This is a genomic window from Mesorhizobium comanense (assembly GCF_005503535.1).
In the GTDB taxonomy this organism is placed as follows: Bacteria; Pseudomonadota; Alphaproteobacteria; order Rhizobiales; family Rhizobiaceae; genus Mesorhizobium; species Mesorhizobium comanense.
In genome coordinates this window covers 230,002-324,660 of record NZ_SCNN01000006.1, presented here as the reverse complement: position 1 = coordinate 324,660, position 94,659 = coordinate 230,002, and the positions used below count along the sequence as shown (strand labels likewise).

Annotated in this window: 94 protein-coding genes and 1 tRNA gene; 51 read left to right on the top strand and 44 right to left on the bottom strand. The window is 64.7% G+C overall.

What is annotated here, in order from left to right; translation table 11 throughout:
- Positions 1–97: 97 nt before the first annotated feature.
- From FFS37_RS13950 to FFS37_RS13910, 9 genes are all read left to right on the top strand, one after another.
- On the top strand, positions 98–970 hold the full coding sequence (locus FFS37_RS13950) for an ABC transporter substrate-binding protein (RefSeq protein WP_171026271.1): 873 nt from the start codon (positions 98–100) through the stop codon (positions 968–970).
- Positions 971–1,001: 31 nt separating this feature from the next.
- The gene (locus FFS37_RS13945) at positions 1,002–2,834 is read left to right on the top strand and encodes an ABC transporter permease (RefSeq protein ID WP_171026270.1); all 1,833 of its coding nucleotides are present in this window, start codon (positions 1,002–1,004) and stop codon (positions 2,832–2,834) included.
- Entirely contained in the window at positions 2,831–3,874 is a 1,044-nt protein-coding gene (locus tag FFS37_RS13940) for an ABC transporter ATP-binding protein (RefSeq protein ID WP_137931526.1), read from the top strand. The genes FFS37_RS13945 and FFS37_RS13940 overlap by 4 nt, the downstream gene beginning before the upstream one ends.
- 76 nt (positions 3,875–3,950) lie before the next feature.
- On the top strand, positions 3,951–4,706 hold the full coding sequence (locus FFS37_RS13935) for a COG4280 domain-containing protein (protein WP_137931525.1): 756 nt from the start codon (positions 3,951–3,953) through the stop codon (positions 4,704–4,706).
- Entirely contained in the window at positions 4,703–4,918 is a 216-nt protein-coding gene (locus FFS37_RS13930; protein WP_137931524.1) for a hypothetical protein, read from the top strand. The genes FFS37_RS13935 and FFS37_RS13930 overlap by 4 nt, the downstream gene beginning before the upstream one ends.
- A 392-nt stretch (positions 4,919–5,310) precedes the next feature.
- Positions 5,311–6,120 (top strand): transporter substrate-binding domain-containing protein, encoded by an 810-nt coding sequence (locus FFS37_RS13925; protein ID WP_137931523.1) that lies wholly within the window; start codon positions 5,311–5,313, stop codon positions 6,118–6,120.
- Positions 6,121–6,370: 250 nt separating this feature from the next.
- Positions 6,371–7,177 (top strand): transporter substrate-binding domain-containing protein, encoded by an 807-nt coding sequence (locus tag FFS37_RS13920; RefSeq protein WP_137931522.1) that lies wholly within the window; start codon positions 6,371–6,373, stop codon positions 7,175–7,177.
- Positions 7,178–7,245: 68 nt separating this feature from the next.
- The gene (locus FFS37_RS13915; protein WP_137931521.1) at positions 7,246–7,911 is read left to right on the top strand and encodes an amino acid ABC transporter permease; all 666 of its coding nucleotides are present in this window, start codon (positions 7,246–7,248) and stop codon (positions 7,909–7,911) included.
- Between the two features lie 3 nt (positions 7,912–7,914).
- Positions 7,915–8,607 carry an amino acid ABC transporter permease gene (locus tag FFS37_RS13910; protein ID WP_137931520.1) on the top strand — a complete coding sequence of 231 codons (693 nt, stop codon included), beginning with the start codon at positions 7,915–7,917 and terminating at the stop codon, positions 8,605–8,607.
- 8 nt (positions 8,608–8,615) lie between these two features.
- Here the strand turns inward: FFS37_RS13910 and FFS37_RS13905 are convergent, their stop codons facing one another.
- The 11 genes from FFS37_RS13905 to FFS37_RS13855 all read right to left on the bottom strand — a co-directional run bounded on the left by FFS37_RS13905 (position 8,616) and on the right by FFS37_RS13855 (position 21,885).
- Complete coding sequence (locus FFS37_RS13905) at positions 8,616–9,497, bottom strand: SMP-30/gluconolactonase/LRE family protein (protein WP_137931519.1); 882 nt, start codon at positions 9,495–9,497, stop codon at positions 8,616–8,618.
- Positions 9,498–9,508: 11 nt separating this feature from the next.
- Positions 9,509–10,471, bottom strand: coding sequence for an ABC transporter permease (locus FFS37_RS13900; protein ID WP_137931518.1), 963 nt, complete (start codon positions 10,469–10,471; stop codon positions 9,509–9,511).
- Complete coding sequence (locus tag FFS37_RS13895; protein ID WP_232375648.1) at positions 10,468–11,490, bottom strand: ABC transporter permease; 1,023 nt, start codon at positions 11,488–11,490, stop codon at positions 10,468–10,470. The genes FFS37_RS13900 and FFS37_RS13895 overlap by 4 nt, the downstream gene beginning before the upstream one ends.
- Positions 11,491–11,499: 9 nt before the next feature.
- Positions 11,500–13,002, bottom strand: coding sequence for a sugar ABC transporter ATP-binding protein (locus FFS37_RS13890; protein ID WP_232375647.1), 1,503 nt, complete (start codon positions 13,000–13,002; stop codon positions 11,500–11,502).
- A 67-nt stretch (positions 13,003–13,069) separates the two neighbouring features.
- Entirely contained in the window at positions 13,070–14,137 is a 1,068-nt protein-coding gene (locus FFS37_RS13885) for a substrate-binding domain-containing protein (RefSeq protein ID WP_137931515.1), read from the bottom strand.
- 63 nt (positions 14,138–14,200) lie between these two features.
- On the bottom strand, positions 14,201–15,265 hold the full coding sequence (locus FFS37_RS13880; RefSeq protein ID WP_232375646.1) for a substrate-binding domain-containing protein: 1,065 nt from the start codon (positions 15,263–15,265) through the stop codon (positions 14,201–14,203).
- A 263-nt stretch (positions 15,266–15,528) separates the two neighbouring features.
- Positions 15,529–16,299, bottom strand: coding sequence for a GntR family transcriptional regulator (locus FFS37_RS13875; RefSeq protein WP_137931514.1), 771 nt, complete (start codon positions 16,297–16,299; stop codon positions 15,529–15,531).
- Positions 16,300–16,382: 83 nt separating this feature from the next.
- Positions 16,383–17,102, bottom strand: a complete 720-nt coding sequence (locus FFS37_RS13870) for an E3 binding domain-containing protein (protein ID WP_137931513.1) — start codon at positions 17,100–17,102, stop codon at positions 16,383–16,385.
- Positions 17,099–18,109: a C-terminal binding protein gene (locus FFS37_RS13865; RefSeq protein ID WP_137931512.1), complete on the bottom strand. Its 1,011-nt coding sequence runs from the start codon at positions 18,107–18,109 to the stop codon at positions 17,099–17,101. The genes FFS37_RS13870 and FFS37_RS13865 overlap by 4 nt, the downstream gene beginning before the upstream one ends.
- Positions 18,110–18,139: 30 nt before the next feature.
- Complete coding sequence (locus FFS37_RS13860) at positions 18,140–20,533, bottom strand: thiamine pyrophosphate-dependent enzyme (RefSeq protein ID WP_137931511.1); 2,394 nt, start codon at positions 20,531–20,533, stop codon at positions 18,140–18,142.
- A gap of 131 nt (positions 20,534–20,664) precedes the next feature.
- Complete coding sequence (locus FFS37_RS13855) at positions 20,665–21,885, bottom strand: mandelate racemase/muconate lactonizing enzyme family protein (protein ID WP_137931510.1); 1,221 nt, start codon at positions 21,883–21,885, stop codon at positions 20,665–20,667.
- Between the two features lie 119 nt (positions 21,886–22,004).
- Between FFS37_RS13855 and FFS37_RS13850 the strand changes: the two genes are divergently transcribed.
- The 4 genes from FFS37_RS13850 to FFS37_RS13835 are packed head-to-tail and all read left to right on the top strand — an operon-like array spanning position 22,005 to position 25,827.
- Positions 22,005–22,799, top strand: a complete 795-nt coding sequence (locus FFS37_RS13850) for an SDR family NAD(P)-dependent oxidoreductase (RefSeq protein WP_137931509.1) — start codon at positions 22,005–22,007, stop codon at positions 22,797–22,799.
- A 4-nt stretch (positions 22,800–22,803) separates the two neighbouring features.
- On the top strand, positions 22,804–23,652 hold the full coding sequence (locus FFS37_RS13845) for a transketolase (RefSeq protein WP_137931508.1): 849 nt from the start codon (positions 22,804–22,806) through the stop codon (positions 23,650–23,652).
- Positions 23,649–24,638 carry a transketolase family protein gene (locus FFS37_RS13840; RefSeq protein ID WP_137931507.1) on the top strand — a complete coding sequence of 330 codons (990 nt, stop codon included), beginning with the start codon at positions 23,649–23,651 and terminating at the stop codon, positions 24,636–24,638. The genes FFS37_RS13845 and FFS37_RS13840 overlap by 4 nt, the downstream gene beginning before the upstream one ends.
- 7 nt (positions 24,639–24,645) lie before the next feature.
- Entirely contained in the window at positions 24,646–25,827 is a 1,182-nt protein-coding gene (locus tag FFS37_RS13835) for a mandelate racemase/muconate lactonizing enzyme family protein (protein ID WP_137931506.1), read from the top strand.
- A gap of 237 nt (positions 25,828–26,064) precedes the next feature.
- On the opposite strand, the gene FFS37_RS13830 is transcribed toward FFS37_RS13835, so the two are convergent.
- Positions 26,065–27,102 (bottom strand): LacI family DNA-binding transcriptional regulator, encoded by a 1,038-nt coding sequence (locus FFS37_RS13830; RefSeq protein WP_137931505.1) that lies wholly within the window; start codon positions 27,100–27,102, stop codon positions 26,065–26,067.
- 251 nt (positions 27,103–27,353) lie between these two features.
- On the opposite strand from FFS37_RS13830, the gene FFS37_RS13825 reads away from it, so the two are divergent.
- The 4 genes from FFS37_RS13825 (at position 27,354) to FFS37_RS13810 (ending at position 31,775) form a co-directional block, all read left to right on the top strand.
- Positions 27,354–28,364, top strand: coding sequence for an ABC transporter permease (locus FFS37_RS13825; RefSeq protein ID WP_137931504.1), 1,011 nt, complete (start codon positions 27,354–27,356; stop codon positions 28,362–28,364).
- A gap of 63 nt (positions 28,365–28,427) precedes the next feature.
- A complete protein-coding gene (locus FFS37_RS13820) occupies positions 28,428–29,402 on the top strand; it encodes a sugar ABC transporter substrate-binding protein (protein WP_137931503.1) in 975 nt (324 codons plus the stop codon).
- A gap of 52 nt (positions 29,403–29,454) precedes the next feature.
- A complete protein-coding gene (locus tag FFS37_RS13815) occupies positions 29,455–31,017 on the top strand; it encodes a sugar ABC transporter ATP-binding protein (RefSeq protein WP_137931502.1) in 1,563 nt (520 codons plus the stop codon).
- Positions 31,014–31,775, top strand: coding sequence for an SDR family NAD(P)-dependent oxidoreductase (locus FFS37_RS13810; RefSeq protein WP_137931501.1), 762 nt, complete (start codon positions 31,014–31,016; stop codon positions 31,773–31,775). The genes FFS37_RS13815 and FFS37_RS13810 overlap by 4 nt, the downstream gene beginning before the upstream one ends.
- 24 nt (positions 31,776–31,799) lie before the next feature.
- Here the strand turns inward: FFS37_RS13810 and FFS37_RS13805 are convergent, their stop codons facing one another.
- From FFS37_RS13805 to FFS37_RS13765, 9 genes are all read right to left on the bottom strand, one after another.
- Positions 31,800–32,507, bottom strand: coding sequence for a GIN domain-containing protein (locus tag FFS37_RS13805; protein WP_137931500.1), 708 nt, complete (start codon positions 32,505–32,507; stop codon positions 31,800–31,802).
- Positions 32,508–32,553: 46 nt separating this feature from the next.
- Positions 32,554–33,120 carry a DUF1700 domain-containing protein gene (locus tag FFS37_RS13800; RefSeq protein WP_137931499.1) on the bottom strand — a complete coding sequence of 189 codons (567 nt, stop codon included), beginning with the start codon at positions 33,118–33,120 and terminating at the stop codon, positions 32,554–32,556.
- Positions 33,117–33,443 (bottom strand): PadR family transcriptional regulator, encoded by a 327-nt coding sequence (locus FFS37_RS13795; RefSeq protein WP_137931498.1) that lies wholly within the window; start codon positions 33,441–33,443, stop codon positions 33,117–33,119. Before FFS37_RS13795 ends, FFS37_RS13800 begins: the two co-directional genes overlap by 4 nt.
- Before the next feature lie 219 nt (positions 33,444–33,662).
- Entirely contained in the window at positions 33,663–34,562 is a 900-nt protein-coding gene (locus FFS37_RS13790; RefSeq protein ID WP_137931497.1) for an aldose 1-epimerase, read from the bottom strand.
- Positions 34,546–35,127, bottom strand: coding sequence for an SDR family NAD(P)-dependent oxidoreductase (locus FFS37_RS13785; protein ID WP_232375655.1), 582 nt, complete (start codon positions 35,125–35,127; stop codon positions 34,546–34,548). The genes FFS37_RS13790 and FFS37_RS13785 overlap by 17 nt, the downstream gene beginning before the upstream one ends.
- Before the next feature lie 5 nt (positions 35,128–35,132).
- On the bottom strand, positions 35,133–35,912 hold the full coding sequence (locus tag FFS37_RS13780; RefSeq protein ID WP_137931496.1) for an SDR family NAD(P)-dependent oxidoreductase: 780 nt from the start codon (positions 35,910–35,912) through the stop codon (positions 35,133–35,135).
- An 82-nt stretch (positions 35,913–35,994) separates the two neighbouring features.
- The gene (locus tag FFS37_RS13775) at positions 35,995–36,990 is read right to left on the bottom strand and encodes an ABC transporter permease (protein WP_137931495.1); all 996 of its coding nucleotides are present in this window, start codon (positions 36,988–36,990) and stop codon (positions 35,995–35,997) included.
- 51 nt (positions 36,991–37,041) lie between these two features.
- The gene (locus tag FFS37_RS13770) at positions 37,042–38,580 is read right to left on the bottom strand and encodes a sugar ABC transporter ATP-binding protein (protein ID WP_137931542.1); all 1,539 of its coding nucleotides are present in this window, start codon (positions 38,578–38,580) and stop codon (positions 37,042–37,044) included.
- Positions 38,581–38,809: 229 nt separating this feature from the next.
- Entirely contained in the window at positions 38,810–39,772 is a 963-nt protein-coding gene (locus tag FFS37_RS13765; RefSeq protein ID WP_137931494.1) for a sugar-binding protein, read from the bottom strand.
- 614 nt (positions 39,773–40,386) lie between these two features.
- Between FFS37_RS13765 and FFS37_RS13760 the strand changes: the two genes are divergently transcribed.
- Together FFS37_RS13760 and FFS37_RS13755 are read left to right on the top strand one after the other, a co-directional pair.
- Positions 40,387–41,505 carry a LacI family DNA-binding transcriptional regulator gene (locus tag FFS37_RS13760; protein ID WP_171026269.1) on the top strand — a complete coding sequence of 373 codons (1,119 nt, stop codon included), beginning with the start codon at positions 40,387–40,389 and terminating at the stop codon, positions 41,503–41,505.
- Positions 41,506–41,571: 66 nt separating this feature from the next.
- Positions 41,572–42,174, top strand: a complete 603-nt coding sequence (locus FFS37_RS13755; protein ID WP_137931493.1) for a hypothetical protein — start codon at positions 41,572–41,574, stop codon at positions 42,172–42,174.
- Positions 42,175–42,211: 37 nt separating this feature from the next.
- Here FFS37_RS13755 and FFS37_RS13750 read toward each other — a convergent pair whose 3' ends face one another.
- Positions 42,212–43,225: a helix-turn-helix domain-containing protein gene (locus FFS37_RS13750; protein ID WP_137931492.1), complete on the bottom strand. Its 1,014-nt coding sequence runs from the start codon at positions 43,223–43,225 to the stop codon at positions 42,212–42,214.
- A 448-nt stretch (positions 43,226–43,673) separates the two neighbouring features.
- Between FFS37_RS13750 and FFS37_RS13740 the strand changes: the two genes are divergently transcribed.
- Positions 43,674–47,537 carry an autotransporter domain-containing protein gene (locus FFS37_RS13740; RefSeq protein ID WP_171026268.1) on the top strand — a complete coding sequence of 1,288 codons (3,864 nt, stop codon included), beginning with the start codon at positions 43,674–43,676 and terminating at the stop codon, positions 47,535–47,537.
- A gap of 357 nt (positions 47,538–47,894) precedes the next feature.
- Here FFS37_RS13740 and FFS37_RS13735 read toward each other — a convergent pair whose 3' ends face one another.
- A complete protein-coding gene (locus FFS37_RS13735; protein WP_137931490.1) occupies positions 47,895–48,869 on the bottom strand; it encodes an oxidoreductase in 975 nt (324 codons plus the stop codon).
- 54 nt (positions 48,870–48,923) lie between these two features.
- On the opposite strand from FFS37_RS13735, the gene FFS37_RS13730 reads away from it, so the two are divergent.
- Entirely contained in the window at positions 48,924–49,931 is a 1,008-nt protein-coding gene (locus FFS37_RS13730) for an AraC family transcriptional regulator (protein WP_210240455.1), read from the top strand.
- A 253-nt stretch (positions 49,932–50,184) separates the two neighbouring features.
- Here FFS37_RS13730 and FFS37_RS13720 read toward each other — a convergent pair.
- Positions 50,185–50,261: transfer RNA gene (locus tag FFS37_RS13720), tRNA-Arg, on the bottom strand.
- 254 nt (positions 50,262–50,515) lie between these two features.
- Between FFS37_RS13720 and FFS37_RS13715 the strand changes: the two genes are divergently transcribed.
- Entirely contained in the window at positions 50,516–51,103 is a 588-nt protein-coding gene (locus tag FFS37_RS13715) for an IMPACT family protein (protein ID WP_137931488.1), read from the top strand.
- Between the two features lie 136 nt (positions 51,104–51,239).
- On the opposite strand, the gene FFS37_RS13710 is transcribed toward FFS37_RS13715, so the two are convergent.
- Both FFS37_RS13710 and FFS37_RS13705 read right to left on the bottom strand, forming a co-directional pair.
- A complete protein-coding gene (locus FFS37_RS13710; protein ID WP_137931487.1) occupies positions 51,240–52,166 on the bottom strand; it encodes a DUF1003 domain-containing protein in 927 nt (308 codons plus the stop codon).
- Positions 52,167–52,451: 285 nt separating this feature from the next.
- Positions 52,452–53,345, bottom strand: coding sequence for a D-alanyl-D-alanine carboxypeptidase family protein (locus FFS37_RS13705; RefSeq protein ID WP_137931486.1), 894 nt, complete (start codon positions 53,343–53,345; stop codon positions 52,452–52,454).
- A 208-nt stretch (positions 53,346–53,553) separates the two neighbouring features.
- Here FFS37_RS13705 and FFS37_RS13700 point away from each other — a divergent pair, with 208 nt between their 5' ends.
- The 3 genes from FFS37_RS13700 to FFS37_RS13690 all read left to right on the top strand — a co-directional run bounded on the left by FFS37_RS13700 (position 53,554) and on the right by FFS37_RS13690 (position 55,823).
- The gene (locus tag FFS37_RS13700; RefSeq protein WP_137931485.1) at positions 53,554–54,654 is read left to right on the top strand and encodes a hypothetical protein; all 1,101 of its coding nucleotides are present in this window, start codon (positions 53,554–53,556) and stop codon (positions 54,652–54,654) included.
- Positions 54,655–54,746: 92 nt separating this feature from the next.
- Positions 54,747–55,358, top strand: coding sequence for a nucleoside triphosphate hydrolase (locus tag FFS37_RS13695; RefSeq protein ID WP_137931484.1), 612 nt, complete (start codon positions 54,747–54,749; stop codon positions 55,356–55,358).
- Between the two features lie 111 nt (positions 55,359–55,469).
- Entirely contained in the window at positions 55,470–55,823 is a 354-nt protein-coding gene (locus FFS37_RS13690) for a hypothetical protein (protein WP_137931483.1), read from the top strand.
- Positions 55,824–55,860: 37 nt separating this feature from the next.
- Here the strand turns inward: FFS37_RS13690 and FFS37_RS13685 are convergent, their stop codons facing one another.
- The 3 genes from FFS37_RS13685 to FFS37_RS13675 form a co-directional block, all read right to left on the bottom strand.
- A complete protein-coding gene (locus FFS37_RS13685) occupies positions 55,861–56,565 on the bottom strand; it encodes a glutathione S-transferase family protein (RefSeq protein WP_137931482.1) in 705 nt (234 codons plus the stop codon).
- Between the two features lie 193 nt (positions 56,566–56,758).
- A complete protein-coding gene (locus FFS37_RS13680; RefSeq protein ID WP_137931481.1) occupies positions 56,759–57,967 on the bottom strand; it encodes a beta-ketoacyl-[acyl-carrier-protein] synthase family protein in 1,209 nt (402 codons plus the stop codon).
- Between the two features lie 4 nt (positions 57,968–57,971).
- Positions 57,972–58,226, bottom strand: coding sequence for an acyl carrier protein (locus FFS37_RS13675; protein ID WP_137931480.1), 255 nt, complete (start codon positions 58,224–58,226; stop codon positions 57,972–57,974).
- Between the two features lie 202 nt (positions 58,227–58,428).
- On the opposite strand from FFS37_RS13675, the gene FFS37_RS13670 reads away from it, so the two are divergent.
- From FFS37_RS13670 to FFS37_RS13650, 5 genes are read left to right on the top strand one after another with little or no spacing between them, the layout of a single operon-like run.
- Positions 58,429–59,271 carry an urease accessory protein UreD gene (locus FFS37_RS13670; protein ID WP_137931479.1) on the top strand — a complete coding sequence of 281 codons (843 nt, stop codon included), beginning with the start codon at positions 58,429–58,431 and terminating at the stop codon, positions 59,269–59,271.
- A gap of 22 nt (positions 59,272–59,293) precedes the next feature.
- Positions 59,294–59,596: an urease subunit gamma gene (locus tag FFS37_RS13665; RefSeq protein WP_137931478.1), complete on the top strand. Its 303-nt coding sequence runs from the start codon at positions 59,294–59,296 to the stop codon at positions 59,594–59,596.
- Positions 59,597–59,607: 11 nt separating this feature from the next.
- On the top strand, positions 59,608–59,862 hold the full coding sequence (locus FFS37_RS13660) for a DUF1272 domain-containing protein (RefSeq protein WP_137931477.1): 255 nt from the start codon (positions 59,608–59,610) through the stop codon (positions 59,860–59,862).
- Positions 59,863–59,893: 31 nt separating this feature from the next.
- Positions 59,894–60,481: a HupE/UreJ family protein gene (locus FFS37_RS13655; protein ID WP_137931476.1), complete on the top strand. Its 588-nt coding sequence runs from the start codon at positions 59,894–59,896 to the stop codon at positions 60,479–60,481.
- Between the two features lie 6 nt (positions 60,482–60,487).
- Entirely contained in the window at positions 60,488–60,793 is a 306-nt protein-coding gene (locus FFS37_RS13650) for an urease subunit beta (protein WP_137931475.1), read from the top strand.
- A 71-nt stretch (positions 60,794–60,864) separates the two neighbouring features.
- Here the strand turns inward: FFS37_RS13650 and FFS37_RS13645 are convergent, their stop codons facing one another.
- Both FFS37_RS13645 and FFS37_RS13640 read right to left on the bottom strand, forming a co-directional pair.
- Complete coding sequence (locus FFS37_RS13645; protein ID WP_137931474.1) at positions 60,865–61,371, bottom strand: hypothetical protein; 507 nt, start codon at positions 61,369–61,371, stop codon at positions 60,865–60,867.
- 114 nt (positions 61,372–61,485) lie between these two features.
- Positions 61,486–61,866 (bottom strand): hypothetical protein, encoded by a 381-nt coding sequence (locus FFS37_RS13640; RefSeq protein WP_137931473.1) that lies wholly within the window; start codon positions 61,864–61,866, stop codon positions 61,486–61,488.
- 166 nt (positions 61,867–62,032) lie between these two features.
- Here FFS37_RS13640 and ureC point away from each other — a divergent pair, with 166 nt between their 5' ends.
- The 9 genes from ureC (at position 62,033) to FFS37_RS13595 (ending at position 68,776) form a co-directional block, all read left to right on the top strand.
- Positions 62,033–63,745 (top strand): urease subunit alpha, encoded by a 1,713-nt coding sequence (gene ureC / locus FFS37_RS13635; RefSeq protein WP_137931472.1) that lies wholly within the window; start codon positions 62,033–62,035, stop codon positions 63,743–63,745.
- 66 nt (positions 63,746–63,811) lie between these two features.
- Positions 63,812–64,300 carry a DUF29 domain-containing protein gene (locus FFS37_RS13630; protein WP_137931471.1) on the top strand — a complete coding sequence of 163 codons (489 nt, stop codon included), beginning with the start codon at positions 63,812–63,814 and terminating at the stop codon, positions 64,298–64,300.
- A gap of 50 nt (positions 64,301–64,350) precedes the next feature.
- Positions 64,351–64,944, top strand: coding sequence for a hypothetical protein (locus FFS37_RS13625; RefSeq protein WP_137931470.1), 594 nt, complete (start codon positions 64,351–64,353; stop codon positions 64,942–64,944).
- Between the two features lie 44 nt (positions 64,945–64,988).
- A complete protein-coding gene (locus tag FFS37_RS13620) occupies positions 64,989–65,594 on the top strand; it encodes a glutathione S-transferase family protein (protein WP_137931469.1) in 606 nt (201 codons plus the stop codon).
- Positions 65,591–66,184 carry an urease accessory protein UreE gene (locus tag FFS37_RS13615; RefSeq protein ID WP_137931468.1) on the top strand — a complete coding sequence of 198 codons (594 nt, stop codon included), beginning with the start codon at positions 65,591–65,593 and terminating at the stop codon, positions 66,182–66,184. Before FFS37_RS13620 ends, FFS37_RS13615 begins: the two co-directional genes overlap by 4 nt.
- On the top strand, positions 66,177–66,848 hold the full coding sequence (locus FFS37_RS13610; protein WP_171026273.1) for an urease accessory protein UreF: 672 nt from the start codon (positions 66,177–66,179) through the stop codon (positions 66,846–66,848). The genes FFS37_RS13615 and FFS37_RS13610 overlap by 8 nt, the downstream gene beginning before the upstream one ends.
- On the top strand, positions 66,845–67,285 hold the full coding sequence (locus tag FFS37_RS13605) for a DUF3995 domain-containing protein (RefSeq protein WP_137931466.1): 441 nt from the start codon (positions 66,845–66,847) through the stop codon (positions 67,283–67,285). The genes FFS37_RS13610 and FFS37_RS13605 overlap by 4 nt, the downstream gene beginning before the upstream one ends.
- Positions 67,282–67,923, top strand: a complete 642-nt coding sequence (ureG, locus tag FFS37_RS13600; protein ID WP_137931465.1) for an urease accessory protein UreG — start codon at positions 67,282–67,284, stop codon at positions 67,921–67,923. Before FFS37_RS13605 ends, ureG begins: the two co-directional genes overlap by 4 nt.
- Positions 67,924–68,008: 85 nt before the next feature.
- Positions 68,009–68,776 (top strand): class II aldolase and adducin N-terminal domain-containing protein, encoded by a 768-nt coding sequence (locus FFS37_RS13595; RefSeq protein WP_137931464.1) that lies wholly within the window; start codon positions 68,009–68,011, stop codon positions 68,774–68,776.
- Positions 68,777–68,779: 3 nt separating this feature from the next.
- On the opposite strand, the gene FFS37_RS13590 is transcribed toward FFS37_RS13595, so the two are convergent.
- The gene (locus FFS37_RS13590) at positions 68,780–69,412 is read right to left on the bottom strand and encodes an HAD family hydrolase (protein WP_137931463.1); all 633 of its coding nucleotides are present in this window, start codon (positions 69,410–69,412) and stop codon (positions 68,780–68,782) included.
- A 241-nt stretch (positions 69,413–69,653) separates the two neighbouring features.
- On the opposite strand from FFS37_RS13590, the gene FFS37_RS13585 reads away from it, so the two are divergent.
- Positions 69,654–70,613 carry a sugar-binding transcriptional regulator gene (locus tag FFS37_RS13585; RefSeq protein ID WP_137931462.1) on the top strand — a complete coding sequence of 320 codons (960 nt, stop codon included), beginning with the start codon at positions 69,654–69,656 and terminating at the stop codon, positions 70,611–70,613.
- A gap of 46 nt (positions 70,614–70,659) precedes the next feature.
- Here the strand turns inward: FFS37_RS13585 and FFS37_RS13580 are convergent, their stop codons facing one another.
- Positions 70,660–70,845 (bottom strand): hypothetical protein, encoded by a 186-nt coding sequence (locus FFS37_RS13580; protein WP_137931461.1) that lies wholly within the window; start codon positions 70,843–70,845, stop codon positions 70,660–70,662.
- 110 nt (positions 70,846–70,955) lie between these two features.
- On the opposite strand from FFS37_RS13580, the gene gcvA (FFS37_RS13575) reads away from it, so the two are divergent.
- The 9 genes from gcvA (FFS37_RS13575) to FFS37_RS13535 all read left to right on the top strand — a co-directional run bounded on the left by gcvA (FFS37_RS13575) (position 70,956) and on the right by FFS37_RS13535 (position 81,007).
- The gene (gene gcvA, locus FFS37_RS13575; RefSeq protein WP_137931460.1) at positions 70,956–71,861 is read left to right on the top strand and encodes a transcriptional regulator GcvA; all 906 of its coding nucleotides are present in this window, start codon (positions 70,956–70,958) and stop codon (positions 71,859–71,861) included.
- 224 nt (positions 71,862–72,085) lie between these two features.
- Entirely contained in the window at positions 72,086–73,396 is a 1,311-nt protein-coding gene (locus FFS37_RS13570; RefSeq protein ID WP_137931459.1) for an ABC transporter substrate-binding protein, read from the top strand.
- Positions 73,397–73,538: 142 nt separating this feature from the next.
- On the top strand, positions 73,539–74,411 hold the full coding sequence (locus tag FFS37_RS13565; RefSeq protein ID WP_137931458.1) for a carbohydrate ABC transporter permease: 873 nt from the start codon (positions 73,539–73,541) through the stop codon (positions 74,409–74,411).
- Between the two features lie 9 nt (positions 74,412–74,420).
- The gene (locus FFS37_RS13560; RefSeq protein WP_137931457.1) at positions 74,421–75,245 is read left to right on the top strand and encodes a carbohydrate ABC transporter permease; all 825 of its coding nucleotides are present in this window, start codon (positions 74,421–74,423) and stop codon (positions 75,243–75,245) included.
- Positions 75,246–75,295: 50 nt separating this feature from the next.
- On the top strand, positions 75,296–76,300 hold the full coding sequence (locus tag FFS37_RS13555) for an ABC transporter ATP-binding protein (RefSeq protein ID WP_137931456.1): 1,005 nt from the start codon (positions 75,296–75,298) through the stop codon (positions 76,298–76,300).
- An 11-nt stretch (positions 76,301–76,311) separates the two neighbouring features.
- Positions 76,312–77,082, top strand: coding sequence for an L-iditol 2-dehydrogenase (locus FFS37_RS13550; protein WP_137931455.1), 771 nt, complete (start codon positions 76,312–76,314; stop codon positions 77,080–77,082).
- Between the two features lie 163 nt (positions 77,083–77,245).
- Positions 77,246–78,724, top strand: coding sequence for a mannitol dehydrogenase family protein (locus FFS37_RS13545; RefSeq protein ID WP_137931454.1), 1,479 nt, complete (start codon positions 77,246–77,248; stop codon positions 78,722–78,724).
- Between the two features lie 16 nt (positions 78,725–78,740).
- Positions 78,741–79,424, top strand: coding sequence for an HAD family hydrolase (locus FFS37_RS13540; protein ID WP_137931453.1), 684 nt, complete (start codon positions 78,741–78,743; stop codon positions 79,422–79,424).
- Entirely contained in the window at positions 79,421–81,007 is a 1,587-nt protein-coding gene (locus tag FFS37_RS13535; protein ID WP_137931452.1) for an FGGY-family carbohydrate kinase, read from the top strand. Before FFS37_RS13540 ends, FFS37_RS13535 begins: the two co-directional genes overlap by 4 nt.
- Before the next feature lie 22 nt (positions 81,008–81,029).
- Here the strand turns inward: FFS37_RS13535 and FFS37_RS13530 are convergent, their stop codons facing one another.
- From FFS37_RS13530 to FFS37_RS13505, 6 genes are all read right to left on the bottom strand, one after another.
- Entirely contained in the window at positions 81,030–82,118 is a 1,089-nt protein-coding gene (locus FFS37_RS13530) for an ABC transporter ATP-binding protein (RefSeq protein ID WP_137931451.1), read from the bottom strand.
- Between the two features lie 3 nt (positions 82,119–82,121).
- Positions 82,122–83,168, bottom strand: coding sequence for an NAD(P)-dependent alcohol dehydrogenase (locus tag FFS37_RS13525; RefSeq protein WP_137931450.1), 1,047 nt, complete (start codon positions 83,166–83,168; stop codon positions 82,122–82,124).
- Positions 83,169–83,183: 15 nt separating this feature from the next.
- Positions 83,184–83,996 (bottom strand): carbohydrate ABC transporter permease, encoded by an 813-nt coding sequence (locus tag FFS37_RS13520; RefSeq protein ID WP_137931449.1) that lies wholly within the window; start codon positions 83,994–83,996, stop codon positions 83,184–83,186.
- Positions 83,993–84,859 (bottom strand): carbohydrate ABC transporter permease, encoded by an 867-nt coding sequence (locus tag FFS37_RS13515; RefSeq protein ID WP_137931448.1) that lies wholly within the window; start codon positions 84,857–84,859, stop codon positions 83,993–83,995. The genes FFS37_RS13520 and FFS37_RS13515 overlap by 4 nt, the downstream gene beginning before the upstream one ends.
- Positions 84,860–84,996: 137 nt before the next feature.
- Entirely contained in the window at positions 84,997–86,271 is a 1,275-nt protein-coding gene (locus tag FFS37_RS13510) for an ABC transporter substrate-binding protein (RefSeq protein WP_137931447.1), read from the bottom strand.
- Between the two features lie 239 nt (positions 86,272–86,510).
- Positions 86,511–87,428, bottom strand: a complete 918-nt coding sequence (locus tag FFS37_RS13505) for a helix-turn-helix domain-containing protein (protein WP_137931446.1) — start codon at positions 87,426–87,428, stop codon at positions 86,511–86,513.
- Between the two features lie 240 nt (positions 87,429–87,668).
- Between FFS37_RS13505 and FFS37_RS13500 the strand changes: the two genes are divergently transcribed.
- Positions 87,669–89,078, top strand: coding sequence for an MATE family efflux transporter (locus FFS37_RS13500; RefSeq protein WP_137931445.1), 1,410 nt, complete (start codon positions 87,669–87,671; stop codon positions 89,076–89,078).
- A 24-nt stretch (positions 89,079–89,102) separates the two neighbouring features.
- Here FFS37_RS13500 and FFS37_RS13495 read toward each other — a convergent pair whose 3' ends face one another.
- The 5 genes from FFS37_RS13495 to speB form a co-directional block, all read right to left on the bottom strand.
- A complete protein-coding gene (locus FFS37_RS13495) occupies positions 89,103–89,966 on the bottom strand; it encodes a dienelactone hydrolase family protein (RefSeq protein ID WP_137931539.1) in 864 nt (287 codons plus the stop codon).
- 119 nt (positions 89,967–90,085) lie between these two features.
- Positions 90,086–90,733 carry an amino acid ABC transporter permease gene (locus FFS37_RS13490; RefSeq protein ID WP_137931444.1) on the bottom strand — a complete coding sequence of 216 codons (648 nt, stop codon included), beginning with the start codon at positions 90,731–90,733 and terminating at the stop codon, positions 90,086–90,088.
- The gene (locus FFS37_RS13485) at positions 90,730–91,386 is read right to left on the bottom strand and encodes an amino acid ABC transporter permease (protein ID WP_137931443.1); all 657 of its coding nucleotides are present in this window, start codon (positions 91,384–91,386) and stop codon (positions 90,730–90,732) included. The genes FFS37_RS13490 and FFS37_RS13485 overlap by 4 nt, the downstream gene beginning before the upstream one ends.
- Positions 91,387–91,392: 6 nt before the next feature.
- Positions 91,393–92,202 (bottom strand): transporter substrate-binding domain-containing protein, encoded by an 810-nt coding sequence (locus FFS37_RS13480; RefSeq protein WP_137931442.1) that lies wholly within the window; start codon positions 92,200–92,202, stop codon positions 91,393–91,395.
- A 79-nt stretch (positions 92,203–92,281) separates the two neighbouring features.
- Entirely contained in the window at positions 92,282–93,343 is a 1,062-nt protein-coding gene (gene speB / locus FFS37_RS13475; RefSeq protein WP_137931441.1) for an agmatinase, read from the bottom strand.
- A gap of 210 nt (positions 93,344–93,553) precedes the next feature.
- On the opposite strand from speB, the gene gcvA (FFS37_RS13470) reads away from it, so the two are divergent.
- Positions 93,554–94,528: a transcriptional regulator GcvA gene (gene gcvA / locus FFS37_RS13470; protein ID WP_137931440.1), complete on the top strand. Its 975-nt coding sequence runs from the start codon at positions 93,554–93,556 to the stop codon at positions 94,526–94,528.
- Positions 94,529–94,659 lie beyond the last annotated feature (131 nt).

Genomic DNA, 94,659 nt, shown 5'->3' with positions numbered 1-94,659 from the left:
GAGAAATCCATCGCTTCTGCAGAAGCCTGGATATACGTCGCCCACATTCGCCTGCTCACACGCAGGCTCGCAAGAGCTTGATATCAAACCATTCTTTTTGATTCAGGCTCTTACTGTTGATGTCGTCGAACCCGGCAGCACCGGCGAGACGCTGGGCAAGATCGCCGCCGAAGGCAGCAATCCGCAATTCGACATCGTCTGGCTCGACGGCTCCGCCGTGATGGAGCGCATGGCGGCCGACCATGTGCTGCAGCCGATCCCGGCCGCCGCCTTCGACAAGGTGGCCTTCACCGATCTCGGCAAATCGCTGATCCCGCAAAGCCATGCCTTCCTGCCGACCGGAACCAGCACCACGGCAATCGAGGTCAACACCAAGAAAGTGCCGGCCGACAAGATGCCCAAGTCCTGGGCCGATCTCCAGTCCTTCGCCGGCGCCGTGGCGGCCAAGGATCCCAACCTGTCGGGGCCCGCCTATCAATGGCTGGCCGGCTTCTTCCAGACCAACGGCCTTGACGCCGGCAAGGCGCTGCTGACGAAGACGTTGACCAACAAGACGCTGTCGGGCCTGTCGAGCGGCGGCAAGGTGAACAAGGCGGTGCTGACCGGCGACGCTGCCGTCGGCATCAACCAGGACAGCGCCATCTTCTCGAAGATCGCCGCCGGCGAACCTGTCGTCGCCGTCTACCCGAGCGAAGGCTCGGTATCGCTGCCGCAAGGCCTCGGCATCAGCGCCAAGACCAAGCATATGGATGCGGCGGAGAAATTCATCGATTTCGTCACCAGCGCCGAAGGGCAGGCCGCCATGCAGAACGGCGACGACACCGACTTTTTCTTTATCCCGGTCATCAAGGGTGTCAACGCCAAGCCCGGCCGCGAGACCAGCATCGCCTACACGCATCTCGACGATGCCGTGGCCTCCGCCCACGAGGCCGAATGGAAGCAATGGTACAAGGACAATTTCGTCCAGTGACCCGGCTGTCGGAGCTCAGGCTGTTCAGGCCATGACGATCTTCCCGCATACCGGCGCCGCGGCTGTTGCCCGCTACGCCGGCGTCGCAAGAGGGCCGCTGCGAGGGGCGCTGCCGGCGCTCGTCCACGCCAGCGGCCCGATTGCCATCTACGCCGTTTTCGCCCTGCTGATCGGATTGCCGCTTGCGCTGGTGCTGGTCCAGGCGGTCGTCCCAGGCCTGTTCGCAGCGCAGGATGCCGACAGCACCTTGAGCCTCGAACCCCTGGCGCGTGTCTTCAATTCGCCACATGTCGCGGCCTCGGTCCTGCATTCGCTCCAACTCGGCATGCTCGTCGCCTGCACCACGACCGTGGTGGGCGGCGCCTTCGCGATCCTTGTCCAGCGTTGCGATATCCCGCTGCGATGGGCCATTTCGACCGTGCCGTGGCTGGTCTTCCTGACGCCATCCTATCTGAAGGCGCTGGCCTGGGTGCTGCTGATGTCGTCCGGCGGTTACCTGGCGCAGTTGGGGCTGCTTCCCGCATGGCTTGGCGCGTCATTCTTCGGACTGAGCGGACTGGTGTTCGTGCACACACTCAGCCTGTTTCCACTGGCAAGCTTCATCATCGGCAGCGCGCTGGCCGGACTTGGCAGCGAGCTGGAAGATGCCGCGCGGCTGTCTGGTGCGGCGCCGCTTAGAATATGGCTGCGCATCAACGGCCCGCTGCTGGCGCCGGCCATCGCCCTAAGCTTCATCGCCACTTTCGCCGAGGTGCTGTCCGATTTCGGCCTGGCCTCGACGATCGCCAGAATGTCGGACTTCGGCGTGTTGACCTACGGCATCTATGCCGCTGCCAGCGATTATCCCGTCGACTTTCCCGCCGCCGGCGCGCAGGCGCTGGTGCTGCTCAGCCTCGTCCTGCTCGTGGTCGTGGCGGACCGGCTGTTGCGGCGCCGTGCCGACCCGCGCCTGATCTCCGGCCGCGCCAGGCCGGCGCGGCTCTACAATCTTGGCCGGTGGCGCTGGTTGGCCATGGCGGCGGCGCTTGGCATCGCCTTCCTCGCGCTCGCGCTGCCGCTCGCCGCCATCGCCGCGCGCGCCCTGACGCGGACACTCGGCCAAGGGCTTGCCTGGAGCAACTTCACCTCGGCCAATATGGCGGCGGCGCTCGGCACGAACACGGCCGCCAATGACGGGCTGCTGCGCAGCCTGTCCTACGCGGCGTTGACGGCGCTGATCACCAGTGCGCTGGCCCTCGTCCTGTCGGCGCGGCTCGACCGCGCCAGCCCCGTGCTGCGAACGGCCGTCATCGGGCTGTCGCTGGGAGCGGTGGCGATACCGGGCATCGTCCTCGGCTTTGGATACATTCTGGTCTGGAACCGGCTGCCGGGCTTCCGCGACTGGCCATTCCCCCATTATGGCGACGGCTCCCTGCTGGTCATGGGCTATGTCGCCGCGGCCCTGCCCTATTGCCTTGTGGTGATCCTTTCGGCGATCGGTCAGCTCGCTCCCAGCCTGACCGACGCGGCGCGCCTGCATGGCGTCGGCACGATGCGGAGGTTGCTTGCCATCACCTTGCCGCTGGTTCTGCTCAGCGTGGCGACGGCCTTCCTGCTGACATTCATCCGCACCGTGTTCGAACTGCCCATGTCTCAGATGCTCATCCCGCAAAGCGGACCGCCGGCACCGACGCTGATCCTGAAGCTGTTCAGTCACGATCGCGACGGGCTGGCATCGGCCATCGCGCTGACCGCTATGGCGGCCGCCGGCATCGGTGCGGCCCTGGTCTGGTATCCGCTGCAACGGTTCATCAAACCGCATCGACGCGCCGGAGCCATCGATGCGCACGCCAACCGGACCGCCCGGACGGGAACCCAGTCATGACCGCTTCGCTGCATTGCGCCGGCATCCGCAAGTCGCTCGGCGGCCGCCCCGTCCTGAACGACCTCGATCTGAGGATCGAGGCCGGCGAGGTGGTGTCGCTTCTCGGCGCCAGCGGATCGGGCAAGACGACGCTGCTGCGCATCATTGCCGGGCTGGTCGAGCCCGAGAAAGGGTCGATCACACTGGACGGCCGCGTGGTGTGGAGCGAGACGACTGCCGTTCCTCCTGAAAGACGGCGCATCGGCATGGTCTTTCAGGACTATGCGCTGTGGCCGCACATGACGGTCGCCGGCAATCTGGCTTTCGGCCTGCGCTCACAGCGGCTTTCGGATCGCGACATCGCCCAGCGCCTCGGCCATGCGCTCGACGTCACCCGCCTGTCCCCCTATCGCGACCGCTACCCCACCGAATTGTCCGGCGGCCAGCAGCAGCGCGTGGCCATCGCGCGCTGCCTGGCGGCGCGCCCGGCGTTGATGCTGTTCGACGAGCCGCTGAGCAATCTGGACGCGGCATTGCGCGAGGACATGCGCATCGAGATGATGGAACTGGTGCGCCGCGAAGCCATCACCGTCGTCTATGTGACGCATGACCAGGCCGAGGCGATGGCGGTCTCCGACCGCATCGCCATCATGCGGGCGGGCGAGATCGTCCAGTTCGACACGCCACGCGCCGTCTATGAGGCGCCGGCCGATTCCTTCGTGGCAAGCTTCATCGGCGGCTTCTCGATCGTTCGCGGCCAGGTGCACGAGGAACGATTCCGGATCACCGAGGGCGACGCTGAAAGCGTGCGTACGCCGGGCGCGCCGTCCGGCGCCGGCATGCTGGTCATCCGGCCGGAGGATGCGCGCCCGGCCGAGGCCTATCCTGACAGCCGCCTGCGCGGCCGGGTGCTGTCGAGCGCCTTCCAGGGGCGATGCTGGCGGCTGGCGGTCGATCTCGGGCCGCAACGCGTCCGTCTCGACTGGCCGGAGGCGCCGCCGGTCGGCGCCTCGCTTGCCTTCTCGCTGCCGCCGGAACGCTGCGTGGTGCTCAGCGCTTGAGCCTAAGCCCTGACGGCGGGGTGGAAATGAGCGCCCAAAGAGATCATGCTCCAACAAGACGATACAGGAAGCCTTCATGCAGACACTGACACCCATCCTCTCGACGGTCACGGCGGCGTTTCTGGCCTCCTTCGTCGAGGTCGTCGAAGCCTTCACCATCGTGCTCGCCGTCGGTGTGACGCGCAGCTGGCGTCCGGCCCTGACGGGCGCGGCCCTGGCGCTCGCGGTGCTGGCGGCCCTGGTGCTGGCATTCGGGCCGCTGCTGGCGCTCATCCCCATCACGACGCTGCAGTTCGTCGTCGGGGTGCTGCTTATTCTGTTCGGCATGCGCTGGCTGCGGAAGGCCATCCTGCGCAGCGTCGGCGTCATTGCCCTGCATGACGAGGACGCCGCCTTTTCCAAGGAAACGGCCGCCCTGCACCAGCAGGCCAACGATCGCCGCGCGGACTACCTTGCGGGATTGGCCTCCTTCAAGGCAGTCCTGCTCGAGGGCGTCGAGGTGGTGTTCATCGTCATTGCGGTCGGCGCCGCGCATGAGCAGACATTTTACGCCAGCATGGGCGCGCTGGCGGCTTTCGTGCTGGTGATGCTTGTCGGCCTCGCCGTCCACCGGCCGCTGGCTCGCGTACCGGAGAACGCGCTCAAATTCGTGGTCGGGCTGATGCTGACCAGCTTCGGCATCTTCTGGACCGGCGAAGGCATCGGCGCGGAGTGGCCGGGTGCTGATCTTGCCCTGCTCGCCATCTTCGCCATCGTCGCGCTCGCTGCCTTTGCCATGGTGCGCTGGCTGCGCGGCACCTATCCCAGCGCTGCCGGAGGGCTCGCCCGATGACCGTCATTCGTCTCATCGCCAAGGAATTCTTCGGCATGTTCGTCGATGACGGCAATCTGGCGCTGCTGGCGCTGGTGCTGGTGGCGGCCATCACGGCGGCGGTGAAGCTGCTGGCGCTGCCGCCTCTGCTTGGCGGCGTGCTGCTGCTGGTCGGCTGTCTGGCCGTCCTGCTGCATAGCGTGCGCCGCGCAGCGAGCCAGAGCCGCCGGTAGCGGCGAAGAGCAAGCGGCTCGATGCCTTGCGGCCTCGGACGCGGCTTTCGATGATCCGGCAACAGGGCCCGAACGCTCTGCCTCCAGGCGCGGTGCAATCCGGCGTTGCCATGTCGCACGCCTGGGAATCGACCCGCCGCGCTTGACGCCGGGCGCGATATCCAAAATAATGGTACCGGTATCACAGCGGCTTGAGGATTCCTGCCGAAGCGCCGGTGGACAGGCATTAAACATTATAATAGCATACCATTATAACTCGCGGAGGATGCGCTCCATTCCCCGGTTTTCAAGGGATGCGGGCGAGCGAGAGCAGTTTTCAGATCGTCGGACGGCGAGCGCGCCCCGCACCGGCGACAAGGAAGCGAGGCGCCAGAAATGCATGGGAGGAAAACATGCGGACTTTCCTGAGAGGGGCCGGCGCCCTGCTGGCCGGCATCGTGCTGGCGCTTTCGATGTTGGCGCCGTCCATCGCCTCGGCGCAATCGGTCGAAGATATCATCGCACGCGGCAAATTGGTGATCGCCATCGACACCACGACGCCGCCCTACGGCTTTCTCGACGCCAATCTGAAGCCGACCGGCTTCGACATCGAGGTCGCCAACAAGATGGGCGAAGCACTGGGTGTGCCGGTCGAGTTCGTCACGGTCACCTCGCCCGGCCGCATTCCGGCGCTGCTGACCAAGCAGGTCGACGCGGTGATCTCGATCTTCTCGATCACGCCGGCGCGCGCCATCCAGATCGACTTCTCGATCCCCTATGCCGGCCAGTCAGCGGTGGTGATCGCGCCGAAAAGCACTGGTATCAAGGGCGTCGCCGATCTCGTCGGCAAGAAGGTCGGCCTGACGCGCGGCACCGGCGAGGATGGATTGCTGACCAAGGCCGCCGAGGCCAATCCGGGCATCGAGATCCTGCGCTTCGACGACTATTCCTCGCTGCTGCAGGCGATGGTGTCGGGCCAGATCGACGCCATGGGCGGCGGCGACTATGGCGAGATCTATCTGAAGAAGGCGCAGAACGGCGACGCCTTCGAACAGAAATACGTGCTGAAGACCTTCTACTTCGGCATTGGCGTGGCCAAGGGCAACGACAATCTGCGCCAGTGGATCAACACCTGGCTATTCACCATGAAGACCGACGGCACGCTCGACACACTGTCGATGAAATACCGCAACCAGCCACTGCCGGTGCTGCCGGTGTTCTAACTGGTTTCACAGCATGGCGCGACCTTGTCGGTTTCGCCATGCTTCAAGCCGCCAATTCCCTGCCAGGAGTCCCGGTCGGCTCGTCCATGTTCGGCTTGTAGACAAGCTATAAAGATTATAATATTATAATTATATTGGGAGGAACCCAGCAGGCGAGACAGAAGTCTTGCCGTGCATCGTCGGGCGGTCCGCGCCTCGCGCCAACGATGCCGAGGGGAAGGCGTGCCGAAAGATGCATGGGGAGGAAAACATGCGGAATTTCTTGAAGGAGGCCGGCGCATTGCTCGCCGGCCTGGTCCTGGTCCTGTCGTTGCTGCCCTTGAGCGCCTCGGCGCAATCGGTTGACGACATCATCTCGCGCGGCAAACTGGTCGTCGCCATCGATACCACCACGCCGCCCTATGCCTTTCTGGACGCCAATCTGAAGCCGGCCGGCTTCGACATCGAGGTCGCCAACAAGATGGGCGAAGCGCTCGGCGTGCCGGTGGAATTCGTCACCGTGACGTCGCCGGGCCGGATCCCGGCGCTGCTGACCAAGCAGGTCGACGCGGTGATCTCGATCTTCTCGATCACACCGGAACGCGCCATCCAGATCGACTTCTCGATCCCCTATGCCGGCCAGTCGGCGGTGGTGATCGCGCCAAAGAGCATGCAGATCAAGGGCAATGCCGACCTGGTCGGCAAGAAGGTGGGGCTGACGCGCGGCACTGCCCCCGACGCGTTGCTGACCGCCGCGGTTGCGGCCAATCCAGGCATCGAGATTCTGCGTTTCGACGACCAGCCAGCGCTGATGCAGGCCATGATCTCCGGCCAGATCGACGCCATGGGCGGCGGCGACTATGGCGAAATCTATCTGAAGAGGGCTCAGAACGGCGACGCTTTCGAACAGAAATACGTGCTGAAGACCTTCTATTTCGGCATCGGCGTGGCCAAGGGCAACGACAATCTGCGCCAGTGGATCAACACCTGGCTGTTCACCATGAAGACGGATGGCACGCTCGACGCCCTGTCGATGAAGTATCGCAACCAGCCGCTGCCGGCGTTGCCGGTGTTCTGATCTCCTCACCCCAAGGCGGGACCGGCATCGTGTCGGCCCCGTTTCCCTGACCTCGTGACGGGATATCAATGCAAACCGCCCTGCAATTCGGCCCGGTCCTGGTGCATCTCGACCTCTTGCTTCGCGGGCTGGAGAAGACCATCCAGCTGGCGGCGCTGTCGATCCTGTTCGGCACTTTGATCGGTATCCTCGGCGCTGTCGGGCGCAGCTTCGGGCCACGCTTCCTGTCGTGGCTCATCGCCTGCTATGTCGAGCTGATCCGCAACACGCCGCTCTTGATCCAGCTCTATTTCGTGTTCTTCTCCCTGCCGCTGTTCGGCTTCAAATTGTCGAGCAACACGGCTGCCATCGTTGCGCTGTCGATCCATCTCGGCGCCTATGCCACCGAGATCCTGCGGGCCGGCATAGAGGCCATTCCGGAAGGGCAGATCGAGGCCGCCAAGTCGCTCGGCCTCAGCCGCTATCGCATCATCCGCCATGTCGTGCTGGTGCCGGCGGCACGCGCAGTCTACCCGTCGCTGTCGGCGCAGTTCATCCTGCAGATCATGGGCACCTCGATCGTCGGCGCGATCGCGGCCGAAGAGCTGACGGCGGTCGCCAACAACCTCGTCATGCAGACCTTCCGCAGCTTCGAGGTCTATATCGTCATCGCCCTCATCTATTTCGTGCTCGTGCAGGCCGCCAGCCTGCTCTTCGCCGGCATCGGCAAGCTCATGTTCCGCTGGAAAGTCTAACCCATGAGTCTGCGCGATTTCGGCCCCAACGAACTGATGTTCCTGCTACTGGCCACACGATGGACGGTCCTTTTGGCGCTGGTCGGCTTCGCCGGCGGCGGCCTGATCGGCCTCATCGTGGCGGCGATTCGCGTGGCGCCGGCGCGGCCGCTGCGCTGGCTCGCCGCCGCCTACATCCAGTTCTTCATGGGCACGCCGATCCTGATCCAGTTGTTCATGGCCTATTACGGCTCGTCCCTGCTGGGCTACCGGCCAGACCCGTGGGTGGCCGCGGCCGTCACTTTCTCGCTCAATGGCGGCGCCTTCTTCGGCGAAATCTTTCGCGGCGCCATCGAGGCTATCCCGAAGGGACAATGGGAGGCGTCTACCGCACTCGGCTTTCGTTTTGTCCGGACGCTGCGCCTGGTGATCATCCCGCAGGCAGTGCGGCTGATGCTGCCGCCGACGGTCGGCTTCATGGTGCAGATCGTGAAGACGACATCCATCGCCTCGCTGATCGGACTGACCGAGCTGGCGCGCGCCGCCACACAAGTCAACACCGTGACCTTCCAGCCGGTCATGGTGTTCGGCACCGTGTCGCTGATCTACTTCGCGCTGTGCTGGCCGCTGTCGCTCTATGCCGGCTATCTTGAGCGTCGTTTCGCTTCCGGAACGACGCTCAAGATCGAAGCGCCGCTGGCAGTGTCAGCGGTCTGAACGACGCGCTATCCCTTGAAGGCGGGGAGCGTCAGGCCCTTGACGCCGACATCGAGCGCGAACAGGCCGCCCGGGTTCTTCTGGCCGACGAAGTGGCTGGCCGGGCGCTTGAGCACCGCCGAGGTGACGTAGAGGATGTCGAGGTCCTTGCCGCCGAATTCGCAGCAGGTCGGCAGGTCGGTCGGCAGCAGCACGGTCTGCATCAGCTTGCCCTGAGGGTCGTAGCGACAGACCTTGCTGGTCACCGGGATGGTTACCCAGTAGCAGCCTTCGGCGTCGACCGTAGCACCGTCGGCGACGCCGCCGGTCACCGTCATGTCGATGAAGGTGCGGCGGTTCTCGATATCTCCCGTGGCCGCATCGAAATCATAGGCCCACACCGCGCCGGCATGGCTGTCGGAGAAGTACATGGTTCTGGAATCCGGGCTCCAGGCGAGCCCGTTGGAACAACCGATGCCGTCGATCATCTTGTGCACCGAAAGATCGGGATCGAGGCGATAGAGCGCGCCGATGAACTCGATCGGCTGGCCCGGTACCTCGAACATCGAGCCGGACCAGAAGCGGCCCTGGCGGTCCGGCTTGCCGTCGTTGAAGCGGGTTTTCGGCATATGCGCTTCCGGGTCGACGATCGCGTCGAACCTCCCCGTTGCCGGATCGAAGAAATGAAAGCCGTCGGTCATGGTCAGCACCAGGCCGCCCTTTTCGCGCAGGCCGAGGCAACCGAGATAATGCGGTGTCTCGAAAACCTCGTCCTTGCCGGTCGCCGGATCGTAGCGGTGGATCAGCTTCTTCCAGATGTCGATCCACCAGAGCACGCCCGCCTTGGGGTCCCAGAGCGTGCCTTCGCCAAGTTCGGCGCCGGCATTGACGACACAGGTGATCTCGACCATTTCCCCTCCGTTCAATTCCTGCGCAGCCGGCCGCCAAGGCCGGCGAAGGCCTCGCTGCCGATCGAGACGGTGAGCAGTATGACAGCGCCATAGACGATGAGCAGCGCGCCGCTCGACAAATTGAGCGCCGGCAGCAGGCCGGTCAGGATGGTCAGCACCATGGCGCCGGCAACCGTGCCGAGATAGTGGCCGCTGCCACCGAGGATCGAGGCCCCGCCGATGGCGACCGCAGCGATCGAGGTGAACAGATAGGCATCGCCCATGCCGAGATAGGCCTGGCCGGAATAACCGGTCAGAAGCATGCCGGCGAAAGCGGCGGTGAGGCCCGAGGCGACATAGGTGAGGATGGTTGTGCGCGCGGTCGGCACGCCGGAAAACTCGGCGACGGTGGCGCTGGTGCCGAGCGCATAGAGATGGCGGCCGAACGCGGCCTTCGAGAGCAGCAGCGTCGCCACCAGCGTCAGCGCCAGCCAGATCAGCGCAATGACCGGGAAGCCCCCGATGCGGCCGACGGACAGGAACTGGATCAGCGCCGGCGCGGACGGCGTCGGCGAGCCGCCGGTCAGCACCAGGATTAGGCCCTGCAGGATGACGTTGGTGGCCAGGGTCATGATGATCGGCGGCACGCCGAAACGGGCGACGCCGACGCCATTGACCAACCCGATGACGGCGCCGCCGGCGAGCAGCAGCGGCATCACCCAGATCAGCGGCAGATCCTGGCCGCCGCACAGCAACGCCATGATGATCGCCGCCGAATTCAGCACCCATGGCACGGAGAGGTCGATGCCGCCGCCGATGATGACGAAGGTCTGGCCGAGCGCGACGATGCCGACAAAGGCGGCGAGCACCACGGTGGAGCGCATGTTGGAGACGGACAGGAAGCCCGGCGAAAACAGCGCGGTGACCAGGAGCAGCACGACCATGCCGGCATAGGCGAGCACGATGAGGCGATTGCGGGTGAGGAAAGCACTCATTGGACGCGGCTCCTCGCGGCTTTCTCGGCGATGGAACTCGCCAGCACCGAGAGCAGCAGGATGACGCCGGAAGCGACCGGCTGCCAGTAGCTCGATACGTGCAGCACGAAGACCAGATTGCCGATCAGCGTGAGCACGAAGGCGCCGATCAGCGTTCCGGCGAGATGACCGCGGCCGCCGAACAGGCTGACGCCGCCGATGACCGCGGCCGCTACCGAAGGCAGGATGTAGTCCTTGCCGATGGTCGGCGATCCGGCGCCGGTCTGCGTCACCAGAAACAGCGCCGCGCCGGCCGCGAACAGGCCGGACAGGCCGTAGGTGACGAGATTGACGCGGGTGATCGACACCCCGGACAGGAAGGCGGATTTCTCGTTCGAGCCCGACGCCTGGATGGTGATGCCGACCCTTGTCGCGTGGAACCACCACCAGAACAGCAGCAGCGCCAGCAGCATCCAGACCGGACTGGTCAGGCCGATGAATTGCGCGGAGGCAAAGCCGACCCACCAGGAGGGAATGCTGCCGCCGTCGGTCGGCAGGATAATCATGGCGACGCCGTTGAGGATCGACCAGGTGGCGAGCGTGACCAGGAAAGGCTGCAGCTTGAGCAGCGAGATCAGCAGGCCGTTGAGCGCGCCGATGCCGAAGCCCAGCGCCAGGATCGCCAGCGCCCACAATGCCGTCGTCGAAGGATCGTCAGTGAAGCGTGTCGCGGCGATCACCGTGCCGAGGCTGATCATGCCACCGATCGACAGGTCGATGCCACCCCGCACCAAGACGATGGTCTGGCCGGTCGCCGCCAGCATCAGCGTCATCGCCGCCGCCGTGTCGAGGTTGAGTTCGTCGAGCGTGAAGACGCCGGATTGCAGACTGCCGTAGATGGCGACGATCAGGGCCAGCATCAGGCATGCGACCAGGAAAGGCGCGCGGTCGAGCGCGCGGCCACGCCAGTCGATGCCGGGGTTGACGGACTTCACTTCGGCCGGCCTTTGCGCCATCTCGGCGGTTCGCTCAACGGTCATCACCATGCCTCAAGCCGCCCTGGTTTCAAGCATGGCGGCACGCAGGATTCCCTCCTCCGAGATATGCTCGCCCTCCAGCGTCGCGGCGATGCGGCCGTTGCGCATCACCATCACACGGTCGGCGACATGGACAAGCTCAGGCATGTCGCTGGAGTGGAACAGGATCGCATAGCCTTTCGCCGCGAGGTCGCGCATCAGCTGAAAGATCTCTCCCTTGGTGCCGACATCGACGCCGCGCGTCGGGTCGTAAAGCAACAGCACGCGCGCCTGGGTGAGCAGCATCTTGCCGAAGATGACCTTCTGCTGGTTACCGCCGGACAGCGTACCTGCCAGCTGTTCCGGGGTGCCTGCCTTGATGCGCAGGAAGTCGACCATTTCCTTGACCATGTCAGATTCCTTTTGCCGGCTTAGCAAACCGTTTTCGGTAAACCGGTTGATGACGGACAGGGTCAGGTTCTCACGCACACTCTTGGTCAGCAACAACCCCTGGCCGCGCCGATCCTCGGGCACCAGCGCGATGCCATCCCTGCCGATCAGCGCCTGGCGCGGATTGCCGATCGAGACAGGCTTGCCCCAGAGTTCGACCGTGCCGGCCGCCCGCGCGGCACCGAACAGCGCCTGGAACAATTCACGTTGGCCATGCCCCTGCAGGCCACCGACACCGAGCACCTCGCCCTCGCGAAGCGCGAAATCGACCGCCGACAGGCGGCTGCCGCTGGAGAAGTTATTTACTCGGAGCGCGATGCGATCGGTCGCGGTCGGCACGCGCTCGGGATAGAGACGGTCGAGATGCCGGCCGATCATCTGGGCGACGATCTCGTTGTCGGACACGGCATTGGCATCGTGCGCGGCGACGGTGGCGCCGTTGCGGAAAATGGTCAGCCGGTCGGCGATGGCGCGGACCTCGGCCATGCGGTGCGAGATGAAGATGACCAGCCTGCCTTCGGCGGCGAGTTGCCGGGTCAGTTTCAACAGCCAGTCGGCTTCACGAGCGGGCAGCGCAGAGGTCGCCTCGTCCAGGATGAGGATGCGCGGGTCCTTGGCCAGCCCCTTGGCGATCTCGACGATCTGCCGCTCGGCCAGCGTCAGCCGGCGCAGTTCGCGGTCGGGACGGAGCGCTGGAAAGTTGTATTTCTCCAGCAGCGCCAGCGTCTTGCGCCGCATCTCGCCGCGATTGACGGTGCCAAGCCATGTCCGCGGCTCGTGGCGGAACCAGATGTTCTGCTCGACGCTGAGATCAGGGATCAGGGAAAGCTCCTGGAACACGGCGGCGATGCCGCGTGCCTGGGCGGCGTCCGGATTGGCGGGGCGATAGTCCTGCCCGTCGACGAGGATCGACCCGCCATCGTGCCGCACCGCGCCCGACAGAATCTGGATGAACGTGCTTTTTCCCGCGCCATTCTCGCCAAGCAGCGCGTGCACCTCGCCGGCGCGGGCGCTGAATGTCGCGTCGCTCAGCGCAACGATGCCGCCATAGCGTTTGGACAAGCCCTTGACGGTGACGAGATCCATGGATGCACCTTCGAAAAGCTCTCCCGACATCTTGCGATGCCGGGAGACAGGGTCGTGGTATCGGATGTTACTTCGAGCCGGCGGCTTCCGCAGCGGTGATCTCGACCCAGTCGGGCGTGATCGGCAGCGTCAGGCCCGGCGCCTGATCGGGGAAGGCATTCTCGCCGATCGCGATCTTGATCATCTTGGTGCCGGGATAGAGCTTGGACTCGAAGGGATCGGTGGTGACGAAGTCGCCCTTGACCGAAACGGAGCGTTCGGCCGGCTTTTTGCCCGTGTCGAGAATGTCGACCGCCAGCTTGATCGCTTCGGAGGAGAGATAGGCCGGGTTCGAGCCGAGAATGCACTTGGCGCCTTGCGTCTGCGCGCAGGTGACGGCGGCGACATTGTAGGAGAAGCCGACCACCGGGACGATCGGCCGGCCGGCATCCTTCAGTGCCTGGATGGCGCCCGAGCCATAGCCTTGCGTCATGATGCCATCGATCTTCGGGTTGGCTGCAAGCAAGGCAGCGACACCGGACTGCTCCGGCCCGAGCGCATAGTTGCCGTTATAATAGCCGACGATCTTGATGTCGGGATACTTGGCCAGCACCTTCTCATAGCCGCCCTGCAGCTGCGCCGAGATCGGCGCACCTGCAAGGCCGCGGTCCAGGATGATGTTGCCCTTGCCGCCAAGCTGCGTCGCCATCCATTCGGCCATCACGGAGGGGATGCGATCCCAGTCGGAAGCGACGGCCAGCGCGCAGGGCTCGGTCACCACCTGGTCGAACGAGATGACGACGATGCCGGCGTCGCAGGCCTTCTTGATCGTCGGGTTGAGGGCGGAATCCGAGCCGGCGTCGACGAGGATGGCGTCCGGCTTCTGGCGGATGATGTTGTTCAGCGAGTTGATCTGCGCCTGGACGGTGTTCTCGACATTTTCGATCTTGAGGTCGACGCGGCCTTTCAATGGCCCTTTGTTGACCGAGACGGTGGCGACACGCTCCATCTGCTGGCGCCAGTCATTGCCGACGAAGTTGTTCGAGAGATAGATGGTGTAGGGCTTCTTGTCCTCGGCATGGCCGGCCTGCATGCCGACCGCCATCATGGTTGCGGCAAGTGCTGCAAGACCGATGTTACGGCTCAGTTTTTTCATGATTTTCTCCTCCCATTTTCGTTTCGAAACAGTGGCGCCAGGACCGCGCCGGCACTCAAAATCTCAGCTGCCCGACGCCTCCTTCGGCGTTATTTCCACCCAGCTCGGCGACACAGGCAAGGACAGTCCCGGCGCCAGATCCGGGAACACGGTCTTGCCGAGTTCGATCTTCACCGCCGACGAATTCGGCGCGTATTTGGCATCGACCATGTCCGTGGTCAGGCCGGGCGAGTTGAACAGCACGGTGGTGTCGGCGGGCTTCTTGCCGGTGTCGAGGATGTCGACCGCGAGCTTGATCGCCTCGGCCGACAGCGAGGGCGGATTGGCGCCGAGCCAGCATTTCGCCCCCTTGGTCTCGGCACAGGTGACGCCGGTGCCGTTGAAGGCGGCGGCGACGATCGGCACCATCGGCCGGTCGGCATTCTGCAATGCCTTGATGGCGCCGGTGCCGTAGCCCTGCGAGAAGATGCCGTCGACTTCGGGGTGCGCGGCAAGCAAGCTGGCCACCCCTTCCTGTTCGGGGCCGGCGGCATAGTTGCCGTTGAAATAGCCGACGATCTCGATGCCCGGATATTTCTTCAGGACAGCGCCGAAATTCTTTTCGAACTGTTCGGAGATTGGCGCGCCGGCAAGGCCGCGATCCATCAGCACCTTGCCTTTGCCGCCGAGGATGGAGGCCATCCATTCCGCCTGGTTGTTGGCCATGATGTCGAAATCCGAATGCATCTTGTAGGCGCATTCGGCCGAGACGGTCTGGTCGAAGCTGACGACGATGATGCCGGCGTCGCAGGCCTTCTTGATGGTCGGGTTCAGCGCTTCCGCCGACGACGCATCGATCAGGATGGCGGCCGGTTTCTGGCGGATGATGTTGTTCAGCGAGTTGATCTGCGCCTGGACGGTGTTCTCGGCGTTTTCAATCTTGAGATCGACGCGGCCTTTCAGCGGCCCCTTGTCGACGGCGACATTGGCGACGCGTTCCATCTGCTGGCGCCAGTCATTGCCGACGAAATTGTTGGAGAGATAGATGAGGTAAGGTTTTTGCGTCGCGGTGTGGCCAGGCATCGCACCCATCGAGATCGCGACCCCGGCAAGCGCCACGAAGCAGGCGCTCAAGCTCCTTAATTTCATGGTCTTCCTCCCAGTGTTTCCTTTCAGCCGGTGACGGACTGCGCCGCCTTGATCGGATGAAGACGGCAAATTGATACCGGTACCAATTGCGAATGTCAATTTGACCAGACATTCCCCCGAGGCTGCGTCCGCGAGCCTGACCCGCCGGATTTCCTCCCCGGCGGCTTCCTCATGGCCAGCATTTCAGCCTAGCTATCATGCTATTATAATTTTATGCGCCTGTCTATGCGACCCGCGTTAGAAAATGCCGCCTGCGGCAGGCCTCAGGACAGGTCGTTGGGCGCGTCGTAGGTGATGCTGAAGATGTCGGCCGGGTGGCGGGCGACGGAGAACTCGATGCTGCGCTGGTCGGCCGACTGGTAGAGCATCTCCACCGTCAGCACCGGGCTGCCGAGCGCGATGCCGAGGTCGGCGGCAACCGCCTCGTCGGCGATTTCGGCGCGCACGGTGACATGCGCCACATCGAGCCGCAGCCCGAGATGTTTCTGCACCGAACGGAAGATCAGCACGTCCGAGAAATCCTCGCGCTTCAGGCGAGCGCCGATGTCGGGCGGAAAATAGGTGGTGATCTGCGCCTTGCGCTGCTCGCCGATCGACAGCACGCTGCGCAGGCAATAGCCGGACTCGTCCTTGCCCATGCCGAAATGGCGCTGGAGCACGGGAGAGACCTCCTTGCGATAGGATTTCACCGTCAGTTGCGCATCCTTGGTAAAGGCCGCCATGTCGGCGAAGTTCTTGAACTTCCAGCTCAGATTGACCGAAGGACTGCGCGCCGCAACCACCGCCGGCTTGGCCGAGCGCTTCCGGATCAGGCCATCGGCCTCGAGATCGCGCAACGCCTGGCGCACGGTGATGAGACTGACGCCGAAATGCTCGGCGATCGTGGCTTCCTTCGGCAGTTCGCCGCCGACCGGAAACGTGCCGTTGCCGATCGGTTCGCGCAGGATATCGGCGAGCTGACGGTAGAGCGGGCCGTTGGCGCGACCGAGCGTGCGCCGGGGAAGACTGTCTATGGTGGGAACGGAGTGGTCCATGTGCCTCGTCGCGCCTCTTGTCGAAGCTTTTATAATAGCTTCCTGGGGCCGAGGCTAGGCAATGACTACAGCCATCAACCGTCTCAGACGAAGAGCCGTAGCGGGTGCTCGACCGCCGACTTCAGCCCCGAAAGCCACGCGCCTGCCGCCGCCTCGTCAATGCTTGCCGCATCCGCCGTGAGCAGGCACTCGGCGCAATCGCCAGCCAATGCCACGCATACGGCGAGGCGCATGGCGCGACCCGGCAGAAGCGGCATGGTCACCGGCCGGATGTCGCTTGCGGGAAGGAGCCGCAGCGACAGCCTTGCCGGGCTCGCGGCGTCGTCACGACCCTGCGCCAGGGCCGCAAGACGCTGCGCGCGAAGCGACGACATGGGCAGAGAGGCGACCCTCTCGAACATGATCTGCCCAGAGCCCAGTTCGAGGGCTACAGCGCCCTGGGAGCTGGCATCCAGTGTTTCAGCAGATGCCTGGCCGGCCGCGCGCAGCAGCACGTCCTCGACATCGAAGCGATGCCCTGAACTCTCAAGCACCGCCAGCAGATCCTTCAGCGGGCCGAGCGCAATCGACGCCGCGAAGGATACGATGCGGGTCGCGGCGACGGCCGGCGCCACGGGAGCGACGATCCCGGGCGCGCCGGCGGGAGCAGCGGCCACAACGAAGCCCAGCACGTCCGCGGCCAGGATGCGCCCGCCCGGGCCGCTGCCGCGAAGGGTTTCCAGCGGAAGCGCGCGGTCCCGCGCCAGCCGGCGGGCATAGGGAGAGGCCGCGAAGCGCCCCGCCCGTGCAACGGCGGCATTCATTTAAGGAACTCTGAATTGACGCAGTTGGTCAGCCGGCCCTCGGCAAGGTAGGCATGGACGACCTCGATCGATTTCAGCCTGAGGTCGCGCATCGATGCCGGGCTGTAGAAGGCGGCGTGCGGCGAGACGATCAGGCGATCGGCGATCCAGGGCTCGCGGCGGCGCCACGCCGCCAGCAGTGGATGGTCGAGATCGCCCGGTTCATTCGGTAGCACGTCCAGCCCGGCGCCCGTGACAATGCCCTTGCGCATGGCGGCCTCCAGCGCATCCAGATCGACGATCGGCCCGCGCGCGGTGTTGATGAGGACAAGGCCGGGCCTGGCGGCATCGAAGGCGGCCGTGCCGAGCAAATTTCGCGTCTCGTCGCTGAGCGGCGTGTGGACACTGACGACATCAGCCCGTCCCATCAAGTCGGCCAATGAATGCACCCGCTCATAGCCGGTCGACAGGTCGACGCCGGACAGAAGGTGCGGATCGTAGAACACCACCTTCATGTCGAAGGCGGCGGCGCGGCGGGCGGCGGCCAGACCGATGCGGCCAAGGCCGACAATACCGAAAGTGGCGCCCTTGTGCCGCCGCACCAGCGGCGCCTTGGAAAAATGCCAGCCTAGGGCGCCGTGGCCGGAAAGCGCCGCGCCATAGGCCGACGTGCCCCGCGTCAGTGCCAGCATCAGGCCGATCGCGTGGTCGGCGACTTCGGTCGTGCCATAGTCGGGCACGTTGCAGGCCGGAATTTTCCGCGCACCCCAGCCCGCCGTGTCGATGTTGTCGAAACCGACGCCGGAGCGAACGGCGATCCTTGCCCTGGGGAAGGCCGACGGGGCCTCGGCGACGTTGTGAGTCGGCGAATAATTGATCACGGCGTCGACCATCGCGCAGACGGCGGGATCGAGATCGGCCGCCTTGTCATTGGTCGAGCGGGCGAGGACGAACTCGACCTCAGGATAATGCTCGCGCTCGAGTTCGGCCTCATCGGCGGCTTGCCAGTTGGCGCACAGGATCTTCATGCCGGTCCTTCGAATTGAATGGAGAATGGATTATTTCTTGATGCCGCCGATGCGGCCGCCCATCGGCACCACCGCGCCGACCGGCTGATCGATCGCGACAAGCTTGCCGCTGATCGGCGCCTCGATCTCGACCACGGCCTTGTCGGTCTCGATCTCGGCGATCAACTCGCCCTCCTTGACCGCATCGCCAACGGCCTTCAACCATTTGACGACGGTGCCCTCGCTGACAGTGAGATCGCCGAACGGCATTGTTATCGGCTCGTCGTCACCGGCGGGAGCGACAGGCGCCGGCGCGGTGGGCTGCGGCTTGACCGGGGCAGGTACAGGCTTGGTCGGCGCAGCACTTTTCAGGCCGACCGTGTACCAGTGATCCGGCACTGGCGGCCGGCCCGCAATGACGTCGCGAACGCCCTGAGCGATGCGGGCGGTATCGACCAGCATGGCGCGCTCCAGCACCGGCGCGAAGGGATGCGAGGTCGGCGCCGTATGCAGCCTTCCCGGCGGCGCGTCGAGCTCGTCGAAGGCCAGTTCGTTGATCGCCTGCGCGATTTCGCCGCCCAGGCCGCACATGGCCCAGGCTTCGTCGACAATGAGCAGCCGATGCGTCTTGCGGACACTGGCGACGATCGTGTCGATGTCGAGCGGCATGATGGTGCGCGGGTCGATCACCTCGGCCTCGATGCCTTCGCCGGCCAGTGCTTCGGCCGCTTCCAGCGCGCGCTGCACCATCTGGCCGGCGGCGACGATGGTGATGTCGGTGCCGGCGCGGGCGATGCGTGCGACGCCGAAGGGGACAAAATGCTCGCCCAAGGGCACCTCGCCCTTCGAAGCGAACAGTGCCTTGGGTTCCAGCATGATGACGGGATCGCCGGCCCTGAGAGCGGTCTTCATCAGACCCTTGGCGTCGGCCGGAGTCGAGGGAACGCAGACGATCAGGCCCGGCATATGGGCGAAGACAGGATGATAAATGCCACTGTGGTGCGGGCCAGAGCTGCGCAATGCGCCGGCGCCGACACGCACCACCATCGGCGCGCTCATCACGCCGCTGGTCATGTAGCGCAGCTTGGCCGCCTGCAGGAAAATCTGGCCGGCGGTCTCGAAGGCGAAGTCGGCGAACATCAGGTCCGAAACGGTGCGCGCGCCGGTGGCGGAAGCGCCCACGGCGGCGGCGGTGAAGCCCTGTTCGGAGATCGGGGTGTCGACCATGCGCTCGGCGCCGAATTCCTGCCAGAGGTTCTTGGTGTGGGCGAAGCTGCCGCCACGCTCGCCCGTGCCCTCGCCGAAATAGAGGATCGCCGGATTGGCGCGCATCTCTTCGGCGATGCCGTCGCGAACCGCCTCCAGCCAGCCCTGGGTTCGGGTTTCGCCGACAGCGCGCGGCTGCAGCGCGGCGGGCGGATTGATCGGATCGGCGAAGACATGCAGGCGCACCGTCGAGGGATCGGGCTCGGGCGAATTGCGGGCGAAGGCCAGCGCCTGCTCGACCACCCTTTCGATCCGCGCCTCTATTGCCGCGAGCGCCTCGGCGTCGGCGATGCCATAGTCCTCGATCAGCTTCTTGCGGAACATGTCGATCGGATCGCGCTTGATCCAGGCGTCGAGCTCCTCCTGCGTGCGGTAGGTGCCGATGACGGGATCGCCCTCGTGATGACCGACGGTGCGGTAGGTCTTGGCCTCGATCAGCGTCGGCCCTTTGCCGGCGCGGGCGCGCTCGGTGGCTTCCTTCATGGCCAGCCAGACGGCGAAGACATCGTTGCCGTCGACGGCCACGCCGGGCATGCCGTAGGAGGCCGCCTTGGTAGCGATCTCCGGGTTGAGCGTGATCGACTTCAGCGGTGTCGCGGTGGCGTAGAGATTGTTCTCGCAGATGAAGACCGCGGGCGCCCGCTGCACGGCGGCGAAATTGAGCGCCTCGTGGAAACCGCCATGGTTGGCGGCGCCATCGCCGAAAAAGGCGACGCCGATGTTGTCGCGGCCCTGCTGGCGCGCGCTCATGCCGATACCGACGGCATGGCCGATGCCGGCGGCGACGATGCCGTTGGTGCCGAACAGGCCGACCGAGCGGTCATAGAGATGCATGGTGCCGCCGCGGCCGCCGCAGATGCCTTCGGCCTTGCCGAACAATTCGGCCATCACCCGGCCGGGATCGGCGCCCTTGGCCAGCGCGTGGCCGTGGCCGCGATGGGTCGAGGTGACCCAGTCGGTCGGCCTGAGATGCGCGCAGACGCCGACGCCCGTCGCCTCCTCACCGATATAGAGATGCAGGAAGCCGGGGGTTTCGCCCTTGCGGCAGGCGATCTGGGCGATGCTTTCGAAGCGGCGCAGCAGCACCATGCGTTCGAACAGATCGAGCAGAACCTGCTTGTCAGGCAGGTTCGAAGCGCCCTTGAAATCGTCGCGCGCCCGCGCCGCTGAAACTGCCACCGAGGCCTCCCTGGTTCGTATTCGCACCGGAGCAATCGGCACCGGCGGCGGGCTTGTTGGTCGCTCGCTTCGGTGGATAATAGATTATAATAGCATAATGTCTACTGGCTCTGCATCGAGTTGTCGCGCGCCTAGATTCTGGTCATCCGAACGGTCGCGTCAGGCCGTTGGAACAGCTCCGGCCGCAGGCTGAGACCCAGCCCCGGCCCTTCGAGCGGCGCGACATGGCCTTCCTTTACCGGCGGAATGTCGGCGACGATTTCGGTGTACCAGCCGGTGAAATAGGCGCGCACGGCCTCCTGGTAATTGACGTTGGGCAGGGTCGCCGAGAGCGCGCAACTGGCGGCATAGACGATCGGCCCGGTGCAGTCGTGCAAGGTCACCGGCAGCTCGCTGGCTTCGGCCATGTTGGCGATCTTGCGCGCCTCGGAGAGACCCCCGCACCAGGCGAGATCGATCATGATGACCGATGCCGCACGCTTGTCGATCAGCTGCTTGAACATCTGCCGCGAGGCCAGCCGCTCGCTGGCGGCGATTGGTATGGACGTGTGGCGGGCGAGCTCGGCCATGGCATCGAGTTCGTTGTAGCGGATCGGCTCCTCCAGCCAGGCGACGTCGTAGGATTTCAGGGCCTCGGCGATGCGCAGGACGGGCGGCAAGGTCCACAGACCATGCAGTTCGACCATGATTTCCATGTCGCGGCCGACCGCATCGCGGATCTTCTGGAACGGCTCGAGCGCCTTGTCGAGATCGGCCAGCGAAATGCGGGTGCCATTCGATGCTTCCGCCGCTATGTCGAACGGCCAGATTTTCATCGCCTTGATGCCTTCAGACTGAAGGCTTCTGGCAAGGTCGCCGGCGTTGTAGCGCCAGGCGAGAAGATCCTCGTAAGGGCCTTCGTTCGAATCGCCTGATTTCAGCGACCAGTCCTCGCCGCGCTCGAACAGGGCGTTTTTCTTCGTCGCGCGGACATGTTTGTAGCCGGCGCAAGTGTTGTAGATCGGCACGCTTGTGTGGGTGCGCCCGCCAAGCAGCCGCCAGACGGGCTCGCCAAGCGCCTGGCCATAAATGTCCCAGAGCGCGATGTTGACGGCGGAGTTGCCCCTGACCTCGGCGCCGGAATCGCGCGCGCCGACATAGACGCTGCCCAGCGTGCGGTCATGCAGTTCGATGTTCCGGGGATCCTTGCCGAGGAGATAGGCCGCGACATTGTCGTGGATGTAGGAGGCAATCGGTCCCGGCGCCCAGAAGCTCTCGCCGGTGCCGATGATGCCCGCATCGGTATGGATACGCAGCCAGAACAGGAATGGAAACTCCGCCAGCTGCAGCGTTTCGAGCGCGACGACTTTCATCTTCTTCTCCCCATTGCAGCGGACCCATGCGATCGGCGGGACAATAGCACATCGCCGTTGACAGCCATTTATGGTACCGGTATCAATCGCGTCAAGATGGCCACCGGGAGGGTGTTCGCTTGCCTGCCGAAAAACAAGACACAACGCCACGAAGAGCACTCGTCACCGGCGCCGCCGGCGGCCTCGGCCGCGAGGTGGCGGTGCAGCTGGCGCGGCGCGGCTGCGCTGTCGCGGTCACCGACATCAATGGCGAGGGATTGGCCGAGACCATCAGGCAGATCGGTGAGAGCGGCGCGGAAAGCGAGAGCATCGTCAGCGATTTCACCGGGGAAGGCGCGCCGGAAGCAGCGGTCGAAAAAGTGGTCGCGCGCTGGGGCGGCATCGACATCCTCGTCAACAATGCCGGCTACGGTGTGATCGAGCCGTTCCTCGACGCCACTTTCAAAGCCTGGACGCGCACGCTGGCGCTCAACGTCACCGCGCTTGCCATGGCCTGCAAGGCTGCGGGACGCGTGATGCGCGAGCAACGCTCGGGGCGTATCATCAACATCACCTCTCCGGGCTCGCGCATGGCGCTGCCCGACTACACCGCCTACACGGCAAGCAAGGCCGGCGTCGATTCCATCACCCGCGCCGCCGCGGTTGCGCTGGCGCCCTATGGCGTGCTGGTCAACAGCCTCGCGCCGGGCATGATGGACACAGAAATGCAGCGTTCGACCGAGGTCGATCTCGCCCGCGCCAATGGCCGCAACGATCTGCAGGCCTTCCTCGACGAGCGCACCCGCCGCATTCCGATTGGCCGCCGCGCCGAGATTTCCGAAGTCGCGGAGGCTGTCGTCTGGCTCTGCCTCGATGCGCCCAAATACATGACCGCCGAGCGGCTCAACATGTCGGGCGGGCTAGACAAGGACTGATCCGATGCTGCGAAATTCTCCCCCCGGCAGCGCCGATATCGGCGCTCTCGAACGCAAGGCGGGCCGGCTGCGCCGCCATATGCTGACTATGGCGCGCGGCCAGGGCCAGGGTTATATCGGCCAGGGCCTCGGCATCGCCGACACGCTTGCCGCGCTTTATTTCCACGAACTGCGCTACGATCCGGAAAATCTGGCGTGGCGCGACCGCGACCGCTTCCTGCTTTCGACCGGGCACTATTCCATCGCGCTGTGGGCGGCACTTGCCGAGGCCGGCATCATCCCGGTCGAGGAACTGACCACCTACGGCGCCGACAACAGCCGGCTGGAAATGTCGACGCTCGACACCACGCCCGGCGTCGAGGTCATCGGCGGCTCGCTCGGCCATGGGCTGGGGCAAGGCGTCGGCCAGGCGCTCGGCCTGCGCGTCGACCGCTCCGAGGCGCGCGTCTTCGTCGAGCTTTCCGACGGCGAGATGCAGGAAGGCTCGACCTGGGAAGCGGCAATGTCGGCCAGCCATTTCAGGCTCGACGGGCTGGTCGCGCTGGTCGATTGCAACGGCATCCAGGCCGACGGCCCCGTCGTGCTCGACATGGAACCGGTGGCCGACAAATGGCGCGCCTTCGGCTGGCAGACTTCCGAGATTGACGGCAACGACATGAAGGCGATCGTCGAGGCGCTGGCGCAAGCGCGTGCGCGCAACGGCAGGCCAAAGGCGATCGTGCTGCGCACGCTGCCAGGCAAGGGCGTGCCGCGCATCGAAATCTCCGAGAAGTCGCATTTCTTCCGCATCGACGTCGCGCAGTGGGATGGCATCATTGCCGACTTCGAGAAAACCATGGGAGACGCCCGATGAGCGGCGCGGCGATGGAGGCCGGCCGCACGCTGGCCATGGGCCAGGACGAGGCCGTGGGCGGCGGACGCGGCAGCGTGGAAGCGCCGTTCGGCAGGGCACTGGCGCGGCTCGGCCAGACCCGGCCCGAGATTGTCGGGCTGACCGCCGATCTCGGCAAGTACACCGACATCCACCCGTTTCGCGATGCGTTTCCCGAACGCTTCTTCAATGTCGGCATGGCGGAGCAGAACCTGGTCGCCGTGGCCGCCGGGCTGGCGCGCACCGGCAAGGTGCCGTTCGCCACCACCTATGGCGTGTTCGCGACACGGCGCGCCTTTGACTTCGTCGCCATCGCGCTCGCCCATTCCAACCTCGACGTCAAGATCGTCGCCGGCCTGCCGGGCCTGACGACCGGCTATGGCGGCACCCACCAGGCGATCGAGGACCTGGCCCTGATGCGCATGATTCCGGGCCTCACCATCATCGATCCCTGCGACGCGACCGAGATCGAAGCCGCGACGGAGGCGATCGCCGAGCACAAGGGGCCGGTCTACATGCGGTTGCTGCGCGGCGCCGTGCCGGTGGTGTTCGAACCGGGCTACCGCTTCCAGATCGGCAAGGCGCGCCGGCTGCGCGAGGGAAACGATGTCGGCATCATCGCGACCGGCCTGATGACCGAACGGGCACTGGATGCCGCCGACGCCTTGCGGAAGCAGGGCATCTCGGCCGGCGTGCTGCACGTGCCGACCATCAAGCCTTTCGACGCCGAGGCCGTGGCGGAATTCGCCGCCGCTGTCAGGCATGTCGTGACCGCCGAGAACCACGTCGTGGTGGGCGGCCTCGCCAGCCTTGTCGTCGAGACCTTGTTCGACGGCGGCATTGCGAAGACAGTGACCCGGATCGGCCTGCCGGACCGCTATATCGAATGCGGCGCGGTGCCGACCCTGCAGGCGAAATACGGCCTGACGACGCAGGCCATCGTCACGACAATCAAGGATCTGGGCTAGGACCGGCATGAAAATCACCGAGATCGAAACCTTCACCGTCGGCGCCGGCTGGAAGAACTGGCTGTTCGTGAAGGTGCATACGGACAAGGGCATCCACGGCATCGGCGAAGGCACGCTGAACGGTTTCATCAAGACCACCGAAGCCGGGGTGCATGAGTTGAGGCATCTCGCTGTCGGCCAGGATCCACGCCGCATCAACGCGCTGGCCAAGCGCATGCTGGACAGTGTCTCACTGGACGGCGGCCATATCCACCGCACCGTCATCGCGGCCATCGAGGTCGCGTGCTGGGACATTCTGGGCAAGAGCCTGGGTGCGCCGATCCATCAGCTACTCGGAGGCCAGGTGCGCGACAGCGTGCTCGGCTATGCCAATGGCTGGTACAGGACCGAGCGCACGCCCGAGGCCTTCCTCGAGGCCGCGAAGGCTGTGCTGGCAAAAGGGTTCAAGGCCTTCAAGCTCGATCCGTTCGGCACCGCCCAGGGTTTTATCTCGCGCGAGGAACTGGACCTGTCCTATGCGATCTGCCGGACGCTGCGCGATCATCTGCCCAAGGACACGCTGATCCTCATCGACGTGCATGCCCGCTTCACCGAGATCGCCGCACTGCAAGCGGCGCAGAGGTTCGCCGACCTCGACATCTACTGGTGGGAGGAGCCGACCTCGCGCGACCGCCAGGAGACGGTGCACGAGGTGGCACACCGATCGCCGATCCCGGTCGCCACGGGCGAGATGTACGACACGGTCGGCCAGTTCTACACGCTGGCCGCGGGCGGCGGCGTCAACATCTTCCAGCCCGAGCCGATGTCGCTCGGCGGCATCGCGCCGTCCATGCAGGTGGCCAACCTGGCCTTCGCGCATGGCAGCCATATCGCGCCGCACCAGAGCGGCGGGCCGGTGGCGACGGCGGTCTGCCTGCAACTTGCGGCGGCCGTGCCGAACTTCCTGATCCAGGAACATTTCGATGCTTTCAACGATCCGTGGACGCGCGATCTGGTGACCTGGCACCCGACGGTCAATCCGGACAACGGCCATCTGTCATTGCCGGATGCGCCGGGGCTCGGCATCGATCTCAACATCGATGCGATCAGACAGCATCCCTACGATCCCAACGCTTATCTCAACGTGCATGCGGAGGGATGGGAGAAGCGGCTTGGGCGGCGGGAAGATGCGGGGGAGCGTGGCCTTTAGGTTGGCAAAGCCCTCCGTCCATTCGTCATTCTATGGCGGAGCAAGGAGCGAACTGACGCGGCGCAGACCCTAGGATCCATGCCGGGAGTCCCGAGCACCACAACGATCCAGAATTCTGCACCGCTGGGCTCTTCGTCCAAGGTCACGGAATGGATCCCAGGGTCTCCGCGACGCCGCTGCGCGGCTGCTCCGCCCTAGGATGACGAAGCTGAGAGGCCTCGGTCAACAAGGACGAGATCAAGCACTCTCGCGATCGACGATCTCGAAGCCGAGGCTGGTGATGGTCGGCACCTTGGTGTCGCCGCCGAGCCTGGCCAGCAATTGCCGCACCGCGCGCCGGCCCATCTCGTAGCGGTTGACCTTGACCGTGGTCAGCGGCGGAAAGAGCTGGGCTGCCAGATCCATGTCGCCATAGCCGGCAATGGCGATCCTGCCCGGCACCGCCCAGCGGCGCCGGTGGCATTCCTGCACAGCCCCCACTGCCAGCGTATCGCTGGAAAAGAAGATGGCGTCGATGTCCTTGTGGCGGGAGGTCAGCGTGACGAGCGCGTCCGCACCGCCTTGCGCCGTGATCGGCACCTCCACCTCCATGTCGGCATGGTTCTTGAAGCCGAGTTCGGTGAGCGCGGCGTGGTAGCCGGTGCGGCGCTGGCGCAGTCGGTCATTGCCGTGGATCGGCGTCGAGACGAAGCCTATGCGCTTGTAGCCCTTGGCCGCCAGATGCATGGTCATCGCATAGGCGGTCTCGAAGTTGGAGACGCCGACCACCATGTCGATCGGCTTGCGGCCCTTTATCTCCGAAATCTCCACCACCGGCGCGCCGCTGCTCTTCAGCAACGCCCGTGCGGCTTCGCTTTGCACGAAGCTTTGCAGGATCATGCCGACGGGGCGCCAGCCGAGCAGATTGCGGATCGACTTCTCTTCCGCCTCCTGCGTGAATTCGCCCTGTACCAGCAGCATGGAATAGCCGCTTTCATGGCATTCATCCGACATGCCCTGCACCTGTTCGGCGATGCCCGAATTGATCAGCGGGGGCACAACGGTGCCGATCATGCGGCCGTTGCCGCGCATGCTGGAGGCCAGCCGGTTGGGCACGAAGCCGGCCTGCTCTATCGCCTCGAGCACCTTGGCGCGTGTCTCCGGCGACACCATGTCGGGATTGGACAGCGCGCGCGACACCGTCATCGGCGCGACGCCGACGCGCTTGGCGATCTCGCGGACACCGAGACGCTGCGGTTTCTTCCCGCCTGGGCCGTCCTCTGGCCTGTCGGTCATCTCGGTTGGCTCCAAACAGTGCGTGACGCGAGGATCAAAGCCCCCGCGACTCCTGCGTCGAATGCCAATTCATAGCGGTTGCGGCCGACGCTTTCCAGCGACGGGCGGGGCTGTCCCCGGGAAGCAGCAACTTCGTCGTTGACAAGTTATAATATTATAATCTTAATGGCGACGAGGAGCGTGCCGACACCGGCACGGGTGAATGGAGCCGGCCGCGAGAGCCGGCAACCGGCACCGCCAGGGAGGTCAGGATGAACAGCGCGGCTGAAGCAGGCTCGCCGATCGCGGATGCACGGTCATTGCGGCGGCGGCTCATCGGCTTGATAGCCGTCGGCGAGGTCGGCGTGCTGGCGGCCATGGCGTTGCTGATCGCCTTCTTCTGGCTGCTCGAACCGGCCTTCCTGTCGGAGCGCAACATCCGCGCCATTCTCAACGTCGTCTCCTTCGTAGGCATCATCGCCATCGGCCAGACCATTCTTCTGGTCGCCGGTGAATTCGACCTGTCGGTCGGCTCGGTGGCCGGGCTGTCGGCCGTGGTCGCCGCCAAGCTGATGACGGCCGCTGCCCTGCCGGTCAGCGTCGGCATTCTCGGCGGCATCGGCGTCGGCGCGCTGATCGGGCTGCTCAACGGGTTGATCGTCGTCAGGCTGGGCATTCCCGCCTTCATCCAGACGCTCGGCATGCTGTTCATCGGCCAGGGCCTGATCCAGGTGGTGACCGGCGGCTATCCGGTCTACCCGCTGCCGGAGGCGGTCAACACGATCGGCGGCACCGATCTCGCCTTCGGTCTCGGCTGGAGCTTCGCCTTCTTCATTGTCGCGGCGATCGCCGCCGACTTCGTGCTGCGGCGCACCGTGCTCGGCCGCAACATGTATGCCACCGGCGGCAACAAGGAAGTGGCGCATCTCGTCGGCATCAACACCAATGCCTACAAAATCGGCGCCTTCATCACCGTCGGCGCGCTGTCGGCGGTCGCCGGCATGTTCGTCATGGCCGATCTCGGCAGCGGCGGCACCTCGATCGGCAGCGGTTGGGAACTGACCGTCATCGCCGGCGTCGTGGTCGGCGGCGTCAGCCTGTTCGGCGGCGCCGGCACGGTGGCCGGCGGCGTGGTCGGCATCCTGATGCTGAAGGTCGTGCAGAGCGGCCTCGTCGTCATCGGCGTCAACTCGAACTGGCAGCAGATCGCGGTCGGCGTGATCATGGTGATGGCCGTCGGCCTCGACATCGTGCGCCGCCGCTACTTCATCGCCGGCGCGTAAACAAACCGCCGGGAATGTGGATATCGCGCCGGCAAAATGCTGGCGAACCAAGGGAGGTAAGGCATGAAGATCGGTTATAAAAAAGGACTGATCCGCGCTGCGTTGGCAGCGGCGGTGGTCGCAACGTCGCTGGGCTCGGTAAGCCTCGCTCAGGCTGCTGACATTCACCTGCTCTGGGTGCAGGCCATGAAGGATCATCCGGTGCACCGGCTGATGCAGGCCGGCTTCCTCAACAAGTGCAAGGAACTCGGCTACACCTGCGAGGTGGTGGGCGACCCGAGCGCCACCAACTGGGACATTCCCGCGACCCTGCCGCTGGCCGAAGCAGCCCTTGCCCGCACCAAATACGACGCCATCGGTGTCTACGGGGTGGATCCTGCGATCTATTCCTACATCACCAAGCTGGCCAAGGAAGGCTTCCCGATCGTCACCTGGCATGTCCTGCCGCCGGAAGGCACCGTCAACGGCCTGAAGGCGGCGACCGGCGAAGACATCGCCGAGGTCGGCGCCAACGCCGCGATCGCCATTGGCGACAAGCTGGGCGGCAAGGGCACGGTGGCGCTGACGCAAGGCGCCTCCAACGACACCGAAAACGCCATGTCGGACGCCTTCCGCAAGACCATCGCAGCGAAATATCCCGGCATCAAGGTGCTCGACACGCAGATGGAAGGGTTTGAGCCTTCCGCCGCCGAGGCCAAGGCAGTGGCCATCCTGCAAGGCAATCCCGACGTGACCGCCGCTTTCGGCACCACCGGCAACAGCATCCAGACCTGGTCCGGAGCCGCCCGCAAGGCCGGACGCGACGTCGTCATCATCGGCATGGACTATATCAGGCAGAATCTCGACCTGGTGAAATCGGGCGCCGCCTACGGCATCGTCGCGCAGCCGCTCTACGAGGAAAGCGCCAAGGTGGCCGAGCTTCTCGGCGATCTCGCCCAGGGCAAGACAGTGACCTACCTCAACCCGTTGCCGGCCAAGGTGATAACCGCAGCCGACCTCGAGCCCTACTACAAGATGCTGGACAGCGCCGGCCAGTAGAACATGCCGCCGGACCTGCATCGCGGGTCCGGCGTCTCCCGGGAGGAAATTCGTGTCCAACGCCTCGCCACAGAAGCTGCTTTCGGCAACCGCGATCGCCAAGAATTTCGGCGGCGTCCAGGCCCTGCGCGGTGTCGACTTCGATGTCGTGGCGGGCGAAATCCACGCGCTGCTGGGCCAGAACGGCGCCGGCAAGTCGACGCTGGTCAAGATTCTCAACGGCGTGCATCCGGCCGGGTCCTACACCGGCACCATCATGCTCGACGGCCAGCCGGTCAGCTTCGCTTCGCCGGCGGATGCGCGATCTCACGGTGTCGGCTACGTGCCGCAGGAAATCGAGGTTCTCGAACAGCTGTCGGTGGCGGAGAATGTCTTTGCCGGCCGCACCGGCCTCGGCGACGGCGTGCTGGTGCGCCAGCGCAGGCTAGAGCAGCGGGCCGGCGAGATTTTCGCCGACCTCGGTATCGACATCAACCCCAGGGCCTATGTCGCGTCTTTGACCTCGGCGCAGCGGCACCTGGTGATGATTGCACGCGCCATCGTCATGAAGCCGCGCGTGCTGATGCTGGATGAACCCACCGCCTCGCTTTCGGGCACGGAAGTGGATGCGCTGTTTGCCGTGCTGCGCCGGCTGAAGGCACAGGGCGTGGCGATGATCTACATCACCCATCGCCTGCCCGAGGTGCTCGCCATCTGCGATCGCGCCACCGTGCTGCGCGACGGTCAGGTGGCGGTGCGGATCGCAAGAGAGGATTTCGATGCCGAAACCTTCATTTTCTCCATGTCGGGCCAGAGGCTGCAGCGGCTGTTTCCCGAGCACGCGGCGCCGGTCGGCGCACCGACCGCGCTGGAGGTTCGCCATCTCACGGTAGCCGGCCACAGCGGCGCCGTTCATGGCGCCAGGGACATCAATCTTTCCGTCGCGGCCGGCGAGATCGTCGGGCTGGCCGGCTTGCTCGGCTCCGGACGCAGCGAAATCCTGCACGGCATCTATGGCCGGGTGCACGCCGAGGGCGAGATCCGCGTCGCCGAACGCCCGATCGCGGTCAGGTCGCCAAGTGACGCCCGTGCCGCCGGTATCGCGCTGCTGACAGAGGACCGCAAGCGTGATGGCCTGCTGTTCAACCTGCCGGTCGGCGCCAACATCACCATCGGCAATCTCGGCCCGCTGTCACGCAACGGCGTGGTTCGGAGTGGGGTGGAAAAGAGCTCCATCCTGGCGGCCATGCGCGCGCTCAACGTAAAGGCCTCGTCGCCGCAGGCTTCCGTCACGCATCTTTCCGGCGGCAACCAGCAGAAGCTGCTGTTTGCCCGCGTACTGATGCGGGCACCGACCGTGTTGCTGCTCGACGAGCCGACAAAGGGCGTCGACGCCGCGACCCGCCACGAAATCTACCGCCTGGTGGTCGAACTGGCGGAGAAGGGCGTCGGGCTGCTCATCGTCGCCTCGGAACTGGAGGAGCTGATCGGCCTTTGCGACCGCTGTCTTGTCGTCGCCGATGGCCGCATCGTCGATGAGTTCGGCCGGGGCGAAGGCGGCGAGGACCGCGTGTTGCGCTCGGTGACAGCGGCGCAGGCCGAGCGGCAAGCCATGGCTTCGCGGGTTTCATCATGACGTTTGCCGGCAAAAAGATCTTCGTCACCGGCGCGGCGACCGGGATCGGCCGGGCCACGGCCTGTTATCTCGCGGCCGAAGGCGGGCACGTGTTCGGCGCCGGGCTCGACGGTGACGAAGGCAGGGACCTGGCAGCCAGTGATACTACGGGCCGCCTTGCCTTTTACGAGAGCGACCTCACCCGCGAAGCGGACGTGCAGACAGCTGTGGCGGCGGCGCGGGAGCGGCTTGGCGGGCTCGACGCGGTCGTCAACTGCGCGGGCATCTATCCGACAGGCAAGCGGCTGGAAGAGCTTTCGGACGAGGATTGGGACCAAACCATCGCCGTCAACCTGACGGCGATCTTCCGCGTCTGCCGGGCGACGCTGCCGCTGCTGCGCGCGGCCGGCGGCGGCTCGATCGTCAACATCGCCTCGGTACATGCCGACGCCACGGTTCCAGGCGTGCCTGCCTATGCCGCCACCAAGGCGGCGGTCGTCGGCCTGTCGCGGCAGATGGCGCTCGACTATGCCGTCGACCGCATCCGCGTCAACGCCGTGCTGGTCGGTTCCGTGGCCACGCGCATGACGCTGGACGGGCTGGAGGCGGCAGGCGGCGCGGAGGCGCTCGGCCTGTCCTTCGAACCGAACCGGATCGCCCGCATCGCCAACCCCCGCGAGATCGCCACGGCCATCGGCTTCCTGATCTCGGATGCCGCTTCCTTCGTCACCGGCAGCGCGATGCAAGTGGATGGAGGCCTGCTGTCGCGGCTGCTTTAGGGCCGCGCGGGCTGCGGCCGAAGACTACGGCACCTGCGTGATGCTGCCGCTGCCTCTGATTTCGGAACGCCGCATGGTCGGGTGACCGTAGAGGTCGACGTCGCCGCTGCCGGAAATCGAGACATCGGCGTCGGCCTGCGCGGTAACTTCGGCGTCGCCGCTGCCGCGTATCTCGATCTGCGCGGACTGGGCGACGAGGTCCTTGAGCCGTCCCGAGCCCGAGCCGGAAATCTCCAGGCCGACCGTCTTGGCGGTTCCGGAGGCGGTGACGCTGCCGCTGCCACGGATGCTCAACCGCAGCTTGGGCTGATTGACCTCAGACAGCGCGAGATCGCCGCTGCCGAGCAATCTCCAGTCCGTGATCGCCGGACCCGTCACGCTGACATCGAGTTTGGAAGCGAACCAGCCGCCGTCGCAATCCAGGCTGAGCTTGCTCCCCTCCATCCGCACACGATCGGTCAGCGACGAATCGCCACTCACTGTAACCTCGGCCTTGTCCCCGGGCTGGTAACGGACAGTAGCCGGCAAAGCGATGGTGAAGCTGTCATCGGGAGTGAACTGCAGCTTGACTTCCTTCCTGGTCGATGTGGTCGGCCCGCAGGTGGATTGCCCGCCAATCCACGACCCTCCGGAATTGACCCAGTCCGGCCCAGCAAGACCGATGCCCACGGCCAGGAAGAGGCCGGCGCCTATCAGGCCGACCGTTGCGACGAATGCCAATTTTCCGGTCATTGTACGGCTCCTTCGACGTCATGACAGATTGTGTGTCCGCCAACGCTCACGCCGGGTTGCGGTCCGACTGAGTGATGCGGGAATGCAGCCGGGCGTAGCGCCCGACGACCCGTATGCCCGCGCCCGAGGCCAGCAACAGCAGGGCGCCGCCGCCAAGGAACATGCTGACCAGTCCGGCGCCGATGAAGACGCGGCCGAGCGTGGCCGACACCGTGCCGCCAGGATCGAACAGCAGCGTTGTCAGAATGATCTTGATGCCGAGCGCGCCGATGGCGACAAGGGTGATGCCAAGGCCGAGCGCCAGCACCACCGCGGTGATGAGCAGCGGCAGCAGAAAGACGATATCGACAAAGGCGAGGCCCGCCAGGGCGAAGGTCGCCGCCAGCATGTTGGAGACGCTCCAATGCGCCTCGAAACGGCGCAGGCCGGCTTCCGCGCGCAGTTCCCGGGCGATCCTGGCCGGATCCCCCAGCGCCGCCGCGACTTCGGCTTCGCTGCGGCCCGAGGCATCTGCGAAATGCGCGGCGTAGTCGCCAAGGATGTCATCGATCTCCTGAGACGCCATGCCGGCAAGTTCCTGTCTCAGCGTGCGCAAGAAAGCGTCCCTGGTCATGGCAAGTCCTCCAGAAGTTTGTCGACCGCGCCCGAGAAGGCGCGCCAATCGCGGCTGTGAGCTTCGAAGGCCTTCTGGCCGAGCGGCGTCAGCCGGTAATATTTGCGTGGCGGGCCACTGCTCGATTCGACGATGCGGGTCGCGACCAGCCCGTCATTCTGCATGCGACGCATGAGGGGATAGATCGTGCCTTCCCCCATGTTCACCGCCGCCACCAGCATGCTGGCGATCTCGTAGCCATAGCTTTCCCCTCGCGACAGCACGGCCAGCACGCACAGATCAAGCGCGCCTTTTCGCAGCTGGACTTGGATCGAGTCGGTCATCGAATGTCTCTATTTTCCTGGAGTGTATATAACACGCTACCTGTTTATGCAAGGTAGTGGTTTATCCTTCTTCATGCGACCAGTTGGGCAGCCGTCACATGAGCAGAACGCGACCGGGCAAGTGCTGCCTGGCTGGCTCAGCGCCCCTCAGGGCTGACGGTTTCCCGCCTCGAATTGCATGGAAACAAAGAGTTGGGAGAGAGGCCGGCCTTCCCGGACTCAGGCTCCGAGCGCGAAGGGCATGAACCTGACAGCGCCGGCAGCGCTTTGACCGGGGGCAAGCACGATCACGCCTTGCGCCGGGTCGTCCCATCGGCCGCGGTTGAATGCGCCCGAGGCATTGGTCTGCGGCTCGACGCAGAAATAGGGTTTTGCCGGATCGGCATAGAGCATCAGATGGCCGAAGACCGGATCGGCCTTGATGCGCAGCCCGGCGCCGCGCGCCGGAAAGCGCAGAGTCGCCTCGCCGTCCCAGCCGCCATAATCATTGTTGCGCCATCCGCCCGGCAACGACCTGCCCTGGGCAAAGTCGAGTTCGGACGGCAGGGTGATCGGGTCGCCCGAAATGCCGTCGGGTTCTTCCAGATAGAAGTGCCTGGCCCTGAACCGCAGCGTGACGTCCGGGTCGCGGTCGAACCACGGGTGCAGGCCGAAGCCGAACGGCAAGGTCTCCGATCCGGTATTGGTCAATGTCATGGTCACGCTCAACCCTTCGCCCGAAACGGCGAAGAGCTGCGTGGCACGATAGGAAAAGGGTTCGTCGCCGCCAGCGATCTCCAGCGACAGGCTTGCCCCGGCAGGCCCCGCCTCGGCGACGGTCCAGGCGTTTTGCCAGCCGCTGCCGTGGACGTTGAACTTTTCCGGCGCATTGTTGGGCAGCACCCGCCAGCGTCTTGCCGCGAAATCGAAACTGTTTCCGGCAATGCGGTTGGCGTAGGGCGTCATGGGGAACATGGCGACACCAAGCACGTTGCCGGCTTCGCGATCGCCATCCGACAGCCGGCGCATCAGATCGATGCCGCGCCAGCGCAGGAAACTCACGGAGCCGCCAATGGCGGGCACCAGCCCGACCTCCAGGGCTGCGGCCTTCAGCGTCAAGGGTTCAGAAATTGCGTCCATAACCTGCCGTCCATCCACCGTCGACGCCCAGCATCTGGCCTGTCGTGTAGGTGTTGAGTGGATCGCAGAAGAACAGCACCGCCGCAACAGCTTCCTCGATGCTGCCGGCGCGGCCGACCGGGATGTGGCTGAGCATCGCCTTGTCGCCGGACACCATGGTCTCATCCTCGACCGCACCAACGCCGACGGCATTGACCAGCACGGTCGGCCCGAACTCCATGGCCAGCGTTCGCATGCCGGCCAGAATCGCGGCATTCTCGATGGAAAAGCGCGGATGCCGCCGCATCGGCATGCCGGCGACCGCCGAGACCAGGAAGACGATGCGTCCGCCGCCGCGCTCGGCCATGGCCTTGGCCACCTTGCGGGCATCGGCATGCTGGCAGCGCGGATCCTGCGCCGTGGTTCCCGGGCGCAACGGATTGGACATCAAAAGGATGTCGGCGGCTTCAGCCGCTTCAACGATGGTGCCGCCATTGGCGCGTAGCGCGGCAAGCACGCCATCGACAACCGGATTGCTCTCACCGTCCAGCGCGATCGCCGCGCCCGCGAGATCGATTTCCATCATGCCGCTCACATCATGTATCCCGCTGTCCAGCCGCCGTCGACGGCCAGAACCTGACCGTTGATGTAGCTGGCGGCCGGCGAGGCCAGGAACAGCACCGCCTCGGCGATCTCCCGCGGCTCGGCCGGCCGGCCGAGCGGCACATGGTCAAGGAATTCCTGCGTGCGGCCGGCGAATTTGCCATCCTCGCCATAGAACAATTTGGCTGTCAGCGCCGTCATTACTGAACCCGGCGCGATGGCATTGGTGAGGATACCCTGACTTCCGAGTTCGATCGCCATCGAGCGCGTCAGATGGATGATGCCGGCCTTGGCGGCGACAAACGGGCTTTGCAGGCGCATGGCGGCAAGGCCGACGACCGACGCGATGTTGACAATGCGCCCGCCGCGACCGGCGGCGAGCATCGGCCCAAGTGCCGCACGGCTCATGACGTAGAGGCCGTCGAGATCGATACCGGTGATGCGGTCCCATTCGTCCGGCGGGAATTCGTCGAGGGTGACGCGGTGCGCCAGCGTGTTGACGCCGGCATTGTTGATGAGGATGTCGAGCCGGCCATGGCGTTCCATGACCGCGGCGATGGTGGCGTCCACCGATCCGCCATCACGGATATCCGTGATACAGGCCATCGCGCCGGCAAGGCTTGCGGCGACCTGATTCGCGCCCTCGCCGTTTATGTCGGCGACGGCCACAGCCGCGCCATTGTCGGCCAGGCGTCTGGCGATGGCACCGCCGATCGCGCCGGCGGCCCCGGTGACCAGTGCGACCTTGCCTCGCAAATCGCAGCGCATATTTCCGTCAGCCTCCGCCAGAACGGTTATGCTATTATAATAATTGAGGCATGGCAGCAAGCACCGGATCGTCGTCTGACGGTTATTCGGCGGCCGCGCCGACCGCGCCCTTGCGGGCCGCGTCGACCATCCTCCGGCGGGCCCTGAACACCCCCCATTGCTGGTCGACCAGCACGCCGATGAGGATGACGCCGCCCATCACCGCGAAGTTGAGGGAGGAGGGAATGCCGAGCAGGTTGACGAGATTCTGCAACTCCTGCAGCAGCACCGTGCCGAGGATCACGCCGATCAGCGAGCCCTCGCCGCCACGCAGCGAGAAGCCGCCGAGGACGGCGGCGGCGATGGCATAGAGTTCGTAGAACTGGCCATGGCTGGCGGGCGAGATCGAGCGCGTGTACATGGCGAAATAGATCGCCGACAGCGCGGTCAGCACGCCGCAGATGACATATGCGGCCATGACCACGCGCCCGGTGCGGATGCCCGAGTATTTCGCCGCCTCCTCGTTCTTGCCGATCGCATAGAGATAGCGGCCGAACACCGAACGGTGCAGCACTACCCACATGACGATGGCGATGACGATGAGAGCGATGAAGGAGTTCGGCACGCCCCAGGACCGGCCGGCGGTCAGGAATTCCAGAGTGGGAAAATTCTGGCCGAAGGCAAAACCCGCCGTACCGTCGGCGGTGTAGAAGCGCGCGACGCCGCGATAGATCAACAGGCCGCACAGCGTCACCACGAAGGGTTGCAGTTTCAGCCGCGTGATCAGCCAGCCATGCACCAGGCCGATGATTGCGCCCAGGACGATGATCAGCACGAAGGCCAGCGGCCAGTCCAGTTCGCGCACGGCTATGAAGTCGATGAACAGGGTTCCCAGCAGCGCCACCAGCGATCCGACCGAAAGCTCGATGCCGCCAGTGATGATGACGAAGGCCTGGCCGATGGAGAGGATGCCGAACAGGCCGATCAGGTTGGACGTGTTGGCAAGATTGATCGGCAGCAGGAAGCGCGGATTGATGACCGCCACGATAGCGCCGACCACCAGGATCAGGATCAGCAGGCCGAGATCTTTCTTGCTCATCGTCTTCTCCCCAATGCCTGCTTGCGCTGATGTCGCGAACCCGAGGCGAAACTATTTCGGCTGCTTGCCCACCGCCAGCAGCAGCACGTTTTCCTGGCTGAACCGGTCCTTGTCGAGAATGCCCGAGATCTGGCCCTCGTGCATGACGGCGATACGGTCGGACACGCCGATCACCTCCTCCATGTCGCTGGAGATCATGAGCACGGCGACGCCCGCGTCCGCCAGTCCGCGCATCAGCCCGTAAATCTCGGCCTTGGCGCCGATGTCGATGCCGCGCGTGGGCTCATCGAGGATCATCACCTTCGGGTTCATGGCCAGCCACTTGCCCAGCACCACCTTCTGCTGGTTGCCGCCAGACAGCGTGCCGGTGCGCGTCTCGACCGAAGGCGCCTTGATGCCGAGATCCTTCTTCTGCTTCTCGGCGGTCAGTGTTTCGGCTTTTGCGGACACCAGCGAGCGTCTGGCGTGTGCCGGCAGGTTGGGCAGCGAGATATTCTGCGCGATCGACAGGTCGAGGAGGATGCCGGTGAGCTTGCGGTCTTCCGGCACGAGAAAAATGCCATGCGCCACCGCGTCGGCGGCCGAACCCAGCACGAGCGGCTTGCCGTCGAGTTCGAGCGTGCCGCCAAGGCTGCCGTCTATGCCAAAGAACACCCGCGCCAGTTCGGTGCGGCCGGAGCCGACAAGGCCGGCGAGACCGAGGATTTCGCCGCGCCGGACTTCAAGGTCGACCGGGCGGCCGGGATAGGTGGGGGTACGGATCGCCTTGGCGGAAAGCGCCACGGCGCCGGGCGCGCGCGCCGCCTCCGAGGCCTTTTCGCGCTCCTTCAGCATGCGGCCGATCATCAGCTTGACCATCTGGTCGTGATTGATGTCGCGCTTGCCCAGCGTACCGGCCAGCATGCCGTCGCGCAGCACGACGACGCGGTCGGCGACGCGCTCCACCTCGTGCAGGCGATGTGAAATGAAGATGACGCTGATGCCGTCGCTCTTCAGACCCTTGATGACATCGAGCAGCTTGTCGGTTTCGGCGATCGGCAGGCTCGATGTCGGCTCGTCGAGAATGACCAGCCGTGCCTTGATCGACAGCGCCTTGGCGATCTCGACCATCTGCTGCTGGGCGAGCGACAGGTCCGCGACCTGCGTGTCGGCGGAAAAATTGGCGCCGACGCGCTTCAGGAGCGGCGCCACCATCTCGCGCAGCTTGGCGCGATCGACGAGCCTCAGCGGCCCGGCGCGCAGCGGTTCGCGGCCGAAGAAGATGTTGGCGGCGACATCGAGGTTCTCGAACAGGTTGAGTTCCTGGTGGACGAAGGCGATGCCCGAACCCAGGCTGCCCTCCACGCTCAACCCCTTGTGAAGAGTGCCATCGACCGAGATGGTCCCGGTGTCCGGCGTGGTGACGCCGCCGAGGATCTTCATCAGGGTCGATTTGCCGGCGCCGTTCTCGCCGACGAGGCCGATGACCTCGCCCGGCATGACATCCATGGAGAAACCATCCAGCGCGACGACGCCAGGATAGGTCTTGCGCACGTTCTCCAGGCTGAGAAACGGGGTGGTCGCGGCGATGGAGGTGTCGGAATAATTCATCATGCCTGACAGCGATTGGCGGGCCGACCTCCCCGTAGACTGACGGGCCTTGAGAGGCCCGTCAACAACAAGCGAGGCTTTCACGTCAGCGTCGCGCTGCCCCTCACCCCTACCCTCTCCCCATAAGGACGGGGAGAGGGGTTCGCCAGCGCTGGAACTTCTCCCCTCTCCCCGTTCCTAAACGGGGAGAAGGTGCCGGCAGGCGGATGAGGGGCAGCGTCAACGCCGACTATTTTCCGGCCATCGCCTTCAGGTTGGCGGCATAGGCGTCGACATCATCCTTGCCGATGATCTTGGTCGGGATGATGATGAGGTTGCCCGCCGGGATGCCCGACTTGTCGCCCTTGAGGTAGGCGGCCATGAGCTTCATGCCCTGATAGGCCCATTCGAAGGGCTGCTGCACGACGGTGGCGGCAATGGTGCCTTCCTTGACGCCGCCCAGCGTGATCGGATCGTCATCGAAGCCGACGACGGTGATCGAGCCGAGCTTGCCGGCATCGCGCAGCGCTTCATAGATGCGCGGCGTGTTGTAGGAGTAGAAGCCGACCATGCAGGTGATATCTGGGCTGGCGACCAGCGCATCCTCGACGTTCTTCTTGGCGCGCGCCTGGTCGATGTCGTCGCCGCGCACGTCGACCAACTCGATCTTGCTGCCGGCAAGGCCATCCTTCATGCCCTGGATGCGCTCCTTGGCGTTATCGGCGCCGAGCAGGCCGACAAAGCCCAGGCACTTGCCGCCATTGGGCATGGCCTTCTTGGCGATTTCGGCCGCCTGCTTCCCGGCGTCGACATTGGACGAGCCGATATAGGCGACGCGCTTGGTCTGCGGGGCGTCGGAATCCGTGGTGAACAACGCCGTTTCCGAGGCGATCTTGTTCAGCCCGTCGGTCGAGGTCTTGGGATCGACGGCTGAAACCATGATGCCCTTGACGCCGGCGGTGACCAGATCGTCCATCAGCCGCTGCTGGATGGCGACCGAGGACTGCTCGGGATATTTGAGCTCGAGATTATAGTCGGGCAGTTCGCCCTGCGCCTTCTTCACCCCGGCTTCGGCGGCCTTCCAGAAGTCGGAAGCGCCGTTCACGACGAAGGCCAGGGTCGGCTTGTCGTCGGCACGCGCGATGGCCGTCGCCGTCAGGCCGACAACCAGGGCCGCGGCGGCCACGGATGCATTTCGTATCAAGGATTTCATGTTCAACCTCCCGTTTTGGTCCAGCCGTGCGGCCGACCGGTCTTGCTCACTTACAATTTGCCTTGCTCACCCGAATTTGCCGTGCTGCGGGCTGGACGCCCCTTCCTCCTCAAGGGTTCCCGGCACAGAAAGAATGGCATCGCTCCAGCCACGGCCACGGACTTTAGAGACTCATCCCTCATTCGTAAATAGTCCGATTTGTCAGACATATCACATGTCCGAGACAACACCTCGCGGAGACGAGATCCGCCCGCCGTCGGGTCATTCAGGTATCACTCCCACCGCTTCCAGGCTCCGGCCGGGCAGGATGCGATGGATTGACGTTACAGTGCAATTTTGTATTAGTAAACAGTATTAGTTCGGAGCTTCCCCTGAAGCACCAACCTGCGGCCTCGTAACCAGTATGCCAGCGAGATCGCCCCCTCGCACGCGGGAACTCGAGCCTCGCGGCCCATGTGTGTTACGGCCTCCGGAGCTGGATGAGCAATGGACCTCGCGACTGATAATAGGTATAAATTGCGCAACCGCGTTCTATAAATGAACGCCGCCACGCCATCTTGTCGGCCCGGCAGGTCGCCGTTAGACAGGAGCCGGGAATTGGGGACACCAAGCCAATGAGCGAGACGACGGATCCGGCCATCGAGACGCCGAAGCGCCGAAAGGCGCCGGCCAAGCCCAAGGGCCGCGTCACCATGACCGACATCGCCCGAGCCGCCGGCTGCTCGCAGGCGACGGTTTCCTTCGTGCTCAACAATTCGCCCGGAATAAGACTGTCGCAGCAGACGCGCGAACGGGTGATCGAGGCCGCGCGCGCCCTTGGCTACAGCGCGCCCGCCTTCTCGGCGCTGAAGGCGCCGGCCGTCGCCTTCGAGGGGCCTGCCTTCGACCGGCTCGATGGCGTCATCGGCTTCGCCGTCGACCAGCTTGCCACCAGCCCGGAAGCGGTGGTCGCCATCGAGGGCGCGCGCCAGGCTTCGTGGAACGCCGGCAATGTGCTTCTGGTGGCGCAGACCATGGGCGACGCCATCATGGAGCCCCGCGCCATTTCTGCGCTGACCCGGCGAGGCATCTCGGCGCTCATCTACATGACCATCTTCACCCGCGAGATCACGGCGCCCGACTTCCTTTACGGGCTCGACATCCCGGTGATCCTGCTCAACTGCTATACGGCCGACTATGCCTTTCCCGCCGTCGTGCCTTCCGAGATCGCCGGCGGCCAGAGTTCGACCCGGCACCTCATCAGCCACGGCCACCGCCGCATCGCCACCATCACCGGCGAGCCGTGGATGCAGGCGGCGCAGGACCGGCTGAAAGGCTACCGCCGCGCGCTCGCCACCGCCGACATCCCCTTCGACCCCGAACTGGTGGTGGAGGGTGACTGGTCGGCCAGCGCCGGCTATGCCGCGACCGTTAAGCTGCTGGCGCTGAAGGACCGCCCGACCGCGATCTTCTGCCAGAACGACCGCACCGCGATAGGCTGCTACGAAGCGCTGAAGGAGGCCGGCCTGCACATCCCGCAGGACATCTCGGTCGTCGGCTATGACGACGAGGAAATCGCCCGCCACCTGTTCCCGCCGCTGACCACCTCGATCCTGCCGCATATGGCGATGGGCCAATGGGCGATCGAGCAGCTGGAAGCGCCGCCCGCGCCCGGGCGCGGGCGCTACCCCATCACCAAGCTGGAGTGTCCGCTGGTAGAGCGCGAGAGCGTGCGGGTCGTGGCGGGTGAATAATCCCGGCGGGGGGCCGGCCGCCTGATCGCAGTATGCGGCCGGGCAATTGTCGTCCATACTCGCGCCATGACGCGTCCAGGCTCGCTCTGCGTGCAGCTATGCGCGGCTCTGCTGGCCGTGGGTTGTCCGCGCGCCGTGGCCGACGGCGCCAGGATGTTCGAGGCCGGCGCCTATTCGTTCTCCGACGAACTCGGCGGCTTCCGCATCCTCTCGGCCACCGGCGCGGGGACACGCGCCGACCCGATCGTGGTCACCGAGGAACTGGAGACCGCCGACCCGGTGACGCTGACCATCCGCGCCGCCAGGCCCATCCAGCCCTTCGGATCGACGGGCGATTATGCGACCGGCTACATGCCCCTGAAGATCGTCGCCCTCAACAACAGCGGCGACGCCTGGATCGAATTCGAGTTCGAGCTGCAGTCGATCAAGAACGTGCCCAGCGACTATGGCGACGGGCTGTCCTTCGACCAGGCGCAGCGCGAGGACGGCATGATCAAGTCCGACAGCTTCGCCGAATTCAAGCGCGACTTCGAACCTTATGACAGGCTGTTGTTCAGGAAAGGAAAGGTCGACCCGCTGGAGACTGCCTCATTCTCTTTCCTGGTGACGGATTTTTCGCCGAAGGAGCGGTTTTACCTGGTGGAAGAGCCGCATATTCCTTCGTCTTGAAGAGGCGCGGTCTCGTAGGCGGGAGGCCGTTCCCTCGCTACGACGCCTGCCGCGCCGTCGCGGCGACTTCCACCCACCACCGGTTGACCACTTCAGGGCTCGTCAACTGGGTTTGCGCCGATGCATCCATCTGCACCTTGCGATATTCGCTGGCGGTCACGCCGAACCGCTGGCGGAAGGCGCGACTGAAATGAGCTTCGCTGTTGAAGCCGAGATCCGCCGCGATCCGCGACAATTTCCGGGTCTCCAGAGGATCGCTCAACGCTGCCCGGACAGCGACGAGCCGGCGCTCCTGCACGTAGCGCATGATGCCGCCGTGTGGCGCGAAGACCCGATAGAGTGAAGCGCGTGAGACCCTGAGCTTTTCAGCCAGGAAATCCGGGGAGAGCTTGCCGATGGCGAGATTGTCGCGAATCGCGGCTTCCGCCAGCGACATAAGATCATCGTCGGCGTCCCTTGCGTTTCGGGATGGGAAGTCGGGCTGTATCAAAAGCCGCTTGAGGAAATCCGCGGTTTCGGAAACCTTGCCCGCAACCTCTTCCTCCGATATCTGCGTGCTTCGCTCCTGGAGCGAGCGCATGTGCGCGGCAAGCAGGTCGTTGCGGAGCGGATCGAGACGCGGCTTCAAAGTGCCCGGCAATATGCCGCCCAGCATGGCGCGGGGGACAATGAGCGACAAGGTGTTGGAGGCGTAGGCGCGCGTCCGGACCTCATGGGCCAGATCGATCACCGCGACCCTTCCGGGACCGATCGAGGCCTGTTCTCCCGAAATCATTCCGTTGAAGCCGCCGCTGACATAGAGGTGGAGCAGGATATGGTCCGGCGTGCCGGCGATGCGCTCAGCGTCGCGCACGAACGCCTGCGGTCCGAAGGCCACTTTCGCGATGATCATGTCGCCCAGGATTGCTCCGTTCGCCGATCCGGCAGGCAGCTTCTTGCTGCGCGTCCAGGGCCGCGGCTCGAAAAGCGGCGACAATACCGCGCTCCAGGTCGCGAAAGCCGTTTCAGGGTCCAATCCAGTGGTTACGTAATAGAGCCTAGGTATAGCCATGCCTAAAGATTTTTTTCTCATTCATGTTTGCGCGCAGCGGCAGCAAGCAGTGAAACCCAATTCGAAATACAGGCGCCCCGAAATCAAGAGCGCTCCCGTCGAGTGAACGCATCTGGCTGCCCTCTGTTCCGGCGAGCGAAGCAGAGCAGATTTTCGATATTCCGCGAAAGGATTGATCGAGCGTCTCAAAGCGGCGCTTTCCCGCAAAGTGGGTAGGTCCGGATACTGACATTCTTGCCTAACTCATGTTTCAAGCGACCTCGGATGGGGATGCCGTTGCAATCGCGGCGTGTGCTTGGGGTGGGGTAAAGTGCATAATCTTTCGAACGTAATTGTTTCCGCGTCGCGACCCTTGAAGGTGTTTGGGAACTCTCCTTGCATGAGGGGTGGGGAACCCAAGGCGCCGAGTCACAACAGGGTGGTTGGAAACAACGCCTGGCGTCAAGGCTTGCTCGTCTGTACCGCGCTGGTCGGCGTGGTGCTGATCGCCAACGATGCCTTGGCGCAGTCCGCGGGCGGTCGCGGCGGCAACGGAAATGGTGCCAGCCAGGGCGGCGCCGGGCAGACCTTTGGGGTTGCGGGAACGCCAGGCCAAGCCGTCGATCAGTTTTACCCCGGCGCCGGCGGCGGTGGCGGCGCGGGCGCGGCCGGCGGCGTTGGCGGCACCGTTAGCTTCCCGGGTGGAAGTGGCGGGACGGCCGGTGCCAACGGCACTGTCGGCGCTCCCGCTGGCGGACAGGGCGGCGACGGCGGCAACACCAGCTATGGCGGTGGTGGTGGCGGCGGCGGCGGCGGTAACGGCGTTCTTCTCACATCAGGCAGCGCCCAGTTGATAACAGCCACGGGCGGCAATGGCGGCAATGGCGGCGTCGCGAGTTACGGCGCCGCCGGTGGCGGCGGCTCGGGCGGCTATGGTGTCGGTGCGACCGGGGGCGCGCTGATCCTGAACGTGTTGGGCCCGATAAAAGGCGGCAATGGTGGTGCCGGCGGGAACGGCACCGGCGAACCAAGCGCCGGTGGCTCCAGCGGCAGCGGCGGCGATGGTGGCGGCGGCATCTACTTCGGATCAGCCGGCTCAAGGCTCAATCTGGTCGCCGGCTCGGTCACCGGTGGCACCGGCGGCGCCGGTGGTGTGGGCGGTCGCGGCAACGGCGTCTCCGGACGTGGCGGTAACGGCGTCGATTTCATCGGCGTCGGCAACAATATCGCCGACGTCGCTGCAGGCACCACGATCCAGGGCGGCAATGGCGGAGCCGGCGCGGCCGGGGGCGCTGGTATCCTCGGCAACGGCATCGCCGTCACCAATCTCGGCACGATCGCCGGCGGTCTCTCCAATCTCGGCGCAGCCGGCGCCGTACGGGCCGACGCGCTTACATTCACCGGCGGCAACAACAGCCTGACGCTCGGCAATACCAGCGCGACCGGAACGATCACCGGCAATATCGGCATCACCGGAACACTGACCATCGATCCCGGCACGGCGGCCGGTGGCAGCGTGACGCTGGGCAACGTCATCCACGACGCCACCACAGCCGGCAGCATCGTCAAGTCCGGTGCGGGAACGTTGGTGCTGACGGGGACCAACACCTACACCGGCGGCACCACTTTCGCGGCAGGCATCCTCAACGCGGGCAGCGCCGGCGCGCTCGGCACGTCGGGGACGCTCAGCTTCACCGGCGGCGCGCTACAGTACAGTGCGGCGAACCAGACCGATTATTCGGGCCGGTTCTCGACCGCCGCCGGTCAGAAAGTAAGCGTCGACACCAATGGCCAGAACGTCACCTGGGCGTCGAACCTGGCGTCGTCCGGCGGCAGCCTCACCAAGTCGGGCACCGGCACGCTGACCCTTACCGGCAACAACAGCTTGGACGGCGGCGTCACGATCGCCGGCGGAACAGTCAACCTGGGCAGCGCCGGCGCACTTGGAACCTCCGGGGCCATCACCTTCGCCACCTCTGGCGGAGGCAGGCTGCAATACAGCGCCAACAATCAAGCCGACATTTCGAACCGGATTTCGACCGCCGCGAACCAGTTCATCGGCATCGACACCAATGGACAGAACGTCACCTTCGCCACGACGATAGCGGCTACAGGCAGCAGCACGCTGGGCAAATTCGGCTCGGGGACGCTCACCTTGACGGCCGCGAACGCGACCCGGCTACGGATCGACGGCGGCTCCGTCGTGTTGACGGGCAGCGGAAGCATTGCCGGAGACGTCTATTTCACGGGCGGCGGCCTGTCGTCGGTGTTCGACATTTCGCAGACCACCTCCGGGGCAACGATCGGCGGCCTGGCTCGCCTCGGCCCGGCCGAAACAGCTTCCGGAACCGTCAAGCTCGGCAGCAAGACCCTGACGATCGACGGCAATGGCCTTATTAGCACCTTTGTCGGTGTCATCGAAGGAACCGGCGGGGTCACGGTCGCGGGCGGATCTCTGAATCTCGGAAACACGAACACCTATACCGGTGCGACAACAGTCCAGAACGGCGACCTGCGGCTTTACGCCGACAATGCGATCGCCGCCTCGAGCGAACTCAATCTCTCTGGCGAGGCGAGTGTCGAGTTGAACACGGCGACAGCGACGATCCAGACGTTGCGCGGCGTTGCCGCCAGCACGGTGTACATACAGGACAAACTCAAGATCACGAACGGCTCGACCTCCTATGCGGGCGTGCTCGCAGACTCCTACGATCCTTCCAGCCTGATCATCGCCGGCGGCCACCAGACGCTCGACGGCGTCAACACCTATACCGGCACCACGACTGTCGAAGACGGCGCCACGCTGACAGTCAACGGCTCGATCGCATCGTCCTCGATGACGACAGTCCAGGCAGGCGGCACGCTGGGCGGCATCGGCACGGTCGGCAATGTCACGGTCGATGGCGGTACGCTCGCGCCGGGCAGTTCGACCGGAACGCTGACGGTGCAGGGCGACCTGTCGCTGACATCGCAGTCGACCTATCTGGTGGACGTGTCGCCAACCAGCGCGGCCCGTGTCGATGTCACAGGCACGGCTGGCCTCAACGGCGCGACGCTGCGGACATCCTACGCGCCCGGCAGCTACGTCGCGCGGCAATACACGATCCTGACGGCCGACGGCGGAGTCGATGGCACGTTCAGCGGACCGGTCAGCAGCAATCTGCCATCATCGATCAAGCAAACCGTCAGCTATGATCCCGAAGGCACCGGTGTCTATCTCGACACCGAGCTGAGCTTCGTCGTGCCGGGCGGCCTGAACGGCAACCAGCAGGCGGTCGCCAACGCGCTGATGACGTATTTCGACAGCACCGGCGGCATTCCGGTTGCCTTCGCCGCGCTCAGCTCCGAAGGGTTGTCGCAAGCTTCCGGCGAGACGGCGACAGGCCTGCAGCAGACGACCTTCAACGCCATGGACCAGTTCCTGGGTGTCCTGGGCGACAGGTCGCTTCAGGGCCGCGCGCCTGGCGGCGATATCACGGCGTCCGTCGGCGACATGCCGTCCTCACGGTGGAATGTCTGGGCAACTCCCTTCGGCTTCTCCAACACGACCGACGGCGATCCCGCTAAGGGCAGCAACACCCTGACCAGCCGGCTCTACGGATTGGCGGTCGGGGCCGATTACCGTCTTTCGCCCGATACGCTCACGGGTTTTGCCGTGGCCGGCGGCGCCAGCAGCTTCAATGTCGGCGGTTTCGGCTCGGGAAGGACCGACCTGTTCCAGGCCGGCGCCTTCATCCATCATGACATCGGCGCTGGCTACATCGACGCGTCGCTCGCCTATGGCTGGCAGGACGCAAAGACCGAGCGTTCGGTCGGCGCCGACCGCCTCGAGGCGCGCTTGCGCCCGCAATCCTTCGCCGGGCGTCTCGAAGGCGGCTATCGTTTCGACACGCCCTGGATCGACCTGACGCCCTATACCGCCGCGCAGTTCGCGACCTTGGCATTGCCGGCCTACAGCGAGACCGCCAAAGCCGGGGCGGACACCTTCGCGCTGAGCTACGACTCGAAAAACCTCACCGCGACGCGGGCGGAGCTCGGGTTGCGGACCAACAAGTCCTTCTTCCTCGACGACAAGATGGTCACACTGCGTGGCCGTGTCGCCTGGGCACACGACTTCGACACGGATCGCAATGTCACCGCGACGTTCCAGGCTCTGCCCGGTGCAACGTTCGTCACCAGCGGCGCGGAACGGGCGGCCGACGCCTTGCTGACTTCCGCATCCGCCGAGATGAAGTTCAACAATGGCTGGACGCTATCGGGAACAATCGACGGAGAATTCTCCAAGACCACGCACAGCTATGCAGGGCGGGGTGCCGTGCGGTACGCGTGGTAAGGAGAAGGGCACACTGGGCCGCTTACCTGAGCAGGCGGCCCAGTGTCCCGCGGCCGGCCGGCCCAAGCCGTGCCAGATGTTGTGAAGGCTGACGCGGATTACTTTCGGCAGTGCCCGCAATGCAGATGGCGACGCTTAGGATGGACGCCGACCCCGGGCGTGTCATGAATGCCGGGCCGAGGTTCTGAGACACGGCAAGACGTCGCCGCCGACCCCGGCTTCTAGCAGCTGAACTTGCAGGCGACGTGAGCGGAGAGGCGCGGCGGGTATGCGGCGTTGAGTGGCTGATCTTACTGATGCGCCGCGCCCAGTGATGATGAGGACTGCACCTACGCTATAGCCCTCCCGGATATTGGGTCAATCCAGCGACGCCCCCGTCATCTGCTCACTGAGCTGCCATAGGCGGCCGGCGGCGACGGGATCGATTGCCCTCGGACGAACACCATGCAGGTCCGGCATGTCATCGCGAGCAAGTGCCGGCGCGATATTGCAGTCCGCACAATAGACGCCGCCCATCCCGGCCAGGTCGGGGCTGGTCGCGCACCAGACCGTGGTGGCGGCGCCCTGTTCCGGTGTCTTCATATTGTTCTCGGGGTCGATCACCGGATTCCCATCTGCATCAAGGATTCCGCCGGCCTGAAGCTCGGCACGCGCCATGTGACGCACGAGCGGTGTTGCGATGGCGCCTGGATGCACCGCGAAGGCGCGGATGCCCGATCGTTGGCCGATCGAATCTAGAGCGACTGCGAACAGCGCGTTGGCGGTTTTCGACTGGCCGTAGGCTTCCCAGCGATCATAGGGACGCCGCTCGAAATTCGGATCGTGGAAATCCATGCCGGCCCGGCGATGGCCATAGGAACTCAGCGCCACGACGCGCGCGCCCTCGGTGCGTACCAATGCTGGCCAAAGCCGGCAGGTGAGTTGGAAGTGGCCGAGATGGTTGGCAGCAAACTGCATCTCATAGCCCCGGGCGTCCCGCCCGAGGGGCGGCGCCATCACGCCGGCATTGTTGATGAGGATGTCCAGCCGGTCGGTCAGCGACAGGACGTGTTCTGCAAATCGATCGATCGAGGCCGGATCGAGCAAGTCCATCTGCGCGACCGCGACATCGGGCATGGCGGCAAGAGCTTCTGTCGCCTTGGCCACATCGCGCGCGGGAACGAGGACTTTAGCGCCGACCCCGCGCAGCACACGCACAGTTTCAAGGCCCAGGCCGGAATAGCCTCCGGTCACGATAACTGCCTTACCTGTCAGATCGATGCCGTTGATGACCTCAGCGGCGGTCGATGCCGGGCCGAAGCCGGAGACAATGGGGGATTGGGGTGTCGGCATGGCCAGCTCCTGTGTTGCATGATCAGAAGCTAGACCCGTGAGACTGAACGATGAATGCTTGAACGTACATGTTTCGCGCGCAATAGTTCGGAAATCATGAGTGACCCTTTATCCGATGTGCTCGAACTGGTCAGCGCTCGCTGCAGTCTTTCCGGCCAGCTTGTTGCGGGCGGCGACTGGACGCGCCGCTTCGCCAATGTCGATGCAATCAAGATCCTGGCGGTGACGCACGGTGCCTGTTGGTATTCCGTTGACGGGATGCCCCAACCCAAGCCCTTCGAGGCCGGCGATGTCCTGGTTACGAACGGCAAGTGTGGGCTTGTCCTGGCCAACGATCCGACGCTGATCGCACACGCGCCATCGACGCCTCGCGTCAAGGACGAACATGGCGTCTATCGTCTTGGCCATGGCAACGACATCGCGCTGCTGGGCGGGATCGTCGAGGTCGATGATCGGCGTTCCACGCTACTGCTCGATGCCTTGCCGCCATTCATTCATATCGGCTCCGACGCCCCCGACGCGGCCGAAGTCGCCTGGCTGCTGCGTCGGATCGACGAAGAAATGCGGGCGGTGGGAAAAGCAGGCCAGGCGATCATACTGGGCCATCTCACCCAACTCCTCTTTGTCCATACATTGCGTGCTTATCTCGCCTGCGCCCCCGAAGCAGACGTAGGCTGGATCAAGGGACTTGGGGACCGGAGGCTGGCGCCTGCGCTTGCCAGAATGCATGCGGAGCCCGCACACCCCTGGAACCTGGAGGACCTCGCGCAAGTCGCCGGCATGTCACGGACAGCGTTCGCGGTTCGGTTTCGCAACGTGATGGGACTGCCACCCCTGTCCTATCTCACCACCTGGCGGATGTTTCTCGCAGAGCGCGAACTACGAGGCGGCGCTTCAATCGCGGAGGCAGCCGAAGCAATCGGCTATACGTCCGAAAGCGCCTTCAGCAATGCCTTCAAACGCACCTTGGGAGCGGCTCCGGGCCGACTTCGCAAAGCCTCCGCGAAAAAACGGATGGCGGCGACCCAGCACTCGCCGAATTCCGCCACCTCACCATTCTAAGCCGTCTCGGGCGTAGCGGTTTCGACCAGGGCTTTTTGCCATGGGCCTGGGCGATCTGGCTGACGAGCTTCGCCCAAAGCGTGTCGAGAGCATAAACAGCACCAGCTTCGGGTCGGCGTTATCCTTCAGAACCCGAGAGAACAACGCCCGCCTGACGTGTTCTGGACTGGTGGGAAAGCCAAGTACTAAGACGCGGGTTGCCGCTTCCAGCGGGAAATCGGCGGTTTTCGGCGTTCATAGTTCTGTACTGAAATGGCGCACCCGACAGGATTCGAACCTGTGACCTCTGCCTTCGGAGGGCAGCGCTCTATCCAGCTGAGCTACGGGTGCTTTCCGCGAGGCGGAAAACGAACCGGGTGAACCGGCAAGTCAGGGCTTCTTAGCGGAAGCCGGGGCGGGCTTCAACGGCGAAATGGAGCAGCGGTGCGCTGCGGGGCGAGAGGCCATGAATTCGCATCCTGCCGTGGGCTTGATCCGCTGAACGGCATTCGGTGCCGCGCTGCGAAAGACCCGGCTGCTACCAACAGGCCTTTTCTTGCGGTATGCGCGGTTTGGCACCAGGCGTTGCAAACCAGAAGAGCGTCATGTTCAGCATCGAGCGACCCGCGACATTCGGGCAGGAGATCAGGAAAAGCCGCTTCCTCGCGACTGCCGGACCCGTTTCGACCGAGGAGGCCGCGAAGCAGTTCATAGCCGCTCACGCGGTTGCCGACGCCAACCACAATTGCTGGGCATGGCGTATCGGCATGAACTACCGGTTCAACGATGACGGCGAACCGAGCGGGACGGCCGGAAAGCCAATTCTCCAGGCGCTCGACGGCCAGATGCTCGACAATGTCGCGGTCGTGGTGACGCGCTGGTTCGGCGGCATCCTGCTCGGCAGTGGCGGGCTCATGCGCGCCTATGGCGGCACGGCATCCGCCTGCCTTCGGACGGCCGTCAGAATCCCAATCGTCGTGACCGTCGAAGCGACCATCACATGCGGCTTCTCCGATCTGGCCCTGGTCCAGGCTCGGCTGGCGGCATCGCCCGGGGTTCGCATCCTGCATGAGAATTTCATCGCGACCGGCGCGGAACTGACCGTCGCCGTCCCGGAGGCGGAAGCGTCGTCGATGGCGCGGATGGTCATCGACCTCACCAGCGGCCGCGCAACGGTGCTGTTGCCGGATTGAGCCAGCCATGATGTCGGGCGCCGCGAGAGGGGGTCGGCAGGAGGATCCGATCCGGCCGTTCGGTGCGCCACGCGAGATGTCGTGCCGTGTCCCGCTTTGTCGGTGCGACCGCCGCAGACCGCCAACTGGTTGGGCGCTACTGCGCCACTTCGCCCTTCACCGCCCTTCGCCTCACCCCGCGCACGGTGCGCTTGGCCTTCTTCGCACCCGCCAGTTCGTTCATCGCATCGAGCTGCATCTGCTGCATTTCGGCCAGCCGCGTCCATTGGCGGGAGATGAGGTAGTCGAGCTTTTCGTGCAGGTGGCGCACTTCGAGCTCGGCCTTGAGGTTGACGCGGTATTCGTTGAAGGAGCGCAGGCGGTCCTTCACCTCCTGGCGCTTCTGGCTCATCATGATGACCGGCGCCTGGATGGCGGCGATGCAGGAGAGCAGGAGATTGAGCAGGATGAAGGGATAGGGGTCGAAGGCGCTGTTCAAACCCTCGAACAGATTGATGCCGATCCACACCAAAAGCACGGCGGCAAACGAGATCAGGAACCACCAGCTGCCGCCGAAAGCCGCCATGTTGTCGGAGACGCGGTCGGGAAACGTCCGGTGCTCCTCGAACTCCTCCTCCGAGTTTTCGGAAATCGTGTCCTGCCTGGCGATCGATTCCACCACCTGGCGGTCGAGCTCGGAGAACTCGCCATGCTCCTGCTGCAGGAGCTCCTCCATGTAGCGCATGCGGTAGCGGCCGAGTTCCTCGCGGCTGACGCGGGCGCCCTTGGGCAGGTCCGGGTGATCCGCGCGGATGCGGTCGGCGAGGCTCGGGCGCAGCGTGTCGATGCGCACCAGGTCGCGCTTGCGGAATTTCCGGCCCGAGATCGCCGACGGCTTGCGCTTCGGCTTGATGCGCGACGCGCCGGGCGCGACCGGCTCGGAATCCGGCACTTCGGGCGTGTCGAAATGCTCGTCCGAAACCTCATGCAGGTCGGCTTGCGTGGTCGTCGCCTCGAAATATTCGCCGCCGCTGTCGTTCTGGTTGTCGGCGGCCTTCTCGGATGCCTTGGGGACGGTGCTCATGATCGGCTCCCTGCTGTCGCGCCAGAGCAATTCTCGGGAATTGCTCCAAGAGTTGGAGGATACGCCAAGGCGACAGGGCATAGCCACCATGGGATTTCGCAGCCTATGCCATGTCTTCCGCACGATTGCGTGACAGCCGCAAGACAATAGCCGGCTGCTGGGTTCTTATAAGCCCTCAAATGCTCACTGAGGCGCCGGCTTTGTTATCTCCGGGCCGAAGCGGCTTCGCGGCAACCTGGTGTCGATCCCTGGACGTTGGCAGCGGGCACGGCGGAGCGGCGCCCGTCACTGCTGTTCGGCGAACATCAGCCTGGTCCTGGCGGGATCCATTGTCGGCGACAGGCTGCGCTGGATCAGCGCCTCGACATGGTCGTTGCGCTGGCGGGCGCTGTCGGCGCCCATCACCACCACGATCAGCTGGCGGCCGTCGGCATCGTAGGAGGTGACGATGTTGAAGCCGGACGCCCTGATATAGCCGGTCTTGATGCCGTTCACGCCGCGCACGCGGCCAAGCATGTCGTTGTGGCCGCGCACCAGCTTGCCGCGGAACATGAAGTCGCTTTCGGAGAAATAGTGGAAGTGCTGCGGAAAGCGCCGCTGCAGCGACATGCCGAGCACCGCCATGTCGCGCGCCGTGGTCATCTGGCCGTCGTCGGGCAGGCCGGACGCGTTGCGGAAGGTGGTGCTGGTCATGCCGAGCGCGCGCGCCTTGGAGGTCATCATGACGGCGAACTGGTCTTCCGAGCCGCCGAGATATTCGCCAACCGCCACCGCCACGTCATTGGCGGATTTGACGACGATGGCGCGAATGGCGGAATCGACGTCGATCGTCTCGCCGCGCCGGAAGCGCATCTTGGTCGGCGGCTGCGAGGCGGCGTGATCCGACACCGGGATCTGCGTCTGCTTGGTCACGCGGCCCGCTTCCATCGCCTCGAACAGGAGGTAGAGCGTCATCATCTTGGTGAGCGAGGCCGGATAGCGCTGCGCCGCCGAATTGACCTCGAACAGCTGCTTGCCGGTCTTGCCGTCGACGACGATGGCCGCGTATTTCTGCGGCGGCGCGGGCACGGCGAGCACCGTGTCCGGCGGGGTCGTGGTCGAGCAGCCGGCGACCAAAGCCGTCAGGGCCAGGGCAACCAGGATCTTCTGGAAAAGCGGGAAGAGGCGCGGGAAGGACAAGGGCGAGGCTGTTCTTGGATCGGCTGTTGCTTGAGATAAGGCGAAGCTAACGTAACGCGGCGGATGCGTCCATTTGGTTAATGGCCGACAGCCCCGGGATTGTCGAGACCCGCGCGGGGTCAAACCGATGCGAAATGCCGGCTCGGGTGCTTGCGCGAGGCGCGCCGAAAGGGTTCTGCTTGCGGCTTCAGATTCGGATGAGAGCACCATGGATACCGTAACGATCAAGGCCAAGGGCATTTCTGTTTCGCTGGACCTCACCGTCGGCCACATCGCCGACATGACCGTCGACAGCGGCGGCAGGCAATTGAAACCGCTGCATCGCGCGCCCTGGGTCGGTGCCGATGAGGCGCTGCCGCAGGATCTGCCGCGAGGCACGGTCCGGCTCTCCGGCGACTTCCTCTGCGCCCCGTTTTCGCGCAGCGATGTCGAGGAGGCGCCGCTGCATGGCTGGCCGGCCAACAGCGCCTGGGATGTCAGCGAAGACGGCGCCACGGACGACGGTTGGCGCGCGGTCTTCCGGCTGCGGCACAAGGTCATGGGCGCCAGCGTCGACAAGATCTTCACGCTGCGCGACGGCCACTCTTTCCTCTACCAGGAGCATGTGTTTTCAGGCGGCTCAGGCGCGATTTCGGTTGCCCATCATCCGATGACGGCAGTGACAGGCGGCGGCAGGCTGGCCTTTTCGCCCAAGCGCTTTGCCGCCACCCCAGCCGATCCGCTGGAGCCCGATCCCGCGCGCGGCCGCTTCATGCTGGCCTATCCGGCGCGATCCGCCGACCTCAGCCATTTTCCCGCCGCTGCCGGCGGGACGGTCGATCTCAGGCAATACCGCATGGATGACCGGCGCGAGGATTTTTTGACCCTGGTCGAAGCAGACCATGGCGGACCAGGCTGGACAGCGCTGGCGCGCCGGGCCGAGGACGACCTTGTGCTGGTGCTGAAGAATCCGGCCGAACTGCCGGTTACCATGCTGTGGCTCAGCAATGGCGGGCGCGACTATGCGCCCTGGAGCGGCCGTCATCTCGGCGTGCTCGGCATCGAGGACGGCCGCGCCGCCGTCGGCCACGCCGCTTCGCTTGGCGACAACTGGCTGAAGCGGGAGGGCGTGGCGACCGCGTTTGCGCTCTTGGAAGGACGCAGTTTCTCCTTCCGCCATGTCATCGGCGCGCTGCCTGCAGCCGGCGGCGAACCACCAGGGGAGATCACCACGGCCAACGGGCGGATGCGGCTCGGGGCCGGCGCGATCACGCGGGAGGTTGCCTTCGACAGCGATTTCCTGCGTATCGGCCAACCGGCGGCCGCTTGAAGCGGATTGCCGCGAATTCCCGGTTTGAATTTTTCGTGAACAGCCGACAAGATGCGGCAAAGATCGTGCCGCCGCCAGGCAAGTGAGGCCTCATGTCGGAAATCGCCCATCTCGCAGCAACCATCTTCAAGCGCGCCGGCAAGGCGAATCGCTTCATCGTCGCCATCGCCGGCCCGCCGGGAGCGGGCAAGTCGACCTTGTCGGCCGGCCTGCACGACCTGCTGCCGGAAGGAAAGGCGGAAGTCGTGCCGATGGACGGGTTCCACTATGACGACATCGTGCTCGACCGGCGGGGCCTGCGGGCACGAAAAGGCGCGCCGGAAACCTTCGACTTCGCCGGCTTCGAGACGCTTCTGAAACGTATCCGGGCTGGCGAACCCGACATCGCCATTCCGGTCTTCGACCGGAGCATGGAATTGTCGCGCGCGGCTGCGGCGATCATCGGCACGGACACCAAATTCATCCTCGTCGAAGGCAACTACCTCCTGCTCGACGAGGAGCCATGGTCGCGTCTCGCGCCACTGTTCGATTTCTCGATCTTCGTCGAGGTGTCGCGCAACGAGCTCGAACGCCGCCTGGTCGAGCGCTGGCACGGCCATGGCCGTTCCGACGAGGATGCGCGCGCCTGGATCGCCTCCAATGACATGCCCAACATCGAGCGCGTGCTGGCGCGGCGCCGGGCCGCCGATCTGGTCATTGGTTAACCCAGGTTAATCTGAGTTAACCTGCTTAATTTTCAGTATTTTTTGGCTGGAACCTTAAGACTTTCGCGCCGTTATGGCCGCGAACCCCATTGTTCGGCGTAAGGATTTCCGATGGCGCTCAAGGCAAGAAAACCCGTGGCCGCCAAGGCGAGGAGCATGAAGGCAGCACAGGCGAAAGCCGGTGCTGGCACCGAGCTCGCCAGGGATGCCAAACCCACTTTCGGCAAGGCAGCCCCGAGGAAGGTGGTGCCGGCGGCAACCAAGGCGGCCGCGCCCCGCAAAGCGGCCCCGGGCAAACACCCTCAAGACAAACAAGGTCAGGACAGGCAAGGTCAGGACAGGCAAGGGACCCTTCGAACGGTCGCCACCATCGCCGCCGGTGCCGTGGTCGCAACGGCTCGCGGCGCCGCTTCGCTCGCGGCCTCGGTGATCGGCAAAGGCGGCCCAAAAAACAAAGCAAAATAGCCGGTGATCTTCTCCGGCCGCCGCCAAGCTTTGAGATTCAGCCCCTTTCGGGAATGGTCAGGCCCTTCTGCACCGCTGGCCGCGCAAGGCCGCGGTCCAGCCATGCCGCCACATTGGCGAACTCATCGAAGCCAACCAGTTCGCGAGCCTCGTAAAAACCGATCAGGTTGCGCACCCAGCCGAGCAGCGAGATGTCGGCGATGGTGTAGTCGTTGCCCATGATCCACTTGCGGCCCTTCAGCCTGCCGTCCAGCACGCCGATCAGCCGCCGCGATTCATCACGGTAACGCTCCAGCGGACGCTTGTCGGCAATCTCGCGGCCGGCGAATTTGTGGAAGAAGCCGAGCTGGCCGAACATCGGCCCGACCGAGGCCATCTGGAAGAAGACCCACTGAATCGTCTCGTAGCGCCGCGCGGCGTCGATAGGCATCAAGAGGCCGGTCTTCTCGGCGAGGTAGAGCAGGATGGCGCCGGATTCGAACAGGCCGATCGGCTTGCCGTCGGGGCCGTCGGGGTCGATGATCGCGGGAATCTTGCCGTTGGGGTTGAGCGACAGGAATTCCGGCGTCCAGCTTTCGTTCTTGCCGATGTTGACGGCATGCGGCTCGTAAGGCAGGCCAACCTCTTCGAGGGCAATCGAAACCTTCACGCCGTTGGGCGTCGGAAACGAATAGAGCTGAATCCGGTCGGGATGCTTGGCCGGCCAGCGGGCGGCAATCGGGAAGGCGGACAGGTCGGCCATCGAAAACTCCTGAGCGGGGATTGGCGCCAAAGGCGCTGACTGGGGCGGGGACGCAAGGATTAAGCTCCCGACCCAGTCGGATCAATATGGCGGCAGCGGTTTCGCATGCACGCACTGTCAACGGGCACGCACTGTCGATGGGATCAAGAGGCGGCTCGCACAGGCCGTCGCGCCAGATCGAACGCCCCGGGGCTCAGATGGCCTTGAAGGCCAGCACGGCGTTGGTGCCACCGAAGGCGAAACTGTTGCTGATCGCGGCGCGCACCTTGCGCTCGCGCGCGACATTGGGGGTCACGTCGAGATCGCAGTCTGGATCGGGCTCGCGGTAGTTCGCGGTCGGCGGCACGATGCCTTCGCGGATCGCCATCACGCAGGCGATCATCTCCAGTCCGCCCGACGCGCCCAGGCAATGGGCGTGCATCGACTTGGTCGAGGAGACCGACAGCGAGCGCGCATGCTCGCCAAAGACGCGCTTGATCGCGTTGGTCTCGATCTGGTCGTTGGCCTTGGTGCCGGTGCCGTGGGCGTTGAGATAGTCCACATCCTCGGGATTGAGCCCGGCGTCCGCCAGGCAAAAGCGCATCGCCGCTTCCGGCCCCTCGACGGTCGGGGCAACGATGTCGGAGGCATCGGCCGAAAGACCAGCGCCGGCGACTTCGGCCAGGATGGTGGCGCCACGCGCCATGGCGTGGTCGTAGCTTTCGAGGACCGCCATGCCGGCACCCTCGCCGAGCGCAAGGCCCTGGCGGTCGGCGGAAAACGGCCGGCAGGTGTCAGGCGCCAGCACGCGCAGCGCCTCCCAGCCCTTGAGCACGCCCCAGACCAGAGGCGCTTCGGCGCCGCCGGCCACCATAACATCGGCGCGGCCGAGCCTGATCTGGTCGACAGCCGAGGCAATGGCGTGGTTGGCCGATGAACAGGCCGAGGTGACGCCGAACACGGGCCCACGCAGGCCAAGATGCATGCTGACCTGGCCGGCGGCCGCGCCCGGCATGACCTTCGGGACCGTGAAGATGCCGGCGCGATTCTTGCCTTCCATCAGGATGGCGCGATAGTTCTCCTCGATCGTCTCGAAGCCGCAGACGCCGATGCCGACGACGGTGCCCATGCGATAGCTGTTGTCCGCATGCGGCGCCAACCCTGATTGTTGCATGGCTTCACGGGCGGCAATGGCCGCCAGCAGGCTGAAGCGGTCCATCGAAACCAGCTGCTTGCGTTCGATGCCGTGCTCGGGCAGCGCCTTGACCTCGCAGCCGATCTTGACCTTGAGGTCGTGCAGGGACGAATTTTCGATCGGCCCTATCGCCGAACGTCCGGCGCGCATTTCATCCCAGATCGCCGGCGCATTGGTGCCGAGCCCACATATCCCGCCAAGGCCGGTGATGACGACGCGCTTCAGCATTCGGTCAGGCTTTTTTCGCGATCAGCGCGCGAACGGCCTCGATCATGTCGCCGACGTTCTTCAGATTGCTCCAGGCATCGACCGTGTTCATCTCGATCTCGATGCCATACTGCTCCTCGAGGTCGAAGATAATCTCGGTCAGCTCCAGCGAATGGATGCCGAGCGCCGTCAATTCGGTGCTGGTGGTGATTTCCTCACCGCCCGTCTCGGCATGGGCCTTGATCTTCTCGATGATTTCGGTTGCCAGTTGGTCAGCCATTCGGTTTCTTCCCCACTCTGTCGTTTCCCGACGCCAACTGAACAGCGCCTTCTTGTCCTCGATATCAGGCCGCGACCATCGCTCTTTACCCCCGCCAAGCATCGCCTGACCGCACCAAGTTGGCTCCCTCTATAGAAACGGAAACGCCATCAAGCAACAAGCTATATATCGACAAACCCGCCGCAGTGCTTAACCTGAAGGCGTGGATACGATCGAATATACCAAGTTTTCGGCGGCTCTGGCCCAGCGCGCGGCAGGTCTGGCTCAATTGGGTTGCGCCAGCGCCGATGGCCGCACCCGGCTGCGCAGGCTCTATCAGGAAGGCTCCGCCAAGATCAGGCGGCCGGCCGTTTCGAGCGGTCCGCTGGAGGCTGTTCTCATCAATACCGCCGGCGGTCTGACCGGCGGCGACCGCCTGGCATGGGAGGTGGATGTCGGGGCGCATGCCAGCGCCGCCATAACCACCCAGGCCTGCGAGAAGGTCTATCGCGCCGCGTCGGACCATGCCGACGTCCGGGTAAGACTGACGGTCGGCGAGAACGGCCGCATCGCCTGGCTGCCGCAGGAAACCATCGTCTTCGACCGCGCGGCCTTTGCCCGCACGCTGGAAATCGATCTTGCCCCGGGCGCCGAGGCGCTGGTGCTGGAAGCCACGGTCTTCGGCCGCCTGGCGATGGGCGAACGCGCCGCGCATGGCAGCTTCCACGACCGCTGGCGCGTGCGCCGCGACGGTCGCCTCATCCATGCCGAGGATTTCCGCATCGGGCCCGATATCGCGGCGGCGCTTGGGCGCCCGGCGGTTGCCGGCGGCGCGATCGCGGTGGCGACGCTGCTGCTGGTGTCGCCTGATGCCGAAGCGTTGCTCCATCCGGTCAGGGAGATCGTCGGCGCCCAGGGCGGCGCGAGCTTCTGGAGCGTGACGACATCTGGCAAGCTTCTTGCGAGGCTTCATGCCGGGGACGGCTACCAGTTGCGCCAGCGGCTGGTTCCGCTCGTCGGACTGCTCAACGGAAGGGCGGGACTGCCCAAATTATGGTCACTGTGATTCTGTCTGTGTTGGAAACCGCATGAACCTGACGCCACGGGAAAAGGACAAGCTGCTGGTCGCCATGGCCGCGATGGTGGCACGCAAGCGGCTGGAGCGCGGCGTCAAGCTCAACCATCCGGAAGCGATCGCGCTGATTACCGACTTCGTCGTCGAGGGCGCCCGTGACGGCCGCCCGGTGGCCGAGCTGATGGAGGCGGGAGCCCATGTCGTCAGCCGCGCGCAGGTGATGGAGGGCATCGCCGAGATGATCCACGACGTGCAGGTGGAAGCGACCTTCCCCGACGGCACCAAGCTGGTGACCGTGCACGAACCGATCCGCTGAGGAGGACAAAGATGCTGGACCTGCGCCCCAATTGCGAATGCTGCGACAAGGATTTGCCGCCCGAGGCGACAGACGCGCTGATCTGCACCTTCGAGTGCACCTTCTGCGCCGATTGCGTGGAACATGTGCTGGGCGGTGCCTGCCCGAACTGCGGCGGAAATTTTTCGGCCCGGCCGATTCGTCCCGCCGCGATGCTGAAAAAATATCCGGCCTCGACCAAACGCGTGCTCAAGGCCGAGGGTTGCGGCCCACGCAAGGCTGCTTGACGGCCAACCCTCCAACGAAAGGCGAAATCAGATGATCCCTGCCAAACGCTTTTGCCTGTCGACCGTCCTCTTGCTGGCGGCGGCGATGCCTGCCTATGCCCATGTCGGCATCGGCACGACCTCCTCCTTCACGGCCGGCTTCATGCACCCGCTCTCCGGTCTCGACCACATGACCGTCATGGTCGCGGTCGGCCTGTGGGCCGCGCTCAAGGGCGGCAAGGCGATCTGGGCATGGCCGGTGGCCTTTGTCGGCGTGATGCTGGCCGGCGCGGCGCTCGGCATGGCGCATGTGCCGGTGCCCTTCGTCGAACCCGGTATACTGGCATCCGTCGTCGCGCTTGGCCTGCTGGTGGCGCTCGCGGTCGACTTGCCGGTTCCAGCCGGAGTGGCCATCATCGGCCTGTTCGCGCTGTTCCACGGCCATGCCCATGGCACCGAAGTGCCCGAAAATACGGGCGGGCTGGAATACATGGCCGGCTTTGCCGTCGCCACCGCGCTCCTCCATGCCATCGGCATCGCCGCCGGCCTGGGCCTCGGCCTCAAATTCCGCGGCCTGACCCGCGTCGCGGGCGCGGCCTGCGCCGCGATCGGCGTCGGCCTCGCTTTCGGCGTGGTGTGACATCAGATGATCCCAGGCGAAATCATTACGGCCCAGGGCGACATCGAGCTCAACAAGGGCCTGCCAACCGTCACCCTGAAGGTGGCGAACAGCGGCGACCGGCCGATCCAGGTCGGCAGCCACTATCATTTCTTCGAAACCAATGAGGGGCTGAAGTTCGAGCGTCAAAAGGCCCGCGGCATGCGACTCGACATCGCCGCCGGCACCGCCATGCGTTTCGAGCCCGGCCAGGAGCGCGATGTTACGCTGGTGCCGCTCGGGGGGAAACGCGAGGTGTATGGTTTTCAGCAAAAGGTGATGGGCAAGCTGTGAGCCAAGCGGCGGCCAACGCCTTGCGTGAAACGAGGGCGACGGGCGTTGCCTGCTTGCAAGCAGATAGCGGCTCAGTTGGAAGACTTGGCGGCTGCGTAGATGACGATCTTGCCCGGATCGTCAAATTCGACGGCGAGAATGTCCTGCGCAAGCACACGACGCGAATCGATGGCATTGAAGAGCAAGGCGTTGGCCTCGATCTCCTTGCGCAGCTCGGCGACATCGTCCTGATGCTGCCTGACCTTGTCTTCGATGGCCCGGGGCGGGCCGCCTCCGCTGCGCGCGGCGTCGGTCAGCAACACGATATCGACCTTGTCGAGCTTCGAGGTCTTGCGCACCGTGCTGATGTTTTCGCGGGTGCGCTCGATCGCCGAATTGATCCTGCCGGCTTCGGTGGTGGTCCTAGCTTCTTCCTCGCTGACCTGCGAACCGACGATGCGGTCGACCGTCTCGGGACTTTCCAGGCCCTGCGCATTCAGCGCGGACTGGGGAATGCTCGCGGCGAGGAAGGTGGCGATGGCTATCGCATGCGGCCAGCGCGGACTGGCCAAGGTTTCAGCCTGAATTTCAGGGGACATCTTTCGCCTTCGCGGTTTGTCTCGACGCTCCGGAAACGAAACGACCGTGGCCCTGCCACGGTTCCCAAGGATTCAAGGACGGCGGACCGTGAGCCGGTCCGCCGTGGCCAAGGATCAGCTGGCCTTCTTTGTGATCAGGGTCAGCGCCCCGTTGGGCTCCATGCTGGCCGCGACCACCTGCGCGGAGGTCATTCCCTTGGCCTGGAGGGCGGACTTGACCTTGGGGGTGGCATCGATCGAGCTGCGCAGTTTCTGCAGGCCCTCTTCGCCACGCTGGGCAACAACCTGGTTGACCTGCGTCTGTGTGTCCTTCGGCAATTCCGTGATGTCGACAATGTTGACGCTCTGGATCGCCGGCGCCGCCTGCTGACCGCCGGGGGCCGGGGCCGTGCTGCCGGGGGCGGGCGCGGCCGGAGCTGGCTGTTGCTGCTGGGCGCCCGCGGCGCCCGCCATCATCAGGCTGGCGGCGGTGGCAAGAACTATCGTTTTGCGCATGGATTTTCCTTCCATCGATTTGGCAAACGGTCGTTGTGGGGTGACCGGCCAACCTCATCCGCCAAATGGGTCCGGAAGGTGTCGCCCAGCGGGTCATTGCGTGACCATTGGACGGCGACGATGTGCAGATCCCCTCAATCCCACCGCATTCCGGGAGCAACCACCGATGGCCAGAATAACCCGCGCCGCCTATGCCCAGATGTATGGCCCGACCGTGGGCGACAAGGTGCGGCTGGCCGACACCGAACTCTTCATCGAGGTGGAGAAGGACCTCACCATTCCCGGCGAGGAGGTGAAATTCGGCGGCGGCAAGGTCATCCGCGACGGCATGGGCCAGAGCCAGGTCTCGCGCGCTGAGGGCGCGGTCGATACGGTGATCACGAACGCCCTGGTGATCGATGCCGGCGCCGGCATCTTCAAGGCCGATATCGGCCTTCGCGACGGCCGCATCGCGGCGATCGGCAAGGCAGGCAATCCGGACACGCAGGACGGCGTCACCATCATTATCGGCCCAGGCACCGAGATCATCGCCGGCGAAGGTAAGATCCTGACGCCGGGCGGCTTCGACGCGCATATCCACTTCATCTGTCCGCAGCAGATCGAGGAGGCGCTGATGTCGGGCATAACCACGATGCTCGGCGGCGGCACCGGCCCGGCGCATGGCACGCTGGCCACAACCTGCACGCCCGGTCCCTGGCACATGGCGCGCATGATCCAGTCCTTCGACGCCTTCCCTATGAACATCGGCCTTTCGGGCAAGGGCAACGCCTCGCTGCCGGCCGCGCTCGAGGAGATGGTGCTGGGCGGCGCCTGCTCGCTGAAGCTGCATGAGGACTGGGGCACGACGCCGGCTGCCATCGACTGCTGCCTGTCGGTGGCCGACGATCACGACGTGCAGGTGATGATCCACACCGACACGCTGAACGAATCCGGTTTCGTGGAAAACACCGTCGCCGCCATCAGGGGCCGCACCATCCACGCCTTCCACACCGAAGGCGCCGGCGGCGGCCATGCGCCCGACATCATCAAGGTCTGCGGCCTGCCCAACGTCATCCCGTCCTCGACCAATCCGACGCGGCCCTACACAGTCAACACGCTGGCCGAACATCTCGACATGCTGATGGTCTGCCACCATCTCTCGCCGTCAATCCCCGAGGACATTGCCTTCGCCGAAAGCCGCATCCGCAAGGAGACGATCGCGGCCGAGGACATCTTGCACGACATCGGCGCCTTCTCGATCATCTCGTCGGACAGCCAGGCCATGGGTCGCGTCGGCGAAGTCGCGATCCGCACCTGGCAGACCGCCGACAAGATGAAGCGCCAGCGCGGGCGACTGCCACAGGAGACCGGCGACAGCGACAATTTCCGCGTCCGCCGCTACATCGCCAAATACACGATCAACCCGGCCATCGCGCATGGGCTGTCGAAGGAGATCGGCTCGATCGCCGTCGGCAAGCGCGCCGACCTCGTGCTGTGGAACCCGGCCTTCTTCGGCGTGAAGCCCGACATGGTGCTGATCGGCGGCATGATCGCCGCCGCCCCGATGGGCGACCCCAACGCGTCGATCCCGACGCCGCAGCCGATGCATTACCGCCCGATGTTCGGCGCCTATGGCAAGGCGCGGACCAATTCGTCGGTGACCTTCGTTTCGAAGGCGGCGCTGGAGTCCGGCCTGCATGGACGGCTCGGCGTCGAGAAGCAGTTCGTCGCGGTGGAAAACACACGCGGCGGCATCGGCAAGCATTCGATGGTGCTCAACGACGCCACGCCACATGTCGAGGTCGATCCCGAAACCTACGAGGTCCGCGCCGACGGTGAATTGCTGACCTGCGAGCCGGCGACCGTGCTGCCGATGGCGCAGCGGTATTTTCTGTTTTGAGGCCGGCCCTGGAGGCCGTAGCATGAAGCCGTTTAAACGCGGCCTGCTTTAGGGCATTATACGCACATGAACAGAGTTGACCGGCTCAGGGCGCCGACGCCCTACGAAACGGACTTCGCGCAGTGGAGTGCCGAGCAGGGCGCGCTGTTGCGCGAGGGACGTCTTGGCGAGCTTGATCGGGAGAATATTGCCGAGGAGATAGAAAGCTTGGGGAGGAGCGATCGAAGGGAAATCCGCAGCCGGATGCGGGTGCTGATAGCGCACCTCCTGAAGTGGGAATTCCAGCCGGGCCATCGATGTCACAGCTGGCAATCGTCAATTTCTAAACAGCGCATCTGGATCGAAGGCATCATCAAGGACAGTCCGAGCCTTCGTCGCTATCCCGGTCAGATTTTCACCCAAGCTTACAAGGACGCCTTACCTCTTGCGATGCGGGAAACGGGCTTACGGGAATCGCAATTTTCAAGTGAGCCGCCGTTCACCGCCAAGCAGGCGCTTGATGGGCAATTCTGGCCCGGCAGTCCACTTTCGATGGACGATTTCTTGCGAGACTAGCAATCCATGAATGTCGAGCGCGCGCTCCACCACCTAGCTTGTTGAGGCCTATGGCCACCGAACTCGCCTCTCCCCACGACATCTTCCCGCATATCCGCATCGTCATGGGCATGGTGATCGGACTCGGCGTCACCCGGCTTCTGTCGGGACTGGCGCGCACGGTCCAGCATCCCGGGCAATACCGGCTCTACCCCGTGCATCTGGCGTGGGTCGCTTCGGTGCTTCTGATGCTGGTGCATTTCTGGTGGTGGCAGTTCGGCCTCTACACCATCGAGACATGGACCTTCGGCAAGTACCTGTTCATCATCTTCTATGCGATCACGCTGTTCCTGCTCTGCGCCCTGCTGTTCCCGGACTCCATGCTCGATTACACCAGCTACGAGGACTATTTTTACTCGCGCCGCGCCTGGTTCTTCGGGCTTCTGGGCGCGACATACCTGCTCGACGTCATCGACACGCTGTTGAAAGGACCGGAGCATTTCGCCCATTTCGGCAACGAATATCTGTTCCGAACGCCGATTTTCGTGGGACTTTGCATCGCGGCCATGCTGGTGCGCGACCGCCGCTTCCACATCGCCTTCGTCGCGGCGGCGCTGATCTATCAGATATCGTTCATCCTGCGGCTCTTCGACACGATCGCATGACGGAAGCGAATGCTCTAGGCTTTCCGGGAAAGGCAGGCTCAACCATGTACAAGGCCGTCGGGTCGCGCGGATCCCGGGTCAGCCGCGTTCTCTGGATGCTCGAGGAACTCGGGCAACCCTATGAATTCGTCGAGGTGAAGCTGCGCTCGCCGGAAGCCTATGCGCTGAACCCGTCCGGCAAGGTGCCGATCCTGATCGACGGCGATCTAGAAATAACGGATTCGGCCGCGATCTGCGTCTATCTGGCCGACAAGCACGCCGACAGGGGAATGGGCGCCAATCCCGGCCTCGCCGGCCGCGCCGAAATGGATTCCTGGATGCATTTTGCCCAGTCGGAATTCGAGGCGCCGCTGTGGAACAAATTGCGCCACCGCTTCCTGCTGCCCAGGGAAGTGCGGGTCGATGTCGGACCGGCGGCCGCTTATGATTTCGCCGCCGAGCTCAAGGCGCTGGACCGGCGGCTGGGCGAAAAGCCCTTCGCGCTGGGCGAACGGTTCTCGGCTGTCGATGTCCTGCTCGGCGACATGGGCGGCTGGGCACGCGCCGGCCGCTTTGCGATCGAATCCGACCGCGTCAACGCCTATTTCGACCGCGTGCTTTCACGGCCTGCCCGTGCGCGGGCACAGGCTAACGGAGGCTCCATGAAATGAAGCTCAACCTCAACACCGACTTCACCAAATTCCCGCGCGCCGTCTCCGTGCTGCCCGCCGGTACAGCCGAGACCACGGCGCCATCAGGTCGTGCGGTCCTCGCCCATGACGAGCGGCACCTGCGCCGGCGCGCCATCGAACTTGCCGATGGCGGCAAGGTGCTGGTCGACCTGCCCGAGCCGGTTGCGCTCGACCATGGCGACCGGCTGGTGCTGGAGGATGGCGGCCATATCGAGATCGTCGCGGCGGCCGAAGAGGTCTACGAAATCCGTGCCCGCGACGCCGTGCATCTGACAGAGCTGGCGTGGCATATCGGCAACCGCCATCTCGCCGCCGGTATCGAGGCGGATCGCATCGTCATCCTGCGCGACCACGTCATCAAGGCGATGCTGGAAGGATTGGGCGCGACCGTACGGGACGTTTCGGAGCCGTTCAAACCGGTGCGCGGCGCCTATTCCGGCGGCCATGAACACGGGCACGCCCACAGCCACGCGGAGGCGCACAGCCATTCGCATGGCGAGGCGCATTCCCACGCCCACAGCCATTCCCATCACGGTCACGACGGGCACCACCACCACGATCATGACTGACCAGCCTTCAAACATCGCGCTGCTGCGGCTGATGGCGTGGCTGTCGCCGGCCTTTCCCGTCGGCGGCTTCGCCTACAGCCATGGTCTGGAGCATGCGGTGAATGACGGGCTGGTCGATGATGCCGGAAGCCTGGCCGGCTGGCTGGAAACGCTGGTCGAGATGGGCTCGGGCTGGAACGATGCCGTTCTGTTCGCCGAGAGCTGGCGCCGCGCCCGCGAAGGCGGTGATCTCGACGAAGTTGCGGAACTGGCCGAGGCGCTCGCCGGCTCGCGCGAACGCCACACCGAGACCATGCTGCAAGGGGCTGCCTTCCTCAAGGCGGCCGCGGCGTGGCCCAATCCGGTGCTGGAAGGCTTGCCGGCCGAATGCGCTTACTGCGTTGCTGTCGGCGCCGTTGCCGGTGCCAGCGGCATCGCACTGCAGGACGCCCTCTGCGCCTTCCTGCAGGCCTTCTTCTCCAATCTCGTCCAGGCTGGGATCCGGCTCAGCGTCGTTGGCCAGCGCGAGGCCACCACGTTGCTGGCCGGCTTCGAGCCCTTGGCGCTCTCGACCGCCGCCCGCGCGTCCCGGTCGACATTGGGCGATCTCGGTGGCTGCGCCTTCGTGTCCGACGTCATGGCGATGAAGCACGAAACCCAGTATTCGCGATTGTTCCGTTCATGATCCTGCTTGCTTTCCTGCTCTCCTTTGTCCTGCTGCTGATCACCGCCCTGCATGTCTATTGGGGCATCGGCGGCATCTGGCCAGGAACGGATGGCGCCTCCTGCGCACGCGCTGTCGTCGGGTTTCGCGGCGTCGAAGAGATGCCGACGCCTTTTGCCAGTTTCGCCGTGGCTGCCTGTCTCGTCCTGGCGACGCTCTGGCCGCTGGCGCTGATCGGCTTCTTTGCCTCGCCCTTTCCGAGGGAAGGCCTCGCCGCCAGCGCGCTGCTGATCGGGCTGGTGTTCCTTGGCCGCGGCATTGCCGGCTTCACGCCCTGGTGGCGGCGGCTGGCGCCCGAACAGCCTTTCGCGCGGCTCGACGTCCGTTACTATTCGCCGCTCTGCCTGCTGATCGGGCTTGGCTTTGCAACCCTTGCCATCATGGAGTTTCCAACATGACCCAAGCCAATGGCCCCCTCCGCATCGGCATCGGCGGCCCGGTCGGCTCCGGCAAGACGACGCTCACCGAAAAACTCTGCAAGGCGTTGCGCGACGAGTTCTCCATCGCCGTCGTCACCAACGACATCTACACCAGGGAAGACGCCATGATGCTGGCCCGGCTGCAGGCGCTGCCGGAGGAGCGCATCGTCGGTGTCGAGACCGGCGGCTGCCCGCACACCGCCATCCGCGAGGACGCCTCGATCAATCTGCGCGCGATCGCGGACCTGAACAGGAAATTCCCCGATCTCGACATCATCTTCATCGAATCCGGCGGCGACAACCTTGCCGCGACCTTCTCGCCGGATCTTGCCGACCTGACGCTCTATGTCATCTCGGTCTGCCAGGGTGAGGAAATACCGCGCAAGGGCGGCCCCGCCATTACCCGTTCCGACTTCCTGATCATCAACAAAAGCGACCTCGCCCCCTATGTGAACGTCAACCTCGACGTGATGGAGAGCGACGCCGGCCGCATGCGCGGCAAGCGGCCGTTCGGCTTCACCGATCTGTCGCGCGGCAAGGGGCTGCAGGAGGTGATCGACTTCATCGTCGAGCATGGCGGGCTGAGGACAGCAACCGCCGCCGGCGCTGCGGCCTGACCGGGGCAGCCTTGCCTGCACCAACCGAAACCCGTTGCGGGCAGCCATCGGTCGCGGCATTCTGCCTGAAACTGGAGGATTTTCGATGAGCATCGCCCGCCTGCACAAAGAGCCGCTGAGCAACCTGCCGTTTTACGAGGAGCGGGTCGATCTCGCCGCCGCCTTCCGCTGGACGGCGCGGCTCAACATGCATGAGGCCGTCGCCAATCATTTCTCGCTGTCCGTCAACGAGGATGGAACGCAGTTCCTGATGAACCCGAACCAGGTGCATTTCTCACGCATCAAGGCGAGCGATCTTCTGCTCATCGACGCCAACGATCCCGAAACACTGTCAGGGCCGAACGCGCCCGATCCGACGGCTTGGGGCCTGCACGGCGCCATCCACCGCAATGTGCCGCACGCGCGCTGCGCCATGCATGTTCACTCGATCCATGCGACCGTGCTTGCCTCGCTCGCCGACTCGACCCTGCCGCCGATCGACCAGAACTCGGCCATGTTCTTCAACCGCCACGTCGTCGATGCCCATTATGGCGGACTGGCCTTCGAGGAAGAGGGCGAGCGCTGCTCGCAGCTTCTGACCGACCCGAAGGTCAAGGTCATGATCATGGGCAATCACGGCGTGATGGTGATCGGCGATACCGTGGCCGACGCGTTCAACCGAATGTTCTATTTCGAGCGCGCCGCCGAGACCTACATCAAGGCGCTGTGGACCGGGCGGCCGCTGCGCACGCTGTCCGACGCGATCGCGGAAAAGACGGCCGCCGAGATGGACGACTATCCCGGGCAGGCAGAGCGTCATCTTGCCGAACTGAAGGCGATCCTCGACGAGCAGGAACCCGTCTATCGGAGCTGAGGATTACAGCCCCAATTCCCGGCGCAATTCCTCGGCGCTGTTGATGACGATAGCGCCGGGCGGGCCTTCCATCGGCGCTTCCGGCCAGAAGATCGTCTTCATGCCGGCGGCCAGCCCCGCCATCGCGCCCGGCCAGCTGTCGTCGACCGCCACCGCATCGCTGGGATCGACGTCGGCCAGATAGGCCGCACGCAGGAAGGGCTCGGCGTGCGGCTTGCCTTCGCGCACATCGTTGCGGCTGACCGTCTTCATGCCGGGATAGACGAGGCCCACCATGCGCAGATTGGCATCGACGATCATGCGGTCGGAATTCGAGACAACCGCCTGCTGCACACCGAGCGCGCGAAGTTGCGCGAAGACCTCGATAGCGCCGGGACGCGGCTTCAAGCCTTCGACCAGCGGCAGATAATGTTCGTATTTATGGACGATCCAGTCGTCGAAAGGCAGGGTCAGCCCGAACTCGTCGCGCATCATCTCATAAACCGGCCATGCGGCGACGCCGAGCACGCGCTCGTGCAGGTCATCGGGCGGCGTGAGGCCGACATTGCGCATCGCCGCCACCAGCGCCGCCTCGTGCAACGGCTCGCTGTCGACCAGCGTGCCGTCCATGTCCCAGAAAACCGCCTTCGGTGTCATGCAGCGCTCCTTTTTGCGTTCCCTTAAAGGGTTTGCGTCGGGAGATAAACCGCCAGGGGTGCAGAACATCGCCCCGACGCGAGACGAAGCCGCTCGGCTTTGCGCGCTGTCGATTCCACGACGACAGAATCGCGATGCCCATTCACAGGCATTTGCCCTTGAGATTGACAATTGCGCAGCGCGCCGTTCCCTGCGAAAATGGAAGCAGACCACCGATGACCGGCGGTTCGGGAGGCAGGACTTGAACACCCGGCAGGATGGCGGCAGCAACAGGCTGGACGACGCGGCGCGCGCCGGTTGGCTCTATTACGTCGCCGGCAATACCCAGGACCAGATCGCCGCCACGCTCGGCATCTCCAGGCAGACGGCGCAGCGGCTGGTGTCGCTGGCGGTGTCGGAGGGCCTCATCAAGGTGCGCGTCGATCATCCGATCGCCAATTGCCTCGAACTGGCGGCGCGGCTGAAATCGCGTTTCGCGCTCGACCTGGTCGAAGTGGTGCCGAGCGACCCGAATTCGTCCTCCACCACCATCGGCATCGCCGAGGCGGCAGCCGCCGAGATCGAGCGGCGGCTGCGGTCACCGACACCGATCGTCATGGGGATCGGCACGGGACGCACGCTGAAGGCGGCGATCGAACAGTTGCCGCCGATGGAATGCCCGCAGCACAAGGTGGTGTCCTTGACCGGCAACATCTCGCCTGACGGTTCGGCTGCCTTCTACAACGTCATCTTCACCATGGCCGACCGGGTCAAGGCGCGCTCCTTCCCGATGCCGCTGCCAGTCATCGCCTCGTCGCCGGCGGAACGCGAGATGCTGCTCAACCAGCCGATGATCCAGCCGACGCTGGCGCTGGCCGCCGAGGCCGACGTCACCTTCATCGGCATCGGCGACCTCGGCCCGAAAGCGCCGCTCTACGAAGACGGCTTCATTTCCGAAAGCGAGCTGAAAGCCCTGCAGAAGGCCGGAGGCGTGGCCGAAATCGTCGGCTGGGTGTTCGATCGGGACGGCCGCATGATAGAGGGCATCACCAATGACCGTGTGTCGTCGGCCTCGCTGCCGTCGCGCGAAAGATCCCTGGTGATTGCGCTGGCCATGGGCGAGCGCAAGCTGCCGGGCATCCTGGCCGCCGTGAACCGCAGGCTGGTCAACGGGCTCATCACCGACGAGCGGACAGCCGCAGCCCTTCTGGCCGGCATCTGAGCGCGGGCCGCCTGCCCGCGTCGAATGCGCCATAAAGCCAGCATGGCTATTTGTGCCGGCCGAAAGGATCGTTGCCATCGAGAAAACCGAGATCGCGCTGCAGATGCGGCGACAGGTCCCTGATGTCGAGATGCGTCTTTTTCCGGATCGAGAACCAGCTGAATCCGTCCGCAAGCCACGAAATCCAGCGATGATCCGGGGCGGGAGTGCATTTGTGTTGCGCCATGGTCATGATCGTCAACCTTCGCTATCTTGAATCCGAATGACGGCTCGATGCTCAATGTCGGTCTTGCCGACTCACTTCGCCAATCGAACGTCGATAAGGACCCATAAGGAGGCCTTATGCCCGACCTTAGCGCGCCACAGGTTTCGCAGCTGCCGCCGCTGCAGGCGATACGGGTGTTCGAGGCGGTGGCCCGGCATCTCTCCTTCACCAAGGCCGCCGTGGAACTCGCCATGACGCAGGCCGCGGTGTCCTATCAGATCAAGGTGCTGGAAGAGCGCGTCGGCGCCCCGCTGTTCCTGCGCCGGCCGCGGCAGATCGAACTGACCGAGGCCGGCCAACGGCTTGCGCCGGCGGTCAGCGAGGCCTTTGCCATCCTCGGGCAGGCCTATGCGGCGGCGCGTGGCGGCGCAGACGGGCTGCTGTGCGTCACCACCGTGCTGACCTTCGCCTCCAACTGGCTGGCGCATCATCTGGGTTCGTTCCAGATGGCGCATCCGGCGCTCGCCGTGCGGCTCGAAACGTCGAGCCGGCTCACGGATTTCGCGCGCGAGGACGTCGATCTCGCCATCCGCTCGGGCGGCGGCAAATGGCTAGGGCTGGAAGCCCACAAGCTGCTCGACGCCGACTTCACGCCGATGCTGAGCCCCAGGCTCGCGGCCAGCATCGGCGGCGTCAGGGAGCCGGCCGACCTGCTCAAGCTGCCGATCCTCGACCCCAGCGATATCTGGTGGACGCAGTGGTTTGAGGCCGCCGGGGTGCAAAGCCACGACCTGGCCAAGCGTCCCGGCAGCAGCATGGGCGCGCAGGCCTACGAGGCCAATGCGGCAATCGCCGGTCATGGCGTGGCGATCCTGACCCGGGCGCTGTTCAAGACCGAACTCGCCGAAGGACGCCTGATCCAGCCCTTCGACCTGGTCGGCGACGACGGCCATGCCTATTGGCTCGTCTATCCCGAGGCACGGCGCAACGTGCCGAAGATCCGTGCCTTCCGCGACTGGCTGCTGGCCGAGATCGCCTGCTGACCGGCGGTCGCGGGAAACCGACGACGGTCCATCCGAGAAGCTTTTACGTGCCCGGGATCCGGCCAGCCGCGATCCGTGCCCGTCCGATATTGCCGGTCATTTGTCGCCATACACGGGTCGCGTGCTGCGATGCAGCATCGAATCAGGCTTGACATAATTCAGACTTAGTGAGTAATTGCTCACAGCCAAGGCAAATGCTCATCTTGGTCCATGGGAGGAATTTGATGAAACTTCGTACGCTCATCCTGGGCTTGTGCTCGACCAGCGCGCTGGCGTTCGCGGCGCATGCCGAATCCATCACCATCGCCACCGTCAACAATGGCGATATGGTCCGCATGCAGAAGCTGACCGACGACTTCACCAAGGCGAACCCCGACATCCAGCTCAACTGGGTCACGCTCGAAGAAAACGTGCTGCGCGAGCGCGTCACCACCGACATCGCCACCAAGGGCGGCCAGTACGACGTGATGACCATCGGCACCTACGAGGTTCCGATCTGGGCCAAGCAGAGCTGGCTGCTGCCGCTCGACAAGCTGGGCGACGACTACGACGCCAAGGACATCATCCCGGCCATCGCCGGCGGCCTGTCGGTCGACGGCAAGCTCTATGCCGCGCCCTTCTACGGCGAAAGCTCCTTCGTGATGTACCGCAAGGACCTTATGGAGAAAGCCGGCCTCAAGATGCCGGACGCGCCGACCTGGGACTTCATCAAGCAGGCCGCCGACAAGATGACCGACCGCGCCAATGGCGTGAACGGCGTCTGCCTGCGCGGCAAGGCCGGCTGGGGTGAGAACATGGCCTTCCTCACCGCCATGTCGAACTCGTTCGGCGCGCGCTGGTTCGACGAGAACTGGAAGCCCCAGTTCGACCAGCCCGAGTGGAAGAAGACGCTGCAGTTCTATGTCGACCTGATGAAGGCCGACGGTCCGGAAGGCGCCTCCTCCAACGGCTTCAATGAAAACCTGGCGCTGTTCCAGCAGGGCAAGTGCGGCATGTGGATCGACGCCACTGTCGCGGCGTCCTTCGTCTCCGATCCGAAGAACTCGACCGTCGCCGACAAGGTCGGCTATGCACTGGCGCCCGACAATGGCTTGGGCAAGCGCGGCAACTGGCTGTGGGCCTGGTCGCTGGCCATTCCCGCCGGCACCAAGAAGGCAGACGCGGCCGAGAAGTTCGTGTCGTGGGCGACCAGCAAGCACTATGCCGAACTGGTCGCGTCGAAGGAAGGCTGGGCCAACGTTCCTCCGGGCACGCGCTCTTCGCTCTACGCCAACCCCGAGTATCAGAAGGCGGCTCCGTTCGCCAAGATGACGCTGGACTCCATCAACGCCGCCGATCCGACGCACCCCACCGTCAAGCCCGTGCCTTATGTCGGCGTTCAATTCGTAGCCATCCCTGAGTTCCAGGGCCTCGGCACCACCGTCGGCCAGCTGTTCTCGGCGGCCCTCGCCGGACAGTCGAGCGTCGACGATGCGCTGAAGCAGGCCCAGGATGCCGCCACAGCGGCGATGACCGAGGGCGGTTACATCAAGTAAGGCTCCTCCCGGTGCCGAATGCCGGCCGACGACCATGACCGGCAACGGCCGCCCGAAACCCAGTTCGGGCGGCCGCCTTCAACGCTTCTGAAAATTCAGGCACAATTCTGAAAACCCGGCTGACCTTGGGAGGGTGACCGTCATGGCTACTCAGCAAACCCGTTCGCTTGCCCGTTTCATGATGGCGCCATCCGTCGTGCTGCTGCTGGTCTGGATGGTCGTACCGCTGGCGCTCACGCTCTGGTTCTCGTTCCAGCAGTACAATCCGCTCAATCCTATCCGTGACGGGTTTGTCGGCTTCTCAAACTACGCGCTGTTCTATTCGAACCCGGCCTTCCTCTATTCGATCCTCAACACGCTCACCATCGTCGTCAGCGTGCTGGTCATCACCGTGGTCGGCGGCATCCTGCTGGCGATGCTCATCGATCAGCCGATGTGGGGCCAGGGGATCGTGCGCATCCTGGTCATCTCGCCGTTCTTCGTCATGCCGCCGGTCGCAGCACTGGTGTGGAAGAACATGATCATGCACCCGCAATACGGCGTCTTCGCCGATATTGCGCGCTTCTTCGGCCTGCAGCCGATCGACTGGTTCGGGCAATATCCGCTCACCGCCATCATCATCATCGTCGCCTGGCAATGGTTGCCCTTCGCGACGCTCATCCTGCTGACGTCCCTGCAGTCGCTCGACGGCGAACAGAAGGAGGCGGCGGAAATGGATGGCGCCGGCTTCCTCAGCCGCTTCTGGTATCTCACCCTGCCGCACATGTCGCGGGCGATCACCGTCGTCATCCTGATCCAGACGATCTTCCTGCTGTCGGTCTATGCCGAGATCCTCGTCACCACCAATGGCGGCCCCGGCTATGCCTCCACCAACCTGCCCTTCCTGGTCTACCAGAAGGCGCTGCTGGAGTTCAAAATCGGCCAGGCATCCGCCGGTGGCGTCATCGCCGTCATTCTCGCCAACATCGTCGCCTTCTTCGCCATGCGCGCCGTCGGCAAGAACCTGGACAAGTAGGAGGACAAGATGGCACGCGCAGTCACCAACCGGCACAAGACGATCGCCACCATCGCCGCCTGGATCGTCGCCCTGCTGATCTTCTTTCCGATCCTGTACACGATCATCACCTCGTTCAAATCGGAGCAGGAGGCGATCCAGGGCTTCAACCTGATCCCGTCGGGCACCTTCGAGAGCTATTCGGAGGTCCAGGCGCAGAGCGGCTACTTCAAGTTCTTCCTGAACTCGGTCATCCTGTCGGTCGGCTCGACCATCCTCGCGCTGCTGGTCGCGATACCGGCGGCATGGTCGATGGCCTTCTCGCCGACGAAGCGGACCAAGGACATCCTGATGTGGATGCTGTCCACCAAGATGATGCCGGCGGTCGCCGTTCTGTTCCCGATCTATCTGATATTCCGCAATCTCGGCCTGCTCGACAGCCGCATCGGCCTGATGGTGATGCTGATGCTGATCAACCTGCCGATCGTGGTGTGGATGCTCTACACCTACTTCCGCGAAATCCCGGGCGAGATCCTGGAAGCGGCGCGCATGGATGGCGCCTCGCTCTGGAACGAGATCGTCTATGTGCTGACGCCGATGGCGGTGCCGGGCATCGCCTCGACCATGCTGCTCAACATCATCCTGGCCTGGAACGAGGCGTTCTGGACGATCCGGCTAACCACGACCGACGCCGCGCCGCTGACCGCCTTCATCAGTTCGTTCTCAAGCCCGCAAGGCCTGTTCTGGGCCAAGCTTTCGGCGGCCTCGACGCTGGCCATCGCGCCGATCCTGATCATGGGCTGGTTCAGCCAGAAGCAGCTGGTGCGCGGCCTGACCTTTGGCGCCGTGAAATAACACCGCCGCAAGCAACGGACGACGGACAATAACCCCTCGGGGAGGAAACCATGGGAAACATCACGCTCAAGAACGTCTCCAAGTCCTTCGGATCGACGTCGATCATCCCAGGCCTCGACCTGGTGATCGAGAATGGCGAATTCGTCGTCTTCGTCGGCCCCTCGGGTTGCGGCAAGTCCACGCTGCTGCGGCTGATCGCCGGGCTGGAGGACACCAGCGGCGGCACCATCAACATCGACGGCCGCGACGTGACCGGCGAGGCGCCGGCCAAGCGCAAGCTGGCCATGGTGTTCCAGTCCTACGCGCTCTACCCGCATATGACGGTGGCCAAGAACATCGCCTTCCCGCTCAAGATGGCGGGCGAGGACCAGGCGACGATCGACAGGAAGGTGAAGGACGCGGCCCGCGTGCTCAACCTCACCAACTATCTCGAACGGCGGCCCGGCCAGCTGTCTGGCGGGCAGCGCCAGCGCGTCGCGATCGGCCGCGCCATCGTGCGCCAGCCCTCCGCCTTCCTGTTCGACGAACCGCTCTCCAACCTCGACGCCGCGCTGCGCGGCACCATGCGGCTGGAGATCAGCGAACTCCACCACCAACTCAAGACCACGATGATCTACGTGACCCACGACCAGGTCGAAGCCATGACCATGGCCGACAAGATCGTCGTTCTCAACGCTGGCAACATCGAGCAGGTCGGCTCGCCGATGGAACTGTACCGCTCGCCGCGCAACCTGTTTGTCGCCGGTTTCATAGGCTCGCCGAAGATGAACCTGATCGAGGGCGCGCCGGCCGACAAATACGGCGCCAAGACCATCGGTATCCGGCCGGAGCACATGCAGATCTCGACCACGGCGGGCGACTGGAAAGCCACTGTCGGCGTTGCCGAGCATCTGGGATCCGACACCTTCCTGCATGTCCAGGCCGACGGCGTCGGTCCGCTGACGGTGCGCGCCGACGGCGAACTCGGCGTGCGCCATGGCGACACCATCTACCTGACGCCCGACAAGGCCAAGCTGCACCGCTTCGGCGCCGACGGAAAAGCAATGGCCCAGTGAGGGATGGGACAGTGAGACTGAAAGGCAAATCGGCGCTGATCACCGGATCCGCGCGCGGCATCGGCAGGGCCTTCGCCGAAGCCTATGTGCGCGAGGGAGCCACGGTGGCGATCGCCGACATCAATCTCGGAGCCGCCAGGCAGACGGCCGGCGAGATCGGCGACAAGGCCTATGCCGTCAAACTCGACGTCACCGACCAGGCATCCATCGACGCCGCGGTGAAGGCGGTGGAGGACAGGACCGGCGGCCTCGACATTCTGATCAACAACGCGGCCCTGTTCGACCTGGCGCCGATCGTCGAGATATCGCGGGCAAGCTACGAAAAACTGTTCTCGGTCAATGTCGCCGGCACGCTGTTCATGCTGCAGGCGGCAAGCCGTTCGATGATCGCGCGCGGCAAAGGCGGCAGGATCATCAACATGGCCAGCCAGGCCGGGCGGCGCGGCGAACCGCTGGTCGCCGTCTATTGCGCGACCAAGGCAGCCGTCATCTCGCTCACCCAGTCGGCCGGGCTCTACCTGATCAAGCACGGCATCAACGTCAACGGCATCGCGCCCGGTGTCGTCGACAGCGACATGTGGGACCAGGTCGACGCGCTGTTCGCCAAATACGAGAACCGGCCGAAGGGCGAGAAGAAGAGGCTGGTCGGCGAGGGCGTTCCCTATGGCCGCATGGGCAAGCCCGAAGACCTCGCTGGCATGGCCGTGTTCCTGGCCAGCGACGAGGCCGAATACATTGTTGCCCAGACCTACAATGTCGATGGCGGGCAATGGATGAGTTGAGGGGGGACGGCCTCTGTTCCTCGTTCCTCCGCGAGGAGCAGAGGCCGACACATCAAGTGAGAAGCCGCATCGGCCCTGGCCGGCGCGGCGCCCCTGACCTTCTTCCGGCTACGCGCGGAAGAAGGAGGTAGCGAAGGCCGGAGCCCGGCCAAAGGGTAAAAAGATGACCGTGAAACTCTCTTCCTCAAACCTCTCCAGGCTGCCGGCCAACGTGGCCGGTCCGAAATACGAGCGTTCGCGGCTCAAGGCCGGCATCGTGCATTTCGGCGTCGGCAACTTCCACCGGTCGCATCAGGCGGTCTATCTGGACGACCTCTTCAGCGCCGGTGAAGGGCACGACTGGGCGCTGGTCGGCGCCGGGGTCTTCGACGGCGAGAAGATCGGACGCGGCAAGCTCGAGGAACAGGACTGGCTGACCACCGTGGTCGAGCAGGATGAGGGCCATATGAGCGCCCGGGTGACCGGCGCCATGATCGACTTCCTGATGCCGGGCGATGCCGCCGGCATCATCGAGAGGCTGGCCGACCCCGCCATCAAGATCGTCTCGCTGACCATCACGGAAGGCGGCTACTTCATCGATCCAGCCTCCGGCAAGTTCAATCCGGCTCATCCAGACATCGTTGCCGATGCGCAACCTGGCGCCGTGCCGAAGACCGTTTTCGGCATCATCCTCGCCGGCCTGGTGCGCCGCCGCGCGGACGGCATCGTGCCGTTCACAGTCATGTCCTGCGACAACATCCCCCACAACGGGCACGTCACGTCGGACGGCGTCATCGGGCTGGCCAGGCTTGTCGATGAAGACCTGGCAAAATGGGTCAGCGACAAGGTCGCCTTTCCCAACGCCATGGTCGACCGCATCACGCCGGCGACATCGGACCGCGAGCGAAAGATCCTGGCCGACGATTTCGGCCTGGAGGACAACTGGCCGGTGTTTTGCGAGCCGTTCAAGCAATGGGTGCTGGAGGATCATTTCACCGCCGGCCGCCCGGCGCTGGAGAAGGTTGGCGTCCAGTTCGTCAAGGACGTCTCGCCCTACGAGTTGATGAAGATCCGTATCCTCAATGGCGGCCATGCCACGATTGCCTATCCGGCAGGGCTGATGGACATCCATTTCGTGCATGAAGCGATGCAGGAGCCGCTGGTGCGCGGCTTTCTCGACAAGCTCGAACATGACGAGATCATCCCGACGGTGCCGCCGGTGCCGAACACCGTGCTGGAAGATTACTACCAGCTCATCGAGAAGCGCTTTTCCAATCCCAAGATCGGCGACACGATCCGAAGGCTTTGCCTCGACGGCTCCAACCGCCAGCCGAAATTCATCATCCCGACCATCGCCGACCGGCTCAAGGCGGGAAAAGGCGTCGCCGGGCTCGCGCTGGAATCGGCTTTGTGGTGCCGCTACTGCTTCGGCACGACGGACAGCGGCGCCGTCATCGAGCCGAACGATCCGAGCTGGGACCGGCTGCAAGCGACGGCAAGGGCGGCCAAGGACGCGCCGGCCGCGTGGCTTGCGATGGAGGACATCTACGGCGATGTGGGTCGCGCGGCATCCTTCGTGGAAGCCTTCGGGCATGCACTCAACGTGCTGTGGGCCAACGGCGCGCGCACCACGCTGACGCGCTATATAGCGGGCAAGCTCTGAGAGCCAAGTCGGCACCATGACGCCCGAACTGGTCATCTTCGACTGCGACGGCGTGCTGGTCGACAGCGAAGCGCTCTCCATCTCGGCGCTGCTCGGCATGGTCGAGCGCGCCGGTGGCCGCATCGGCGAGGATACGGCCTATGAGCATTTCCTCGGCAAGAGCATGAAAAGCGTCCGCGAAATCCTTCAGCGCGACTTCGGCCTGGAGATCGCCGATCAGCACCTGACCGCGATGCGCGTCGAGCTGATGCGAAAATTCCGCGAGGAGCTTAAGCCTGTTCCCGGCGTGCTGGAGATGCTGCCGAGGCTCGGCCTGCCCTTCTGCGTCGCTTCCTCCGGCACCCCCGAACGGATACGTTATGCGCTCGAGGTGACAGGACTGCTCTCACTGATGGAGCCGCATCTGTTCAGCGCCGCCATGGTGGCCAGGGGCAAGCCGGCGCCCGACCTTTTCCTGCATGCCGCCGCCACCATGCGGACGACCCCCGGCAAATGCCTGGTCATCGAGGACAGTCCGGCCGGCATCGTGGCGGCCCGCGCCGCGGGCATGCGCGTCTTCGCCTTCACCGGCGGCTCGCATGCCGGCAACCCGGCATTGAAAGCGCGGCTTGCGTCGAGTGAACCGGACTTTATATTCGCTGACATGCTGCAATTGCCCGATCTGATTGCAGGCCTGGGAGCGAGAGTTAGAGCATCTTGACGAAACAATTTGTTTGCGCGGTCGATGTCGGCACCGGGAGCGCTCGCGCGGGCATTCTCGACACCAGTGGCACCTTGCTTGGCCGCGCCGAACGGCCGATCGCCATGAACCAGCCCAAGCCCGATCACGCCGAACATGATTCGCGCGATATCTGGGCCGCCGTCTGCACCGCAGTGCGCGCCGCCCGCGAAAAGGCCGGCGTCAGCGCGCAGGATGTCGTCGGCATCTCTTTCGACGCCACCTGCTCGCTGGTCGTGCGTGACCGGCAAGGCGGCCAGCTCAGCGTTTCGGTAACCGGCGACAGGCGCTGGGACACGATCGTCTGGCTCGACCATCGCGCCATCGCCGAGGCCGACGAATGCACGGCGAGCGGCCATGAGGTGCTGAACTATATCGGTGGCGTGATGTCGCCCGAGATGGCGACGCCGAAACTGATGTGGCTGAAGCGCAGCCTGTCCAAGACCTGGAATGAAGCCGGCTATCTATTCGATCTGGCCGATTTCCTGACCTGGCAGGCAACCGGCTCGCTCGCCCGGTCGCAATGCACGCTGACGGCCAAATGGACCTACCTCGCCCATCAGGAAAACGCCTGGCAACGCGACTTCTTCAAACTCGTCGGGCTCGACGACCTCTTCGAGCATGGCAATCTGCCCGAAAGGGCGAGCCCGGTCGGCGCCGACATCGGGTCGTTGACGGCACAGGCCGCGGCCGAGCTTGGGCTCAGCGAAAACTGCCGGGTCGGCGCCGGGGTCATCGATGCCTATGCCGGCGCGCTTGGCGTACTCGGCGGCTTTGCCGGCGACGAACAGGATATCGGCCGGCATCTGGCCCTGATCGCGGGCACGTCGAGCTGCGTCATGGCGATGTCGCCCGACCCGCAGCCTTTCGCCGGCGTCTGGGGACCTTACTTCGGCGCGGCGCTGCCGAAGCTGTGGCTGTCGGAAGGCGGTCAGTCGGCTACCGGCGCCCTGCTTGACCACATCATCCGCTGGCACGGCGCCGGCGGCGAGCCGGATGCCGCCATGCACGCCAGGATCGCCCGGCGTGTCGCCGAACTGCGCGATACCGAAGGCGATACTCTTGCCGCAAGGCTGCATGTGCTGCCGGATTTCCATGGCAACCGTTCGCCGCTGGCCGATCCGCATGCCGTCGGCGTGGTCAGCGGGCTGACGCTCGATTCTTCTTTCGACAGCCTGTGCAAGCTTTACTGGCGCACCGCCGTCGGCATCGCGCTTGGGGTACGCCATGTGCTGGAGGCGCTGAACGAGAACGGCTATCTCATCGACACGCTGCATGTCACCGGCGGCCACACCAAGAACCCGCTCTTGATGGAGCTTTATGCCGACGCCACCGGCTGTACCGTGGTGGAGCCACTGGCCGACGAAGCGGTGTTGCTTGGCACCGGCATGGTGGCCGCCACCGCCGCCGGCCTGTTCCCGGACCTCAACGCAGCCTGCCTCGCCATGCAGCAGGGCGGCAGGACGCGCGCGCCGAACAAGGCCGCCGGCGCCCGCTTCGACCGCGACTACCGGGTTTTCCTGGAAATGCACCGCCAAAGGCAGGCGCTCGACGCGATCCGATGAACGGGCAAGAGCCTGCTCGCCGCTACCGCCTGCGAAGCGATACGCCCGACGCCGCGTCGAACAAATGGACGCTCTCGTCCTCGAATGTGTAGCGGACCGGGGCACGAAGCGCCGGGCATTCGCGTGCCGGCACGAGGGCGCTGATCTCCTTGCCGCCGGACCCGAACGTCACCAGCGCGTCGTTGCCGTGGAATTCGATGAGATCGGCGGTGCCCTGGAGAAGATTGCGGCCGGCTCCCGCGCCCGCCGTCTTCAGGTCCGGCGGCCGGATGCCGAGGATGGCGCGCTCGCCTTGCCGCAGATCGAAACCGGAGCCATCGATCGTCAGAACCGTTCCAGCGCCGGTCAGTGTCCAGCCGTCCTCGGCCCTGCCCGGCGTCACTTCGATGAAATTCATGTTCGGCGTGCCGATGAAGCCGGCCACGAACAGATTGCCGGGCCGGCCATAGATTTCGGCCGGCGAACCAACCTGCTCGATCACGCCGTCGCGCAGGAGCACGATGCGGTCGGCGAGCGTCATTGCTTCCAGCTGGTCGTGGGTGACGTAGACGGTGGTCGTCTTCAGCGACTGATGCAGCCGCGCGATCTCGACCCGCATATGGTTGCGCAGCTTGGCGTCGAGATTGGACAGCGGCTCGTCGAACAGGAACACCTTGGGTGTCTTGATCATGGCGCGCGCGATGGCGACACGCTGCTGCTGGCCGCCGGAAAGCTCGGTCGGCTTGCGGCCGAGATAGGGCTCCAGCCCAAGTGTCGCCGCGACCGCCCCGACCCGCTTGCCGATCTCCGCGGCGGGCACTTTCTGCCGCCGCAGCCCGAAGGCGATGTTGTCGAAGATCGTCATGTGCGGATACAGCGCATAGTTCTGGAACACCATGGCGATGCCGCGGTCGCCGGGCTCGAGGTCGTTGACCACCTTGCCGCCGATCGACACCTCGCCGCCGCTGATGTCCTCCAGCCCCGCCAGCATCCTGAGCAGGGTGGACTTGCCGCAGCCAGACGGGCCGAGGAAGACCACGAATTCGTGTTCCTCGATGGAGAGATTGAGATCACGGATGACCGATGTGGCGCCATAGGCCTTGTCGACATGGGAGCAGGTGATCGCGGACATGGGTCAGCCCTTCTCGCCGGGAAGCAGGATTTGCAGTTTGACGTCCTGCGGATTGCCCTGGGCCGCCCGCTCGAAGGCCTTGATGCTGTCGGCGAAAGCATAGGTGCCGGTGATCAGCGGCTTGAGGTCGACCTTGCCGGAAGCGATGAGCTGCAGGGCGCGGTCGAAGATGTTGGCATAACGGAACACCGTCTCGATGCGCACCTCTTTCGAGATCGCGGCCGGCACGTCGAGGGCCACCGGCTCTACGGGCAATCCGACCAGAACCACCGCGCCGCCGGGGCGAACGACATCGAACAGGCCGGCAAACGCCTTGGGGCTGCCACTGGCCTCGAAGACGATATCCGCGCCCCAATTCCCGGTCGCGGCGGCGACGGCATCCGCCAGTGAGCGCTCGCCGATGTTGACCGGCACGATGCCGGGATATTGCGCGGCGATCTCCAGCTTGGGCGCGGAGAAGTCCGAGATCAGCACTTTCGAACAGCCGCCGGCAAGGGCGGCAAGCGCGATCATGATGCCGATCGGGCCGCAGCCGACGACAACGGCGACATCGCCGGGAACGATGCGGGCGCGGCTCGCCGCCTGCATGCCGATGGCGAAGGGCTCGACCATCGCGCCCTCGGCGAAAGAGACATTGTCGGGCAATTTGTAGGTGAAGGCGGCGGGATGGACCGCATAGGGCGCGAGCACGCCGTGGACGGGCGGCGTCGCCCAGAAGCGGACATCCGGATCGACATTGTAGATGCCGAGCTTGGCCGCGCGCGAAGACAGGTTCGGCACGCCCGGCTCCATGCAGACGCGGTCGCCCGCCTTCAAGGTGGTGACGTTGGCGCCGACATCGACGACCGTGCCAGACGCCTCATGGCCGAGCACCATCGGCGCGCGCACGACATAGCTGCCGATCGCGCCGTGCGTATAATAGTGCACGTCGCTGCCGCAGACGCCGACCGTATGGATGGCGACCTTGACGTCGTCGGGTCCGACATCGAGCGGCAGCGCGATCTCGCGCAGCGACAGTTCGCCTTTTTTCTCAAGTACCAGAGCCTGCATCGGCCAATCCTCGCATCAAGTCTTTTTCTGCCGGAACACGGAATTCAGGAAGCCGCTGAGCACGCCAAGGAACAGCAATGGCGGAAGCGACAGCAGCACGACCGAGGCATTGAGGATGCCCCAGGGCACATTCATGCCTTGCTGGGAGAGCTCCGACGCGACGATCGGCAAGGTCTTGGCGTTGGAGCTCGACAGCATCAGCGCGATGAGAAACTCGTTCCAGACCAGCACGAAACTGAAGGCGACGGCGCCTGCCAGCGAGCGCGCCGCGACCGGCAACGCGATGCGCCAGAATACCGAATAGGCGCCGTAGCCATCGACGAAGGCCGCTTCCTCGATCTCCTTGGGAACGGCCTGGAAGGCAGGTATGGCCAGCCACATGATCACCGAGATGGTGAGCAGCGAGTAGGTGACGATCAACGCCGGCAAAGTGTCGTAGAGCCCGATCTGCAGCCAGATCACCATCAGCGGGATGGCCACCGCCACAGGCGGCAGGAAGCGCAGCGACAGCACGAAGAACTGGATGTCGCCCGCCCAGCGGTTGGGATAGCGCGCCACGGCGTAGGCCGCGGGCAAGCCGAGCACGACGCCGACCAGCACCGCGCAGCCGCAGGCGACGACCGAATTGTAGAGCCCGGTCAGCACGCTGTCGCGGCCGAGGATGTAGCTGATGTTGGCAAGCGTGGGCGTGAACACCACGCGCGGCACGCGGGTGATGATGTCGACATTGTTCTTCAGCGAATTGAGTGCTGTCCACAGCAGCGGAAACACCGCCAGGAAGCCCGCGATTGCCAGAACCGCCTGGCCAATCAGTCTGCCGATCCTCATGCCTGCACCCGCTTCCACAGCATGGTGAAGGTGATGACGGTGGCGATCATCATCAGCACCGCCATGGCCGAGGCATAGGAAACCTTGCCGGATTCGATGAAGCCTTGCGAGAAGGCATACATGTCGAGCGTCTCGGTCGCCACGCCCGGGCCGCCGCGCGTCATGACGTAGATCAGGTCGAAGGAACGCAGCGACTCGATCATCTTGACGAACATCAGGCTGATCAGCGGGGCCTTCAGCATCGGCAGGGTGACATAGGCATGGATCTGCCAGCGCCTTGCATGGTCGAGCCGCGCCGCCTCGATCGGCTGCGGTGGCAGGGTTTCGAGCAGCTTCAGCACGATGACGGCAAAGAACAGGCCCCATTGCCAGACGTCGACCGAGGCCACGGCGAACAGCGCCGTTGCGGGCTTCGACAGCGGATCGAAGATCAGGCCGCCGGTCAGCAGGCGATAGGGATAGGTGGCGATGCCGTAAAGCGGGTGATAGGCGAACTTCCAGACGAAGGCCGCCGAGACGCGCGGCAGCAGCACCGGAATGATGAACAAAAGGCAGTAGACATTGCGCAGGCGCGGGCTGGCGACCTCGAACATCAGCACGCCAAGCCCTATCGCCACCGTCATGGTCGCGACGACGGTGACGACTTCCCATTTGACCGATACCCAGACCGCATTGAGGAACCGGCGGTCGAGGAAGAGATCGATGAAATTCGAGAACCAGACCCAGGAATAGCTTGCCGAACTCAACTCGCGGTTCTGCAAGGCGATGACGATGGCGTAGAGCGTCGGCACCATCGACAGCACCAGCAGGATGGCGAGCGTGGGGACGACGAAAGTGACGGGCAGGGATGAGCGCCGGCGCATTGCCTATACTCGCTTCTGTCTCGGATGCCTGGCCGGGCCACCTCCTTGCGAAGGCGATGACCCCTGTGAAAATCCCGCGGCGCGCAGGTCCCGGCACTCGTTCGAGCGCCGTGGACCGCGCGCCGCGGGCGGGAGGATTACTTCTTTTTCACCAGATCATTGGCGTAGGCCTCGAGCTCGTTGAGGCCGCCCTTGATGTCGGTGCGCGTTCCCGTGACCAGTTCTTCGAGGATGATGCCCCAGCGGTCGCCGAGATCGGGCCAGCGCGGGTCCTGCCAGAAATTGACCGCCGTGACCTTGCCGGTTTCGGCCAGCGCCTGGCCGAGGTCGGCGCCGTAGATATCGGCGAATTCCTTGCTGGACAGGATGCTGGTGCGGTTCAGCTCGCCGAACTGGTGCGCATCGAGCCGGCGCTTCTCGTTTTCCTTGGACGTCGCCCAGGCGATGAACAGGCCCGCGCACTTCTTCGAGGCGTCGTCGGCATTGGCCTTGGCCGCGATGGCGAGGCCGTGGCCATAGCCGCCGCCCGGCAGCGGCGAGGGCGGCGGCAGGAAGCCGATCTTACCGACCACCTGCGAGGTCTTCGGATCGACCGCCATGCCCGACAGCGGCGTCGATTCGACCAGGATGGCGACCTGGCCTGACAGGAAGGCGCCGGTCGATTCATCCCAGCTGCCGGTCTGCGTGCCGGGCGCCGAGTCCTTGAACAGCTTCAGGTAGGTCTCGGTCGCCTTGACGGCCGCCTCGGAATTGAAAGCCGGCTTGTCGCCGTCGAACCACTTGCCGCCATAGGCCTTGAAGAAGGGCATCCAGCGCCAGACATTGGCGCCCGAACCGCGCGCGCCGCGCAGCGCGATGCCGTACATGCCCTTGTCGGCGTTGGTCAGCTTCGGCACGTCGGCGATCAGCTCATCCAGCGTCTTGGGCGGCTGGATACCGGCGGCTTCGAGCACATCCTTGCGGTAGACCATGAGGTCGCCGCCGCCGGTCAGCGGCGCGAACCACACCTTGCCGTCATAGGTGGCGACCTTCTGGCGGCCGGGGTCGAAGTCGGCATAGTCATAGTCAGCCGGGTAATAATCGGCGAGCGGCACGATCCATTTCGACGAGGCGAACAGCGCCACATTGGCTTCGTCGACATAGTACACGTTGTAATTGCCGACGGTGGACGCATCGGCGCGCGATTTTGCCCGGCGGTCGTTCTCGTTCAGATAGTCGATCTGGAAGCCGGCGCCGGAGAGTTTCTTGAACTCGTCCTTGGAGTCCTCCAGCAGCGTCAGGCCGTCGCGCGGCTGCGCCAGGACCTTGACCGGCGCCGAGCAGACAGGCGCCTGCGCCAGGGCCATCGTTGAAACGGAAGCGGTAAGCACGAAAGCCGCGCCCAAACTCGCAGCAAGCCTATTTGGTTTCATGATTTTTCTCCTCCAGAACACTTCGCGGGAAGTGGACGTCCCCAGGTTGCGCGATCCTCACCATCGCCCGAGCGACATGCCACCCGACGCCAAAATGCGACCTCGCGGTGGTCCCCGCTAGAAGCACCGTTGCAGCAGACCTGTACTTTTATGCATTGTGCGGCGCAAAAAGCCGGGCAGACCGACTCCGCCCGTCACATGAGTACCAGCGCCGCCCGCGGCAACCGTCGGCGGGCTGCTCAGGCGCGCAATGTCAGCCTTTGCCGCGACAGCCGGCGATAGGACGAAGGCGTCATCTTGTGCCTGCGCAGGAAGGCGCGGTTGAAATTGGAGATGTTCATGTAGCCGACCTGGAAACAGATATCGGTGATCGGGATGTCGGTGTCGGCGAGCAGCTTGCAGGCCTGCCAGAGCCTGAGCTTGGCGAGATGGTCGCTGAAGGCATTGCCGGTGTTTTTCTGGAAGAACCGCGAGAATGTGCTTTCGCTCATGCCCGCCTGTTGTGCCAGTTCGGGCAGCTTCAGGTCCTCGGCGAAATGCTGGAACAGATGGGTCAGCGTACGCTGGATGATGTCCAGCGAGGCGGCATCGAGAGCGGGCGAAAAGTCCGGCGACGACAGGAGCTCATATTCGTCCGTGCCTGCCAGAAGATCCAGAAGGCGCAGGAACAGCTGCAGCCTGGCCAGTCCGCGCACCGCGCCCATCCGCTCCAGCAGCTCGGCGCCATCGAGCGCGGTCCTGCCATGGAAGACCATGCCGCGCAACGACCGTTCGAGGAACGGCTCCAGCTCGCGCAATTCCGGCAGCAGCCCCGCCGATCCGCGCAGCCGCTCCGGATCGAACTGGAGGACAATGTCGCGGCCCTCGATCAGTTCGCCGGGCTGGACGGCCGTCACCCAGTCGTGCGGCAGGCCGCCGCCGACGATGGTCAGATAGCCCGGGCCGAATTCGCCGATATGGTCGCCGACCAGCACGACGCCGGAGGATTTGCGCAGCAGATGGATTTCGTATTCCGGATGGAAGTTCCAGACATTGCGCTCCCAGGGGTAGTCGTCCAGCCGCCACAGGAAACTGTCGCTGGCCTCGGTCACGATGTGCTCGAAGGCAGGCGCGGTGCGCGGAATGGCAGCCGTGTTCTTTCTGCGCCTGAACGGCAATCTTCCCCTCCTGACGCATCTTGCCGGATCTGCAAATCCGGCGAAAAGCGTAGCAAACCGAGGGCGCCAAGGGAACGCTGCCGCTGCTTGGCCCCGCTGGCTCAATGGCTGCCGGCGCCTCCTCCCTTGCCAATGTGTCGCATTTCGTTCAATAGACGGCGCAAACGGCGCCATTTTGTGCCGTTGCTGTACGGCTTCCGGGCTTTTCCCCGACGCGCCGTGTTCTGAAAGAGCGGAGCAATGTCTGCGATCGAAACCGGTGCTCGCGCGCCGGAAAATCTTTGGCGTCAGGAAATCCGGGCGACGCTGGCGCTCGCCTGGCCGATGGTGCTGACCAATCTCGGCCAGACGGCAATGACCGCCACCGACGTCATGATGATGGGGCGGCTCGGGGCCGACACGCTGGCCGCGGGAGCGCTTGGCGCCAACCTCTATTTCATGCCGCTGATCTTCGGCCTCGGCCTGATGCTGGCGACCTCGCCGATGATCGCCACCGAGCTCGGCCGCCGCCGCCATTCGGTGCGCGACCTGCGCCGCACCGTTCGGCAAGGCCTGTGGCTGGCCATCCTCATCAGCATTCCGATCTGGATCGTGCTTTGGCATGGCGAGGAAATCCTGCTGGCGATGGGGCAGGAACCGGCGCTTGCCCATACTGCCGGCATCTACCTGCGCTGGCTGGAATGGGCGGTGCTGCCCTTCTACGGCTATATCGTGCTGCGCTCGTTCATCTCGGCGCTCGAGCGGCCGGGCTGGGCGCTCATCATCGTCTTCGTTGCCGTCGCCTGCAACGTGCTCTTCAACTGGATGTTCATGTTCGGCAATCTCGGTTTCCCCGCCATGGGCATTGCCGGATCGGGCCTGGCCACGTCGCTGTCCAGCATGCTGATGTTCATCGGCATGGCGGTCGTGGTGATGTGGGAGAAGACGTTCCGGCGCTATCATCTGTTCGGCCGCTTCTGGCGGTCCGACTGGCCGCGCTTCAAGGGACTGCTGCGGCTCGGCCTGCCGATCGCCGGTATCCTCGCCTTCGAGGTGACGATCTTCAACGCCGCCGCCCTGCTGATGGGCCTGATCGATGCCGATTCGCTGGCCGCGCACGCCATCGCCATCCAGATCGCCTCGATCTCCTTCATGGTGCCGCTCGGCCTCAACCAGGCGGTGACGGTGCGTGTCGGGCTGGCGCATGGCGCCGGCAACCCGGAGGGCGTGTCGCGTGCCGGCTGGACGGCGTTCGTCATCGGCGTCTCGTTCATGGCGCTGATGGGGCTGGTGATGATCCTGTTTCCGCATCTGCTGATCAGCGCCTTCATCGATCTCGCCAACCCGGCCAATGCCAGGGTGATCGCGCTTGCCGTGTCGTTCCTGGTGTTTGCGGCACTGTTCCAGATCTTCGACGGGGCGCAGGCGGTCGCCGCCGGCATGCTTCGCGGCCTCCACGACACCAAGGTGCCGATGATCTATGCGGCGATCGGCTACTGGGGTGTCGGCCTGCCGCTCGGCGTGCTGCTCGCCTTCCATTTCGGCTTCCATGGCGTCGGCATCTGGATGGGCCTCTCGACAGGGCTGGCGGTGGTGGCCGCATTGCTCTTGGCGCGCTGGCTGCGGCGCGACCGCATCGCGCCTTCGCTGGCGTTCGGACACGGGCACTGAGGCCCGGTGGCGGCCGGCGGCCGTCTACTGCTTCAGCACGGCGAGGAAGTCGGGCACGTCCTTGAGCGCCGCCGCGTGGGCGGCGGGATTGAATCCTGTGTGCGCAACGCCGTCGCCATTGGCGGTGAAGGCCAGGCCGTGCAGTTCGTGAAGCGGCTGCGCCTCATTGTCGAAATCATGATAGGCGCCGGGATAGAGGATGAGCTTCACGCCGTCAGGATTGGCGGCGGCCAGCGTTTTGCACGGCTTGGCCGGTGTCCAGTCATCCGCTTCGCCCATCAGGATGAGCAGCGGCATGCGTGTCGCCCAATCGCCTTTGTCGGCGATGGAGGTGCACCCGGGATAGAAGGCGACCGCCGCGCGAAAGTCCGGTGTCTCCGGCTTCGGCGTATCCTTCGGACGCACCGTGTAGAGAACGGTCGAGCCACCGTTCGACCAGCCGAGCAGGGCGACGGCATCCGGCTTCACATAGGGCAAAGTCTGGAGGTAGCGGCGGGCGGCATTGGCATCCTCCACCCGCTCGCGATAGGGCTCGACCTGACGGTCGCCGTTCCTGCACTGCGGGCCGAGCCCCCGCGAGCCGTAGCTATCGGGAAAGATCACGACATAGCCGAGCGCCGCGAACCGCTCGCCCCAGTCGGCATGGCGCGGGCTCAGTCGCGTCTTGTCTTTCGCGCTCCACAGGCCGCTGCAGCCATGCATGGCAACGATCGCCGGAAACGGCCCCTGCCCCTGCGGCTTGAAGAGCATTGCGTCCAGCGTCGCCGGTTGGTTCCTGCCGTCCGCCGGGATGCTGATGCGATCCGGCGTCAGGTCGGTGGCGACAGCCGGCTGGGCCAGCCACAAGGTGACCAAGCCGGCGAGAGCGAGAAAATATTTCGTCCGCATCGCCACCGCCCTCTCCTCGAAACCGGAGTGCATAGAGTGCGGCGCAGGCCGGCCCGCGGCAAATCACGGTTGTGTGGCGCGGATACCGCGCCGGAGATTTCTTCGGGATCGCGTGGCTTCTAGCGCCCTGGCCCCCGCCGTTCGAGACGGCGCGCATATTGTGTCAGCGGAAAGCACATGAGGAAGAAGATCAGCGCCACAAGGCCGTAAACCTTGAACGGTTCGAAGGTGGCGTTGTTGATGGCGTTGGAGGTTCGCACCAGTTCCTCGAAGCCGATGATCGAGGTCAATGCGGTCGACTTGATGAGCTGCACAAGGAAACCCACCGTCGGCGCACGGGTGATCGAGAACGCCTGGGGCAGGATGATCAGCCTGAGTTCCTGCAGATAGTGCAGGCCGAGGCTGGCGCCGGCGTCCCATTGGCCGAGCGGCAGCGCATCGACGCCGGAGCGCCAGATTTCGGCAAGATAGGCGCTGGCGAAGAAGGTCAGGCCCAGCACCGCCGCGGTCCAGGGTTCGATGCGCAGGCCCAGCATCGGCAGGCCGAAGAACATCAGAAACAGCTGCATCAGGAGCGGCGTTCCCTGGAACAGAGCGATGTAGCCGGAGGCGAGGCGGCGGCTCCAGTTATTCTTGGAGATCCTGAAGAACAGCACCGCCATGCCGACCAGTGCGCCGCCGACGAAAGCGGCCAGCGACAACAGCACCGTCCAGCGCGTGGCCAAAAGGAGATTGCGAACGATGTCCCAGAGGGTGAACTCGATCATGACACGCCGGCTCCGAGCGCGCGGCGCCCCCCGGTGACCAGCAAGCGGCGCAGGGCCATGGACAGGCCGAGATAGACCAGTGTGACCACGAAATAGGTCTCGAAGGAGCGGAAGGTGCGGGCCTGCAGCATGTCGGCCTCATAGGTCAGCTCGCGCACCGCGATCTGCGACACCACGGCCGATTCCAGCATCATGATGACGATCTGGCTGGTCAGCGCAGGATAGATCACCTTGAGCGCCTGCGGCAGCACGATCTTGACGAAGACCTGGCGTGGCCTCAAGCCCAGCGCCAGCGCCGCCTCGGTCTGCCCGTGCGGCACCGCGTCGAGGCCGGCGCCGACGATCTCGATCGTGTAGGCGGCCATGTTGAGCGTCATCGCCAGCATGGCGGCCAGGATCGGGTCGAGCCGGATGCCGAGGCTGGGCAGGCCGAAGAAGATGAAGAACAGCTGCACCAGGAACGGTGTGTTGCGCATCACTTCGACATACCAGGCAATGGCGTGGCGCAGCGGCGCGGGGCCGTTTCTGCGCCCCGCCGCGCCCAGTATGCTGAGCAGCGTTCCCGCCAGCGTGGTCACGGCGATCAGGAGGATCGTCGTGGCCGCGCCGTGCGCGATGTCGCCCAAGGCCCCCGGAAGCCAGCCGAAAGCCATGGGAATTCAGTCCTTCAGATTGTCGGGGTTCAGCGGCGTCTTCAGCCAGGCCTTCGAGCTCTCGTCCAGCTTGCCCTCCGCCAGCATCTTGGCGACGGCATCGTTGACCGCCTTCTTCAGCGCATCCTCATTCTTGTTGAGGCCGATATGCGATGGCGAGGTCAGGAGCTGGAACTTCTGCTCCGGCTTCAGCGCATCCTGCTTGGCCAGCACCTGCGCGCCGACATCGTTGCCGACGACCATCAGCTGGGTCTGGCCCGAGATGAAGGCCTGGATGACGGCGTTATAGTTGTCGAAGCGCTTGATGTCGGCCGAGGCGGGCGCGGCCTCGGTCAGCGAGGTGTCTTCGAGCGTGCCGCGATTGACCGCGATCGACTTGTCGGCGAGGTCTTCCTTGCCCTTCACGCTCATCGCGGCGGGGCCGATCACGGCGATGTAGTAGGGCGCATAGGCGGCGGCGAAGTCGATGACCTGCTCGCGCTCCTTCGAGTAGCCGACGCTCATCAATATGTCGACGCGATGGTCGTTGAGATAAGGGATGCGGTTCTGGCCGGTGACGGCGACCGGATTGAGCTTCACCTTGAGCGTGTCGGCAATGTACTGCGCGACGTCCATGTCATAGCCCTTGAGGCTCATGTCGGCGCTGGCCGAGGAGAAGGGCGGAAAGTCGGCGAAGACGCCGACATTGATGGTGCCGGCCTTGGTGATGTCGGCCAGCGCGTCGGCGCTGGCGGCCTGCGTGGCAAAGCCGAAGCCGGCGGCGCCGAGTACGAGGACGGCGGCAATGGATGATTTCAGTGTCGAGTGGATCGTCATTCTTATTCCCCTTCTGGAAGCTTTTGATTGTCTGGGTCGGCCGCCGGCTCCAGCGCGGCGGCCGCCTCTGTCTTGATCGTCAGGCGCTCTTGCCGGTGAGTGCCGGGCTGAAGACCATCAGGCTCAATATCTCGAACAGCACCTGGGCGCCGGCATGCGCGGTGTTGGTGGTGGAGTCGTATTGCGGCGCCACCTCGACGACGTCACCGCCGACGATGTTGAGGCCCTTGAGACCGCGCAGCAATTCGAGCACTTCGCGCGTCGTCAGCCCGCCGACCTCCGGCGTGCCGGTGCCGGGAGCGAAGGCCGGATCGACGCTGTCTATATCGAAGGACACATAGGTCGGGCCGTCGCCGACGATCTTGCGCGCCTTCTCGATGATGGCGGGGATGCCGAGCCCGGTTACCTCTTCCGCATGGACCACGGTCATCCCGGACTCGTAGGTGAACTCCCACAGATATTCGGCCGAGCCGCGAATGCCGATCTGGATGGTGCGCGTCGGGTCGAGCACGCCGTCCAGCACCGCATTGCGGAACGGTCCGCCATGGTGGAACTTGGTCATGTCGAACAGGCCGCTGGTGTCGCAATGGGCGTCGATATGGATGAGCCCGACCGGAGCCTTCTTGCCGACCGCCTTCAGGATGGGATGGCTGATGGAATGGTCGCCGCCGACCGACAGCGGGATGACGCCGGCGTCGACGATCTGGTTGGTGCGGCGCTCGATGTCCTCATGGCTGGTCTCGAGCCGGTAGCGGCTGCGGAACGGCGTGTCGCCGATGTCGGCGACCCTCAGCTCATGCGTCGGCGCGCATTCCAGGACGTGATTGTACGGGCCGATGCGCTCGATGGCGCGCAATGCGCGCGGCCCGAAGCGCGAGCCCGGCCGGTTGGTGACGCCGAGATCCATCGGCACGCCGATCATGGCAACCTGCAGATCGCCGAAATCCGGGGTCTCGGCCGATACTTCGCGATAGGGCGCGGCAAGGAAGGTCGGGATGCCGGAATAGGGCGCAAGCCGCGTACCGCTTTTGGAGAAGATCTTGTCGGCGACCTTGCGGAACTTCGGGTCGAACATCTCGCCGCCATGGCTCTCGCCATATTTGCGCCGCAACGCTTCGAGCTTGCCGCTGTTGTAGCCCATGTCCATTCCTCCTTGATTTACGCCGTTGCGCCACCGGTGGATTCAAGCGAACCGACCGCCTTCCGGCCGGGTTCCTCTCCCGCTGGCTGCCTGCAGATTTCACGTCTTGATGCTGCTCTGGACCAAAGTGTCCGGTAGTCCCATTGAAAAAGCAATTGATATTGTTACGGTGTTTTCTGTGAGAAAAACTCACAAACTATCGAGACCCCAATGGCCAAGCGCCTGCCACCGCTCAATCCGCTGCGCGCCTTCGAGGCAACGGCGCGCCATGGTTCGCTGACCAAGGCGGCGAGTGAACTGAATGTCACGCATGGCGCCATCAGCCACCAGATCAAGGCGCTGGAGCAATCGCTCGGGGTCAAGCTGTTCGAGCGCGCCGGCCAGCGGGTCAAGCCGACGCCGCACGGGGCGGAGCTCCTGCCGGCGGTATCGGCGGCTTTCGACGGCATTGCCGCCGCCACGCAGCGGCTGACGCGACCGGCGAGCAGCGGCGCGCTGTCGGTGTCCTGCGTGCCGGCGCTACTGCTTCTGTGGATGACGCCGAGGCTCGGCAGCTTTACCGCGCAATATCCGGACATCCAGCTGACACTGATCCCATCCAACGACCCCAGGGATATCAGGGCGCCGCAAATCGATGTCTGCGTGCATTACGGCAATGGCAGCTGGGCCGATTGCTGGATGCGCAAATGGTCGGGGCTGGAGCTGTTTCCCGTGGTCAGCCCGACATTGATCAACAACCGCCCGATCCGCGGCGTGCGCGACCTCGCCAACCATGTCTTCCTGCACGGCGACGACGGCCGCGAATGGCACACCTGGCTGGCGGCCGCCGACGCGCTGGATCTCGAACGGGGGCGGCGCCATCATCTTGGCGACGCCCGCATGGCAGTGGAGGCTGCCGTGCACGGTCACGGCGTAGCGCTCGGCGACTCGGTGACGGCAAGCGCGTTGCTGGCCAGGGGCATGCTGGTAGCGCCGTTCAGCCTGTCGGTACCCGCGGTCGACGATTTCTATGTCGTCTGCCGCAGCGAGATGCGGACGACGCCTATCGTTCAGGTCTTCATAGACTGGCTCTTCGCCGAGAAGGAGCAGGACGACGGCCGGGCTCATGCGCCGGCCGGTGGTCGGTCGATCAGCCGTCACAAGCGTCCACGGCTGAGGGTTATCGGCGCCAGGGGCACACGCTGACGATCGGCGTCAGACCGTGAAGCGAATCCACCTTGCCGGGGTAAAGGCCGTTACCGTTGCATTGAAACGGTCATCAGGCGGACAAACTTCGCGATTTAACTGGACATGGGCGGCCTTGGCTTGCGACTATA

What these genes read in the sequence shown, in the direction of transcription:
- FFS37_RS13890 (WP_232375647.1), bottom strand. Translation starts at nt 13,002, where the DNA reads ATGGATCTCGTCACCGTCAAGGGCTTGTCCAAACGCTATGGCGGCATC.
- FFS37_RS13565 (WP_137931458.1), top strand. Translation starts at nt 73,539, where the DNA reads ATGGCTACTCAGCAAACCCGTTCGCTTGCCCGTTTCATGATGGCGCCA.
- ureC (WP_137931472.1), top strand. Translation starts at nt 62,033, where the DNA reads ATGGCCAGAATAACCCGCGCCGCCTATGCCCAGATGTATGGCCCGACC.
- FFS37_RS13880 (WP_232375646.1), bottom strand. Translation starts at nt 15,265, where the DNA reads ATGAAATTAAGGAGCTTGAGCGCCTGCTTCGTGGCGCTTGCCGGGGTC.
- FFS37_RS13885 (WP_137931515.1), bottom strand. Translation starts at nt 14,137, where the DNA reads ATGAAAAAACTGAGCCGTAACATCGGTCTTGCAGCACTTGCCGCAACC.
- FFS37_RS13620 (WP_137931469.1), top strand. Translation starts at nt 64,989, where the DNA reads ATGTACAAGGCCGTCGGGTCGCGCGGATCCCGGGTCAGCCGCGTTCTC.
- FFS37_RS13935 (WP_137931525.1), top strand. Translation starts at nt 3,951, where the DNA reads ATGCAGACACTGACACCCATCCTCTCGACGGTCACGGCGGCGTTTCTG.
- FFS37_RS13680 (WP_137931481.1), bottom strand. Translation starts at nt 57,967, where the DNA reads ATGCTGAAGCGCGTCGTCATCACCGGCCTTGGCGGGATATGTGGGCTC.
- FFS37_RS13910 (WP_137931520.1), top strand. Translation starts at nt 7,915, where the DNA reads ATGAGTCTGCGCGATTTCGGCCCCAACGAACTGATGTTCCTGCTACTG.
- FFS37_RS13615 (WP_137931468.1), top strand. Translation starts at nt 65,591, where the DNA reads ATGAAGCTCAACCTCAACACCGACTTCACCAAATTCCCGCGCGCCGTC.
- FFS37_RS13825 (WP_137931504.1), top strand. Translation starts at nt 27,354, where the DNA reads ATGAACAGCGCGGCTGAAGCAGGCTCGCCGATCGCGGATGCACGGTCA.
- FFS37_RS13590 (WP_137931463.1), bottom strand. Translation starts at nt 69,412, where the DNA reads ATGACACCGAAGGCGGTTTTCTGGGACATGGACGGCACGCTGGTCGAC.
- FFS37_RS13480 (WP_137931442.1), bottom strand. Translation starts at nt 92,202, where the DNA reads ATGACGATCCACTCGACACTGAAATCATCCATTGCCGCCGTCCTCGTA.
- FFS37_RS13760 (WP_171026269.1), top strand. Translation starts at nt 40,387, where the DNA reads ATGAGCGAGACGACGGATCCGGCCATCGAGACGCCGAAGCGCCGAAAG.
- FFS37_RS13485 (WP_137931443.1), bottom strand. Translation starts at nt 91,386, where the DNA reads ATGGCTTTCGGCTGGCTTCCGGGGGCCTTGGGCGACATCGCGCACGGC.
- FFS37_RS13795 (WP_137931498.1), bottom strand. Translation starts at nt 33,443, where the DNA reads ATGACCGACTCGATCCAAGTCCAGCTGCGAAAAGGCGCGCTTGATCTG.
- gcvA (WP_137931440.1), top strand. Translation starts at nt 93,554, where the DNA reads ATGGCCAAGCGCCTGCCACCGCTCAATCCGCTGCGCGCCTTCGAGGCA.
- FFS37_RS13515 (WP_137931448.1), bottom strand. Translation starts at nt 84,859, where the DNA reads ATGCGCCGGCGCTCATCCCTGCCCGTCACTTTCGTCGTCCCCACGCTC.
- FFS37_RS13695 (WP_137931484.1), top strand. Translation starts at nt 54,747, where the DNA reads ATGTCGGAAATCGCCCATCTCGCAGCAACCATCTTCAAGCGCGCCGGC.
- FFS37_RS13945 (WP_171026270.1), top strand. Translation starts at nt 1,002, where the DNA reads ATGACGATCTTCCCGCATACCGGCGCCGCGGCTGTTGCCCGCTACGCC.
- FFS37_RS13810 (WP_137931501.1), top strand. Translation starts at nt 31,014, where the DNA reads ATGACGTTTGCCGGCAAAAAGATCTTCGTCACCGGCGCGGCGACCGGG.
- FFS37_RS13920 (WP_137931522.1), top strand. Translation starts at nt 6,371, where the DNA reads ATGCGGAATTTCTTGAAGGAGGCCGGCGCATTGCTCGCCGGCCTGGTC.
- FFS37_RS13925 (WP_137931523.1), top strand. Translation starts at nt 5,311, where the DNA reads ATGCGGACTTTCCTGAGAGGGGCCGGCGCCCTGCTGGCCGGCATCGTG.
- FFS37_RS13870 (WP_137931513.1), bottom strand. Translation starts at nt 17,102, where the DNA reads ATGAATGCCGCCGTTGCACGGGCGGGGCGCTTCGCGGCCTCTCCCTAT.
- FFS37_RS13595 (WP_137931464.1), top strand. Translation starts at nt 68,009, where the DNA reads ATGAGCATCGCCCGCCTGCACAAAGAGCCGCTGAGCAACCTGCCGTTT.
- FFS37_RS13675 (WP_137931480.1), bottom strand. Translation starts at nt 58,226, where the DNA reads ATGGCTGACCAACTGGCAACCGAAATCATCGAGAAGATCAAGGCCCAT.
- FFS37_RS13765 (WP_137931494.1), bottom strand. Translation starts at nt 39,772, where the DNA reads ATGAAATCCTTGATACGAAATGCATCCGTGGCCGCCGCGGCCCTGGTT.
- FFS37_RS13490 (WP_137931444.1), bottom strand. Translation starts at nt 90,733, where the DNA reads ATGATCGAGTTCACCCTCTGGGACATCGTTCGCAATCTCCTTTTGGCC.
- FFS37_RS13780 (WP_137931496.1), bottom strand. Translation starts at nt 35,912, where the DNA reads ATGCGCTGCGATTTGCGAGGCAAGGTCGCACTGGTCACCGGGGCCGCC.
- FFS37_RS13580 (WP_137931461.1), bottom strand. Translation starts at nt 70,845, where the DNA reads ATGACCATGGCGCAACACAAATGCACTCCCGCCCCGGATCATCGCTGG.
- FFS37_RS13940 (WP_137931526.1), top strand. Translation starts at nt 2,831, where the DNA reads ATGACCGCTTCGCTGCATTGCGCCGGCATCCGCAAGTCGCTCGGCGGC.
- FFS37_RS13555 (WP_137931456.1), top strand. Translation starts at nt 75,296, where the DNA reads ATGGGAAACATCACGCTCAAGAACGTCTCCAAGTCCTTCGGATCGACG.
- FFS37_RS13930 (WP_137931524.1), top strand. Translation starts at nt 4,703, where the DNA reads ATGACCGTCATTCGTCTCATCGCCAAGGAATTCTTCGGCATGTTCGTC.
- FFS37_RS13605 (WP_137931466.1), top strand. Translation starts at nt 66,845, where the DNA reads ATGATCCTGCTTGCTTTCCTGCTCTCCTTTGTCCTGCTGCTGATCACC.
- FFS37_RS13750 (WP_137931492.1), bottom strand. Translation starts at nt 43,225, where the DNA reads ATGGCTATACCTAGGCTCTATTACGTAACCACTGGATTGGACCCTGAA.
- FFS37_RS13700 (WP_137931485.1), top strand. Translation starts at nt 53,554, where the DNA reads ATGGATACCGTAACGATCAAGGCCAAGGGCATTTCTGTTTCGCTGGAC.
- FFS37_RS13690 (WP_137931483.1), top strand. Translation starts at nt 55,470, where the DNA reads ATGGCGCTCAAGGCAAGAAAACCCGTGGCCGCCAAGGCGAGGAGCATG.
- FFS37_RS13520 (WP_137931449.1), bottom strand. Translation starts at nt 83,996, where the DNA reads ATGAGGATCGGCAGACTGATTGGCCAGGCGGTTCTGGCAATCGCGGGC.
- FFS37_RS13730 (WP_210240455.1), top strand. Translation starts at nt 48,924, where the DNA reads ATGCTTGAACGTACATGTTTCGCGCGCAATAGTTCGGAAATCATGAGT.
- FFS37_RS13495 (WP_137931539.1), bottom strand. Translation starts at nt 89,966, where the DNA reads ATGCGGACGAAATATTTTCTCGCTCTCGCCGGCTTGGTCACCTTGTGG.
- FFS37_RS13835 (WP_137931506.1), top strand. Translation starts at nt 24,646, where the DNA reads ATGAAAATCACCGAGATCGAAACCTTCACCGTCGGCGCCGGCTGGAAG.
- FFS37_RS13735 (WP_137931490.1), bottom strand. Translation starts at nt 48,869, where the DNA reads ATGCCGACACCCCAATCCCCCATTGTCTCCGGCTTCGGCCCGGCATCG.
- FFS37_RS13865 (WP_137931512.1), bottom strand. Translation starts at nt 18,109, where the DNA reads ATGAAGATCCTGTGCGCCAACTGGCAAGCCGCCGATGAGGCCGAACTC.
- FFS37_RS13710 (WP_137931487.1), bottom strand. Translation starts at nt 52,166, where the DNA reads ATGAGCACCGTCCCCAAGGCATCCGAGAAGGCCGCCGACAACCAGAAC.
- FFS37_RS13785 (WP_232375655.1), bottom strand. Translation starts at nt 35,127, where the DNA reads ATGATGGAAATCGATCTCGCGGGCGCGGCGATCGCGCTGGACGGTGAG.
- FFS37_RS13540 (WP_137931453.1), top strand. Translation starts at nt 78,741, where the DNA reads ATGACGCCCGAACTGGTCATCTTCGACTGCGACGGCGTGCTGGTCGAC.
- FFS37_RS13855 (WP_137931510.1), bottom strand. Translation starts at nt 21,885, where the DNA reads ATGAAAGTCGTCGCGCTCGAAACGCTGCAGCTGGCGGAGTTTCCATTC.
- FFS37_RS13820 (WP_137931503.1), top strand. Translation starts at nt 28,428, where the DNA reads ATGAAGATCGGTTATAAAAAAGGACTGATCCGCGCTGCGTTGGCAGCG.
- FFS37_RS13755 (WP_137931493.1), top strand. Translation starts at nt 41,572, where the DNA reads ATGACGCGTCCAGGCTCGCTCTGCGTGCAGCTATGCGCGGCTCTGCTG.
- FFS37_RS13510 (WP_137931447.1), bottom strand. Translation starts at nt 86,271, where the DNA reads ATGAAACCAAATAGGCTTGCTGCGAGTTTGGGCGCGGCTTTCGTGCTT.
- FFS37_RS13500 (WP_137931445.1), top strand. Translation starts at nt 87,669, where the DNA reads ATGTCTGCGATCGAAACCGGTGCTCGCGCGCCGGAAAATCTTTGGCGT.
- FFS37_RS13650 (WP_137931475.1), top strand. Translation starts at nt 60,488, where the DNA reads ATGATCCCAGGCGAAATCATTACGGCCCAGGGCGACATCGAGCTCAAC.
- FFS37_RS13770 (WP_137931542.1), bottom strand. Translation starts at nt 38,580, where the DNA reads ATGAATTATTCCGACACCTCCATCGCCGCGACCACCCCGTTTCTCAGC.
- FFS37_RS13900 (WP_137931518.1), bottom strand. Translation starts at nt 10,471, where the DNA reads ATGAGTGCTTTCCTCACCCGCAATCGCCTCATCGTGCTCGCCTATGCC.
- FFS37_RS13775 (WP_137931495.1), bottom strand. Translation starts at nt 36,990, where the DNA reads ATGAGCAAGAAAGATCTCGGCCTGCTGATCCTGATCCTGGTGGTCGGC.
- FFS37_RS13845 (WP_137931508.1), top strand. Translation starts at nt 22,804, where the DNA reads ATGCTGCGAAATTCTCCCCCCGGCAGCGCCGATATCGGCGCTCTCGAA.
- FFS37_RS13655 (WP_137931476.1), top strand. Translation starts at nt 59,894, where the DNA reads ATGATCCCTGCCAAACGCTTTTGCCTGTCGACCGTCCTCTTGCTGGCG.
- FFS37_RS13830 (WP_137931505.1), bottom strand. Translation starts at nt 27,102, where the DNA reads ATGACCGACAGGCCAGAGGACGGCCCAGGCGGGAAGAAACCGCAGCGT.
- FFS37_RS13805 (WP_137931500.1), bottom strand. Translation starts at nt 32,507, where the DNA reads ATGACCGGAAAATTGGCATTCGTCGCAACGGTCGGCCTGATAGGCGCC.
- FFS37_RS13625 (WP_137931470.1), top strand. Translation starts at nt 64,351, where the DNA reads ATGGCCACCGAACTCGCCTCTCCCCACGACATCTTCCCGCATATCCGC.
- FFS37_RS13840 (WP_137931507.1), top strand. Translation starts at nt 23,649, where the DNA reads ATGAGCGGCGCGGCGATGGAGGCCGGCCGCACGCTGGCCATGGGCCAG.
- FFS37_RS13715 (WP_137931488.1), top strand. Translation starts at nt 50,516, where the DNA reads ATGTTCAGCATCGAGCGACCCGCGACATTCGGGCAGGAGATCAGGAAA.
- FFS37_RS13685 (WP_137931482.1), bottom strand. Translation starts at nt 56,565, where the DNA reads ATGGCCGACCTGTCCGCCTTCCCGATTGCCGCCCGCTGGCCGGCCAAG.
- FFS37_RS13790 (WP_137931497.1), bottom strand. Translation starts at nt 34,562, where the DNA reads ATGGACGCAATTTCTGAACCCTTGACGCTGAAGGCCGCAGCCCTGGAG.
- gcvA (WP_137931460.1), top strand. Translation starts at nt 70,956, where the DNA reads ATGCCCGACCTTAGCGCGCCACAGGTTTCGCAGCTGCCGCCGCTGCAG.
- FFS37_RS13895 (WP_232375648.1), bottom strand. Translation starts at nt 11,490, where the DNA reads ATGACCGTTGAGCGAACCGCCGAGATGGCGCAAAGGCCGGCCGAAGTG.
- FFS37_RS13665 (WP_137931478.1), top strand. Translation starts at nt 59,294, where the DNA reads ATGAACCTGACGCCACGGGAAAAGGACAAGCTGCTGGTCGCCATGGCC.
- FFS37_RS13640 (WP_137931473.1), bottom strand. Translation starts at nt 61,866, where the DNA reads ATGCGCAAAACGATAGTTCTTGCCACCGCCGCCAGCCTGATGATGGCG.
- FFS37_RS13905 (WP_137931519.1), bottom strand. Translation starts at nt 9,497, where the DNA reads ATGGTCGAGATCACCTGTGTCGTCAATGCCGGCGCCGAACTTGGCGAA.
- FFS37_RS13525 (WP_137931450.1), bottom strand. Translation starts at nt 83,168, where the DNA reads ATGCAGGCTCTGGTACTTGAGAAAAAAGGCGAACTGTCGCTGCGCGAG.
- FFS37_RS13570 (WP_137931459.1), top strand. Translation starts at nt 72,086, where the DNA reads ATGAAACTTCGTACGCTCATCCTGGGCTTGTGCTCGACCAGCGCGCTG.
- FFS37_RS13915 (WP_137931521.1), top strand. Translation starts at nt 7,246, where the DNA reads ATGCAAACCGCCCTGCAATTCGGCCCGGTCCTGGTGCATCTCGACCTC.
- ureG (WP_137931465.1), top strand. Translation starts at nt 67,282, where the DNA reads ATGACCCAAGCCAATGGCCCCCTCCGCATCGGCATCGGCGGCCCGGTC.
- FFS37_RS13545 (WP_137931454.1), top strand. Translation starts at nt 77,246, where the DNA reads ATGACCGTGAAACTCTCTTCCTCAAACCTCTCCAGGCTGCCGGCCAAC.
- FFS37_RS13645 (WP_137931474.1), bottom strand. Translation starts at nt 61,371, where the DNA reads ATGTCCCCTGAAATTCAGGCTGAAACCTTGGCCAGTCCGCGCTGGCCG.
- FFS37_RS13800 (WP_137931499.1), bottom strand. Translation starts at nt 33,120, where the DNA reads ATGACCAGGGACGCTTTCTTGCGCACGCTGAGACAGGAACTTGCCGGC.
- speB (WP_137931441.1), bottom strand. Translation starts at nt 93,343, where the DNA reads ATGGGCTACAACAGCGGCAAGCTCGAAGCGTTGCGGCGCAAATATGGC.
- FFS37_RS13875 (WP_137931514.1), bottom strand. Translation starts at nt 16,299, where the DNA reads ATGGACCACTCCGTTCCCACCATAGACAGTCTTCCCCGGCGCACGCTC.
- FFS37_RS13630 (WP_137931471.1), top strand. Translation starts at nt 63,812, where the DNA reads ATGAACAGAGTTGACCGGCTCAGGGCGCCGACGCCCTACGAAACGGAC.
- FFS37_RS13560 (WP_137931457.1), top strand. Translation starts at nt 74,421, where the DNA reads ATGGCACGCGCAGTCACCAACCGGCACAAGACGATCGCCACCATCGCC.
- FFS37_RS13660 (WP_137931477.1), top strand. Translation starts at nt 59,608, where the DNA reads ATGCTGGACCTGCGCCCCAATTGCGAATGCTGCGACAAGGATTTGCCG.
- FFS37_RS13610 (WP_171026273.1), top strand. Translation starts at nt 66,177, where the DNA reads ATGACTGACCAGCCTTCAAACATCGCGCTGCTGCGGCTGATGGCGTGG.
- FFS37_RS13530 (WP_137931451.1), bottom strand. Translation starts at nt 82,118, where the DNA reads ATGTCCGCGATCACCTGCTCCCATGTCGACAAGGCCTATGGCGCCACA.